The organism is Pectobacterium atrosepticum (assembly GCA_019056595.1).
Lineage (GTDB): Bacteria > Pseudomonadota > Gammaproteobacteria > Enterobacterales > Enterobacteriaceae > Pectobacterium > Pectobacterium atrosepticum.
Window position 1 is genome coordinate 2076174 of record CP036163.1, and the last position, 115343, is coordinate 2191516.

General features: G+C 51.1%; 100 protein-coding genes and 3 tRNA genes (2 of these 103 cut by a window edge). 31 read left to right on the forward strand and 72 right to left on the reverse strand.

Annotated elements, in window-relative coordinates:
- A protein-coding gene (locus DCX48_10000) for a DMT family transporter (GenBank protein ID QXE14808.1) crosses the window boundary here: on the reverse strand, positions 1-309 show its 5' portion. Its footprint begins 216 nt before the window's first position; the window shows 309 of its 525 coding nt (coding positions 1-309); it begins with the start codon at positions 307-309; the stop codon falls past the left edge of the window.
- Positions 310-420: 111 nt separating this feature from the next.
- Between DCX48_10000 and DCX48_10005 the strand changes: the two genes are divergently transcribed.
- On the forward strand, positions 421-1326 hold the full coding sequence (locus DCX48_10005) for a LysR family transcriptional regulator (GenBank protein QXE14809.1): 906 nt from the start codon (positions 421-423) through the stop codon (positions 1324-1326).
- 91 nt (positions 1327-1417) lie between these two features.
- Here DCX48_10005 and DCX48_10010 read toward each other — a convergent pair whose 3' ends face one another.
- The 3 genes from DCX48_10010 to DCX48_10020 form a co-directional block, all read right to left on the reverse strand.
- A complete protein-coding gene (locus DCX48_10010; GenBank protein ID QXE14810.1) occupies positions 1418-1900 on the reverse strand; it encodes a type 3 dihydrofolate reductase in 483 nt (160 codons plus the stop codon).
- A 97-nt stretch (positions 1901-1997) separates the two neighbouring features.
- Complete coding sequence (locus DCX48_10015; GenBank protein QXE14811.1) at positions 1998-2468, reverse strand: threonine/serine exporter; 471 nt, start codon at positions 2466-2468, stop codon at positions 1998-2000.
- Positions 2459-3232, reverse strand: a complete 774-nt coding sequence (locus tag DCX48_10020) for a threonine/serine exporter ThrE family protein (GenBank protein ID QXE17209.1) — start codon at positions 3230-3232, stop codon at positions 2459-2461. Before DCX48_10020 ends, DCX48_10015 begins: the two co-directional genes overlap by 10 nt.
- Before the next feature lie 203 nt (positions 3233-3435).
- On the opposite strand from DCX48_10020, the gene DCX48_10025 reads away from it, so the two are divergent.
- Positions 3436-4050: a LysE family translocator gene (locus DCX48_10025; protein ID QXE14812.1), complete on the forward strand. Its 615-nt coding sequence runs from the start codon at positions 3436-3438 to the stop codon at positions 4048-4050.
- Positions 4051-4137: 87 nt separating this feature from the next.
- Here the strand turns inward: DCX48_10025 and carB are convergent, their stop codons facing one another.
- The 8 genes from carB to DCX48_10065 all read right to left on the reverse strand — a co-directional run bounded on the left by carB (position 4138) and on the right by DCX48_10065 (position 15833).
- Positions 4138-7362: a carbamoyl-phosphate synthase large subunit gene (carB, locus tag DCX48_10030; GenBank protein ID QXE14813.1), complete on the reverse strand. Its 3225-nt coding sequence runs from the start codon at positions 7360-7362 to the stop codon at positions 4138-4140.
- Positions 7363-7376: 14 nt separating this feature from the next.
- The gene (carA, locus tag DCX48_10035) at positions 7377-8525 is read right to left on the reverse strand and encodes a carbamoyl-phosphate synthase small subunit (GenBank protein QXE14814.1); all 1149 of its coding nucleotides are present in this window, start codon (positions 8523-8525) and stop codon (positions 7377-7379) included.
- A 446-nt stretch (positions 8526-8971) separates the two neighbouring features.
- Positions 8972-9793 (reverse strand): 4-hydroxy-tetrahydrodipicolinate reductase, encoded by an 822-nt coding sequence (locus tag DCX48_10040; GenBank protein QXE14815.1) that lies wholly within the window; start codon positions 9791-9793, stop codon positions 8972-8974.
- 337 nt (positions 9794-10130) lie between these two features.
- Positions 10131-11081 (reverse strand): 4-hydroxy-3-methylbut-2-enyl diphosphate reductase, encoded by a 951-nt coding sequence (locus DCX48_10045; GenBank protein ID QXE14816.1) that lies wholly within the window; start codon positions 11079-11081, stop codon positions 10131-10133.
- Entirely contained in the window at positions 11062-11535 is a 474-nt protein-coding gene (locus DCX48_10050) for an FKBP-type peptidyl-prolyl cis-trans isomerase (GenBank protein ID QXE14817.1), read from the reverse strand. The genes DCX48_10045 and DCX48_10050 overlap by 20 nt, the downstream gene beginning before the upstream one ends.
- On the reverse strand, positions 11535-12050 hold the full coding sequence (locus tag DCX48_10055; GenBank protein ID QXE14818.1) for a lipoprotein signal peptidase: 516 nt from the start codon (positions 12048-12050) through the stop codon (positions 11535-11537). The genes DCX48_10050 and DCX48_10055 overlap by 1 nt, the downstream gene beginning before the upstream one ends.
- On the reverse strand, positions 12047-14860 hold the full coding sequence (locus DCX48_10060; protein QXE14819.1) for an isoleucine--tRNA ligase: 2814 nt from the start codon (positions 14858-14860) through the stop codon (positions 12047-12049). The genes DCX48_10055 and DCX48_10060 overlap by 4 nt, the downstream gene beginning before the upstream one ends.
- A 31-nt stretch (positions 14861-14891) precedes the next feature.
- The gene (locus DCX48_10065) at positions 14892-15833 is read right to left on the reverse strand and encodes a bifunctional riboflavin kinase/FAD synthetase (GenBank protein ID QXE14820.1); all 942 of its coding nucleotides are present in this window, start codon (positions 15831-15833) and stop codon (positions 14892-14894) included.
- A 425-nt stretch (positions 15834-16258) separates the two neighbouring features.
- On the opposite strand from DCX48_10065, the gene DCX48_10070 reads away from it, so the two are divergent.
- Positions 16259-16522 (forward strand): 30S ribosomal protein S20, encoded by a 264-nt coding sequence (locus DCX48_10070; protein QXE14821.1) that lies wholly within the window; start codon positions 16259-16261, stop codon positions 16520-16522.
- Between the two features lie 77 nt (positions 16523-16599).
- On the opposite strand, the gene nhaR is transcribed toward DCX48_10070, so the two are convergent.
- The 4 genes from nhaR to dnaK form a co-directional block, all read right to left on the reverse strand.
- On the reverse strand, positions 16600-17520 hold the full coding sequence (gene nhaR / locus DCX48_10075; protein QXE14822.1) for a transcriptional activator NhaR: 921 nt from the start codon (positions 17518-17520) through the stop codon (positions 16600-16602).
- 31 nt (positions 17521-17551) lie between these two features.
- Positions 17552-18748 (reverse strand): Na+/H+ antiporter NhaA, encoded by a 1197-nt coding sequence (nhaA, locus tag DCX48_10080; protein ID QXE14823.1) that lies wholly within the window; start codon positions 18746-18748, stop codon positions 17552-17554.
- Between the two features lie 287 nt (positions 18749-19035).
- Positions 19036-20175, reverse strand: coding sequence for a molecular chaperone DnaJ (dnaJ, locus tag DCX48_10085; protein ID QXE14824.1), 1140 nt, complete (start codon positions 20173-20175; stop codon positions 19036-19038).
- 108 nt (positions 20176-20283) lie between these two features.
- Complete coding sequence (gene dnaK, locus DCX48_10090) at positions 20284-22191, reverse strand: molecular chaperone DnaK (GenBank protein ID QXE14825.1); 1908 nt, start codon at positions 22189-22191, stop codon at positions 20284-20286.
- Between the two features lie 461 nt (positions 22192-22652).
- Here dnaK and DCX48_10095 point away from each other — a divergent pair, with 461 nt between their 5' ends.
- Entirely contained in the window at positions 22653-23228 is a 576-nt protein-coding gene (locus tag DCX48_10095) for an acetate uptake transporter (protein ID QXE14826.1), read from the forward strand.
- Positions 23229-23341: 113 nt separating this feature from the next.
- On the opposite strand, the gene DCX48_10100 is transcribed toward DCX48_10095, so the two are convergent.
- Positions 23342-24679 carry an MFS transporter gene (locus tag DCX48_10100; protein ID QXE14827.1) on the reverse strand — a complete coding sequence of 446 codons (1338 nt, stop codon included), beginning with the start codon at positions 24677-24679 and terminating at the stop codon, positions 23342-23344.
- Between the two features lie 127 nt (positions 24680-24806).
- On the reverse strand, positions 24807-25394 hold the full coding sequence (locus DCX48_10105) for a molybdopterin adenylyltransferase (GenBank protein QXE14828.1): 588 nt from the start codon (positions 25392-25394) through the stop codon (positions 24807-24809).
- A 391-nt stretch (positions 25395-25785) separates the two neighbouring features.
- On the opposite strand from DCX48_10105, the gene DCX48_10110 reads away from it, so the two are divergent.
- Entirely contained in the window at positions 25786-26874 is a 1089-nt protein-coding gene (locus DCX48_10110; protein ID QXE14829.1) for a GGDEF domain-containing protein, read from the forward strand.
- 75 nt (positions 26875-26949) lie between these two features.
- Here the strand turns inward: DCX48_10110 and tal are convergent, their stop codons facing one another.
- Positions 26950-27903 (reverse strand): transaldolase, encoded by a 954-nt coding sequence (gene tal, locus DCX48_10115; GenBank protein QXE14830.1) that lies wholly within the window; start codon positions 27901-27903, stop codon positions 26950-26952.
- A 303-nt stretch (positions 27904-28206) separates the two neighbouring features.
- Here tal and yaaA point away from each other — a divergent pair, with 303 nt between their 5' ends.
- Positions 28207-28980 carry a peroxide stress protein YaaA gene (gene yaaA / locus DCX48_10120; protein ID QXE14831.1) on the forward strand — a complete coding sequence of 258 codons (774 nt, stop codon included), beginning with the start codon at positions 28207-28209 and terminating at the stop codon, positions 28978-28980.
- 62 nt (positions 28981-29042) lie between these two features.
- Here yaaA and DCX48_10125 read toward each other — a convergent pair whose 3' ends face one another.
- From DCX48_10125 to DCX48_10145, 5 genes are all read right to left on the reverse strand, one after another.
- Positions 29043-30332, reverse strand: a complete 1290-nt coding sequence (locus DCX48_10125; protein QXE14832.1) for a threonine synthase — start codon at positions 30330-30332, stop codon at positions 29043-29045.
- A 3-nt stretch (positions 30333-30335) separates the two neighbouring features.
- The gene (locus DCX48_10130; GenBank protein ID QXE14833.1) at positions 30336-31265 is read right to left on the reverse strand and encodes a homoserine kinase; all 930 of its coding nucleotides are present in this window, start codon (positions 31263-31265) and stop codon (positions 30336-30338) included.
- A 2-nt stretch (positions 31266-31267) separates the two neighbouring features.
- The gene (thrA, locus tag DCX48_10135) at positions 31268-33727 is read right to left on the reverse strand and encodes a bifunctional aspartate kinase/homoserine dehydrogenase I (protein QXE14834.1); all 2460 of its coding nucleotides are present in this window, start codon (positions 33725-33727) and stop codon (positions 31268-31270) included.
- A gap of 146 nt (positions 33728-33873) precedes the next feature.
- Positions 33874-33960 (reverse strand): thr operon leader peptide, encoded by an 87-nt coding sequence (gene thrL, locus DCX48_10140; protein QXE17210.1) that lies wholly within the window; start codon positions 33958-33960, stop codon positions 33874-33876.
- A gap of 193 nt (positions 33961-34153) precedes the next feature.
- On the reverse strand, positions 34154-34840 hold the full coding sequence (locus DCX48_10145; protein QXE14835.1) for a tRNA/rRNA methyltransferase: 687 nt from the start codon (positions 34838-34840) through the stop codon (positions 34154-34156).
- Positions 34841-35587: 747 nt separating this feature from the next.
- On the opposite strand from DCX48_10145, the gene arcA reads away from it, so the two are divergent.
- Entirely contained in the window at positions 35588-36304 is a 717-nt protein-coding gene (gene arcA / locus DCX48_10150) for a two-component system response regulator ArcA (GenBank protein ID QXE14836.1), read from the forward strand.
- Between the two features lie 56 nt (positions 36305-36360).
- Here the strand turns inward: arcA and creA are convergent, their stop codons facing one another.
- Entirely contained in the window at positions 36361-36843 is a 483-nt protein-coding gene (gene creA, locus DCX48_10155) for a protein CreA (GenBank protein ID QXE14837.1), read from the reverse strand.
- A gap of 206 nt (positions 36844-37049) precedes the next feature.
- On the opposite strand from creA, the gene robA reads away from it, so the two are divergent.
- A complete protein-coding gene (robA, locus tag DCX48_10160; protein QXE14838.1) occupies positions 37050-37937 on the forward strand; it encodes an MDR efflux pump AcrAB transcriptional activator RobA in 888 nt (295 codons plus the stop codon).
- Here robA and gpmB read toward each other — a convergent pair.
- Positions 37926-38576 (reverse strand): phosphoglycerate mutase GpmB, encoded by a 651-nt coding sequence (gene gpmB, locus DCX48_10165; GenBank protein ID QXE14839.1) that lies wholly within the window; start codon positions 38574-38576, stop codon positions 37926-37928. The two genes, robA and gpmB, sit on opposite strands and share 12 nt — an antisense overlap.
- A gap of 50 nt (positions 38577-38626) precedes the next feature.
- On the opposite strand from gpmB, the gene yjjX reads away from it, so the two are divergent.
- Complete coding sequence (yjjX, locus tag DCX48_10170) at positions 38627-39166, forward strand: non-canonical purine NTP phosphatase (GenBank protein ID QXE14840.1); 540 nt, start codon at positions 38627-38629, stop codon at positions 39164-39166.
- An 18-nt stretch (positions 39167-39184) separates the two neighbouring features.
- On the opposite strand, the gene trpR is transcribed toward yjjX, so the two are convergent.
- Both trpR and DCX48_10180 read right to left on the reverse strand, forming a co-directional pair.
- On the reverse strand, positions 39185-39517 hold the full coding sequence (gene trpR, locus DCX48_10175) for a trp operon repressor (protein ID QXE14841.1): 333 nt from the start codon (positions 39515-39517) through the stop codon (positions 39185-39187).
- 72 nt (positions 39518-39589) lie between these two features.
- Positions 39590-41524, reverse strand: coding sequence for a murein transglycosylase (locus DCX48_10180; GenBank protein ID QXE14842.1), 1935 nt, complete (start codon positions 41522-41524; stop codon positions 39590-39592).
- Positions 41525-41992: 468 nt separating this feature from the next.
- Between DCX48_10180 and ettA the strand changes: the two genes are divergently transcribed.
- The gene (gene ettA / locus DCX48_10185; protein QXE14843.1) at positions 41993-43660 is read left to right on the forward strand and encodes an energy-dependent translational throttle protein EttA; all 1668 of its coding nucleotides are present in this window, start codon (positions 41993-41995) and stop codon (positions 43658-43660) included.
- 83 nt (positions 43661-43743) lie between these two features.
- On the opposite strand, the gene DCX48_10190 is transcribed toward ettA, so the two are convergent.
- Together DCX48_10190 and DCX48_10195 are read right to left on the reverse strand one after the other, a co-directional pair.
- The gene (locus tag DCX48_10190; protein ID QXE14844.1) at positions 43744-45444 is read right to left on the reverse strand and encodes a HAMP domain-containing protein; all 1701 of its coding nucleotides are present in this window, start codon (positions 45442-45444) and stop codon (positions 43744-43746) included.
- A gap of 255 nt (positions 45445-45699) precedes the next feature.
- Positions 45700-46605 carry a LysR family transcriptional regulator gene (locus DCX48_10195; GenBank protein QXE17211.1) on the reverse strand — a complete coding sequence of 302 codons (906 nt, stop codon included), beginning with the start codon at positions 46603-46605 and terminating at the stop codon, positions 45700-45702.
- Positions 46606-46724: 119 nt separating this feature from the next.
- On the opposite strand from DCX48_10195, the gene DCX48_10200 reads away from it, so the two are divergent.
- Positions 46725-47726 (forward strand): zinc-binding alcohol dehydrogenase family protein, encoded by a 1002-nt coding sequence (locus tag DCX48_10200; GenBank protein ID QXE14845.1) that lies wholly within the window; start codon positions 46725-46727, stop codon positions 47724-47726.
- A gap of 254 nt (positions 47727-47980) precedes the next feature.
- Here DCX48_10200 and DCX48_10205 read toward each other — a convergent pair whose 3' ends face one another.
- Both DCX48_10205 and rpiA read right to left on the reverse strand, forming a co-directional pair.
- Positions 47981-49213 (reverse strand): phosphoglycerate dehydrogenase, encoded by a 1233-nt coding sequence (locus DCX48_10205; GenBank protein ID QXE14846.1) that lies wholly within the window; start codon positions 49211-49213, stop codon positions 47981-47983.
- A 294-nt stretch (positions 49214-49507) separates the two neighbouring features.
- Positions 49508-50167: a ribose-5-phosphate isomerase RpiA gene (gene rpiA / locus DCX48_10210; protein QXE14847.1), complete on the reverse strand. Its 660-nt coding sequence runs from the start codon at positions 50165-50167 to the stop codon at positions 49508-49510.
- Positions 50168-50406: 239 nt separating this feature from the next.
- On the opposite strand from rpiA, the gene DCX48_10215 reads away from it, so the two are divergent.
- Positions 50407-51300, forward strand: a complete 894-nt coding sequence (locus DCX48_10215) for a LysR family transcriptional regulator ArgP (protein QXE14848.1) — start codon at positions 50407-50409, stop codon at positions 51298-51300.
- A 91-nt stretch (positions 51301-51391) separates the two neighbouring features.
- On the opposite strand, the gene DCX48_10220 is transcribed toward DCX48_10215, so the two are convergent.
- From DCX48_10220 to tkt, 7 genes are all read right to left on the reverse strand, one after another.
- Complete coding sequence (locus DCX48_10220) at positions 51392-52117, reverse strand: oxidative stress defense protein (GenBank protein ID QXE17212.1); 726 nt, start codon at positions 52115-52117, stop codon at positions 51392-51394.
- A gap of 205 nt (positions 52118-52322) precedes the next feature.
- The gene (argO, locus tag DCX48_10225; protein QXE14849.1) at positions 52323-52937 is read right to left on the reverse strand and encodes an arginine exporter ArgO; all 615 of its coding nucleotides are present in this window, start codon (positions 52935-52937) and stop codon (positions 52323-52325) included.
- A gap of 206 nt (positions 52938-53143) precedes the next feature.
- Complete coding sequence (gene mscS / locus DCX48_10230; GenBank protein ID QXE14850.1) at positions 53144-54004, reverse strand: small-conductance mechanosensitive channel MscS; 861 nt, start codon at positions 54002-54004, stop codon at positions 53144-53146.
- A gap of 122 nt (positions 54005-54126) precedes the next feature.
- Positions 54127-55203, reverse strand: coding sequence for a class II fructose-bisphosphate aldolase (gene fbaA, locus DCX48_10235; GenBank protein ID QXE14851.1), 1077 nt, complete (start codon positions 55201-55203; stop codon positions 54127-54129).
- A 137-nt stretch (positions 55204-55340) separates the two neighbouring features.
- Positions 55341-56504, reverse strand: a complete 1164-nt coding sequence (locus tag DCX48_10240; GenBank protein QXE14852.1) for a phosphoglycerate kinase — start codon at positions 56502-56504, stop codon at positions 55341-55343.
- 72 nt (positions 56505-56576) lie between these two features.
- Positions 56577-57593 (reverse strand): erythrose-4-phosphate dehydrogenase, encoded by a 1017-nt coding sequence (locus DCX48_10245; GenBank protein QXE14853.1) that lies wholly within the window; start codon positions 57591-57593, stop codon positions 56577-56579.
- A 313-nt stretch (positions 57594-57906) separates the two neighbouring features.
- Positions 57907-59901 carry a transketolase gene (gene tkt, locus DCX48_10250; GenBank protein ID QXE14854.1) on the reverse strand — a complete coding sequence of 665 codons (1995 nt, stop codon included), beginning with the start codon at positions 59899-59901 and terminating at the stop codon, positions 57907-57909.
- A 410-nt stretch (positions 59902-60311) separates the two neighbouring features.
- On the opposite strand from tkt, the gene DCX48_10255 reads away from it, so the two are divergent.
- Positions 60312-61064, forward strand: a complete 753-nt coding sequence (locus tag DCX48_10255; protein QXE14855.1) for a metalloprotease — start codon at positions 60312-60314, stop codon at positions 61062-61064.
- Positions 61065-61741: 677 nt separating this feature from the next.
- On the forward strand, positions 61742-62287 hold the full coding sequence (locus DCX48_10260) for a LuxR family transcriptional regulator (GenBank protein ID QXE17213.1): 546 nt from the start codon (positions 61742-61744) through the stop codon (positions 62285-62287).
- Positions 62288-62345: 58 nt separating this feature from the next.
- Here DCX48_10260 and speA read toward each other — a convergent pair whose 3' ends face one another.
- Together speA and DCX48_10270 are read right to left on the reverse strand one after the other, a co-directional pair.
- Entirely contained in the window at positions 62346-64325 is a 1980-nt protein-coding gene (gene speA, locus DCX48_10265; GenBank protein ID QXE14856.1) for a biosynthetic arginine decarboxylase, read from the reverse strand.
- Between the two features lie 433 nt (positions 64326-64758).
- Positions 64759-65133, reverse strand: coding sequence for a DUF2684 family protein (locus tag DCX48_10270; GenBank protein QXE14857.1), 375 nt, complete (start codon positions 65131-65133; stop codon positions 64759-64761).
- Here DCX48_10270 and metK point away from each other — a divergent pair.
- The 7 genes from metK (at position 65042) to ruvX (ending at position 70720) form a co-directional block, all read left to right on the forward strand.
- Positions 65042-66193, forward strand: coding sequence for a methionine adenosyltransferase (gene metK / locus DCX48_10275; protein ID QXE14858.1), 1152 nt, complete (start codon positions 65042-65044; stop codon positions 66191-66193). The genes DCX48_10270 and metK overlap by 92 nt on opposite strands.
- 152 nt (positions 66194-66345) lie before the next feature.
- A complete protein-coding gene (locus DCX48_10280) occupies positions 66346-66858 on the forward strand; it encodes a SprT family zinc-dependent metalloprotease (protein QXE14859.1) in 513 nt (170 codons plus the stop codon).
- A 96-nt stretch (positions 66859-66954) separates the two neighbouring features.
- Entirely contained in the window at positions 66955-67653 is a 699-nt protein-coding gene (gene endA, locus DCX48_10285) for a deoxyribonuclease I (protein ID QXE14860.1), read from the forward strand.
- A gap of 295 nt (positions 67654-67948) precedes the next feature.
- On the forward strand, positions 67949-68683 hold the full coding sequence (locus DCX48_10290) for a 16S rRNA (uracil(1498)-N(3))-methyltransferase (GenBank protein ID QXE14861.1): 735 nt from the start codon (positions 67949-67951) through the stop codon (positions 68681-68683).
- A gap of 11 nt (positions 68684-68694) precedes the next feature.
- Positions 68695-69654 (forward strand): glutathione synthase, encoded by a 960-nt coding sequence (locus DCX48_10295; protein ID QXE14862.1) that lies wholly within the window; start codon positions 68695-68697, stop codon positions 69652-69654.
- An 83-nt stretch (positions 69655-69737) separates the two neighbouring features.
- A complete protein-coding gene (locus DCX48_10300) occupies positions 69738-70301 on the forward strand; it encodes a YqgE/AlgH family protein (GenBank protein QXE14863.1) in 564 nt (187 codons plus the stop codon).
- Positions 70301-70720 (forward strand): Holliday junction resolvase RuvX, encoded by a 420-nt coding sequence (gene ruvX / locus DCX48_10305; protein QXE14864.1) that lies wholly within the window; start codon positions 70301-70303, stop codon positions 70718-70720. The genes DCX48_10300 and ruvX overlap by 1 nt, the downstream gene beginning before the upstream one ends.
- A 103-nt stretch (positions 70721-70823) precedes the next feature.
- Here ruvX and DCX48_10310 read toward each other — a convergent pair whose 3' ends face one another.
- A complete protein-coding gene (locus DCX48_10310; protein QXE14865.1) occupies positions 70824-71828 on the reverse strand; it encodes a class 1 fructose-bisphosphatase in 1005 nt (334 codons plus the stop codon).
- 169 nt (positions 71829-71997) lie between these two features.
- Between DCX48_10310 and mpl the strand changes: the two genes are divergently transcribed.
- Complete coding sequence (mpl, locus tag DCX48_10315; GenBank protein ID QXE14866.1) at positions 71998-73389, forward strand: UDP-N-acetylmuramate:L-alanyl-gamma-D-glutamyl-meso-diaminopimelate ligase; 1392 nt, start codon at positions 71998-72000, stop codon at positions 73387-73389.
- A gap of 99 nt (positions 73390-73488) precedes the next feature.
- Here the strand turns inward: mpl and DCX48_10320 are convergent, their stop codons facing one another.
- The 11 genes from DCX48_10320 to DCX48_10370 all read right to left on the reverse strand — a co-directional run bounded on the left by DCX48_10320 (position 73489) and on the right by DCX48_10370 (position 86027).
- A complete protein-coding gene (locus DCX48_10320; GenBank protein QXE14867.1) occupies positions 73489-74787 on the reverse strand; it encodes an adenylosuccinate synthase in 1299 nt (432 codons plus the stop codon).
- A 99-nt stretch (positions 74788-74886) separates the two neighbouring features.
- Entirely contained in the window at positions 74887-75087 is a 201-nt protein-coding gene (locus DCX48_10325; protein ID QXE14868.1) for a DUF2065 domain-containing protein, read from the reverse strand.
- Between the two features lie 126 nt (positions 75088-75213).
- Positions 75214-76209, reverse strand: coding sequence for a protease modulator HflC (gene hflC, locus DCX48_10330; protein QXE14869.1), 996 nt, complete (start codon positions 76207-76209; stop codon positions 75214-75216).
- A gap of 3 nt (positions 76210-76212) precedes the next feature.
- The gene (gene hflK, locus DCX48_10335; protein ID QXE14870.1) at positions 76213-77466 is read right to left on the reverse strand and encodes an FtsH protease activity modulator HflK; all 1254 of its coding nucleotides are present in this window, start codon (positions 77464-77466) and stop codon (positions 76213-76215) included.
- A gap of 92 nt (positions 77467-77558) precedes the next feature.
- Positions 77559-78839 (reverse strand): GTPase HflX, encoded by a 1281-nt coding sequence (gene hflX / locus DCX48_10340; GenBank protein QXE14871.1) that lies wholly within the window; start codon positions 78837-78839, stop codon positions 77559-77561.
- Between the two features lie 94 nt (positions 78840-78933).
- Positions 78934-79233, reverse strand: coding sequence for an RNA chaperone Hfq (locus tag DCX48_10345; GenBank protein ID QXE14872.1), 300 nt, complete (start codon positions 79231-79233; stop codon positions 78934-78936).
- A 112-nt stretch (positions 79234-79345) separates the two neighbouring features.
- On the reverse strand, positions 79346-80287 hold the full coding sequence (gene miaA / locus DCX48_10350) for a tRNA (adenosine(37)-N6)-dimethylallyltransferase MiaA (GenBank protein QXE14873.1): 942 nt from the start codon (positions 80285-80287) through the stop codon (positions 79346-79348).
- A complete protein-coding gene (mutL, locus tag DCX48_10355) occupies positions 80280-82235 on the reverse strand; it encodes a DNA mismatch repair endonuclease MutL (protein ID QXE14874.1) in 1956 nt (651 codons plus the stop codon). The genes miaA and mutL overlap by 8 nt, the downstream gene beginning before the upstream one ends.
- A 51-nt stretch (positions 82236-82286) precedes the next feature.
- Positions 82287-83972, reverse strand: coding sequence for an N-acetylmuramoyl-L-alanine amidase AmiB (amiB, locus tag DCX48_10360; protein ID QXE14875.1), 1686 nt, complete (start codon positions 83970-83972; stop codon positions 82287-82289).
- A complete protein-coding gene (gene tsaE / locus DCX48_10365; GenBank protein ID QXE14876.1) occupies positions 83969-84451 on the reverse strand; it encodes a tRNA (adenosine(37)-N6)-threonylcarbamoyltransferase complex ATPase subunit type 1 TsaE in 483 nt (160 codons plus the stop codon). The genes amiB and tsaE overlap by 4 nt, the downstream gene beginning before the upstream one ends.
- A gap of 19 nt (positions 84452-84470) precedes the next feature.
- The gene (locus DCX48_10370; protein ID QXE14877.1) at positions 84471-86027 is read right to left on the reverse strand and encodes a bifunctional ADP-dependent NAD(P)H-hydrate dehydratase/NAD(P)H-hydrate epimerase; all 1557 of its coding nucleotides are present in this window, start codon (positions 86025-86027) and stop codon (positions 84471-84473) included.
- A gap of 142 nt (positions 86028-86169) precedes the next feature.
- On the opposite strand from DCX48_10370, the gene queG reads away from it, so the two are divergent.
- The gene (queG, locus tag DCX48_10375) at positions 86170-87309 is read left to right on the forward strand and encodes a tRNA epoxyqueuosine(34) reductase QueG (protein ID QXE14878.1); all 1140 of its coding nucleotides are present in this window, start codon (positions 86170-86172) and stop codon (positions 87307-87309) included.
- 523 nt (positions 87310-87832) lie between these two features.
- On the opposite strand, the gene ahpF is transcribed toward queG, so the two are convergent.
- From ahpF to DCX48_10390, 3 genes are all read right to left on the reverse strand, one after another.
- The gene (gene ahpF, locus DCX48_10380; protein QXE14879.1) at positions 87833-89413 is read right to left on the reverse strand and encodes an alkyl hydroperoxide reductase subunit F; all 1581 of its coding nucleotides are present in this window, start codon (positions 89411-89413) and stop codon (positions 87833-87835) included.
- A gap of 130 nt (positions 89414-89543) precedes the next feature.
- Complete coding sequence (ahpC, locus tag DCX48_10385) at positions 89544-90107, reverse strand: alkyl hydroperoxide reductase subunit C (protein ID QXE14880.1); 564 nt, start codon at positions 90105-90107, stop codon at positions 89544-89546.
- Positions 90108-90217: 110 nt separating this feature from the next.
- Entirely contained in the window at positions 90218-91867 is a 1650-nt protein-coding gene (locus DCX48_10390; GenBank protein ID QXE14881.1) for a DUF4173 domain-containing protein, read from the reverse strand.
- Between the two features lie 355 nt (positions 91868-92222).
- On the opposite strand from DCX48_10390, the gene DCX48_10395 reads away from it, so the two are divergent.
- A complete protein-coding gene (locus tag DCX48_10395) occupies positions 92223-92732 on the forward strand; it encodes a hypothetical protein (GenBank protein QXE14882.1) in 510 nt (169 codons plus the stop codon).
- 301 nt (positions 92733-93033) lie between these two features.
- On the opposite strand, the gene DCX48_10400 is transcribed toward DCX48_10395, so the two are convergent.
- The 6 genes from DCX48_10400 to DCX48_10425 all read right to left on the reverse strand — a co-directional run bounded on the left by DCX48_10400 (position 93034) and on the right by DCX48_10425 (position 100068).
- A tRNA-Gly gene (locus DCX48_10400) sits at positions 93034-93109 on the reverse strand.
- A 302-nt stretch (positions 93110-93411) separates the two neighbouring features.
- A complete protein-coding gene (locus DCX48_10405; protein ID QXE14883.1) occupies positions 93412-94890 on the reverse strand; it encodes a hypothetical protein in 1479 nt (492 codons plus the stop codon).
- A gap of 222 nt (positions 94891-95112) precedes the next feature.
- On the reverse strand, positions 95113-96039 hold the full coding sequence (locus DCX48_10410; GenBank protein ID QXE14884.1) for a D-2-hydroxyacid dehydrogenase: 927 nt from the start codon (positions 96037-96039) through the stop codon (positions 95113-95115).
- Positions 96040-96100: 61 nt separating this feature from the next.
- On the reverse strand, positions 96101-97813 hold the full coding sequence (locus tag DCX48_10415) for a hypothetical protein (protein QXE14885.1): 1713 nt from the start codon (positions 97811-97813) through the stop codon (positions 96101-96103).
- A gap of 385 nt (positions 97814-98198) precedes the next feature.
- A complete protein-coding gene (locus DCX48_10420) occupies positions 98199-99248 on the reverse strand; it encodes an NAD(P)-dependent alcohol dehydrogenase (protein ID QXE14886.1) in 1050 nt (349 codons plus the stop codon).
- 202 nt (positions 99249-99450) lie between these two features.
- Positions 99451-100068, reverse strand: a complete 618-nt coding sequence (locus tag DCX48_10425) for a LysE family translocator (GenBank protein ID QXE14887.1) — start codon at positions 100066-100068, stop codon at positions 99451-99453.
- 252 nt (positions 100069-100320) lie between these two features.
- Between DCX48_10425 and DCX48_10430 the strand changes: the two genes are divergently transcribed.
- Together DCX48_10430 and DCX48_10435 are read left to right on the forward strand one after the other, a co-directional pair.
- Positions 100321-101205, forward strand: a complete 885-nt coding sequence (locus tag DCX48_10430) for a LysR family transcriptional regulator (protein QXE14888.1) — start codon at positions 100321-100323, stop codon at positions 101203-101205.
- Between the two features lie 19 nt (positions 101206-101224).
- Complete coding sequence (locus tag DCX48_10435; GenBank protein ID QXE14889.1) at positions 101225-102391, forward strand: MFS transporter; 1167 nt, start codon at positions 101225-101227, stop codon at positions 102389-102391.
- A gap of 71 nt (positions 102392-102462) precedes the next feature.
- Here the strand turns inward: DCX48_10435 and DCX48_10440 are convergent, their stop codons facing one another.
- The 6 genes from DCX48_10440 to DCX48_10465 all read right to left on the reverse strand — a co-directional run bounded on the left by DCX48_10440 (position 102463) and on the right by DCX48_10465 (position 107883).
- A complete protein-coding gene (locus tag DCX48_10440; protein QXE14890.1) occupies positions 102463-103281 on the reverse strand; it encodes an ABC transporter ATP-binding protein in 819 nt (272 codons plus the stop codon).
- On the reverse strand, positions 103278-104042 hold the full coding sequence (locus tag DCX48_10445) for an ABC transporter permease (GenBank protein QXE14891.1): 765 nt from the start codon (positions 104040-104042) through the stop codon (positions 103278-103280). Before DCX48_10445 ends, DCX48_10440 begins: the two co-directional genes overlap by 4 nt.
- Before the next feature lie 15 nt (positions 104043-104057).
- A complete protein-coding gene (locus DCX48_10450; GenBank protein QXE14892.1) occupies positions 104058-105077 on the reverse strand; it encodes an ABC transporter substrate-binding protein in 1020 nt (339 codons plus the stop codon).
- Positions 105078-105447: 370 nt separating this feature from the next.
- The gene (locus DCX48_10455; GenBank protein QXE14893.1) at positions 105448-106143 is read right to left on the reverse strand and encodes a noncanonical pyrimidine nucleotidase, YjjG family; all 696 of its coding nucleotides are present in this window, start codon (positions 106141-106143) and stop codon (positions 105448-105450) included.
- On the reverse strand, positions 106140-107372 hold the full coding sequence (locus DCX48_10460) for an MFS transporter (GenBank protein QXE14894.1): 1233 nt from the start codon (positions 107370-107372) through the stop codon (positions 106140-106142). The genes DCX48_10455 and DCX48_10460 overlap by 4 nt, the downstream gene beginning before the upstream one ends.
- A gap of 187 nt (positions 107373-107559) precedes the next feature.
- Positions 107560-107883: an ArsR family transcriptional regulator gene (locus tag DCX48_10465; protein QXE14895.1), complete on the reverse strand. Its 324-nt coding sequence runs from the start codon at positions 107881-107883 to the stop codon at positions 107560-107562.
- A 47-nt stretch (positions 107884-107930) separates the two neighbouring features.
- On the opposite strand from DCX48_10465, the gene DCX48_10470 reads away from it, so the two are divergent.
- The gene (locus tag DCX48_10470) at positions 107931-108770 is read left to right on the forward strand and encodes an alpha/beta hydrolase (protein ID QXE14896.1); all 840 of its coding nucleotides are present in this window, start codon (positions 107931-107933) and stop codon (positions 108768-108770) included.
- A 10-nt stretch (positions 108771-108780) separates the two neighbouring features.
- A complete protein-coding gene (locus tag DCX48_10475) occupies positions 108781-109416 on the forward strand; it encodes a cupin domain-containing protein (GenBank protein QXE14897.1) in 636 nt (211 codons plus the stop codon).
- A gap of 51 nt (positions 109417-109467) precedes the next feature.
- Here DCX48_10475 and DCX48_10480 read toward each other — a convergent pair whose 3' ends face one another.
- From DCX48_10480 to DCX48_10495, 4 genes are all read right to left on the reverse strand, one after another.
- On the reverse strand, positions 109468-110013 hold the full coding sequence (locus DCX48_10480) for a hypothetical protein (protein QXE14898.1): 546 nt from the start codon (positions 110011-110013) through the stop codon (positions 109468-109470).
- Positions 110014-110557: 544 nt separating this feature from the next.
- Positions 110558-110633, reverse strand: a tRNA-Gly gene (locus DCX48_10485).
- Positions 110634-110709: 76 nt separating this feature from the next.
- Positions 110710-110785, reverse strand: a tRNA-Gly gene (locus DCX48_10490).
- 194 nt (positions 110786-110979) lie between these two features.
- On the reverse strand, positions 110980-111522 hold the full coding sequence (locus DCX48_10495; protein ID QXE14899.1) for an oligoribonuclease: 543 nt from the start codon (positions 111520-111522) through the stop codon (positions 110980-110982).
- A 307-nt stretch (positions 111523-111829) separates the two neighbouring features.
- Here DCX48_10495 and rsgA point away from each other — a divergent pair, with 307 nt between their 5' ends.
- From rsgA to mscM, 3 genes are all read left to right on the forward strand, one after another.
- Entirely contained in the window at positions 111830-112879 is a 1050-nt protein-coding gene (gene rsgA, locus DCX48_10500; protein QXE14900.1) for a small ribosomal subunit biogenesis GTPase RsgA, read from the forward strand.
- A gap of 143 nt (positions 112880-113022) precedes the next feature.
- The gene (gene psd / locus DCX48_10505) at positions 113023-114048 is read left to right on the forward strand and encodes a phosphatidylserine decarboxylase (protein QXE14901.1); all 1026 of its coding nucleotides are present in this window, start codon (positions 113023-113025) and stop codon (positions 114046-114048) included.
- A 54-nt stretch (positions 114049-114102) separates the two neighbouring features.
- On the forward strand, positions 114103-115343 hold the 5' end (the start) of the coding sequence (mscM, locus tag DCX48_10510) for a miniconductance mechanosensitive channel MscM (GenBank protein ID QXE14902.1). It continues 2083 nt past the right edge of the window; the window shows 1241 of its 3324 coding nt (coding positions 1-1241); it begins with the start codon at positions 114103-114105; the stop codon falls past the right edge of the window.

Here is a 115343-nt window from a genome sequence, read left to right on the forward strand (position 1 = left end):
ACCGAGCTGTGGCGTCAGCAATAGCGCAGCGGTGATATAAACAACGCCCGCCACCCCACCCAACCAGATCCACCACGATCCCTGTAAGGCATTACCAACCGCTGGAACGGGTACCCGAGCCGCAAACAAGATCGGCAACAGCACGCAAATGCTAACCAACAGAGATACCAGCGTTGCCCAAAGCGGATGGCCTAATGAACGCCCCAGCGCCGCATTGCTGGCAGCCTGAAAAGGCACAATGCTCCCGGCAAGCACAGCAATACCCAGTGGCAACAGCAGTGAGAGAGAAAAGGAAGAAAATAACGACATGGAACCCCCTGGCTCACAATATGAAATGCACAACGTCATTGGGATGTTCCAATACTCAAGCATCCATTAAACTGATGGAAATTCGTAATTCATACAGAAGGAATTCATAGAATGGATGATTTGCGTCGTATCGACATGAATCTGCTGCTAACGCTTCATGCTTTGCTGACGGAAAAACACGTCACGCGAGCTGCGCTGCGCCTGCACCGCAGCCAGCCTGCCGTCAGCCATTCATTATCACAGCTGCGTCAGATTTTTAACGATCCGCTATTAGTCCGGCGTGAGGTTGGTTTGACGCTAACGACCCGGGCTCAGGCGCTACTCGGCCCGCTGGAACACGCGCTTGAACAGCTGAATGTGTTGATACAAACCCCATCATTCGATCCGCGCCATAGCACGCGACATTTCCGTTTGGCCCTCTCTGATTACGGTACGAATGCGGTGTTGCCAACGCTCATGCGGCATTTGCGCATGCAGGCTCCCGGCATTTCACTGGCTATCAGCCATGCTGGCCGTGAAATGATGCTGGCACAGTTGAACGATGGAGAAATCGACTTGAGCCTCGGTGTATTCCCTGAACGCCCACCCGAGGTACACGCCGAAGTTCTTTTTGAAGAGCATTTTGCCTGTCTGGCGGACCGTAACACGCTGCCGGAAAACGGTATGCTGTCGTTTGACGCGTGGCTGGAGCGGCCACATATTCTGGTCACGATGCATCCTGATTCGGCTAATGAAATTGACAGCACGCTGGCAGCAAGCGGCCGAGCGCGCAATGTTGTGCTGACATTGCCCCACTGGCATGCCGCCATCAATCTTATTGCCGGTACCGATCTGGTTTTGACCGCAGCACGGCGTAGCATGACCCGAATCAATACACCAGATTTGCACATTTTTCCGCCTCCATTCACAATCCCCAATTTTGCATTCCAGCAGGTATGGCATACGCGTCGCGAGAGCGATCCTGCACATCGCTGGCTGAGAAAAGCCATTTGGGAGAGCTGTCAGGTTGTGGATTAACCATCTGGCCCAGAAAACGAAAAAACCCGCAGCGAGGCGGGTTTGGCTATTCATCGTATTACCGACGGAACGTTATTGCAGGAAAGTGCTCCTAGCGGCGTTCCAGAATTTCGAAGCAGTAACTGTGTGAGTTGCGCTCATCAGCATCATGGAATTCGCTGAAAACAGACTGCCATTCATCCGGCTCATAGTCAGGGAAATGCGTGTCGCCTTCCACTTCGGCATCAATATGCGTCAGGTAGAGGCGGTTAGCCTGCGACAACATCTGCTGATAGACGCTGCCACCGCCAATCACCATCACTTCCTCAACCTCACCTGCCGCCGCCAGCGCAGCGTCCAGCGAAGAGACCCAGGCCACGCGCTCGTCATCACCCGGATGATTGCTGACGACAATGTTCAGTCTGCCGGGCAACGGCTGACCGATAGAGCGGAAGGTATTACGCCCCATAATAATCGGCTTATTAAGCGTATTACGCTTAAACCATGCCAGATCGGCGGGCAAATGCCACGGCATCGCGTTTTCCATGCCAATCACGCGATCCACTGCCAGTGCAGCAATCAAACTAATAACCATGGTGAAAAACCCTGTAGGTCAGAAAATTGCTGACACTATACGGAAAGCCCTTTCGCTCGTCGATATTAAGACTCGGCGGAAATGTAATATAAGAGTTTTATACCCCTGGCCGCTTACGATAGAGCCAGATTCCCGGTAAAGACAGGCCGATAGAGAGCGCACCGACGATAAAGCTGGCCTTCAGAAAATTGGTCATCATGACGCTCATCAGCGCTTCGCTGTAGCCAAGATGTGATATCTCCACCACCGAAATCATCGCCGTATAGGCAGAGATACCGGGAAACATCGGGATGACGGCTGCCACGGTAAAGACTTTCGGATGCGCCAGCAACCAGCGTGACCAGCGGATGCCAATGATGCCAATCAGGATTGCCGCCAGAAAAGATGCCCATTCGATATTCATGCCGAAATGTATCGCCAGAAATCGTACGCCGTGCCCGACGCCGCCCAACAGCGCACAGTAAGGCAGCACTTTCAGCGGCACATTGAAGACCATCGCAAATCCCAACGCAGGGACCGCAGCCAGCACCATATCCTGCAAAAGTGCCCACAGTAAACTTAAGCCCATCCGCGTAACCCCCACAGCGACATCGCCATCACAACACCAATACAGGTTGCCAGCGTCAATAAACTCGCGACCGTCCAGCGTGCCAAACCGGTATTCACGTGCCCTTTAAACATATCTGCCACGGCGTTAATCAGCGGAAAACCGGGGACCAACAGCAGCACACTTGCCGCCATCGCCACCGTCGACGTCTGAGAAAAAGCAGGCAAACGCATCAACAGCCCTGACGCTGACGTGGCGACAAATGCCGTAATACAGAAGTTGATCAACGGATTCAGATGTCGTCCGGTAAAGACCTGACGGACATACATCGCCAGACCACTGGCAATCAGTGTGACAATAAAGGCATCCCACCCACCGCCGTTCAAACGGCTGAAACAGCCGCAGGAGAGCGCCACAACGGAAACCATCAGCCAACGCGGATAGCGCAGTGGCTTAATATGTCCCAAACGCTTCTCCACCCCTGCCACATCCAGCAGTTTATGCTCGGCCATGATGACCGCATGCTGAACCTCAATGACAACGTGCATATTAATGCCGCGATCCGCATTCTTCCGCGTTGACGTCAGGCAATGCCCCTGCATGATGGTGGTCAGCACAATCGAGTTTGCCGAGATTGAGCTCTCAACGCTATCGGCGCCAAGCGCCATGCCTAGTCGTGAGGACAGCTGTTCTACCACCATACTCTCTGCGCCATGCTGTAACAGCAGCAGCGCACACTGGATGCACAATCGGGTTATTTCCCGCTGCTGTGGCGCTTCATCCATCCGTTTTGCGCCACTTAATCGTTCACGGTTCTCACGTTCACTGACCATGTTATTATCTCAACCTGCCCCTGAAATTAACCACAAAAAATGAAAGGACAATTGTTAACATATCGCCGCCGAATAACCAATAAGTGTGATGCGAATTCATTATTCTGGCGCTATGATTTCCCTCGTCCCTCTCTTTTTCACTGTCTGGAATGATCATGCTAGAAACATCGCTGTTTGTCGCGACTATCGCCACGCTGGGGATGCTTTCTCCCGGCCCCGACTTTTTCCTCGTCATCAGGAATGCGGCACGCTACCCACGTGCTGCCGCAATGATGACCGCCTTTGGCGTAATCTGCGGCGTAGCAACCCACATGGCGTACTGCGTCGCCGGGCTAGCCGTCGTCATCACCACCACGCCGTGGCTGTTTAATGTACTGAAATATGCGGGCGCCGCCTACCTAATCTGGATCGGTATTCAGGCACTATTCGCTCGCGGCGGAAGCAAAATGGACGTATCAAACCTGACACAGCAAAGTGTCAGCCTGAAAAAAGCATTCCTGCAAGGCTATCTCTGCAACCTGCTTAACCCGAAAGCCACACTATTCTTTCTGGCGATGTTCACCCAGGTTCTGAACATTCACTCCGGCATCGGTGAAAAACTGTGGTACGCCATGATTATCTGGCTGCTTTCTCTCGTCTGGTGGCCGCTGTTGGTGGTGCTTTTCCAAAGTGAGCCGGTACGCCGAGGATTGGCTAAAGTGCAGAAACTGGTAGATAAGCTGCTGGGAACGGTGTTGATCGCGCTGGGTATCAAAGTGGCGTTGGGATAAAACTCAAAACGTTCCCCATGAAAAAGCCAGCGCTGTTACCAACGCTGGCTTTTATTATCAGCTTACAACCTACCGAAGTCGGTCCTATCAGCCTTTAATCATCGCATGCATTTCCTGCACGGAAGTGACCTTCTCCGTCGGATCTGCCGTCAACGACATTGCCGTAGCAAAACCACCATTCAGCGTGGTGTCGTAGTGCACCTTGTATTGCAGCGCGCTGCGGCGAATCAGCTTGGAATCTTCAATCGCCTGACGCCCTGCGGTGGTGTTGACGATGTAGGTGTACTCGCCGTTCTTGATGCGGTCCTGAATGTGCGGACGACCTTCATGCACCTTATTCACCAGACGCGGATTAATGCCAGCCTCACCCAGTTCAATCGCCGTGCCGTGCGTCGCATCCAGCTCAAAACCGTGCTTCAACAGCTTAGCCGCCAGATCCACCACGCGGGCTTTATCGCCTTCACGTACCGACAGCAGCGCACGTCCAGTTTTCTTCATGTGCGAACTGCTGCCCAGCATCGCTTTGGCAAACGCTTCAGCAAACGTGCGGCCAACGCCCATGACTTCACCGGTCGAACGCATCTCTGGCCCCAGAATCGGGTCAACGCCAGGGAATTTGTTGAACGGCAGCACCACTTCTTTCACCGAGTAATACGGCGGGATGATTTCTTTGGTGACACCCTGCTCAGCCAGCGTTTTGCCTGCCATCACTCGCGCAGCGACTTTCGCCAATGGAACACCGGTCGCTTTCGAGACAAATGGGACAGTACGCGCGGCACGCGGGTTCACCTCAATCAGATAAACTTCGTTATCCTTCACCGCAAACTGCACGTTCATCAGGCCGCGAACGCAAAGTTCAAACGCCAGTTTTTCAACCTGCTGACGCATCACATCCTGAATCTCTTTGCTCAGTGTGTAAGCAGGCAGTGAACAAGCCGAGTCACCGGAGTGAACCCCCGCCTGCTCGATGTGTTCCATAATGCCGCCAATCAGTACACGTTCACCGTCGCAAATCGCATCGACGTCAACTTCAATAGCATCGTCAAGGAAACGGTCCAGCAGAACGGGCGCATCGTTGGATACGCTAACCGCGTTTTGGAAATAACGCTTAAGGTCGATTTCGTCATACACGATTTCCATCGCGCGACCGCCCAGAACATAAGAAGGACGGACGACCAGCGGATAGCCGATGCCACGCGCTTTCTCTACCGCCTGCTCAATCGTCGCTACCGTGGCGTTAGACGGTTGCTTCAGCCCAAGACGATTGACGGCATGCTGGAAGCGCTCACGGTCTTCTGCACGGTCAATCGCGTCTGGGCTAGTTCCGATAACCGGTACTCCAGCGGCTTCTAGCTCGCGAGCCAGTTTCAGCGGCGTCTGGCCACCGTACTGCACGATAACGCCCTTTGGCTTCTCAATACGGACGATTTCCAGTACATCTTCAAACGTTACCGGTTCGAAGTACAAGCGGTCGGACGTATCGTAGTCTGTTGAAACGGTTTCAGGGTTACAGTTAACCATGATGGTTTCATAGCCATCTTCACGCAGCGCCAGCGAAGCATGGACGCAACAGTAGTCAAACTCGATCCCCTGACCAATACGATTTGGCCCACCACCCAATATCATGATTTTGTCACGATCCTGAGTCGGGTTAGCCTCACATTCTTCTTCGTACGTGGAATACATATAAGCGGTATCGGTCGAGAATTCTGCCGCACAGGTATCGACACGCTTATACACCGGATGCAGGTCGAATTTATCGCGCAGCTTGCGAATTTCGCTTTCCGCCACGCCAGCCAGTTTCGCCAGACGCGCATCAGCAAAGCCTTTACGCTTCAGTGCACGTAAGAAATCCGCATCCAGCGCGGTGATACCTTTTTCTGCAACCTGCTCTTCCAGACGCACCAGCTCTTCAATTTGCACCAGGAACCAGCGATCAACGTTGGTCAGGTTAAATACGCCATCGACTGACATACCCGCGCGGAAAGCATCAGCGATGTACCAGATACGCTCGGCACCGGCATCTTTCAGCTCGCGGCGAATTTTAGTCAGCGCTTCAGGGTCGTCCAGATCTACCTTTGGATCGAAGCCAGTCGCACCGACTTCCAGACCACGTAGTGCTTTCTGCAAGGATTCTTGCTGTGTGCGACCAATCGCCATCACTTCACCCACAGATTTCATCTGCGTGGTCAGGCGGTCATTGGCACCGGCGAATTTTTCGAAGTTGAAACGTGGGATCTTGGTGACAACATAGTCGATAGCCGGTTCGAAAGACGCTGGCGTACGACCACCAGTGATGTCGTTCATCAACTCATCGAGCGTATAACCCACCGCCAGTTTGGCCGCGATTTTCGCAATCGGGAAGCCCGTTGCTTTAGACGCCAGCGCGGAAGAACGTGATACACGCGGGTTCATTTCGATAACAATCAGGCGACCTGTTTTCGGGTTCACCGAGAACTGAACGTTAGAACCACCGGTTTCTACACCGATTTCACGCAGTACCGCCATCGAGGCGTTACGCATGATTTGATATTCTTTATCCGTCAGCGTTTGCGCTGGCGCAACGGTGATGGAGTCTCCGGTGTGGATCCCCATGGCATCGAAGTTTTCGATTGAGCAGACGATGATGCAGTTATCGTTCTTATCACGCACCACCTCCATCTCGTACTCTTTCCAACCGATCAGCGATTCATCGATCAGCAGCTCTTTGGTTGGAGAAAGATCCAGTCCGCGCTCACAGATCTCTTCAAACTCTTCACGATTGTAAGCGATACCGCCACCGGTGCCGCCCATTGTAAAGGAAGGACGGATAATGCACGGGAAGCCGAGGTCAGCCGCTACAGCCAGCGCTTCTTCCATATTGTGTGCAATACCGGAACGTGCGGTATCCAGACCGATTTTCTTCATCGCCACATCGAAACGACGACGATCTTCTGCTTTATCAATCGCATCCGCCGTTGCACCAATCATGGTGACGCCGAATTCCGCCAGCACGCCCTTACGTTCCAACTCCAGCGCACAGTTCAGCGCCGTCTGGCCGCCCATCGTCGGCAGCACAGCATCTGGACGCTCTTTTTCAATAATTTTACGCACCACTTCCCAGTGAATCGGCTCGATGTAGGTCGCATCGGCCATTTCAGGGTCGGTCATGATGGTTGCCGGGTTGGAGTTCACCAGAATAACGCGGTAACCCTCTTCACGCAGCGCTTTACACGCCTGTGCCCCCGAGTAGTCAAACTCACACGCCTGACCGATGACAATCGGGCCGGCGCCTAGAATCAGGATGCTTTTAATATCTGTACGTTTTGGCATTTTCTCGCTCCTGATTATTTAGCTGAAGAACGGTAAGTCTGAATCAAGTCAATAAAGTGGTCGAACAGCGGCGCAGCATCATGCGGGCCGGGGCTTGCCTCTGGGTGTCCCTGGAAACTAAACGCCGGTTTGTCAGTGCGGTGAATCCCCTGAACCGTATGGTCAAACAAGGATTTATGCGTGACGCGCAGCGTGTCAGGCAGGTTATCTTCATCAACCGCAAAGCCGTGGTTCTGCGCGGTGATCATCACACAGTTGTTATCCAGATCTTTTACCGGATGGTTGCCGCCGTGGTGACCCAGCTTCATTTTGATGGTCTTCGCACCGCTCGCCAGTGCCAGCAGTTGGTGACCCAGACAGATACCGAATACCGGAATATCCGTTTCCAGGAAGGTTTTGATCGCGCGAATCGCGTAGTCGCACGGTTCCGGGTCGCCCGGCCCGTTAGAGAGGAAAATACCGTCTGGATTAAGCTTCAGTACGTCCTCAGCAGATGTCTGCGCCGGAACGACCGTCAGGCGGCAGCCGCGATCCACCAGCATACGTAGAATGTTGCGTTTCACACCGTAGTCATAAGCCACTACGTGGTAAGGCAGTTCGCTTTCGTTTTTCGCCGCAGGCAATTCGCCTTCCAGCATCCAGCTTCCCTGTAACCAGCTGTAGCTTTCCGCCGTTGTCACTTCTTTTGCCAGATCCATCCCCTTCAACCCTGGGAAGGCTTTCGCTTTCTCCAGTGCGACAACAGCATCCGGCGCATCACCCGCGATGATACAGCCATTCTGTGCGCCTTTTTCACGCAGCAGACGGGTCAGTTTACGGGTGTCGATGTCTGCGATGGCGACGATGTTGTTGCGTTTGAGGTACTCAGACAGGCTTTCTTCACTACGGTAGTTACTGGCAATCAGAGGTAAATCACGAATAACCAGACCTTGAGCCTGTACTGAGGGGGATTCTTCATCGTTGGCATTAGCGCCGACATTACCGATATGGGGATAAGTGAGAGTGACAATCTGGCGGGAATAGGAAGGATCAGTAAGGATTTCTTGATAACCGGTCATCGACGTATTGAAGACCACTTCCCCCACTGCCAATCCTTCTGCCCCAATGGCCCGACCGTGGAATTGGGTTCCGTCTTCCAGAACCAATAGCGCTGACTTAATCAAAACACCCTCCAAGGAATAAAAAATCACGTTATTTGCATATTAATTCAGATTCGAGCCACTAAATCAATGCAAAAACTACCTGTAAGGCCAATTTTTGGCAAATTGGGCGCATTTTAATGATGGTCTTCCCGATTGTCTACCCAAACCGCTTTTTTTCTCTTATTTTTATGCTTTACGAAATAAATAATCGTCCACTGACGTAAAAATCCCTATCAACTCAGATAAGTAAACGGTTGCTAAGCAACATTGTTAAAATAAGGGTAATAAATCACCAGCAAAGGGCATTTAGGGAGTACAGAGGGTTTCTCATCACTAAAAAATGGAATAAAACACAAACAAAAGAAGATAATGATAAAAAAAAAGAAGCCAATGAGGTAAAAACAAAGGTGAACGTTAAAATATCCACCTTTTTCAGCTAGATGTTATTTTTATAACAAAATAAAATACTACAAATCATCCAGAGAAAGCACATCTCTCATATCAAAAACACCACTTTCCTTCGAACTAATCCAGATAGCGGCTCTTACTGCACCATTGGCAAACGTCATGCGGCTGGATGCCTTGTGGGTAATCTCAACGCGCTCACCAATATCAGCAAACATCGCCGTATGTTCACCGACAATGTCACCCGCTCGCACAGTAGCGAAACCAATGCTTTTCGGATCGCGTTCGCCTGTATGACCTTCACGCGTGTACACGGCACAGGACTTCAGATCGCGTCCCAGAGCATCAGCAATCGCTTCACCCATCGCCAGCGCGGTGCCAGACGGTGCATCCACTTTGTGGCGGTGGTGTGCTTCAATGATTTCGATATCGGTATAGTCGCCCATGACCTTGGCGGCTTTTTCCAGCAGCTTCAGCATGACATTAACGCCGACGCTGAAGTTCGCCGCAAACACAATCCCGATATCTTGCGCAGCCTGCTTAATTGCCGCCTTGCCTGCATCATCAAAACCGGTTGTCCCGATAATCATACCTTTACGATGCAGACGACAAAATGCCAAATGCGCTAATGTGCCTTCCGGGCGGGTGAAGTCGATCAAAATATCGAAATCATTCTGTACGGCATCCAGGCTTTCATTCACGGTAATGCCGTTTTTACCCAGCCCAGCAAGTTCACCAGCATCGCTCCCTAACAGAGACGAACCAGAACGTTCCAGCGCTGCGCCCAATACTACGCCGTCCATTTGCTCGATAGCCTGAATCAGCTGACGTCCCATACGGCCGCCCGCGCCTACAACAGCAATACGGATGGATGAATCCTTCATAATGTCTCTCTCTTTTTGATCCTGACGACATAAAAATAACATCAGGTTAACGGGCACCGCGCACTATCGCCAGCGGATTTACGGCCAGATTAGAAAATACTGTTTGAAGCCGCAGAAAATCAGCAAAACTGTCTAACCGCAAGCATCAGAGTCGCACGTTATAATGCTGAAAAACCACAAGGTGTTTAGAGATACGTAGGAAAGGTCAAAAATAAATCACATGGCATAACGCATAAAAATTCATTTTTATGCATTAACATTTTCATGAGTGAATACAGTGGGGGAAAAACTGAAAGGAATAACAGCGATAGGGCCGAAGCCCTATCGCAGAAACAGACTAATCGATCTGTTTGACTTCAACACGCAGCTCTTTGGGCACTTCAAAGACGATGTTTTCTTCACGCCCTTGCATTTCAACCGCAACCTTGCCGCCTAATTCTTTCAGCCGCTGAATCACCTGTTGTACCAAAATATCGGGTGCCGATGCGCCTGCGGTTACTCCAACATGTGAAGCGCCCGTTAACCACGACTCCTGGATATCGTCGGCGGAATCAATTAGATAAGCCGCTTTCCCCGCTCTCTGTGCCAACTCAGCTAAACGGTTGGAGTTTGAGGAGTTTTTAGAGCCCACGACAAAAACGACATCTGCCTTATCCGACAAATGGCGCACAGCTTCCTGACGGTTGGTCGTGGCATAGCAGATGTCATCTTTACGCGGGCCAATGATTCGAGGAAAACGCTCACGCAACGCATCAATCACCGCATAGGTATCATCAACAGAAAGCGTGGTTTGCGTCATAAAGCACAGGTTTTTTTCATCTTTTACCTGTAGCTGCCAGACATCATCGGGGGACTCGACCAGATACATGCCACCATCCGCATTGCTGTACTGCCCCATCGTTCCCTCAACTTCAGGGTGTCCAGCATGCCCGATAAGAATCGCTTCTACACCTTTCTTACTGGCTCTGGCAACTTCCATGTGCACCTTAGTTACCAGCGGACAGGTCGCATCAAATACCGTCAGATCACGATTCTTTGCTTCATTACGCACCGCTTGCGAAACGCCATGTGCAGAGAAAATCAGAATCGCACCATCCGGCACATCTTCAATCTGTTCAATAAAAATTGCGCCACGTTCACGTAATCCGTTGACCACATAACGATTATGTACCACTTCATGACGGACGTAGATCGGCGTACCAAAAAGCTCCAGAGCACGCTCCACTATGCTGATAGCCCGATCGACACCGGCACAGAAGCCACGTGGATTAGCCAGCAGGATCTGCATGAGACACCTCCTGTTGTACGGGATCGATATCCAGCACGTCGAGATCGAAGGTAATCGCCTGACCGGATAAAGGATGATTGAAATCCACCGTAACTGACTCTTCAGTCACATCACGGATAATTCCCGGCATATCATTTCCGGCAACGCCGCTGAACAGCATGATGGTGCCAACATCCGGCACGCCAGTCTGGGCAAAATCACGACGCAAGAAGAACTGGATCAGGTTCGGGTTGGTCGGCCCAAAGGCCGACTCCGGCGACAGCGTAAACTTGCGTTTATCGCCACGCATCAACCCCAACAGATTTTGTTCCAGCGCGTCAGACAGACTGCCGTCGCCAAGACGAAACAGCGCTGGCTTGCCGCGCTCACGTGTGGATTCGGCCGTAGAACCATCCTCCAGCGTCAGAATAAAATGCACCAGCAGCGCGCTGTTGTGCTGCACAGTCTCGGACATCAGTGACCCTTTTTCTTAGCGATATCAGTATCATCATGCGTACTGAAAAATCCTTCCAGTACGATGAGCGCCGCACCAATACAGATGGCAGTATCGGCTAGGTTAAAGGTGGCGAAATGCCAGTTACCGACATAAAAATCGATGAAATCGACGACAAATCCGTGCCATGTGCGGTCAAACAGGTTGCCCAATGCGCCGCCGATAATCAGCGAGTACGCAATGTTATTTAGCCTCTGCTTGACGCTACCACGGTACATCATCACCAGCAGTGCAACCACGATAGCAATCGCGATGCCGGCAAAGAACCAGCGTTGCCAGCCGCCTTTATCCGCCAGGAAGCTGAATGCTGCGCCGTAGTTACGGGCATAATGCAGATTCAGAGAAGGCATCACGGGTACCGTGTCCCCCAGCGCAAAGTGGGCAAGAATCCACTGCTTGCTGCCAAGATCGATAACTAAAACCAGTATCGCCAGCCAGAGCCAGCGCAGTCCACTCGAACAGATCTTATTCATCAGACAAATTTACGCTCTTCGCCGTTGCCGCCCACGTTGGTCGCACAGCGACCACAGACTTCAGGATGATCGGCATTGCTACCGATATCCGTCTCGTAATGCCAGCAGCGTGGACACTTGTGCCCTTCTGCCTCACTTAAGGCAATTTTCAGTCCGGTGAGTTCCGTTGCCTGCGCGCTATCCGGCGCATTTTCATAACGTTCCACCCGCGCTTTTGACGTCAACAGCGCAAAGTGCAGTTCCTGACGTAGCTGGTTCAACTTGTCCGCCAGATTGGCATCGGCGTACAGCGTGACGGAAGCTTCCAGCGATCCACCAATGCGCTTGTCATTACGCGCCTGTTCGATCACTTTATTCACTTCGCTACGCACTTTCAGGACATCCGCCCAGAACGCATCGTTCATCGTTTCAGAGGCATCCAGCGCAAACAGACCGTCATACCACTCTTCGGTAAACACATACTGCGCACGCTCGCCCGGCAGATAGTTCCAGAGTTCATCTGCCGTGAAGGACATAATCGGTGCCATCCAGCGCACCAGCGCTTCTGAAATATGATACAGCGCGGTCTGGCAGCTACGGCGTGCAACACTGTCGCCTTTTGCCGTGTACTGACGATCTTTAATGATATCCAGATAGAACGATCCCATCTCGATCGAGCAGAACTGCATCAGGCGCTGTACGACACGGTGGAAATCATAGCTTTCATACGCTTCGAGGATCTCGTCCTGCGCGGCTTTAGCACAGCCAACCGCCCAGCGATCCAGCACAACCATGTCTTCTGGTTTCACGCTATCTTTCTGTGGATCGAATCCATTCAGGTTCGCCAACAGGAAACGCGCGGTGTTACGAATACGACGATAGGCATCGGCTGAGCGCTTCAGGATCTCATCGGATACGGCAATTTCACCGGAGTAATCTGTTGAACCGATCCACAGACGCAGAATGTCGGCACCTAGCTTGTTCATCACATCCTGCGGGCTAACGGTATTCCCGATCGACTTGGACATCTTACGGCCCTGACCATCAACGGTGAAACCGTGGGTCAGTACCTGACGGTAAGGCGCTTTGCCTTTGATCGCGGTGGAGATCATCAGAGAAGACATGAACCAGCCACGATGCTGGTCGGAACCTTCCAGATACATATCTGCTTCGTGGCCGCCGAATTCAGGACGAACATCTACCACTGACGCATGCGTCGATCCAGAATCGAACCAAACGTCCAGCGTGTCTGGTACTTTGACGTAGTTATCCGCCTCTGCGCCCAGCACATCAGCCGGATCGAGATCCCACCATGCCTGAATGCCATCGGCTTCAACACGTTTCGCCACCGCTTCAATCAGCTCAGCGGTACGCGGATGCAGCTCTTCCGTCTCTTTGTGGACGAACAGCGACATCGGCACGCCCCAGGTACGCTGACGGGAAATACACCAGTCAGGGCGGTTGGCAACCATCGCTTCGATACGCGCCTGACCCCAATCGGGGATCCACTGCACGTCTTTAATTTCAGACAGCGACTGCTTACGCAGACCTTTCTGGTCCATGCTGACAAACCACTGCGGCGTCGCACGGAAAATGATCGGCGATTTATGGCGCCAGCAGCACGGGTAGCTGTGCTGTAATTTTTCTACGTGCAGCAACATGCTTTTTTCACGCAGGATTTCAACAATCAGATCGTTAGCTTTGAAAACGAATTTACCATCCAGTTCAGGGTAAGTACCGCTCAGGTAGCAGCCATTCGGCCCAACGGGATTAGCGATTTCCAGATTGTATTTTTGGCTGATCACGTAGTCGTCAGGACCGTGGCCACCTGCGGTATGTACCGCTCCCGTACCCGCATCCAGCGTTACGTGATCGCCCAGAATTGCCGGTACGTCGAAGTCCAGGAACGGGTGCTTGAAACGCAGCAACTCAAGATCGGCGCCTTTACAGTCACCCAGAACTATCCACTGAGTCACACCCACGCGTTTCATCACGCTTTCAACCAGATCGGCCGCCAGAATCAGTGCCTGACCGTCAATTTGCACCAGTTGATAATCGAACTCTGCATTCAACGAGATCGCACGGTTTGCCGGCAGCGTCCACGGCGTCGTCGTCCAGATCACCAGCGAGACAGGGCCGTCTACGCGACTCACACCAAACTTGGCTAATACCGCCGCAACATCGCTGGCGTTAAACGTCACATCAATGGATGGGGACGTTTTGTCATAATATTCAACTTCCGCTTCCGCCAGCGCGGAGCCACAGTCGGCGCACCAGTGAACCGGTTTGGCACCTTTGTGCAGATGGCCGTTTTCAATGATGCGACCCAACGCACGAATGATGTTCGCTTCGGTTTTGAAATCCATCGTCAGGTAAGGACGATCCCAGTCGCCCAACACGCCGAGGCGAATAAAGTCGGCTTTCTGACCGGCAACCTGCTCTGCCGCATATTTACGGCACTCAGCGCGGAATTCTGCCGCACTGACTTTCTCGCCCGGCTTACCGATCAACTGTTCTACTTTCAGTTCAATCGGCAGACCATGGCAGTCCCAGCCCGGCACATAAGGGGAATCGTAGCCAGACAGGCCTTTCGATTTAACGATAATATCTTTCAGAATCTTGTTAACTGAGTGACCAATGTGAATGCTGCCGTTCGCGTATGGAGGGCCATCGTGCAGAATGAAGGTCTTTTTTCCCTTCTTCGCATTGCGAATAATCCCGTACAGATCCTGCTCATACCAACGTTTCAGCATGTCAGGTTCGCGCTTGGCCAGATCGCCACGCATCGGGAACCCTGTTTCCGGCAAGTTCAGGGTAGTCTTATAGTCACTCATTAGATTCTCGATTTCGTTTCGGCTAGAAAAATTAAACCGGTGTCTTTAACCCGAAGAACGTCCGGGCTGTCACCACATCATCGGCGATTTGCTGTTTTAACGCATCGAGCGAAGCAAAACGCTGTTCATTACGGATTTTTTTACGCAGTACGACTTCAATATGACGACCATAGAGATCTATCGTCACGTCCAGCAAATTCACTTCAAGCTGCTGGCGTTTGTCACCGTTTACGGTTGGGCGCGTACCAATATTGGCGACACCCGGCAGCGGTTCTTGCCCCAGCCCATAAACGCTGACGGCATACACGCCGCTGACAGGGGAAACCTGACGTTTCAGCGGTAAATTGGCGGTAGGGAACCCAATGGTTCGCCCCAATTCTTTGCCATGTTCCACGCGTCCGGAAATGCAGTAAGGATGGCCCAGCAGGCTTTCTGCCAGTTCAAGCTCATCACGACTGAGCGCTTCACGTACCGCAGTGCTGCTGACCCGCTTACCGCCATTACAGAACGAATCGGTACTAATGACATCAAACCCCGACTCACGCCCAGCCTTCTGTAATAACAGGAAATCTCCCTGACGACCAGCGCCGAAGCGGAAGTCATCTCCGACAACCAAAAACTTCACGCCCAATTTCTTCGCCAGCAGAGAAGAAACGAACGTCTCTGCATCATTGGCGGCAAAACGCGCGTCGAATCTGACGCACAGTAGATAGTCCACACCAGCCTGCGCCAGGTATTTCACCTTGTCACGCAAACGCGTCAAACGTGCGGGCGCTTTTTCCGCAGCAAAGAGTTCCAGCGGCTGTGGTTCAAAAATCATGACCATCACCGGCAACCCACGAGCACGACCTTCCTGCTTCAGTCGTTCAAGCAGCATTTGGTGTCCAAGGTGCACGCCGTCAAAATTACCAATAGTGAGCACACAGCCATAATGGTGTGCTCGAAGATTGTGTATACCGCGAATTAGCTGCATGGCTGGCCCAGAACAAAGGGTTAATATTATGGAAACCGGCGGATTATACCTTGTACAGCGAGTAAGGTTAACCCGCGATTCGCGCCTTTTGCAGCCACCCTGTAAATCGTGCCAATATTTGCATGTTTTTTAGCTGAATCATCGATAGATGACGCCCACAAGCAGAATATCCAGGTAGCGGATGCCCTATACAATCCGACTTTACCGATGCCAGACAGGGCTTTATCAAATTCAGGATGAATTTATGATGTGAAACGCTGTATTCCACCGCGTGAAGCTGCTAAAATCCTGCGCCATCACAACGTAACAAGTGTCGACGTACAAACGACGCTTATTTGCACAAATCCATTGACAAACGAAGGCTAAACGAGCATATTCCACGGCCTTTGAATTGTCCTCGATTGAATATATTTGGGAGTTGGACCTTGGCTAATATCAAATCAGCTAAGAAACGCGCCGTACAATCTGAGAAGCGCCGTAAGCATAATGCAAGCAGTCGCTCGATGATGCGTACTTTCATCAAGAAAGTATACGCGGCGATCGCTACTGGCGATAAAGAAGTGGCACAGAAAGCATTTAATGACATGCAACCGATCGTGGATCGCCAGGCTAGTAAAGGTCTGATTCACAAGAACAAAGCTGCACGTCATAAATCCAATCTGGTTGCGCGCATCAACGCCATGCAATAATCACGCATCTGCGTGTCGTTGCTAAAAAAAACCGGCTTAGGCCGGTTTTTTTGCGTCTGTTATTTCACGACAAGTACTTATCCATCACCCCGCGACAGACCTTCTGCTCTATCACAGAAGAGCGCGGAGAAATCCGCGTTACAGACACGCTGCACCGCAGGGTGCTGGATCATTCTGGCCGCAAAAATCGCATAATACTCGTCCTGAATGTTCTCGATCCTGCCGATCTCGACGATATCACCCTGCTGATAAATTTCATTGGCATACAGCGACGGCGCAACGAAAATCGCATCGTTATTAATGCCAAATGCCGTCATCAGCGCCGCATCATCAAATTCACCCAAAATGTTCGTCTGAATATTCTGCGCCGTAAACCAATTCAATAGCTTTCGTCCCAGCATGGTTCGCCGCCCGGGAATCAGTAGCTTACGTTGTTCAAGGCAGGCTGGAAAAGGCAGCTCAGGCTGCGGACGCTTACAGTAAAAGCTCACAGCACACTCGCCCAACTTGAGTGAAAACAACCCTTCCTGCTGAGTTGAATCAACTGGGCAATCTGATAGGATCATATCCAGCTTATGCTGGCTCAACTGCTCCAGCAGCATTTCGTGCGTCGACTCAAAACAGCGCAAATGGATATGTTCCTGTTCCGTCACAACCGTTTCTAGCACTCGGCTCACCAACCGTTTGGACAACGCATCTGCCACGCCAACATCGAATAACAGGTTCGATTCTTTGCGGTAGTTCACAATATCTAACATTTCCTGGCTGAGCTGGAACATGCTATCCGCATAGCGAAAAACAAGTTGCCCCAGTTCCGTCGGCTCCAACCCTCGCCCTTTGCGCTTGAAAAGTTTGCCCTGTAAACGCTCTTCCAGACATTTGATTTGCCCAGTAATGGTCTGCGGCGTTAAAAACAGCATTTCTGCCGCACCGGCAACGGAGCCCGACTTATAAACCTGCCAGAAATAATAGAGATGATTAAAATTCAAATGAGACACACCCGCCCCCTCTTCGCGCCTCTGGCATAGTTCAACCCTTACACGGCTGAACCGCCTTGTCCAGCGCTGGCAATACTCCGCGCAATGCCAGATAGCCAAGTAATGCTGCCAGCCCTGACGCCAGCAAGATTCCCAGCTTGGCATAGGTAATCAACTCCGCATCACCACCAGAGAATGCCAGCAGCGTAATGAATATCGACATGGTAAAACCGATACCACACAGCACGGAGACTGCCACGATCTGGTTAAAGTGCACACCAACCGGCAGGCGCGCATAGCCCAATCGTATAGTTAGCCAACTGAACAAGGTAATGCCCAGTGGTTTACCAAGCAACAACCCAGCGGCGATACCAAGGCTCAAAGGGGAAAACAGTTTTTCCAGCACAATTCCCTGCAATACAATGCCTGCGTTGGCGAAGGCAAACAGCGGAACAATAAGAAACGCGACCCACGTTTGTAAGCCATGTTCCAGCGAGGTTGCCGGAGAAGGTTCCCCGTCGGACGTACGCAGGGGAATAAAAAATCCGACAATGACCCCGGCCAACGTTGCATGAACGCCACATTTCAGAATGCAGACCCACAAGACGCCCCCCACTAATAAATAGGCGGACGTTTTGCCAACCTGCAGCTTGTTCATATAGGCCAGGACAGCAATAGCCAGCACCGCACCGGCCAGCGCAAGCCAGAAGACCTGCTGTGTATAAAACAGGGCGATAATCAGGATCGCGCCCAGATCGTCAATGATCGCCAACGCTAACAGGAAGACTTTTAACCCTGCGGGAACACGCTTGCCTAATAACGTCAACACACCAATGGCGAACGCGATATCTGTCGCGGCGGGAATAGCCCACCCTGCACGTGTCACGTCATCATTCACGTTAAAAAGCAGAAAGAGCAAGGCGGGAAAAATCATTCCGCCTACTGCGGCTGCCAGTGGCAACATCGCCTGCTGGCGGCTGGCTAACGTGCCTTCGACTAGCTCACGCTTCACTTCCAGACCAATCAGCAGGAAGAAAATCGCCATCAGGCCATCATTAATCCACAGCAGTAGGTTCTTATTGATCTCCAGTGCGCCAAACCGCATTTCCACTGGAATCATCAGAAATTGTTGATAGCCCGCAGCAGTAACAGACCAATTGGCAAGTGCGATCGCCAAAACCGTTGCCATCATTAGCATCATGCCCGCTGCCGCATCTAATCGAATAAAGCGACGAATCATTGTTATCATTGACTTAATCTCCCCATCAGCACGAACGTTAATACCAAACGTCCGCTTTCTTGCTAGCAAGATTACGCAATCCAATCACTCGTTAAAAGCAGATTAAAACTGACTTAATATTCGGAAAAACCGATTTATTGAATTGAAGCTGCTTAGAGGGAAGCATAAAAAAACGTCGGGAGCGTTTTTCAACGTTGCGCAGCAACGCCCGCAGGATGACGAACAAGGATGTCCGTCATAAAAAAAACCGGCGGGTTTACCCACCGGTCTTTCTATCACGCGTTAACGATAAGCGATTAACGGGTCAAGTCGTCGAAAAACTTCTTCACGCCATCAAAAAAGTTTTTCGAGCGCGGGCTGTTTCTTTCGCCAGACGGGCCACCGAAGCTCTCGTCGAGTTCTTGCAGCAGTTGTCTCTGGCGCTCGTTCAGATTAACTGGGGTTTCCACAACCACACGGCACAGCAGATCGCCCTGCGCACCGCCGCGAACTGATTTCACACCTTTTCCACGCATACGGAACAATTTCCCGGTTTGCGTTTCTGCAGGCACTTTCAGCTTCACGCGACCATCCAGCGTCGGGACTTCAATCTCGCCGCCTAATGCTGCCATCGCAAAGTTGATCGGCACTTCGCAGTACAGATTGTTTTCTTCACGCTGGAAGATCGGGTGCGCTTTAACCTGCACCTGAACGTATAAATCACCTGACGGTGCACCGTGATCGCCTGCTTCGCCCTCGCCAGACAAGCGGATACGGTCGCCCGTGTCCACACCCGCCGGAATTTTCACCGACAGCGTTTTGCTTTTCTCTACGCGACCATGACCGTGGCATTTGATGCACGGATCTTTAATGATCTTACCGCGCCCATGACAGTGCGGACACGCCTGCTGCACGGTAAAGAAGCCCTGACGCATCTGCACCTGGCCGTTGCCATGACAGGTTGGACAGGTGATCGGCGAGCTACCCGGCTTCGCACCGTTGCCGTGGCACACATCACACTCTTCCAGTGCGGGAATACGGATCTCTTTGGTGACGCCACGTACCGCTTCTTCCAGCGACAACTCCATGTTGTAGCGTAAATCGGATCCACGGCTCGCACGCTGACGGCGACCACCGCCAAAAATATCCCCGAATACGTCGCCAAAAATATCACCAAAATCGGCACCGCCGCCGCCAAAGCCACCACCGCCGCCTCCACCCATACCACCTTGCTCAAACGCCGCGTGACCGTACTGATCGTAGGCTGCGCGTTTTTGCGAGTCGATAAGGATTTCGTAAGCTTCTTTGATCTCTTTGAACTTGGCTTCTGCTTCGCTATCACCAGGATTACGATCCGGGTGGTACTTCATCGCCAGACGCTTGTACGCTTTCTTTATTTCGCGATCGTCCGCGCTTTTAGCAACGCCCAGGCTTTCGTAATAATCTTGCTTCGCCATTTCTTTTCCTGCCCCTCAACATGCGTGCACGGGCGCAGAGTTTCCTCGACGCCCGTGCTGATTGCCAGCAATAGCCCTGTAGCTGCTATTGCGCCCGCTTAAGGGCGATTACTTTTTATCTTTTACTTCTTCAAACTCAGCATCAACGACATCGTCGTCGCGACGAGCAGAGGCATCATCAGCGGCACCTTCAGCACCAGGCTGTGGCTGAGACGCTTCCAGCAGCTTGCCGGAAACCTGAACCAGTGCCTGAATTTTCGCTTCGATTTCTGCTTTATCTTCGCCTTTCAGCGCGCTTTCCAGCGCTTTCAGTGCGTCGTCAATGGCAGTTTTGTCATCAGCAGCCAGTTTATCGCCCACTTCTTCCAGTTGCTTACGCGTGCTGTGCAGCAGGTGATCGCCCTGGTTACGTGCCTGAACCAGCTCTTCAAACTTACGGTCAGCTTCAGCATTCGCTTCTGCATCGCGTACCATTTTCTGAATTTCTTCTTCGTTCAGACCAGAAGATGCCTTGATGGTGATTTTTTGCTCGCGGCCGCTGTTTTTGTCTTTCGCGGAAACGTGCAGGATACCATCCGCATCGATGTCAAAAGTGACTTCGATCTGCGGCATACCGCGCGGTGCAGCCTGAATACCATCCAGGTTAAACTGACCCAAAGATTTGTTGTCATGCGCGCGCTTACGCTCACCCTGCAGAACATGAATCGTTACCGCAGACTGATTGTCTTCCGCCGTTGAGAACACCTGACTGTGTTTCGTCGGGATCGTGGTGTTCTTGGCGATCAGCGCGGTCATCACGCCGCCCATGGTTTCGATACCCAGAGACAGCGGACTCACATCCAGCAGCAGAACGTCTTTCACGTCACCAGACAAGACACCGCCCTGAACCGCAGCACCAATGGCAACGGCTTCGTCCGGGTTCACGTCTTTACGTGGCTCTTTACCGAAGAAGTCAGCGACTTTCTTCTGCACCAGAGGCATACGCGTCTGACCACCAACCAGAATCACGTCCTGAATCTCAGAAACGGACAGGCCAGCATCCTGCAACGCCACTTTTAACGGCTCAAGAGAACGGTTCACCAGCTCTTCTACCAGTGATTCCAGTTTCGCACGCGTCACTTTGATGTTCAGGTGCTTAGGACCGGTAGCATCCGCCGTGATGTACGGCAGGTTAACGTCGGTCTGCTGCGCAGAAGACAGCTCGATCTTGGCTTTTTCTGCGGCTTCTTTCAGACGCTGCATTGCCAGCGGATCGTTGCGCAGGTCGAAACCTTGCTCTTTCTTAAATTCGTCAACCAGATAGTTGATCATGCGGCTATCGAAGTCTTCACCACCCAGGTGCGTGTCACCGTTGGTTGCCAGAACTTCGAAAGTTTTTTCGCCATCAACTTCATCGATTTCGATGATGGAGATATCGAACGTACCGCCGCCCAGATCGTAAACCGCGATAGTACGGTTGCCGACTTCTTTATCCAGACCGTAGGCCAGTGCTGCCGCTGTCGGTTCGTTGATAATACGTTTGACTTCCAGACCAGCAATACGACCAGCATCTTTGGTTGCTTGGCGCTGTGCATCATTGAAGTAAGCCGGTACGGTAATAACCGCTTCGGTGATTGTCTCACCCAGATAGTCTTCCGCCGTTTTCTTCATTTTTTTCAGCACTTCAGCTGAAATCTGTGGCGGAGCCATTTTCTGATCTTTCACTTCCAGCCATGCATCGCCATTATCAGCTGCGACGATTTTGTACGGCATGATGTTGGAATCACGCTGAACTTCCTCATCCTTGAAACGACGGCCAATCAAACGCTTGATAGCAAACAGTGTATTTTGAGGGTTAGTCACTGCCTGACGTTTAGCCGGTTGGCCAACCAGAATTTCACCATCTTGCGTATAAGCAATGATTGAAGGCGTGGTGCGATCGCCTTCGCTATTTTCCAGTACTTTTACTTTAGTACCGTCAATAATCGCGACACAAGAGTTGGTTGTACCCAAGTCGATACCAATAATCTTACCCATCTAAACATCTCCACTAAAAAGTCATATTCGGTATGGTGGTTAAACCTACTGTGCGGGCGAAATGTCGTTTTTCAACAAGATTTCTCGTTTTTCATCAGCAGCACACGTTTCATTTTCATGCTAACCACCGATGTAACGGCCCAACACTTGCCTTTGCGGCAGGTCAAACTGTTTCGGTTGGAAATAAGATGGGGCCAACATTTCTATCATCAAGGGGGAAGATGAAAAAAAATGACCTTTATCCCTCGTACGATCAAACTATTCTGCCTTCCCCATGTTGTGTCCACTCCAAACGCCCGATATGATGCCGCGCTCGCCGCAGAAATGGGAACATTTTCCTACACAATGGCGGGCAATAACACCTAAACGACACCTATCCCAACGTGATTGGCGCATCCGCTAACCTTAATGCCGCGCCCGACGCGAAGGGACTATTAATAATCTGTTATTGCAGAGGATTTATGAGCACGAACACGTTGGCAAATCCTGGTCCATTAGGACTGATGGGCTTCGGGATGACCACTATTCTGTTGAACCTGCACAACGCAGGCTTTTTCCCACTTTCTTCCATCATTCTCAGCATGGGTATCTTCTACGGCGGTATTGCCCAGATCCTGGCTGGCCTGCTGGAATATAAAAAAGGGAATACGTTTGGCGTGACCGCGTTTACGTCTTATGGCGCATTCTGGCTGACGCTGGTTGCCATTCTCGTACTGCCAAAAATGGGTCTGGCGGAAGCCAGCGACGCTCAGTTCCTCGGCGTATTCCTTGGCCTGTGGGGCATATTCACGCTGTTTATGTTCTTCGGTACATTCGGAACCAACCGCGCACTGCAGTTTGTCTTCGGCAGCCTGACTGTGCTGTTTGCTCTGCTGGCCGTGGGTAACTTTACTGGCAACCACGCAATGCTGACCTTCGCGGGTTACGAAGGCATCATCTGTGGTGCTAGCGCCATTTATCTGGCAATGGCTGAAGTGCTGAACGAGAAGTTTGGCCGCACCGTACTGCCAATTGGTGCACGTGGCGCGTCCCACTGAGTTTTGATGCAATATAAGTTCTGACGCGTCTGTAAGCACTCATTCGCGCTAAATGCTAACGAGCCCTGTCAACCTGACAGGGCTCGTTTGTTTTCGATGACGATAAAGTACGATTAAACTTCGACGGGTGAACGATCGTGCGCGTTGCTATCGGCAGAAGTACGCGAATCAGCATCCAGATCGCGTTGCAAATAAACACCCAACAGTAATCCCACAGCGGCCAGTGTCAAAACATAGAATGCCGGTGCCATCGGCGTCACCTTCATAATCAGCGTGACGAAGACGGGCGTCAGGCCACCGAAAATGGCATAGGAAACGTTGTAGGAAAAAGAAATCCCCGAGAACCGCACGGCAGCCGGAAACGCCCGCACCATGACATAAGGCACGCCGCCAACCACGCCAACGCTGAGCCCTACAATCGCATAGCTGACAAAGAGCAACGTCGTACTGCTTGCCGCCGAGCTGTAAAAAAACCAGCTACATGCAGCCAGCAACAGGCTACCTACAATAAACAGTTTACTGGCACCAAAACGATCAACCAACAGCCCAGAACCGACGCAGCCCACCATCAGCGCAATTGTTGCCAGACAGTTTGCCTGCAATGCCAGCGCAGCAGGAATACCGTGAACTTTTTGCAAGTAGGTCGGGGCCATCAGAATAACGACGACGATGCACGCAGACAGCAGCCAGGTCAGCAGCATTGAAACCACAACCGCACGTTTATGATTTAAGACGACCGATTTCAACGGCAACTCTTCTGCCAGTTTTTTCTGCGTCTGCATTTCCATAAAAATGGGCGTTTCCTGTAACCAGCGGCGCAGATACATCGCCACAAGGCCAAATACCCCGCCAATGAAGAACGGCAGACGCCAACCGCCGCCCAACATCTGCTCTGGTGTGAGCGCCGTATTCAGCAGCGTCGCAATTAGCGAACCCAGCAGGATCCCCATGGTCAAACCGGCAGTCAGCGTACCGCAGGCAAATCCAATACGGGCGCGAGGCACATGCTCCGCAACGAAGACCCACGCACCGGGGACTTCCCCGCCGATTGCTGCCCCTTGCAAAACACGCATTAACAGCAGCAAAAGCGGGGCCGCAATACCTATGGCTTCATAGGTCGGCAACAGGCCCATTGCCAGCGTCGGTAACGCCATCAGCAATATGCTCAGGCTGAACATTTTCTTACGTCCGCTCTTATCGCCAAAGTGGGCCATGATGATGCCCCCAAGCGGGCGAGCCAGATAGCCTGCGGCAAAAATACCGAACGTCTGTACCTGCCGCAGCCATTCAGGAATGTCCGGCGGGAAGAAGAGATCGCCAATCACAGCAGCAAAGAAGACGAAAATAATAAAATCGTAAAACTCTAACGCGCCACCCAGCGCAGCCAGAGACAGCGTTTTATAGTCCTGCCGATTCAACCGGCGAGGATGGGCGTGTTGATCCTGAGTCATAAGTTACCGTGCATTGCCAGAGTGAGAAAAGAGGAACGTCACCGCAGTATGTAAAGTATAAATTACTATATCGGCAAAATTTTTATACACCAGCAAAGCTGAATCTTATGTTTCAAATCGCCTAACTTCAGTCTTTTATTTCGCGCACGGCATTTTTAGGGCGAAAAGCTGCTACCACATCCACATTGGTTTCAATGTAAGGCCCCTCCAGCAGTTGGATGCAATACGGTACGCTGGCAAAAATACCGGCCACAATCACCTTGCCATCAGCATCTTTTAAACCTTCCAGCGTTTCCTTAATCGACTTGGGCTGCCCCGGCAAATTGATAATCAGCGCCTGCTTGCGCAGCACGCCAACCTGACGGGAGAGGATTGCGGTAGGAACAAAACGCAGGCTAATTTGCCGCATTTGCTCACCAAACCCCGGCATTTCACGATCGGCAACGGCCAGTGTGGCATCCGGCGTCACATCACGACGCGCAGGCCCTGTGCCTCCGGTCGTCAACACCAAGTGACAGCCGCGTTCATCCACCAGCTCACACAGCGTTTGTTCAATCATCGGCTGTTCATCCGGCACCAGTCGAGTTTCCACTTCAAAAGGCGTGGTCAGGGCGCTACTGAGCCAGGATTCCAGTTCTGGGATGCCTTTGTCCTGATAAACCCCGCTGGAAGCGCGATCGGATACGGAGACCAAACCAATACGCAATACGTTCATAAGCACCTCAGTTTAAACAAAAAACCAATTTTATCAGGATATTGAAGGCTTTTAACAAACAATTATCTCTCATGAGGAAATTCACACAACATCCGTGATTTCACGCCATGTGTGATACGAAACTTGATAATAGTTATTAATTGTCGTCTCAAAAAAAAGCAATAAAATTACTTAAATTAATAATACCGCGACGCAATTAAAATTTAAAAATAGCAGGCAAATAAAAAAGATCGCTTACCCATTAAGAGCGGATGAAATAAGCCGATATATTAAAGAGAAAAAGGATGAGATCCGCCACGACAGAACATCACGTAAAATCAAATAATATGATAAAATTAAAGCACTTCTTTAGTATCACAATAAGTAAAAAAGCCTTATCAAGGAAGTCGCCATGAATGATCTTAAATATAAGATATTAAAGCTATTTTCACACCCTACCTCAGCTTTCTTCCTGTTTGGATTTATTTCCTTTTTTATCGCTATCTTTCTTACTCATGAAGCAAGCAGAAACGCATGGAAAGTAGAACGGCAAAATCTGGACATCACCATCAAGACTTATGAATCCTATAATGCAGGCGGGGAGGTAACGGAGAGCGATATCACGCGAAAAACAGGCTCCTATGTCTCTGCACGGATGAGGGCATGGGTATTTAATACGCGTGATGTTCGTAGCGAATGTATTAATCGACTATCATCATCCGATCTCACATTTAATGATATGGCAATTATTCGCATCTGCCAGAATAAACTGCCATCAATTGGTGAATATGCAGGGAAAGGCACCCTTACTATCATATTTCCAGTGCTATCGCCCACGGACGAACTATTGGGTATTCGGATTAGAACTACGTCAGAGACACCGTCCCCTTCATTTTTTTATACGCTCACATCCCCTGGTTCCGCGATAATCATTCTGAGCATCGTCTTACTTTCCGCTATCTTGGGCAGTTTACTGTCGCTGCTGGCGAAAAAATACCTGATAGAATTACCCATCATTGCCAGATATGACGATCTCACTGGCTATTTACGGCGAGACGCATTCTTTCTGGCAGCCAATAAGGCGTTTAGTATCGCTAATCTGACCAAGCGTCCCGTTTGCGTTATTCTTATCGACATCGACTATTTTAAGCAAGTGGACGACAGCTTCGGCCATAGCGTCGGTGATGATGCCCTGAAGTTTGTTGCTGACACCTTCAAAAAATCCTTTCGCCGCGAAGATATTTTTGGTCGTATTGGCGGTGATGAATTCGCAATCGTATTACCGAATACCGGATTAGACGATGCATATACCATCGTTGATAAAGCAAGAGAACGCGTTAGCGAGACACCTTGTGAAACAACCACAGGGAAAATCAGGCTAACAGTCAGTATCGGGCTGGTTGAATACCATGCCACTGGAGAAGATTTAATCGAAGTGATGAAACGTGCCGATGATAATCTTTATGTCGCGAAGAAAACCCGTAACGCGACGGCAAAATAGGTTTCCCCCCTCAGCGACACTAAATCGCAGACAAAAAAATAGCCGGAATCCCGGCTATTTTTATCAGCAGAATGCTTACAGTAAATCTGCAATCATCTTTTCCAGTTTTTCCTGGTCGATAGCAAATTTACGGATCCCGTCAGCCAGTTTATCAATCGCCATTGGATCCTGGTTGTGCTGCCAGTAGAACTCAGCTTCCGTCATTCTCGCTGGGCGAACTTTCACGTCACCAACATAAGACAGTTTACGCACCACTTCGCCTTCGCTTTCTGACAGTTCTTTCAGCAGGGCTGGAGCGATAGTCAGGCGGTCACACCCTGCCAGTTCCAGAATCTCGCCAACGTTACGGAAGCTCGCGCCCATCACGACAGTTTCATAGCCGTGCTCTTTGTAGTAGTCATAGATTTCGCTGACGGAAACCACGCCTGGATCTTCATGCGGCGCGAATTCTTTCTTATCGCCATTGGCTTTGTACCAGTCAAGAATACGACCAACAAACGGTGAAATCAGGAACACCCCAGCTTCAGCACAGGCACGCGCTTGAGCAAAGGAGAACAGCAGCGTCAGGTTACAATTGATGCCTTCTTTTTCCAGTTGCTCTGCCGCGCAGATGCCCTGCCAGGTTGAGGCCAGTTTAATCAGGATACGCTCGTTGCTGATACCCGCATCGTTGTACAGTTTGATCAGGTGCTTCGCCTTCGCCACACTGGCTTCGGTGTCATAAGACAAACGCGCATCCACTTCTGTAGAGATACGGCCGGGGATCAATTTTAAAATTTCGAGACCAATATTGACCGCCAGTTTATCCGTGGCATCCACCACCTGCTGTTTACGATCGCTGCTCTGCTCACGCGCCCAGGCAATAGCCTCGTCGATCAGCTTGCGGTATTCAGGAATTTGCGCAGCGTTCAGAATCAGTGAAGGGTTGGTGGTCGCATCTTGCGGTTGGTACAGTTTCATTGCCGCAATATCGCCGGTATCAGCTACAACCGTGGTCACTTGGCGTAGGGAAGTCAGTTTATCCGTCATGTTGGCATGTCTCGTTGTTTATACGTGGTGCTCGTGAATGAAAATAGCTCGTATATGAATCCACTTGTTATCTAATCTGGTGGCCGTCTATTTCGCGCCGAAATCTGATAATAACACGCGCACTTTCCCGTGCAAGCCAGCTGTTAACCCTGTCCGCACAGCCCTATCTATTACCCAGTTGAAATCATAGCGTCTGAAAAACGAAGCGTCTTGGAAGATGAGGCTATTGTAGCCATCGCCACTTTCTTATCGGGTTCTTGCTATAGTGGGCACATCAAAAATCAGACCGACAGGACATGGCGCATGCTTATTACTATTTCACCCGCAAAAACGCTCGACTACACCAGTCCTTTGGCAACGACGCGCTATACCCAGCCAGAGCTCTTGGACTATTCCAGCCAGCTCATTAGCGTGTGTAAAAAACTGACGCCAGCACACATCGCCTCTCTGATGAGCATCAGCGATAAGTTGGCTGACCTGAACGCAGGCCGCTTTAGCGAGTGGCACCCCGATTTCACGCCAGAGAATGCGCGTCAGGCGCTGCTGGCATTTAAGGGCGATGTTTATACCGGATTAGCCGCAGAAAGTTTCAGCGAGGATGACTTCGATTTCGCCCAGCAGCATCTGCGTATGCTGTCAGGTCTGTATGGCGTGTTGCGGCCGCTGGATTTGATGCAGCCGTATCGGCTGGAAATGGGCACCAAACTGGAAAATAAAGCCGGTAAAGATCTCTACAGTTTCTGGGGCGACACCATCACCGAAAAACTGAATCAAGCGTTACATGCTCAAGGCGACGACGTGCTGATTAATCTGGCATCGGATGAATATTTCAAAGCCGTCAAACCGAAAAATCTTAATGCCCGGCTGATCAAACCCGTCTTTTTGGATGAGAAAAACGGTAAATTTAAGGTCATCAGTTTCTACGCGAAGAAAGCGCGCGGCCTGATGAGCCGTTTCATTATTCAAAACCGCCTGACCCAACCAGAGCAGCTGAAAGCGTTTAATCTGGAAGGTTACGCTTTTGAAGCAGCAGATTCTTCGGCTGATGAGCTGGTGTTTAAGCGCCACGAGCAGTAAGTCGGAAACGTAAAAAGGGCGGAATTCTCCGCCCTTCTCATTCGCTCTTTATCGCTACAATCTTATTCTGGCAGGGACATCAGGAACTCACGCAACGGTGCGAAATCATCCGGGAAGTTGTGCGACAGCAGATCCAGATCGGCACGTTCAGCCAGCGCTTCCGGCAGATCCAGTTCTTTGCCCAGAATCTCTTCTACGCTTTCCTTGAATTTCGCCGGGTGCGCCGTACCCAAGAACAGGCCAAACTCACCAGCTTGCAGCTGATCGCGCAGCAGACGGTAAGCAATTGCAGCATGCGGTTCGGAGACATAGCCTAACGCATCCAACTGAAGCAGGGTTTCTTTCGTGGTGTCATCGCTCACCGCACCAAAGCCCAGCGTTTTCAACTGCCAGTTCTTACGGCGGAACAATTCTTCCACGCGCGGCCAGTTGTTTGGCTGGCTCACATCCATCGCGTTGGATAACGTTGCCACCGTTTTATGCGGTTCCCAGTTACCCTGGCTCAGGAAGCGCGGCACGGTGTCATTGGCGTTAGTCGCCGCAATGAAACGCTTAATCGGCAGACCCAGCGATTTCGCCAGCAGACCGGCGGTCAGATCGCCGAAGTTACCGCTTGGCACAGAAACGACCAGTTGGTTACGGGCTTCCTGTGGCAGTTGTGCAACGGCTTCAAAATAGTAGCAAATTTGCGCCAGCAGACGGCTGATGTTAATGGAGTTCGCTGAGTTCAGGCCAATCGCCTTTTTCAGTTCTTCATCATCAAACGCCTTTTTCACCAACGCCTGACAAGCATCGAAATCACTGTCGATAGCGATGGTGTGAATGTTGCCGCCCAGTGTACAGAACAGCTTTTCCTGCAGCGGGCTGATCTTGCCCTGCGGATACAGGATCACGACGCGGACATTTTCCAGACCGTAAAAGGCATGCGCCACGGCAGCGCCGGTGTCGCCAGAGGTTGCCGTCAGAATGGTAATTTTTTCGTTGCCAGAGACTTCCGTCAGCATTTGCGCCATAAAGCGGCCGCCGAAATCTTTAAAGGCCAGCGTCGGGCCGTGGAACAACTCCAGTGCTGCGACATCGTCCTCAACTGGCGCGATAGGTGCTGGGAATGCAAAGGCCGCTTTTACACGCTCAAACACGGTTTCTGTCGCAATTTCATCGCCGATATAAGCGGACAGAATACGGCTGCTGCGGGTCACAAAATCCAGATCCAGCAAAGCATCAATTTCAGTACGCTCAAATTCTGGCAGCTCCAGCGGGAAGAACAGACCCTGCTGGCTCCCGAGCCCTTGCTTGATAGCCTGAGCAAAACTGACCTGCTCGTTATGATCTTTAAGGTTGTACAGTTTCATGCGTTATCCCAGTTGTCGTGCGCCAGTCTTATCAAGACGGCAAATATGAACAAAACCTTCATCGTTCTGCAAATAGTTATCCCGTAGCCAGTCGGCCAGACGCTGTGCGCTCGCCATGTCGTTGCAGACGGAGAATAACGTTGGGCCAGAGCCGGAAATACCACAGGCCAGCGCGCCGATATCTTCAGCAGCCTGACGAGCGGCAGCAAAGCCGGGTAGCAGTTTAGTGCGATAAGGTTCTGCGATAACATCCTTCATCAGTTTCGCCGCCAGCTCGGCCTGTCCGGTGTGGCAGGCGTGGATAAAGCCCGCCAGATAGCGACCGTGGCTAATACAATCCTGACGACGATATTGTGCAGGCAGAATCGCACGCGCTTCGGCAGTTGAGACTTTAATCCCCGGATACGCCATAACCCACAGCCAGTCATCGAACGATGGCACTGGCTGGCTGATAATGCCGTTTTCTTCCAACATCAATTGGACGCCGCCGAGGAAACACGGCGCAACGTTATCGTAGTGAACGCTGCCGGAAATGCGCCCTTCCAGCTCGCCCATCAGCCTCAGCAGACGAGTGTCATCCAGCGGTTTGCCACAAAACTCGTTCATCGCCATCAGTCCAGCAACGACAGAACAGGCGCTGGAACCTAACCCCGAGCCAATCGGCATGTTCTTTTCGAGCGTCATCGCCACGGGCACGGTTTTGCCAATTTCCTGACAGAACAGCTCCCAACATTGGTACACAATGTTTTCTTTCGGGTTGTCCGGCAGTTTGCTAACAAAACGCCCTTCATTACGCAGGCTGAACAGATCGGCGGCCTCAACAGAGACGCAATCCCCCAGCAGTGAGCCGTCTACAGGTGAAACGGCCGCACCCAGCACATCAAATCCGACGCTGACGTTACCGATTGATGCAGGTGCATATATCTTAACCATAATTATGCTCCCAACTTCCATGACAAGGTGCGCAGCAGATCGGCGAACACACCAGCAGCGGTAACATCGTTACCCGCGCCATACCCGCGCAATACAAGCGGCAGTGGCTGATAATAACGGCTGTAGAACGCCAGCGCATTCTCACCATCTTTGACTTTAAACAGTGGATCGTTACCGCCAACCGCACTGATTTTGACCTTACAGCGACCTTCTTCAATGACGCCGACATAGCGCAATACTTTACCTTCATCACGCGCTTGTGCAACACGGCTGGCAAACTCATCGTCTGCCGCCGGCAGGCGCTGCATAAAGCTGGCGACATCGCCGGAGGCATCGAAACTGATAGGCAGAACGGACTCCACCTCAATATCACCCAGCTCCAATTGATAACCCGCTTCACGCGCCAGAATCAGCAGCTTACGCGCCACGTCCATACCAGACAGATCGTCACGTGGATCGGGTTCGGTATAGCCTTTTTCTTTCGCCTGCGTCGTCGCTTCCGACAGTGACATGCCTTCATCGAGTTTACCGAAAATAAAGGACAGCGAGCCAGAGAGAATACCGGTAAAGCGAATCAGCTCATCACCCGCATTCAGCAGATTTTGCAGGTTCTCGATCACCGGCAGACCTGCACCGACGTTGGTGTCATACAGGAAACGACGACGGGATTTCGATGCGGCGCTACGCAGTTGATGATAATAATTCATCGACCCGGTGTTGGCTTTCTTGTTTGGCGTCACCACGTGGAAGCCGTCGGCCAGGAAATCCACATACTGATCGGCAACAGCCTGATTCGAGGTGCAATCGACAATCACTGGGTTCAGTAGGTGATACTCTTTAACCAGACGAATCAGACGGCCCAGATTGAACGGCTCACGAGCTTTTGCCAGATCTTCACGCCAGGTGTCCATCGAAACGCCGTTAATGTTGGTCAGCATGGCTTTAGAATTGGCGATCCCACACACACGCAGGTCGATATGCTTGTCTTTCAACCACGGCTGCTGGCGGTGAATTTGCTCCAGCAGTGCACCACCCACGCCGCCGACGCCGATAACAAACACGTCGATCACCTGATCGGTGTTAAACAGCATCTGGTGTGCAACGCGCACGCCAGTCGTGGCGACATCATTGTTGACTACGACAGAGATAGAGCGCTCGGACGAGCCCTGTGCGATAGCCACGATATTGATGTTTGCCGTCGCCAGCGCAGAGAACAGACGAGCAGACAGACCGCGCAACGTGCGCATGCCATCGCCCACCACAGAGATGATCGCCAGACGTTCCATCACATCCAGCGGCTCCAGCACGCCTTCTTTCAGTTCCAGATAGAACTCGTCTTCCAGCGTTTTTCTGGCACGCGCCAGCTCGTTCTGCGATACGCAGAAGCTGATGCTGTATTCAGAAGATGACTGCGTGATCAGCACCACAGAGATACCCGCACGCGACATCGCGGCAAACACGCGCGCTGCCATGCCGACCATACCTTTCATGCCGGGGCCGGATACGTTAACCATCGCCATGTTGTTCAGGTTGGTAATGCCCTTCACCGGATACTGTGTATCGGTACTGTCCATGCCGATGAGCGTACCGGGAGCCTGAGGATTTTCAGTGTTTTTGATGAGACAGGGAATCTGGAACTGGGCGATAGGAGCAATGGTGCGAGGGTGGAGAACTTTGGCGCCGAAATAGGACAGCTCCATCGCCTCCTGATAGGACATTGATTTCAATAATCGGGCATCCGGCACCTGACGAGGATCGCAAGTATAAACGCCGTCAACATCGGTCCAGATCTCACAACAGTCCGCACGCAGGCACGCAGCCAGCACCGCAGCGGAATAGTCTGAACCGTTGCGGCCCAGCACCACCAGCTCGCCTTTGTCGTTGCCAGCAGTAAAGCCTGCCATCAGGATCACATGATCTTTCGGGATCGCGCTTTCAGCGATACGGCGAGTCGACTCAGTGATATCGACGGTAGATTCGAGATAATGTCCCTGCGCTAGCAGTTTTTCGACCGGATTGATGACGGATACCCCATAGCCGCGCGCCTGAAAGACCGCTTCCATGATGGCAATAGACAGTTTTTCCCCTCGGCAGATGATCGCGGCATTCACGCTGTCAGGACACTGCCCCAGCAGAGCGATACCATGCAAGACGTGTTTCAGCTGTGCGAATTCCTGTTCCACGAATGCCTTCAGGCGGGCGTGTTCAAAACCCGGCTGGGATGCAGCAAGACCTTGCAGCAGCGAAGAGAAGATAGTTTCGGCGTCGTTTAAATGAGGCAGGATATCTTGTCCGGCGACGGTTTTCTCAATCATGGCAACCAGATGGTTGGTAATTTTCGCCGGCGCGGACAATACGGTAGCGACCTGTCCCTGGCGCGCGTTATTTTCGATAATGTCGGCAACGCGGGCAAAGCGCTCCGCATTCGCTACTGAAGTCCCGCCAAATTTCAACACTCGCATTTTTATCTTTTCTCCTGAATTTCTGCCAACCAAAACGCTAAAAACGTTTTTTGTATGCCGCTTACAGACGACGTTGAGGGATAACCTGCCATAAAAAAAAAGCCCGCACTGTTCGGTGCGGGCTTTTTCTGGAATCTTTGTATGCGTCAGCCCGCACCGTTACTGGTTGTATCGGTGATGGTAATAATCGTGGTGATTAGGCTGATAGTGCGCATGCTAAAATCGAGTCTCATTAGAAGTAGAGTTATCTGCCCTATTAGTTAGGTTAATCGCCCTTTGAAGTCAACGGATTTCTTTTTTTTCTTCTCGCTGAACAAAAAACACCCACCGCAGAACACACTACCAAAACAGGGATAATCCGGATAAATCATTGTCAAAAAAAGAAACTCAATATGTTCGACCACCCCAAAAACCATCTCTGCTATCTTATTTCGGCAATCTTTTTTCAATATCGTGTAGCAACCGATGGAGCATCGCCGTATCGCGTTGCTCTAAGCGTCCCAGCCGCTGATGCAGCCAGTCCCGCAGCTTTTCGTCGTCCTCAACCGCCAAGTTGACCAATAGCCGATCCAGACGATCGCGCAGCGCCGACAATTGGCCCGCCACCGCTGGCTGCACCGCTTCCGGTTTGACCTGCATGAATTCTGCCAACTGGTAACAATACACCATCACCGCCTGACCCAGGTTTAACGAAGGGTAATCCGCTTTCATCGGCACGCCAGTTAGCACATCTGCCAGTTCGAGTTCATCATTCGTCAGGCCGACATCTTCTCGGCCAAACACCAACGCCGCAGACGCCATCCATTGCACCTTCTCCTGCAATACGCCTGTCAGCTCCGCTGGCGTGCAGTAATAACGATATTTAGCCCGACTGCGCGCGGTGGTCGCGACAGTAAAATCAACATCTACCAATGCTTCAGCCAACGTGGAAAATACCTGTACGTTATCCAGAATATCCCCAGATGCGTGCGCCACCCAACGGGCTGCGGGTTCCTGATGTACTGTACTACCGACAATACGCAAACTGCTGAATCCCATCGTTTTCATCGCGCGGGCTGCTGCCCCTACGTTCTCTGCCCGGGCGGGCTCAACCAAAATAATATGAAACTGCATAGACTCCCCAGTATGGGTTACGTACGCTCTGGCAATATTTTCGCCAGCAGCTAAATAACACGGACGTGTAATCGATCACGATTTGTTGATAACGGTTCATCAATAGCTATCCTGCCATCACTACCGATGGAAAATTAACAATAAACCAACAGAATTTCTGACATCAACTCAACCTTCGGTAGGAAACATCAGTGATGTCCAAAAATGAACGGGAAGAGAAAACCACAAGAAAGACAAGGTAAATTATTTTATTTCAATAAGTTATAAAAACACCAACATATGTGCAGCGTCAATTATGATTATTGGCATTTGCTATGCTAAATCGTTCATAAAAAGTGCTAAATTGTGACGTAAACTAGCAATCCTATAAGTGTTTATCACAAAATAGTTAACGTGCTAAAATGAAATTTGATATATGTCAACAGAACCGTAGATTTATCAGCAGGCAAAATCAGTGCTTACTGTTATGTTGCTGTTAATAAGGTTAAACTGTGCGCCACTTTGAGCGCAGTTAAATTAGCGCCACACTCACCCGCTAGCAGTACCTCTAAGCGGGTAGAGAATGAACACCAGTAACGCATTTACGTACTTGAGTCTGATGTTGAGCGAGAGCGTATATTTACCTCGATAAGCTCCAGGGAAATACCCGGAATAACTGGCGTTGTAGCCAGCGGGCCAGCAGGGTATGACAGCGACTTCTGTACTTCCGATTTCTATAATTTAAGTTGGCAATTTTAGGTAGCAAACATGCAGACGCCGCACATTCTTATTGTTGAAGACGAGTTGGTAACCCGTAACACCCTCAAAAGTATTTTTGAGGCAGAAGGGTACGTTGTTCACGAAGCCACCGATGGCGCAGAAATGCACCATATTTTGTCCGAGAATGACATCAATCTGGTGATCATGGACATCAATCTGCCAGGGAAAAATGGTCTCTTGCTGGCACGTGAACTGCGCGAGCAAGCCACCGTTGCCTTGATGTTCCTCACCGGTCGCGACAATGAAGTCGATAAGATCCTCGGTCTGGAAATCGGTGCGGATGATTACATCACCAAACCGTTCAACCCACGTGAACTGACGATCCGCGCACGTAACCTGCTGTCACGAACCATGAATTTGGGCAGTGGCACTGAAGAACGTCGTCTGGTGGAAAGCTATCGTTTCAACGGCTGGGAACTGGATATCAATAGCCGTTCTCTGATCAGCCCGGCTGGCGAGCAATACAAGCTACCGCGTAGTGAATTCCGCGCGATGCTGCACTTCTGCGAAAACCCAGGCAAGATTCAATCTCGCGCAGAATTGCTGAAGAAAATGACAGGTCGTGAACTTAAGCCGCATGACCGTACCGTTGACGTCACCATCCGCCGTATCCGCAAGCATTTTGAATCGACAGCTGATACGCCGGAAATCATCGCGACGATCCACGGTGAAGGCTACCGCTTCTGTGGCGATCTGGAAAATTAATCCCACTCAGCCGGAGCAGGCTCCTGTTCCGGCTGTTTTTCCCTTCTTACCGCACGTTATTCACTCTTTCCCCACGGCATAACTGGCACCGCGCTTAACGCATTCTTCGGCGAACCATCGACCAATCGATCGGAGTAAGCAAGGTAGATCAGAGAATTGCGCTTTTGATCGTAAAACCGAACAACCTGCAACTTCTTGAAAACCAGCGACGTTCTTTTCTGGAATACCACAGATCCGCGGTCACCGCCGTTTTTGATCTTATCGGATAGCGTAACCGGCCCAACCTGCTGGCAAGAGATCGCCGCATCTGACGTGTCTTCCGCCAACCCTAATCCGCCTTTGATGCCGCCTGTTTTGGCTCGGCTTATGTAACAGGTCACGTTTGATACATCAGGATCGTCAAACGCCTCGACTACGATCTTATGATCCGGCCCCAGCAGTTTAAAGACCGTATCGACAGATCCAACCTCTTCCGCACTGGCGGTGCCAACCGCAGATAGCACTAGCAGACCCACACTCATGATTCGTTTTATGTTCATAATTTCAGGCTCTGTGATAATTCATGACAAACAATTAATAACCACAATTAAAAAGAGGATGTACAAAATAAACCGCCATGATCATCCTACTCATCCAAATTACCTGCTGAATATTTTCAAAAATCTTCAGCAGTACCAAAGTGAAAATATTGCTATGATGCGTGATCTCAATACGCTCGCGCTCAATGTGTTTGATGAGGAAGATTATGGATCAAGCCGGTATCATACGTGACTTGCTTAACTGGCTAGAAAGCCATCTCGACCAACCACTATCACTGGATAATGTGGCGGCGAAAGCAGGTTATTCCAAGTGGCATCTGCAAAGAATGTTCAAAGACGTAACGGGCAATGCTATTGGTTCATATATCCGAGCGCGGAGATTGACCAAAGCGGCGGTTGCACTTTGTCTGACCAGCCGTCCCATCCTTGATATTGCTCTGCAATACCGTTTTGACTCACAACAAACGTTTACCCGCGCGTTTAAAAAGCAGTTTTCCCAAACGCCGGCGTCTTATCGTCGTTCCGATAATTGGAATACTTTCGGCATTCGTCCGCCGATTCGGCTCGGTGAATTTACCCTACCACAGCCGCAGTTTGTGCAACTGCCAGAAACGCAATTGCTTGGGCTAACGCAAACCTATAACTGTCGACTTGAGCAGATCTGTAACTTCCGTACGGAAATCCGCGTCCACTACTGGCGCCAATTTTTGGGTGAGACCTGCTCCGTTCCGCCAGTACTTTACGGGCTGCATCATTCGCGCCCAAGCAAAGAGAAAGACGACGAACACGAGGTGCTCTACACCACCGCGCTGGAGCCGCAGTACCTGCCCGATGACGTCCACACTGGCGAGCCCATTACGCTACCGGGTGGCGACTACGCGATGTTTGTTTTTGAAGGGCCAACAGACGAGTTACAGGACTTTATTATCACGCTGTATGACACCTGTCTGCCGACCTTCAAGCTCACACGCCGCAAAGGATTCGATGCCGAGCGCTTCCATCCAGACGGCACAGCGCGTGATGATATTCCTGACATCATACGCTGCGAGTATCTCATCCCCATCCAGCATGCAGAGCCGACCTCAGCGCTGTAACTCATCCAGTGCCGGGATATCCAAATGAGAAATATCTCCGGCCGTTTCCACCACCCAACCCGATGCCAGCCACGGGCTTTGCTGATGATCGATGCGCGATAAGGAACAGTTGCGTAGTCGCAGACGCCGCTCAGCCGATGCTGGTAGCCCCAAAACCGTACTGAGTAAACACCCCAGCGCCATGCCGTGACTAACCAGCAACGGGCGGCTCCCAGCAGGCAATGCCAGACAATGTTCTAAGACACCGTGCATACGTGATGCGACATCCACCATCGATTCCCCTTCCGGGATTCGCCCATTAGGTGTGCCATCCACCAGCCGTTTACGCCACCCTTCTTCCTCGGCGGTCAACGAATCCAGATCGCGAGCTTCCAATACGCCCATGTTCAATTCGCGTAAGCCGGGCTCCAGGATTATCTGGCAATCACCACAATATTTAGCGATGATTTCTGTCGTCTGGCGCGTTCTGCCGAGATCGCTGGTAAAAATATGCGTAATCCCTAACGTCCCGATTCGTTCAGCAACCTGTTGTGCCTGTTGCTCACCTCTTGGCGTCAGCGCACTATCAGATTGGCCTTGAATACGTCGAGCCACATTCCATTCTGTTTCGCCGTGGCGAACAAGATATACCTGTAACATGGTTATTTTCCGTTATACTGCGTCAAATTAACTAAAGGTACGAAACTGTTATGTATCACGTTGTCGCTGCAACTACCAACCCAGCAAAAATTAAGGCTATTAGCCTGGCATTCATCGATGTCTTTGGTGCAGAAAATTGTCGCATCGAAGGTGTTGACGTCGATAGCGGCGTCCCACGTCAGCCTCTCGGTTCTATCGAAACCCGTACCGGTGCCAGAAATCGCGTCATGATGGCACGCCAGGTGCGACCAGAAGCCAATTTTTGGGTCGGTGTAGAAGCGGGCATTGAAGAAAGCATGACTTTCGCCTGGATGGTGATCGAAAATGCCAATCTGCGTGGCGAATCACGTTCTGCAAGCCTGGTTCTTCCTGAAAGTATATTACATGGTATTCGTGAAGGGCGGGAATTAGGCGATGAAATGGAGCGTTTGACGGGCGTTCAGAATATAAAACATAAAGGTGGTGCCATCGGCGTCTTCACCGACGGCAAATTGTCACGTACCAGCGTGTACCATCAGGCGCTGCTGCTGGCGCTTGTACCGTTTCATAACCCGATCTATCAGATTTCCGTTCAAACAACGACACAGTAACGATTACGCGTCGTCACCTTACGGTTTATCTGCCGATAGCAACTGCGCTTCCAGCCAGATTTTCAACGCGGGGGGCGCGGCTTTCAGGCTATTTGAACCGCGCGTAATCGTGGCAATTCCTGCACCTAGCTCGCTTTTTAGCTCACGCTGGCTCATTTCACCCCGCATTAACTCTTGCACAATTCGCACCCGCGTTCCCAACGCGGTACGCTCATCCGGCGTAAGAAGCAGTTGAAGCAGCGGCAATTGGAGATCCTCTGCAATAGACTGCTGTAATAGCGCGACAAAGCGTAACCAATGCTCATTGTCTTGTTCAGAGAGTGCCGGGTCGATAAGCGATAACGGAGTCATAACGGGCTGCCATACTATTTAACTAGTACGGCAGCATAACACAATTTCGGGAAGCAATCGCAACGCCTCGTCTCAATAACGCCGCTGCCATTCTGCATCCGTCAGCACATTGGCTGGCTGATGAAGGAAGTTGCGATAGAAGACGTCATAGGCCAGCACATTTTTCACGTAACCCCGTGTTTCCGAAAACGGAATACTTTCGATAAACGCAACGGGATCGATACGCCCAGCGCTGTTTCTCAACCAAGTATTCACGCGCGACGGCCCGGCGTTGTAAGCCGCGGAAGACAGAATGCGGTTACTGCCAAATGTCTGGTACACGTACTCCAAATAGCTTGTTCCCAACAGAATGTTGGTCTCAGGATCAAATAGCTGACTGCTGTTCGTGTAGAACGTGATATTGCTCATTTTAGCGGTATGCTGCGCCGTCGCGGGCATCAGCTGCATTAGGCCCGATGCACCAACAGGGGAACGCGCTTTTGGATTCCATGCGCTCTCCTGACGGGCAATCGCCATCGCATAGCTCTGGCTAATCCCTTTCCCCTGCGTTTCACGGCGGAATTCGTCATTCCAGGCGAGCGGGAAACGCTCTTCCAGATGATCCCACAGCTTCGCAACAATCGTCGCCTGCACGCTCAAATCCGCCCAGCGCTGTTCAAACGCATAGCGAGCCAGCGCTTCCTGCTGCGGTTTGCTACGATTCGCCACCAGCCCAACCCACTCGCTCCGTGCCAAATTATCCATCTGCCAGAACATTAATTCCCGCACGCGGGTGATTTCCGGTAGCTGAGACAGAGAAGGGTCTGGCTTCACCGCCGTCATGATAGTAATGGGATAGCGCTCGTTCAGTTTCTGCGCCGCCGCCATAGGGTAGAACCCGCGCTCCTGCATCAGGCCACGTAATATCGTCTCGCCTTCCTGACGTTTACCTTGATCCAACAGCGCTGTTGCGCGCCAATAGCGCCATTCGTCTTTCTGCAACGCCTCCGCCGGTAAGCGTGCCATCCAGCTCGTCAGCCCCTGACGATCGCCAGCACCCAACGCCATCCGCACCCGACGCTCCAGCAACGTAGTCGACGTACTTCGCCGCACCACATCATCCCGCCACTCTGCCTGCTCTGGCGTAGCGTCGTTACCCATCAAACGCCAGGCGATGGTTTCTTCCATATCCTGACGTTCTGCGGCGCTCATCTTCTGCAAACGGGCAATGATCGGCAACATCGAACGGGCATTATCCGTATCCTGACGCGCTGTGCGCGTAAAAGCCGACAGCGTGACTTTACGGGTGAAATCTGTGGGCCCCACGGTACGGGCGAAGCTCTCCAGCGAATTAGGATCGTTCTGAAGTTTCAGCAGTGCATCGCCCATCGTTTTATAATCGTCAGGTAACTGCTTGATGAGGTAGCTCACCAGACTACCGCTGCCTTCATCCATGGCCAGACGCGCGCGCTCCAGCGTCGTCAACGGCGTCTGTTCGCCTGCTTGCTGCCATACAGAGAAGAGTTTATCGCACACGGTAGGGAGCGAACGCCCGGTCAGCCAGATATCACGCGTGGCTTCCCACACGCCCTGACGCTGGCCGGTTGCCCACTGGGCATAATAAAAGTTACAGCGGGCACTGACCGGCTTCGGCGGCTGTGGGCTAAATGCCAGCAGCCCGTTCCAGTCCTGACGGCGCGCCAGTTCATTCACAAAGCTGGTGGTGAGGTTGCGGGCGGGCGGCAACGTGGGATGGGTGGCTATAAACTGTTTCACCTGCGTCGCACTGACCTGACTCAGATCCTGCGTGAGCGAGCGGTATTCAAGATAAGGATAAAGTGGGTAACTGCGCAGCGTCGGCATCAGTTGCACTACCGTGTCCATCTGGTTACTGTCCCATGCCTGCTTAACTTGCTGATAGCGCTGACGCTGCTCGTCTAAAGAATCCGCCAGCACATGACCGGAAGCCCCAGCCAGACAAACCGCCGCAACGGCGTACCACCAATGACCTGCTTTCATCACCTGCATTAACCTCATCCGTTATCGAACTTGCTATCGGCATCCTTCATCGTATCGATACCCCTATCCTATACCCAAAATAATTCGAGTTGCATGAAGGCGGCAACCGCATGAATCCCCAGGAGCTTACTCAGGTAAGTGACTGGGGTGAGTAAGGGCAGCCAACGCACAAGCAACTTGAAGTATGACGGATATATCGGGCAGATCTAGTGTGGCACATCATGCCAGACAACGGTATGCCGATCCGCAAACCGATCCTGAAATTCATCAGACGGGCATACGTCTCAGATCGGCCATGGCAAATCGCCGGATAGCTGGGATCGCGGGCTGAAACCCGCTACACTTCGTACTTAGAATAATGTGCTTAGAATAATCGAGCCGCTGCTAAAGCATATCCTTCAGCAGCGCTATTAATTACCCATGGTCACCCGCTTATGGTGACAAATCATAGAGATAAGAGAGAGGCGAAGTCGCAACGTGGCTCAATATGTTTATACCATGCATCGCGTCGGTAAGGTCGTTCCGCCGAAGCGTCACATTCTGAAAAACATCTCCCTCAGTTTTTTCCCCGGTGCCAAGATCGGCGTACTGGGTCTGAACGGGTCCGGTAAATCAACGCTGTTACGTATTATGGCTGGCATTGATACGGACATCGAGGGTGAAGCTCGCCCACAACCTGGAATCAAAATCGGCTATTTGCCGCAGGAACCGCAGTTAAACACGGAGCACACCGTGCGTGAGTCCGTGGAAGAAGCAGTTTCAGAAGTCGTGACTGCGCTGAAACGTCTTGATGAAGTCTATGCGCTGTACGCCGACCCGGATGCAAATTTCGATAAACTGGCTGCCGAGCAGGGTCGACTGGAAGAGATCATTCAGTCGCATGACGGCCATAACCTGAATAACCAGTTAGAGCGCGCGGCGGATGCCCTGCGTCTACCAGAGTGGGATGCGAAAATCGCGACCCTGTCTGGGGGTGAACGTCGCCGCGTTGCGCTGTGCCGTCTGCTGCTGGAAAAGCCAGACATGCTGCTGCTCGACGAACCAACCAACCACTTGGATGCCGAGTCGGTAGCCTGGCTGGAACGCTTCCTGCACGACTTCGAGGGCACAGTGGTGGCGATTACCCACGACCGTTACTTCCTCGATAACGTAGCAGGTTGGATTCTGGAGCTGGACCGTGGCGAAGGCATTCCGTGGGAAGGTAACTACTCTTCCTGGCTGGAGCAAAAAGATCAGCGTCTGGCACAGGAAGCTTCTCAGGAAGCGGCACGCCGTAAATCCATTGAGAAAGAGCTGGAGTGGGTTCGTCAAGGTGCTAAAGGCCGTCAGTCCAAAGGTAAGGCTCGTCTGGCGCGCTTTGAAGAGCTGAACAGCACGGAATACCAGAAACGTAACGAAACCAACGAACTGTTTATTCCACCTGGTGCTCGCCTCGGCGATAAAGTGGTGGAAGTCACCAACCTCAGTAAATCTTACGGTGAGCGCCAGTTAATCGACGGGCTTTCTTTCTCCGTACCGAAGGGCGCGATTGTCGGGATTATCGGCCCGAACGGTGCAGGTAAATCGACGCTGTTCCGCATGATGTCTGGTCAAGAACAGCCAGATGACGGCACAATTGAGCTGGGTGAAACGGTGAAACTGGCGTCAGTAGACCAGTTCCGCGACGCGATGGATAACAGCAAAACCGTCTGGGAAGAAGTCTCCGGCGGGCAAGACATCATGCGTGTCGGCAACACCGAAATGCCTAGCCGTGCCTACGTTGGCCGTTTCAACTTCAAAGGGGTTGATCAGGGCAAACGCGTTGGTGAGCTATCTGGTGGTGAGCGTGGTCGTCTGCATCTAGCTAAGCTGTTGCAGGTAGGCGGCAACGTACTGCTGCTCGATGAACCTACCAACGACCTGGATATCGAAACCCTGCGCGCGCTGGAAAACGCCCTGCTGGAATTCCCTGGCTGCGCCATGGTGATCTCGCATGACCGTTGGTTCCTCGACCGTATCGCCACGCACATTCTGGATTATCAGGATGAAGGTAAAGTGGAATTCTTCGAAGGCAACTTTACCGAGTACGAAGAATACAAGAAGCGTACATTGGGCGCAGAGGCGCTGGAGCCTCACCGCATCAAATACAAGAAGATTACTAAATAAGCCGTCACCAGACGTCATAAACAAATGGCCCGCAATGTATTGCGGGCCATTTTTCTTTCCAGTCATGCTTCATCTACTGGGAATCAGAACGTTTCCCAATTTTGATTACTGTTGCCTTTGCTGCTTCCGGCAATAGCCATCGCTGGCGCTAAACGCGGTTGCGGCGCAGATTTCGGCAATGATGACCTCACTTGCTGGACTATACCGGACAGCTTGAATACCGCGACAGCCTGCGTCAAACGCGCAGCCTGCTCTTCAAGTGAAACAGCAGCCGCCGATGCTTCCTGCACTAACGCTGCATTCTGCTGCGTTGCGCTATCCATTTCAGACACGGCCTGACTGACCTGCCCAATACCACGACTCTGTTCGTCAGAAGCGGAAGCAATTTCCCCCATGATATCAGTCACGCTGACGACCGCACGGACAATCTCGCCCATGGTTGTCCCAGCCTGAGCCACCAGCCCAGAGCCGGTATTCACCAACCTACCAGATTCGCCAATCAGCGTTTCGATTTCCTTCGCCGCCTGCGCACTACGCTGCGCCAGATTGCGAACTTCACCCGCAACGACGGCAAAACCACGCCCTTGTTCGCCTGCCCGCGCCGCCTCTACTGCGGCGTTCAGCGCCAGAATATTGGTCTGGAAGGCGATACTGTTAATAACGGAAGTGATCTCGGAAATGCGTTTTGAACTAGTGGAAATATCCTGCATCGTGTCCACCACGCCTTGCACAATTTGCCCGCCTCTCTCTGCTTTTTCAGAAGCATTTTTCGCCAACTGGCTGGCATGATGAGCATTGTCAGAGTTCTGTTTCACCGTTGCGGTCAGCTGTTCCATGCTCGCTGCGGTTTCTTCCAGAGCGGCTGCCTGCTGCTCGGTACGTGAAGAGAGATCGACGTTACCCGCCGTAATTTCTGACGATCCTTGATAGATCGAATCCGCACCTTCGCGCACGATCGTAACCGTATTCGTCAGTTCCGCCTGCATGTTCTGAATATTCGTACCCAGGGTGCCTATCTCATTACGCCCCATCGCCATCGGTGGCAATGTCAGGTCACCTGCTGCAATTTTCTGGATACGTTCAACCAGTCTATTGATTGGTGCAAGGATCACATTGCGCACCATGATGTACGCCATGATTGCCATAATGACGGATAAGGCAAACGAGCCCGCCATCATCCAGTATCCCAGTTGGGCGTTCTGTTCCGCCCGCTGATTGATATCCTGCGCGGCTTTTGTCAGTTCAGTCACTTTTTTACGTACAGGAACGCTAAACTCTTCATCTAACGTGCGCGCCAGCGTACTTTCTAACGACACCAGATCTTCAAATTCACCATCACTTGTGGCTTTCTGCATCAAGACAATCGCATTATCGCGATAGTTGGTATAAGCCTTGAGGATATCCTCGTCCAAGGCTTTTTCACTCTCCAGTCTGTCGGGACGCGCGAGATATTCATCAAGGCGTTTCTGTGAGGCTCTGACCCGACCAGAGGCCTGGTCTGAAGCAGCTTTAAATACTTCGTGATCGCTAATACGGTTTGCCGCACCAGCCTGAATGAGCAGCAGCCTGGCAACACGCAGCTGATCGAGACTACTGCTGATACCCGCGCGAATATCAGACAGCTCATTTGCCTTATCCAGTGAATCATTACTCTGCTTTAAGAAATAGCTCGCTGTGCCAATAGAAAGCGCAAAGAGAATCAGGATAATTGAAAAAAGAGTAATAAATAACGATACGAGACGTATATTGTTGATGTAACTCAACTTCTCTTTTTGAACAGACATCGATTGCATTCTCATTTTCACCATCACTGGTCTACATTATCTCTATCACTAATCAATGTGACAGAGCCCGAATATCACCGTGACAAAACGCCACGCAGGACATGCCTTTCATAAAAAAGTCAAAAGGAACCAAGATTGTTATCGGCATTCCCAATCTAAAACGCACCTAAAATAAGTTGATAGAAATCACGTTTCAATAAAAATTTACGATTGAACGTAAAAATGAAACAAAAATCTCTGCGCAATATATCACTGTTACTTTTTCAAAAGTATTGAGTAATCATCTAACGCGCGATGCTGTAAAACGAAGTCGATGAAACACGCTAATGCGGGCGAATTTAACTTGCGGCTGGGGTACACCAGATAAAGCTCATTGGCTTCCGCCTGCCAATCCGGCAGAACCCTAACCAACTTTCCAGACACAGCTTCATCTCGGCAGAGAAAGTCCGGCAATAGCGTAATCCCAGCCCCCGCAATAGCGCACTCGCGGGCGTAAAGCAGATTATCTGTAATGTGTGCGTCAGGTAATAGCCAACGGTAGAGTTCTGAACCGCGATGAAGGAGCCATTCTGTCCAGGCATGATGCGCAATACAGCGGTGTTGCTGGAGCTGCTGCGGATGAAGTAATGCCGAATGCCGTGCAAGATAGTCAGGCGATGCCAGCAAATATCGCGGAGTCTGCCCGAGTGAACGTCCAATGAGTGACGAATCGTGAGGTTTACCGGTGCGAAAAGCGACATCAAAGCCCTCCTGCACCAGATCGATCACCGCATCTGAAATCAGAACATCCAGCGATACCGCCGGAAAGCGCTGCTGAAACTCAGCGGTGAGTCGCGCCAGCAGTGTGGAACCTAACCCCGCAGGGCTGGTAATACGTAGTCGTCCGCTGGGGTTATCACGCAAGCGCTGTATGGCGAGATCGGCACGCTCACTGGCTTGTAGCATCTCCTGACAGTGAATCAGGTAACGTTCACCAGCAAACGTCAGATTTAGCTGGCGCGTCGTTCTGTTAAGCAGTCGCAGGCCGATCTGCTGTTCGAGCTGGCTAATACGCAGGCTCAGGCTGGATTTTGCTAATCCCGCTTTTCGCGCCGCCTGTGTAAAGCTGCCACACTCGGCCACCAGCGCAAAGAGCGCCATATCCTGCAATTGTTTAAACATCATTGTTCATCTCAGCCGAACACTTCATTATTTATTGTCCATCTTATCAGCCCTATCTCAGTGTTCTACACTTTGTCCTATTCACAAGACCCTATTCTGAAAATAATGAGGAACACACCATGACCGCTCATGCGATAGCCGTTGATCCACAACAGCCAGAAAATTTCATCACCATCACGCAGGACATTCCCGAGCCCGGTGAATACGATCTGTTGATCGGCGTAAAAGCTATTTCCGTCAACCCGGTTGATACCAAAGTTCATGCTGGGTTACGTCAAAATGGGTTACAGCAACCCAGAATTCTCGGCTGGGATGCCAGCGGTATCGTGCTGAAAACCGGCAGCGCCGTTAGCCACCTTCAGGTAGGTGATGAAGTCTGGTACGCTGGCGATATCACCCGACCCGGCAGCAATACTACCCATCAATTGATTGATTCACGTATCGTGGCGCGTAAGCCTGTTTCTCTGGACTGGTCGGCTGCGGCCGCACTGCCGCTTACGGCACTGACCGCGTGGGAAGGGCTTTTCGAGCATCTGAAAATACAGCAGGCCGATAGCGAGAAAACGTTGCTGATTATCGGCGGCGCGGGTGGCGTAGGTTCGCTCGCGATTTCTCTGGCGGCATTACGCAGTTCGGTGAACATCATCGCCACTGCGTCACAGCCTGACTCGGCAGAGTGGTGCCGCCAGCGCGGCGCACATAAAGTCGTGGATTATCGTAATCTGGTCGAGGAACTGGCAAAGGAAGGGATCAAACAGGTCGATTATATTTTCTGCCTGAACGACACCGACGGACACTGGGACGCCATCAGCAAACTGATCGCGCCAATGGGCCACATTTGCACTATCGTGGAAAACAAAACCCCGCTCGACCAAACGGCGCTAAAACTCAAAAGTGCGGCGCTGCATTGGGAACTCATGTTTACCCGCAGCATGTTCACCACACCGGATATCGCGGAACAGGGGAACATTCTGCACGAAGTCGCACAGCTGGTTGATGCAGGAAAACTTCAGGGTACCGCCAGCGAAACGCTGCAAGGGTTAACGGTAGAAACGCTGAAGCAGGCTCATGATAAAGTGCTGGAAGGGCATATGCGCGGTAAGATCGTTATCGCGCTTTAATAACGCAATCAGCCCCTTTCGGGGCTGATGCAGACCATTGACAAACCTATTTACTGAATGAAAACGGGAGTAACGGAATAGAAGAGTAAAGCGCTTGCGCCAGGGATGGCGCAAGCCGAGCGTACAAGGATGTATTCACAGCGTCTTTACGATCTATCCGTTACTCTCGCTCTACGGACTTTGTCAGCAGCCTCAACCAGCCCCTTTCAGGGCTGATTATTTATCGATCAATTGACTCACTGATCAATCAGACATCAGAACAGCAGACGGGCACGAATAGTGCCGGGAATCGCCTTCATCAGTTGCAGTGCCGTTTGCGCACCGTCGGTTTCTACATCAATCACCACATAACCAATTTCAGGTGTCGTTTGCAGATACTGCGCAGCAATGTTAATGCCCTGCTCAGCAAAGATCTGGTTAATTTTGGTAATCATGCCAGGACGGTTTTCATGGATGTGCAGCAGGCGGCTAGCGCGTGCGCCATGAACGGGCAGCGACACTTCTGGGAAATTCACCGCAGACAGCGTAGAGCCGTTGTCTGAATATTTCGCCAGTTTCCCTGCAACTTCATCACCGATATTTTCCTGTGCTTCCTGCGTGGATCCACCGATATGCGGCGTCAACAGCACGTTATCAAACTCGCACAGCGGCGACAGGAATGGCTCGCTGTTAGTTGCCGGCTCCTGTGGGAATACGTCAATCGCTGCACCGGACAAATGCTTGCTGCTTAGCACTTCACACAGCGCGGGAATATCAACCACCGTACCGCGAGCGGCGTTAATCAGGATTGCACCTGGTTTCATCAGTGCCAGTTCTTCCGCGCCCATCATATTATGCGTACTTTCATTTTCCGGCACATGCAGGCTCACCACGTCGCTCATATTCAGCAAATCGGACAGGTGGCGCACCTGCTGAGCATTGCCCAGCGGCAATTTGCTTTCAATATCATAGAAATAAACGTGCATACCCAGGCTTTCAGCCAAAATACCCAACTGCATACCGATATGGCCGTAGCCGATGATTCCGAGCTTTTTGCCGCGAGCTTCAAACGATCCCACAGCCAGTTTGTGCCAGATACCGCGGTGCGCTTTCGCGTTCGCTGCCGGGATACCACGCAGCATCAGCAGCATTTCGCCGATCACCATTTCTGCCACGGAGCGGGTATTGGAAAAAGGGGCATTAAACACTGGGATACCGCGTTTGGTCGCGGCCGACAGTTCAACCTGATTAGTCCCGATACAGAAACACCCTACCGCGATCAGTTTTTCCGCAGCAGCAAAAATCTCTTCTGTCAGATGGGTACGCGAGCGGATCCCCACAAAATGCGCGTCGCGGATAGAAGCTTTCAATGCTTCAGGATCCAGCGCCCCTTTGTGGAACTCGATGTTGGTGTAACCCGCTGCACGCAGGTTATCCAGCGCGCTCTGGTGCACGCCTTCCACTAACAGAAACTTAATCTTGTCTTTTTCCAGTGATACCTTTGCCATTTCCCGACCTTATTTTCAGACTTCAAATGTGACAGAGTGCTAAATAGCCTCTGCCAACATAACAAAAATTACGCAGTCAGCAATACAAACGATTGCTTCGCCCAAATCGCGCCACAGAGAAGCGCACCTGATTTATGGCAAAAAATATTGCCAAAGATGTGCATCGCCATATCGGCGATAAACAAAATAAGAAAATGTGATATTAAGTACCAAAAATGAGCCGTTAACTAAATAGATTTTTTTAGCTAAAAAATTTCTGACATGACCGTCCACCACGTCAGAACGATCATACACTCATTTAGTGACGGTTTTTACACCATCAGCCGTACCGACTAACGCCACATCCGCACCGCGGTTGGCAAACAGCCCAACGGTCACGACGCCAGCGATACCATTAATGTGGTTTTCTACCGCGACCGCATCCATGATATTCAGGTTGTGTACATCCAGAATGACGTTGCCATTATCCGTCACTACACCTTGACGATATTCCGGCTGACCACCCAGCTTCACCAGTTCACGCGCCACGTAAGACCGCGCCATTGGAATGACTTCAACTGGCAACGGGAATTTACCCAGTACATCAACCTGCTTTGACGCATCAACAATGCAGATGAACTGGCGCGACAGTGCCGAAATGATTTTCTCACGGGTCAGAGCAGCACCACCGCCTTTGATCATCTGCATATGACCGTTGATTTCATCCGCGCCATCCACATAAACATCCAGCGAATCAACATCATTGGCATCAAAAACGGGAATGCCCAGACTTTTCAATTTTTCCGTTGAAGCATCCGAACTGGAAACCGCGCCTTTGATTTGATGTTTTATCGAACCCAGCGCATCAATAAAGTGTGCTGCCGTCGATCCGGTTCCTACTCCCACGATGGTGTCAGGGCGAACATAGTCAAGCGCTGCCCATCCCACTGCTTTTTTCAGTTCATCTTGCGTCATAATCTGCTTTTGGCCTGTAGAATCGATATACGAAAACGTGTGCGTATTATAGAACATGCGCGTTGGGGAAAGCGTGCAATTCACCTCACCACCGATGCATTATTTCACGCGTGCAATGTCACACGTACCGTGCTGAATCGTGATTTCACACGATAGCCAAAATAAGATTTCTGCATGGCAAACCAGCAAAATGTGGCATAGTGAAAAAAAACAGACTCATTCAGGGGATTTTGACTTTCATGAAACGCCCGGACTATCGAACGCTTCAGGCTCTGGATGCCGTCATCCGCGAACGTGGTTTTGAACGCGCTGCCCAAAAATTGTGTATTACCCAATCTGCCGTTTCGCAGCGTATTAAACAGTTGGAAAATCTGTTCGGCCAACCGCTGTTGGTCAGAACCATCCCGCCCCGCCCAACGGAACAAGGGCAGAAGCTCTTGGCTCTGCTTCATCAGGTAGAATTACTGGAAGAAGAGTGGCTGGGTAATGAAACCAACAGCGATATTCCACTGCTGCTGTCGTTGGCGGTGAACGCCGACAGTCTGGCGACCTGGCTGTTGCCAGCGTTACAGTCGGTGTTGGTGGATTCTCCCATTCGTCTTAATTTGCAGGTCGAGGATGAAACGCGCACCCAGGAAAGATTGCGTCGGGGTGAAGTGGTCGGTGCGGTGAGTATTCAGTCTCAGCCGCTACCAAGTTGTCTGGTGGATAAACTGGGTGCGCTGGATTATCTGTTCGTTGCGTCGCCAGCGTTCGCCGCCCGCTATTTCCCGAATGGTGTGACGCGCTCTGCGCTGCTGCGTGCCCCTGCGGTTGCCTTCGACCATCTGGACGATATGCATCAGGCTTTTTTACAGCAGAACTTTGATTTGTCGCCGGGCAGTGTTCCCTGCCATATTGTGAATTCATCGGAAGCCTTCGTACAGCTGGCACGACAGGGCACGACCTGCTGCATGATCCCGCATCTGCAAATCGAGAGAGAGCTTGCCAACAACGAATTAGTCGATCTGACGCCGGGGCTGTTTCAGCGCCGGATGCTCTACTGGCATCGCTTCGCGCCGGAAAGTCGGATGATGAGAAAAGTGACGGATGCCCTGCTATCACACGGCCATCAGGTACTGAGACAGTCATAACGTACTGAGAAAGTGATATTGATGTCGTTATAAAAACCAACAGGCCTGTCTAAACAGGCCTGTTGGTACGATCAACTCGCTAGCACATTTCTTATTGCGTGCGCTGCAACTCAAATACGACATCCACCTGATCGTCAAAGTGAATGGTTTGTTGTTCATACGTTTGCGCTGCTTCGCTTTGTGCTGCCGCATCTGCTGTTTTAAACATCCGTGCCATTGGCATCGGCTGATAGTTGGCAACATGGTAGCGAACGCTGTAGATCGGTCCCAGCTTGGCGTTGAAGCCCTGTGCTAGCGATGCAGCCTGACTCGTCGCCTGTTCGATGGCTTTCTTACGCGCTTCATCACGATACGTTTCCGGGTTAGCAACGCCCAGTTCTACCGTGCGAATTTCATTCAGCCCTGATTTCAGCGCACCATCCAGCAGTTCGTTCAGTTTATCTAACTGACGCAGCGTCACTTCCACCTGACGCACCGCACGATAGCCTTTCAGCACTGAACCACCCGTTTTCAGATAATCATATTCTGGCTGCGTGCGTAAATTTGCAGCATTAATATCTTTTTTCTCAATGCCGTTTTTACCTAGAAAATCAAAATATTGTGCAACGCGAGCATCGACCTGCTTTTTCGCGTCCGCCGCATCCTTTGATGACACACTCACTTCAATTGCCAGACGCGCAATATCGGGTGTCGCGTCTACGCTGGATGTCCCCGACGTCACGATATGCGGGCCATCCGGCAGTTCCGCAGCCTGTGCGGCAATCGACACGCCACCAAACCCTACTGCGGCGGCCAGCGCCAGTGCATTGAGCTTCATCATACCTCGCTTCACACTCTCTCCTTACTTATGTTTCGTCACGCATGTGGCTCAGCGGATTTATCCTGCTTCGGCACAGCATGTTCCAGAATGAAAGATACAAGAAGGGTATCTTTTACCAGACAACATAACGTATTACTGACTCCACACAATATAGGTGAATTTCTGAAACGCAGCGTAAAGCGGTGTTATTTATTTCTAACCACTATTGCCAGCCGTGACGCGCCAGCTGCAAAGCGATTCCCCACATCACCACACCGACAAAAAAGTTGATAACTCGCTGTACCCGAGGTGTATTCAGCCACGGTGCCAGCCAAGCTGCCAATAACGCCAGCGCAAAGAACCAAGTGAAGGAAGCGGTCATCGTCCCCAGCGCAAACCAGCGTCGGGCGTCATCCGCAAACTGGCTCCCCAAACTCCCCAAGACCACGAAAGTATCCAGATAAACATGGGGGTTAAGCCAGGTCACTGCCAACATAGTGGCAATAATCCGCCAGCGGCTCTGCTTCATCACGTCAGCACTGGTTAGCGTAATATTCTTGCTGAAGGCCGTTTTCATTGCTCCCCAGCCGAACCAGAGCAAAAACGCAACGCCGCCCCAAGTCACCGCTCCTAACAATAACGAAGACTGGTTGAGCAACGCGCTACCGCCAAAAATACCCGCGCTAATCAACACCATGTCACTCACGGCACATAGCAGCGCCACCATCAGGTGATACTGTCGGCGAATTCCCTGATTCATTACGAATGCATTCTGTGGACCCAGTGGCAGAATCATCGCTGCCCCTAACAGAACGCCCTGTAAATAGACCGCCCACATACTTCTCTCCTACGCTATTTATTGTTGTCGCGAGGAGTTTATGAAAGCCGATTAAATAAGTGAAATTGAATATTCTAACGCTACATTAGGTACGCTAATGTGCTGAGGATGGAGGGGAGGAAATGTTAGTTGAGAGGACGATTTCTGACGATGCACCATGCCAATATCGGGACATGGTGCATACCTAGAGGCTTTTGTCAGCGAGTTTATTCTGGCTGTTTCGCTGCGGATTGTATGCTGTGCAGGTGCACATCCATCTGCGGATAAGGAATGCCAATACGGTGCTCATCCAGCACGCGTTTAAAGCTTTCTAACAGATCCCAGTACACCGCCTGCGCATTGCCGTTGGTCGTCCATACCCACACCACAAAATTCAGCGATGACGCCGCCATTTCATTCAGGCGAATAGTGACGCCTTTGTCATGCTGGATACGCTCATCCGCCGCAACAATATCGCCCAATAGCTTTTTCACTACGTCAATATCGGCATCATACGCCACGCCAACAATAATTTCGGTACGGCGATCCGGCTCACGCGAGCTGTTGATGATGTTGCCAGCGATGATCTTGCCATTTGGAACCACGATAATTTTGCCATCAGACGTGCGCAGCGTTGTCGAGAAGATCTGCACCTGCGTGACCGTACCGGACACGCCGCCCAAATCCACCCATTCCCCAGTACGGAAAGGCCGGAAAATCACCAATAAAACGCCTGCGGCAAAGTTGGCTAACGACCCCTGTAATGCCAGACCAATAGCCAAGCCCGCAGCACCCAGCACGGCAATCACCGATGCCGTCTGTACACCAACCCGACTCAATACTGCAATCAGTGTGAACGCGATAATGCCATAGCGAACCAGCGCAGACAGGAAATCTGCCACGGTTGAATCGATAGAACGGTTAATCATCAGTTTATTAATGGTGCCGGAGACTATCCGTGCGATCACCAGACCAACGATGAGGATCACTAATGCTGCAACAATATTCACGGCATACTGCAAAAACAAGTCCTGATGAGTCACCAACCAGTTCCCTGCCTGATCCAAACCCGTATTAAGTTCTTCCATTTAAAAGCTCCTGTTTTTTAATCACTGGGAAAGCATAACGTCCACCACTGAAACCGCAACATCGCCCCAAAAATTAAGGCTCCCGCAGGAGCCTTAGCATCAAACTATGTCTGTCGTCTTACTCAGAGCACATCAACAGCATTGAGCTCTTTGAAGGCTTGTTCCAGACGAGCAACCATGCTTGTCTGGGCGGAACGCAGCCACACACGTGGATCATAGTATTTCTTGTTCGGCTGATCGTCGCCTTTCGGGTTGCCCAATTGAGCTTGCAGATAGGCTTCGTTTTCTTTGTAGTATTTCAGGATACCTTCCCACGTTGCCCACTGGGTGTCGGTATCAATGTTCATTTTCACTACGCCGTAGCTGACCGAATCTTTGATTTCCTGAGCGCTGGAACCAGAACCACCGTGGAACACGAAATCCAGGCTGTTGTGTGGCAGGTTATGTTTCTTGGAAACATATTCCTGAGAATCACGCAGGATGGTCGGGGTCAGCTTCACGTTACCTGGCTTGTATACGCCATGCACGTTACCGAAAGAGGCGGCGATAGTGAAACGTGGGCTAATCGCGTTCAGTTTGGTGTACGCGTAATCAACATCTTCTGGCTGGGTGTACAGAGCAGAAGCGTCCATGTGGCTGTTATCCACGCCGTCTTCTTCACCACCAGTGCAACCCAGTTCGATTTCCAGGGTCATATCGATTTTGGCCATACGCGCCAAATATTTAGAACAAATTTCGATGTTCTCTTCCAGAGACTCTTCAGACAGGTCAATCATGTGAGAAGAGAACAGCGGTTTGCCGGTAGCAGCAAAGTGTTTTTCACCCGCGTCCAGCAGGCCATCGATCCACGGCAGCAGTTTTTTCGCACAATGGTCAGTGTGAAGAATTACCGGAATGCCGTAATGCTCAGCCATTTGGTGCACATGATGAGCGCCAGAAATCGCACCCAAAATTGCCGCCTGCTGGCCTTCTGCTTTCAGACCTTTACCCGCGGTGAATGCTGCGCCGCCGTTAGAGAACTGAACGATTACCGGCGCGCGCACTTTGGCTGCAGCTTCCAGCACAGCATTGATTGAGTCGGTACCGACACAGTTCACTGCTGGCAAAGCGAATTTGTTTTCTTTTGCTACTGCGAAAACTTTCTGAACGTCATCACCAGTGATGACACCGGGTTTTACGAAATCAAAAATTTTAGACATGTTACGTGTCCCGTTTCGTTGGCCGTGGAGGGGTTAAAGAAATCGATGTTAAATCGACAGGTTGTCCCAACACGATATTGTGATAACTACCTGTCGAGACAACCACAGGAAAGGGAAAAAGCACCCCTTACCTTAAATTACTGCTTGGCGCGTTCTTCCAGCATAACGACTGCTGGCAGTTTTTTCCCTTCAACGAACTCCAGGAATGCGCCACCACCAGTAGAAATGTAGGAGATCTTGTCTGCAATACCAAACAGATCGATCGCAGCTAGCGTATCGCCGCCACCTGCGATAGAGAATGCGTCGCTATCCGCGATAGCACGAGCGATAATCTCGGTTCCTTTACGGAAATTCGGGAATTCGAAGACGCCAACTGGGCCATTCCACAGGATGGTTTTGGCATTCTTCAGAATTTCAGCCAAACGCTCAGCGGAAACATCTCCCAGATCAAGAATCTGCTCTTCGTCTTTAATTTCCGTAACAGACTTCAGCGTTGCAGCAGCAGTTTCAGAGAACTCTGACGCTACACGCACATCGCTCGGAACAGGAATATCACACGTTTCCAGCAGCTTTTTCGCTTCAGAAATCAGGTCTGCTTCATACAGGGACTTACCTACATTGTGGCCTTGTGCGGCAACAAAGGTATTGGCGATACCGCCACCCACGATCAGCTGATCGGCGATTTTAGACAGTGAATCCAGTACGGTCAGTTTGGTAGAAACTTTAGAACCGCCCACAATGGCGACCATCGGACGGGCTGGTTTGCTCAGTGCTTTACCCAGCGCTTCCAGCTCACCAAACAGCAGCGGGCCCGCACAAGCGATAGTGGCAAATTTACCTACGCCGTGGGTTGAAGCCTGTGCACGGTGCGCCGTACCGAAGGCGTCCATCACGAACACATCGCACAGTGCCGCGTATTTCTTGGAGAGCACTTCGTCGTCTTTCTTCTCGCCTTTGTTAAAGCGGACGTTTTCCAGTACAACCAGCTCGCCTTCGGCGACATCAACACCATCTAGGTAGTCTTTCGCCAGACGTACGGGAGAAGAGAGTTTCTCTTTCAGGTAGTCAACAACAGGCAGCAGAGAAAAATCTTCGTTGTACTCGCCTTCGGTCGGACGTCCCAAGTGGGAAGTGACCATAACGCGAGCGCCTTGTTTCAGAGCGATTTCGATGGTCGGCAGAGAGGCACGGATGCGCGCATCAGACGTCACTTTCCCTTCTTTTACTGGTACGTTCAGATCCGCACGAATAAGAACACGTTTACCAGCCAGATCCAGATCGGTCATCTTAATTACAGACATGGTGAATCCTCTTGTTGATTCTCTTTTAAAGTTGCTTGAGCGAGATAGCGACCCCTGATCGCCACCGTCGTACTAGAAACCGCAGGCCGCCATCGCACGTGTTGTATCCAACATCCGGTTGGCAAAGCCCCATTCGTTATCGCACCAGACCAATGTTTTAATCAGATGCTGACCACTGACCCGTGTCTGCGTGCCATCGACAATGGCACTGTGCGGATCGTGGTTAAAATCAGCTGACACTAATGGCAACTCAGTATAATCAACTATACCACGAAACGACTCATGCGCTGATTTTTGCAATAGTGCATTAATTTCATTCACATTTACGGCTTTCCTGACGCTGACGCTCAGGTCAATTGCCGTGACGTTAATCGTCGGCACCCGCACCGAGATCGCCTCAAAGCGATCAACAAACTGTGGAAAAATACGGGTGATCCCCGCCGACAGTTTAGTATCTACCGGAATGATCGACTGGCTGGCAGCGCGAGTACGCCGCAGATCGTGATGATAAGCATCGATCACCGGTTGATCGTTCATCGATGAGTGAATCGTCGTCACCGTACCATTCTCAATACCGAAGGCATCATCCAGCAGCTTGATCACCGGGATAATACAGTTGGTTGTGCAGGACGCATTGGAAACAATGCGATGTCCGCTTTCCAACCGATCGTGATTGACGCCAAACACCACCGTGGCATCCAAATCCGTCGTTCCCGGATGAGAAAACAGCACTTTCTTCGCACCTGCCGCCAGATGGGCTTCCCCATCTTCTCGGCTACCGTAGACACCACTGCAATCCAGTACGATATCTACACCGAGTTCTCGCCAGGGCAACTGCTGGATCTCTACCTGATGCAACAGGCGAATATCGTCATCACCGACATAAAGCTGATCGCACTCCTGACGAACATCCCACGAAAAACGGCCGTGACTGGAGTCATACTTGAGCAAATGCGCCATGCCTTCCGCGCTCGCTAGCTCGTTAATCGCCACCACGGTAATCTCGGCTCGGCGGCCCGATTCATACAATGCACGTAAAACACTGCGGCCTATGCGGCCAAAACCGTTTATCGCAATACGGATCGTCATGGCGTTCCTTGTGGTTCCTTATGTCATGGCAGGTATACCCAACGCATAGAATATACCCTTCTTAGACACCAGAGAACCCCTGGAAAAACGCCGTCAGCACAACAACTGAAACGCTTCAGCTAGAATAAACGAATTAACGCATAAAAGAAATATTCTCGTCTGGCACACGCGAGAAGAGTGACCTGCGTCATAAAAATAAAAAATCTGGACTTGGGGATCTAACAAAATGTGTCGAGCGGTAGGGACAAATTAAAGATGAAAAAAAGCCGCCAATGTTAGCTGACGGCTTCTCATATCAGGATTAGAGGCGTGATTACTTAAGCAGCGCCTGCGCTTTTTCGACCACGTTATCGACAGTGAAGCCAAACGCTTCGAACAGCAGCTCAGCCGGCGCAGATTCACCGAAGCTTGTCATACCGACAATCGCGCCGTTCAGGCCGACGTACTTGAACCAGTAGTCTGCGATACCCGCTTCAATGGCCACGCGCGCCGATACCGCTTTCGGCAGCACAGCTTCACGATAGGCCGCGTCCTGCTTGTCGAACGCATCCGTTGACGGCATGGACACCACGCGCACCTTGCGGCCAGCGGCTGTCAGCTTGTCATACGCACCGACAGCCAGTTCGACTTCAGAACCGGTGGCAATCAGGATGAGTTCCGGCTGGCCGTCGCTGTCTTTCAGCACGTACCCGCCTTTCACCACGTTCGCCAGCTGTTCAGCGGTACGCGTCTGCTGCGCCAGATTCTGACGCGACAGGATAAGTGACGTCGGGCCGTCCTGACGCTCAATCGCGTATTTCCACGCCACCGCGGTTTCCACCTGGTCTGCCGGACGCCAGTTGCTCATGTTCGGCGTTACGCGCAGGCTGGCCAGCTGTTCAACCGGCTGGTGCGTCGGGCCGTCTTCGCCCAGACCGATGGAGTCGTGGGTGTAGACGTAGATGCTGCGGATTTTCATCAGCGCCGCCATACGCACGGCGTTACGCGCGTATTCCACAAACATCAGGAAAGTCGCGGTGTACGGCACAAAGCCACCGTGCAGCGCAATCCCGTTGGCAATGGCGGTCATACCGAACTCGCGCACACCGTAGTGGATATAGTTACCCGCGTGGTCTTTATCCAGCGATACCGAGCCGGACCAGATGGTCAGGTTGCTCGGGGCCAGGTCGGCAGAGCCGCCCAGGAATTCCGGCAGCAGTTTGCCGTAGGCTTCCAGCGCGTTCTGTGACGCTTTACGGCTGGCGATTTTCGCCGGATTGGCCTGCAAATCCTCGATAAATTTCTGTGCATCTGCCTGCCAGTGGGTCGGCAGTTCACCGCCGGTACGGCGTGTGAATTCGGCAGCCAGTTCAGGGTACGCGCTGGCGTAGGCAGCAAATGCCTCATCCCAGGCCGCTTCCTTACGCTGACCGGCCGGTTTGGCGTCCCAGGCGGCATAAATATCCGCCGGAATATCAAACGGCGCGTGCGTCCAGCCCAGCTGTTCGCGGGAAGCCGCGACTTCCGCCTCGCCCAGCGGTGCACCGTGCGAGTCGTGCGTGCCGGCCTTGTTCGGTGAACCGAAGCCAATCACGGTTTTGCACATCAGCAGCGACGGTTTATCGGTCACCAACTGAGCTTCGCCGATAGCGCGTTTGATGGCGTCCGCATCGTGACCGTCCACGCCGCGCACCACGTGCCAGCCGTAGGCTTCAAAGCGGGCGGCGGTATCGTCGGTAAACCAGCCTTCTACGTGACCGTCGATGGAGATGCCGTTGTCATCATAAAACGCGGTCAGTTTGCCGAGCTTCATGGTGCCTGCCAGCGAGCAGACTTCGTGAGAAATCCCTTCCATCATGCAGCCGTCACCGAGGAAGGTGTAGGTGTGATGGTTAACAATGTCGTGGCCCGGGCGGTTGAACTGCGCCGCCAGCGTGCGCTCGGCAATCGCCATACCGACCGCATTGGCAACACCCTGACCCAGCGGGCCGGTGGTGGTTTCAACGCCGGCGGTGTAGCCGTATTCAGGGTGACCCGGAGTTTTGGAATGCATCTGACGGAAGTTTTTCAGTTCTTCAATCGGCAGGTCGTAGCCGGAGAGATGCAGCAGGCTGTAAATCAGCATGGACGCATGACCGTTGGACAGCACGAAGCGGTCGCGGTTGGCCCAGTTGGGGTTGGCCGGATTATGGTTAAGATAATCACGCCACAGCACTTCGGCGATATCGGCCATGCCCATCGGTGCGCCCGGGTGACCGGATTTGGCTTTCTGCACCCCATCCATGCTCAGCGCGCGGATAGCATTGGCAAGTTCTTTACGAGAGGACATGCTTGACTCCAGATCGGATTGAACGAATGCCATTCCTGTATAATCCATATTATTCAACAAGTTAAACAGGAATGACAAAATAAATATGATTACAAATGTACATGAAAAATGTAGCGAATGCACATGGAACCGTGAGCAAAAAACAGGGATTTATCGGCTAACAAGTCAATGGCGGTTCTTTTATCAATTGTGCAGTTGATTGCAGCGCCATACGCCATGTTTTCCAGTGGGTTCACCTTTATCTACCGTACTTTTTTGGAACGCACGAAAACAAAACTCATTGCCTGTTGGCTATTGAAAAGAGTACAAATCAGATCTTCAGATCTATTTCTCAATGCTGTTTTCGGGTAGTTTATAGCCGCTTTTCTTTCGTATTAAAAAACAAACACAATCGTAGGGAGATGATTTTTATGGCAATTCGTTCTTCTGTACTGGCCCTGTGTGTAGCAACCTTGCTGACCGGCTGCCAGAATTTAAACACCAATACCTTAATGCAATCCGGCGCACAGGCTTTCCAAGCTGCAACACTCAGCGATGCTCAGGTTAAAGCGCTCAGCGACCAGTCCTGTGAACAAATGGATAAAGAAGCAAAGATTGCCCCTGCCGATAGCAAATACACGCAGCGCCTGAATAAAATTGCGGATGCGCTGGGCCACGATATCAACGGCACGCCAGCAAACTACAAAGTCTATCTAGAGAAGGATGTTAACGCCTGGGCAATGGCTAACGGTTGCATCCGAGTATATAGCGGTCTGATGGACATGATGAACGACAATGAAGTGGAAGGCGTACTCGGCCACGAAATGGGCCACGTTGCGCTGGGACACACGCGTAAAGCGATGCAGGTTGCCTATGCTGCGACTGCCGCACGGACCGCAATCGCCTCCGCTGGCGGCGTAGCAGCGTCATTATCGCAATCACAGTTAGCCGATCTGGGGGAAAAACTGGTTAATTCTCAATTCTCTCAATCCCAGGAAAGTCAGGCTGATGACTATTCCTTTGATTTGCTGAAGAAACGCGGCATCAACCGGGAAGGTCTGGCGAGCAGCTTTGAGAAACTCGCCAAATTGGATGCTAGCCATGAGAGTAGCATGTTTGATTCCCACCCTTCCTCTGAAGGGCGCGCCAAACACATCCGTGAACGCATTACTGCCGAGAAATAATCTCACACGCTGATTATTCGCAAAAAATGCGCACTGGGGCAATTGAAAAAATCTCAATTGCCCGCTAGTCATCCGACCACTATCATCCCCGTCATATTCGCTGTAAGCTGTTAAAAAACAGCGACCTTCAATCACCGCCATCATCACTATGATAGGATTTAAGAATTAATAGATATAAATAGATAGCTATTTTCAATCATATTTACCCTCCGTTCTCTTTTTAAGAAACGATACTCAGCAGATTTCCAGATGTAGGAACGCAACTGAGAGAATGAATGCGGCGGTATACGGAAAAACAGGCAACCACGATTAACGCAGACATACACGTCGTAATAACAGTAAGGATGGATAACCCCATGTATTTAAAGATAGAAACAAACCAGTAAATCAAGCATACTATGTTAAACCAATAAAATTTCTTCCAGTTTAATCATATAGATATATGATAAAACCTGTTGCCGCTCCCGCAGGTTTCTCTAGAGGCTCCATCTTTTAGCGATTTAAATGCATTTCAGGATCGCAATTTCTTAATAACTGGATAACATCAGCAACGATTATTGGTTTGTGGCCACTTTCAGACAATAAACTCATATGTGTTAAAAATCATGGATGTGAGAATTTTCAGTAAATGCAATTTTACCACGGTAGGATTACGGGAAATCCTATCGAGTATTCCTATACTCTCGATAAAGCCCGTCAACAGGTTTACGCTGCAACAAGGAAAGAAAAAATGTATTTTCATCATTGACGGCAGTAGCGAGGGCTTTGAGGAATACTATGAGTCGATAAGAACTCACTTTTATAATATGGCGTCATCGTTCGTTATCATCAATAATTCCCCCAATCACCCCCCCGTGTGCATTGACGAAAAAACGATTCTTATTTCAAAGTCAGCAGCCATCGATTCGTTTTATAAATTACTCGATTTCGTCCACCTCCACGACCGCCGTTTATTCAGTCCCGTCAGGCTATCAAAATCTGAATATGCCGTATTCCAGTATTGGTGTGCGGGCTACACAGCGGAAGCGATTGCCGATCTCATCGGGTTAAATAAGAAATCAGTACTGAACAGTAAATCAAGATTACTGAATAAATATGGCGTTCAGGATAAAAACTCTTTACTGCTTATTGCTAAAATTATCTTCAAAGACAACGTCATTGAAGAATTTGATTCCCTTCCAAAACCAGCAGCCGATATCAATATGATTAATTCGCTTATCTGATCGATAGACGAAAAAAAGGGATGCACACTCGCATCCCTTTTCACTTAGTCAATCACACTTACTCATCTTCCAAATAAGTATAACCGTACAGCCCGGTTTCAAACTCTTCCATGAACTGCGCCTGAAGTTCAGCATCCAGGTCGGTTTCTTTAACCTGATCGCGGAAACGAGTCATCAGTACTTTAGGGTCAAGTTGCACATATTCCAGCATGTCAGCAACCGTATTCCCTTCGTCAGACTCTTCAATCTCAACGGTACCGTCCTGGAAGACAAACACGTCAACGGTCGACGTATCGCCAAACAGGTTATGCATGTTACCCAGAATTTCCTGATAGGCACCGACCATAAAGAAGCCCAGCAGCGGCGGGTTTTCTGGATCGTAAGGCGGCATCGGCATCGTCGTCGCGATTCCGTCACCATCGACATAATGATCGATCGTGCCATCAGAATCACAGGTGATGTCCAGCAGTACAGCACGACGCTCAGGCGGTTTATCCAGCCCTTCCAGCGGCATTACTGGGAACAGCTGATCGATACCCCATGCATCCGGCATAGATTGGAACAGAGAGAAGTTGACATACAGCTTGTCAGCCATCCGCTCTTGTAATTCATCAATCACTGGCCGATGCGCACGATTGCTCGGGTCCAACTGTTCCTGAATCAACTGACAGATGCTCAGATAAAGCTGCTCTGCCTTCGCACGCTGTGTCAGATCCAACATGCCGTGCGTGTACTGGGTATGCACATCGTGCAAGTCCATCTGGCTGTCATGCAACCACTCACGCAGCGAACGGCGTTTCCCTGGTTGCTTGATTTCCTTCCAGGTTGACCACAGGCTTTCCAACGCACGCGGGGCATCCTCTTCCGGCTCAGTAGGTTCGCTGAACTCGTTACGCTCAACCCCGATAATATTGGAAACTAACACGGTATGGTGCGCGGTGACCGCTCGGCCGGATTCAGTAATCACCGTTGGATGCGGTAACCCGTGTTCATTACAGGCATCGCCGATACCCCAAATCACGTTATTGGCGTATTCGTTCAGGCCATAGTTGACTGAACAGTCGGACTGAGAACGAGTTCCTTCATAATCCACGCCCAAACCGCCACCAACGTCAAAGCACTGGATATTCACACCCAGTTTATGCAGCTCGACATAGAAGCGCGCGGATTCACGCACGCCCGTCGCGATATCACGGATATTTGCCAACTGTGATCCCAGATGGAAATGCAGCAGTTGCAGGCTATCCAGCTTTCCAGCTTCACGTAGCATCTCAACCAGTTGCAGAACCTGAATCGCCGCCAAGCCAAACTTGGATTTTTCGCCGCCGCTGGATTGCCACTTGCCCGATCCCTGAGAGGCCAGACGCGCACGGACGCCGAGGCGCGGCACCACATTCAAGCGCTCAGCTTCTTCCAGCACCAGCCGGATTTCGGACATCTTCTCGATGACCAAATAAACCTTGTGGCCCAGCTTTTCGCCAATCAGCGCCAGACGGATGTATTCACGGTCTTTGTAGCCGTTACACACAATCACAGTGCGGGTCATGCCGGCATGACCCAGTACCGCCATCAGCTCAGCTTTTGAACCGGCTTCCAGACCCAGCGGCTCACCGGAATTGGCCAGTGACTCAATGACGCGACGATGCTGGTTAACCTTGATCGGATACACCAGAAAGTAGCCGCCTTCATAGCCAAACGATTCGCGAGCCTGTTTAAACGCAGCGTTAATAGAACGCAGGCGATGCTGAAGAATTTGCGGAAAGCAGAACAGCGCAGGCAGGCGCTGATGGTTCTCTTTCTGCATATCTTTGACCAGTCTGGCCAGATCGACGCGCGCTTCTGGGACGTCGGGATCCGGGCACACGCTAATGTGGCCAAGTTCATTGACGTCATAGTAATTATTGCCCCACCAGGCAATATTGTAGGTACGAAGCATTTCGCTGGCATTACGGTCATTCATGGCAACCTCCTGCATAGAGCGCAAATTTTCATGTTTACCCGTCGCTGACGAGCCGTGATGAATCATGTCGTCAGACATAACGAACCTCTTCTTTTTCTAGACTGCTGATCACATCAGTACCTGAATAAACAGCCCACATGAGCATACCTGCAACATGCGGCATCGACAGTGAAAAAACCGGCGTAGTGAAGTATGCCGTCACTTTATTACTCTTATTAGTGTAAAACACGTTGTCGGGCTCCGTGTTACGGGTCGATAAAACTCGTTGTGAAAATCACCGGGCGAACGTGACCAGAAAGATGTAAACGCTTCTGGCAGAAAGAATAACAGGCAGATTAACCAGCCCTGGAGTCCTGTGTCGAATTTAACGACAGACTACGTCTGGAAACGGAAAAGAAGGGTTGAGTCGCTGACGCGATGGCGTCAAAAGGGACGTATTGCGAAGGCAATACACTCAGTAAACAACGGATCATTAATCCAATCACCTCCACGTGCGCCGCAGGCTGTGCGGTTAGCTATCAATAAGACATTCACATGTCGCAGCATATACCCTATACGCTACAGTTCGCCGTTTATACCTACATGCTACTGGAAAAGCAAAATGAAAATTACTGCCAGTCATCTCTTGTAAAAGAAAAAACGGCCGATGATAAAAGGACGATGGCGAGCTAATGCGAAAAACTACTGGCACTGAGACCAAAAGGTGACCTAGAATAGCCATCCAGATGTTAATCCGTCTATACTGATTAACTGATACACTGCTTAACGGCTTTGATTTGAAGGTAAAGAAACTCATGGCTAAACACCTTTTTACGTCCGAGTCAGTCTCTGAAGGACACCCTGATAAAATTGCTGACCAGATTTCTGATGCGGTTCTCGACGCCATTCTGGAGCAAGACCCAAAAGCGCGTGTCGCTTGTGAGACTTATGTAAAGACCGGGATGGTGTTAGTCGGTGGTGAAATTACTACCAGCGCCTGGGTCGACATTGAAGAAATTACCCGTCGTACCGTACGTGATATCGGTTATGTCAATTCTGAAATGGGCTTTGATGCCAACTCCTGTGCCGTACTGAGCGCAATTGGCAAGCAGTCTCCTGACATCAATCAGGGCGTTGACCGCCGCGATCCGTTAGAACAAGGCGCAGGCGACCAGGGTCTGATGTTCGGTTACGCGACCAACGAAACCGACGTACTGATGCCAGCCCCTGTGACTTATGCACACCGTCTGGTTCATCGCCAGTCAGAAGTCCGCAAGAGCGGTTCTCTGCCGTGGCTGCGTCCTGATGCGAAAAGCCAGGTTACGTTCCTGTACGACGATGGCAAGATTGCCGGTATTGATGCTGTGGTGCTGTCTACCCAGCATTCAGAAGACGTTAGCCAGAAAGATCTGCATGAAGCGGTGATGGAAGAGATCATCAAACCGGTTCTGCCTGCAGAGTGGCTGTCTGCCAGCACCAAATATTTCATCAACCCAACTGGACGCTTTGTTATCGGCGGCCCAATGGGTGACTGCGGTCTGACGGGTCGTAAAATCATCGTTGATACTTACGGCGGCGCGGCGCGGCACGGCGGCGGTGCATTCTCCGGTAAAGATCCGTCTAAAGTAGACCGTTCTGCTGCCTATGCCGCACGCTATGTTGCCAAAAATATCGTTGCTGCTGGCCTGGCCGATCGCTGCGAGATTCAGGTGTCCTACGCTATCGGCGTGGCGGAACCAACATCCATCATGATCGAAACCTTCGGCACAGAGAAAGTGTCCACCGAGCAACTGACGCTGCTGGTGCGCGAATTCTTCGATTTGCGTCCTTATGGCTTAATCCAGATGCTGGATCTGCTGCATCCGATTTATCAGGAAACGGCAGCTTATGGTCACTTTGGCCGTGAGCATTTCCCGTGGGAAAAAACAGACAAAGCCGCGCAGCTGCGTGAAGCTGCTGGTCTGTAATATTATTCCGAGATAAATACCAGCGCGGTAAATATCAGCATGACAAACACCAAACGGCGAATGAAAATTCGCCGTTCTTCATTCTGGCCTCTCCACATATCCCTCCGCTTCGCCTATTGCGTCTCCCTGCCACTCAATTTATGCTCACAGAAATGAACACTCCCCGAATTCCCATTGCCAGCCATCAGGCTGTGATGCGCTGTCTGCGTGATAAGTTGCAGCAGGCCAACCTCACCTTGCAGACGGACTACACCGAACCCGCGGTAAGTTACCAGCAGCGCGGCGCTACGGCAGGCACGGCGTGGCTACAACACTGGGAAATTCGGCTGAATCCTGTTTTGTTACAGGAAAACCAGCAAACCTTTATCGATGAAGTCGTTCCTCATGAGCTGGCCCATCTGCTGGTCTACGCGCGTTTTGGTCGTGTAGCTCCCCACGGCAAAGAGTGGCGTTGGATGATGGAAAACGTCCTGCACGTTCCGGCGAAGCGCACGCATCGGTTTGCAGTGCAATCCGTGCAGGGGAAGACCTTCACCTACCTCTGCGATTGCCAACGGCATGAGCTCACGATCCGTCGACACAATCGGGTGCTGCGCGGCGAAACAGAATATCGCTGCCGTCGTTGCGGGAAAACCTTACGTCATGATGTAAAAAGTTCTATTTAAAAGGAAATTTCCAGTTTTAAAAACTGCTTTTGCATTTGCCTGCCGACGAGACATCCGGTAGTCTGCCAACTTTACTGCCTGTGGATTATTTGGAATATGGTACGCAAAATTCTCGCTATCGCCGCCGTTGGCGCGGGTCTATTTTCAGCTGCCGCGCTGAGCCAAAACATCAATAATTTTTCGCAGGCAAAAGCCGCCGCTGTCGAAATTAATCGGGACGCACCGGGTTCGTTCTACTGCGGCTGTAAGATTACGTGGCAGGGCAAGAAAGGCACACCCGATCTTAAGTCCTGCGGCTATCAGGTCAGAAAGAATGAACAACGTGCCAGCCGTATTGAGTGGGAGCATGTTGTGCCCGCTTGGCAGTTCGGCCACCAACGCCAATGCTGGCAGGATGGCGGCAGAAAGAACTGTAACAGCGACCCCGTCTACCGAGAGATAGAAACGGATTTGCATAACCTGCAACCCGCTATCGGCGAGGTCAACGGCGATCGCGGCAATGCCATGTATGGGCAGTGGAACGGCGGTGCATCCCAATATGGTCAATGCGAGATGAAGGTCGACTTCAAAAACAATCTGGCAGAACCGCCAGCTCGCGCCCGCGGCCAGATCGCTCGTACCTATTTCTACATGCGCGACCGCTATCAGTTACGCCTTTCCAGCCAGCAGACTCAGCTGTTCGAAGCCTGGGATAAGCAATACCCCGTCACGCAGTGGGAATGTACCCGCAATCAACGCATCGCCGCAAAGCAGGGAAACCCAAATCCCTACGTTCAACAGGCTTGCCAGCGCTAGTTCGTCTACCTACTATAGCGAATCAGTTTCCAGCGTAACCACCGTCAAATGACGGTGGTTCAGACTGTTGACAAATCTATTTATGGAACGAGAACGGGGGTAATGGGGTTGAAGAGTAAAGCGTTTGCGCCATGGATGGCGCAATCCGAGCTTACAGGGACGTACTTGCAGCGTCTTTACGATCTACCCATTATCACCGCTCAGCGTACTCGGCCACTATTAAATGACGGTGGTTTTACCTATTTCTGGCGTTACTACTGTGCCGATTAATTTCATTCAAAGGTCTTAATTCAGTATGCGAGTACCACGCATTTTTCATCCCGAGACGCTCCCCCTTAACGGCGGTGAAGCCGAACTAAGCGACGATGCCGCCAACCATATTGGTCGCGTGTTACGCATGAATACCGGTCAGTCATTGCAGCTGTTTGATGGCAGCAACCATGTCTTTGATGCAGAAATCATCGCGGCTGGAAAAAAGAGTGTGCGCGTTAGCTTCACAGCAGGTAAGTTGGAAGATAAAGAATCGCCTCTACATTTGCATCTGGGACAGGTGATGTCGCGCGGCGAAAAGATGGAGTTTACCATTCAGAAATCCATCGAACTGGGCGTCAATGTTATTACTCCACTGCTTTCTGAACGCTGTGGCGTCAAACTGGATGCAGACCGTATGGAGAAAAAAATTAGCCAGTGGCAAAAAATCGCGGTTGCCGCCTGTGAACAATCTGGCCGTAACTGTGTGCCGCTGGTTCGGCCAGCGATGACGCTGGAAGCCTGGTGTGCAGAGCAAGACAACGCGCTGAAATTAAATTTGCATCCGCGCGCCACACAAAGCATCAATACGCTGCCGCTGCCGATAGATCGGGTCAGACTACTGATCGGCCCGGAAGGCGGGCTCACCGCCACTGAAATTACCATGACCTCAGAACATGGATTCACTGATATCCTGTTGGGGCCACGCGTTTTGCGCACAGAAACCACTGCACTCACCGCCATGACCGCCTTACAGGTACGTTTCGGCGATTTGGGGTAAAGGAGAAAAGAATGATCAAACTCGGTATCGTGATGGACCCGATTGACACCATCAATATCAAGAAAGACACCAGCTTTGCCATGCTGCTGGAAGCACAGCGCCGTGGTTGGGAACTGCATTATATGGAGATGAACGATCTTTATATGCACGCTGGCGTCGCGCGTGCAACAACACGTCGCCTGAGCGTCCAGTACGATTACGACGGCTGGTACGATTTCTCCGGCGAGCAGGATATTGCACTGGAAGAGTTGGATGTAGTGTTGATGCGTAAAGATCCACCGTTCGATACGGAGTTCATCTACGCCACCTATATTCTGGAACGCGCGGAAGAGAAAGGCACGCTGATCGTCAACAAGCCGCAAAGCCTGCGCGATTGCAATGAGAAGATCTTCACCGCCTGGTTCCCACATCTAACACCCGATACGCTCGTTACGCGTCGCGCAGACAAACTGCGTCAGTTCCATGAAAAACACGGCGACGTTATTCTCAAACCGCTCGACGGCATGGGCGGCGCATCTATTTTTCGTTTGAAGCAGGATGACGCCAACGTCTCAGTCATCATCGAAACCCTGACTGAACACGCCAGCCGCTACTGCATGGCGCAAAACTACCTGCCTGCGATTAAAGATGGCGACAAGCGCGTGCTGGTAGTCGATGGCGAACCCGTTCCTTATTGTCTGGCACGTATCCCTAAAAGCGGTGAGACACGCGGTAATCTGGCCGCCGGTGGTCGCGGTGAAGCGCGTCCGCTGACCGAAAGCGACTGGAAAATTGCCCGCGACGTCGCCCCGACGTTAAAGGCGAAAGGCCTGATTTTCGTCGGTCTGGACATCATCGGTGACCGTCTAACAGAAATTAACGTCACTAGCCCGACCTGCGTGCGTGAAATCGAAGCTGCCTACCCGGATGTTTCTATCACCGGCATGCTGATGGACGCCATTGAAAAACGTCTGGCTGCACGTACTCACTAATACAAAAGACACCAGATACGCCATCCGGCCCGTGCAACACGGGCCGTTTCTCCAACGCTGACGAATATCGATAAAAATACACAATGAATTTACAGCATCACTTCCTCATTGCTATGCCAGCACTACAGGACTCTGTATTTAAACGTTCGGTGGTCTATATCTGCGAACATAATGAAGACGGAGCCATGGGGCTGATCATCAACAAACCGATGGATCAGTTTTCTGTGGAGAATGTGCTGGAAAAGCTAAAAATAGATCCAACACCGCGCGATCCTGCCATACGGTTAGATAAGCCCGTTTTTATCGGTGGCCCACTGGCGGATGACCGTGGCTTTATCCTGCATACGCCCTGCTCCGACTTTGGTTCCAGCATCAGTATTTCTGAGGACACCATGATCACCACCTCAAAAGACGTGCTGGAAACGTTAGGCACCCTCAAACAGCCGAAAAATACGCTGGTCGCCTTAGGCTATTCCGCCTGGGAGAACGGGCAGTTGGAAGAAGAGCTGCTAGAGAATGCCTGGCTGACGACGCCGGCCGATAAAGATATTCTGTTCCACACGCCCATTGCAGAACGCTGGCGAGCGGCTGCCAGAAAGTTGGGCATCGATATTCATAATATCTCCACCGAAGCAGGACATGCCTGATGAGCAACAGAACCCTTCTTGCCTTTGATTTTGGGACAAAAAGTATCGGCGTGGCAATCGGTCAGGAAATTACCGGGACGGCACGTGCACTGACATCGTTCAAAGCGCAGGAAGGGATACCCGACTGGCAAAAAGTGGAGAAGCTGTTGTCAGAATGGCAGCCAGATCTGGTCGTCGTCGGCCTGCCGCTTAACATGGATGGCACCGAGCAACCGCTGACGGCACGGGCGCGGAAATTTGCTAATCGACTGCATGGTCGTTTCGGCGTCGCTATTGAGCTACACGATGAACGGCTGAGTACAGTGGAAGCACGTGCCGATCTCTTCGAACGCGGCGGCTTTAAAGCGCTGGATAAAGGTAGCGTAGATGCGGCTTCTGCGGTGATTATTCTGGAAAGCTGGTTCGAAGCACAACATTAAAAAACGCGGTTTGCGATGGACCACAAAGATGGCGTACTGGGCAGCACGCCATAAGAAGTCATCCCGCGTTGGCAGATAACCCGACAACACGGAATAGTGCTAATTAAGCATCTGGAAATTCACGGATGAAACGTTCGACGTCATCAACCATGGATTCTGTTCCCACGAAGAACGGTGAGCGCTGATGCAGTTTCTCTGGCGTGATATCCAGAATGCGGTGTTTACCGTCGCTAGCCTTACCACCCGCCTGCTCCGCCAGAAATGCCATCGGGTTGCATTCGTACAGCAAACGCAGTTTGCCTTTCGGATAGCTCGCCGTGCTCGGATACAGGTAAATCCCGCCTTTCAGCAGGTTACGATGGAAATCCGCTACCAGTGAACCGATATAACGCGACGTATAAGGACGCTGCGTCTCTTCATCCTGCTCCTGACAGTATTTGATGTATTTCTTCACGCCGGAAGGAAACTTGATGTAGTTTCCTTCGTTGATGGAATACATATTCCCTTTTTCTGGGAAGCAAACTTTTTCATGCGAGAGGCAGAATACACCGAGCGACGGATCGTAGGTAAAAGCGTGAACGCCGTGACCCGTGGTGTACACCAGCATGGTGGAAGAACCGTAAACGATGTAGCCCGCAGCAACCTGCTGGCTACCCGGCTGCAAGAAGTCAGCTTCCGTGACGGAGGTTCCCAGCGGCGTAATACGGCGATAAATAGAGAAAATCGTACCGACAGAGACGTTCACATCAATATTCGACGAGCCGTCCAGCGGGTCCATCAGAACCACATATTTAGCGTTTTCTGCCTTATCACCTTCAAAGATGACGATTTCGTCTTCTTCTTCAGAAGCGATACCTGCTACTTCACCACGCGCTTTTAATGCAGCTTTCAGTTTCTCATTGGCATACAGATCGAGCTTCATCTGCACTTCGCCCTGAACATTAGAAATACCGCTGGCACCCAAGATATCAACCAAACCTGCTTTATTGATATCACGGTGAATAATCTTGGCGCCCAGTTTAATAGCAGACAGCAGCGCGGTAAGCTCACCTGTGGCGTGAGAGAAATCGTGCTGTTTTTCGACGATAAATTCGCCTAACGTTTTCATAACACTATTCCAAAATCTACGGATGAAAAGCGGTTTCATTTCTGCACCGCCAACGTTTGCGCATGCAGTGTAGCCCAAAGAGAAAGTGAGTACCTAGTCAAATCCATTTCTTATGGCGGATTCATAGCGTTAGAATGTGACGCAGACTCACAGTGAAGATGGAAAATGTATGCGTATTCATATTTTAGGTATCTGCGGCACCTTTATGGGTGGCCTTGCCCTACTCGCACGCTCGCTGGGGCATGACGTCACGGGCTCAGATGCGAATGTTTATCCTCCCATGAGTACCTTACTTGAAGAGCAGGGAATCATACTGATTCAGGGATACGACCCCGCACAACTTTCTCCCGCCCCCGACCTAGTCATCATCGGTAATGCGATGACGCGCGGAAACCCGTGCGTCGAAGCCGTACTGGAACAGGGGCTACCCTATGTTTCCGGTCCACAGTGGCTGCATGATTATGTACTGCGCGATCGCTGGGTGATTGCCGTTGCGGGAACGCATGGCAAAACAACCACGGCAGGGATGGTCACCTGGATTCTGGAAGATTGCGGTTACCAGCCCGGCTTTGTGATCGGCGGCGTTCCCGGCAACTTCACCGTTTCCGCACGATTGGGTGACAGCCCGTTCATGGTGCTTGAAGCCGATGAATACGACTGTGCCTTCTTCGACAAACGCTCCAAATTCGTCCATTACTGTCCAAGAACGCTGGTACTCAACAACCTTGAGTTCGATCACGCCGACATCTTTGACGATCTGAAAGCCATTCAGAAACAATTCCACCATCTTGTTCGACTGGTGCCCGGCAGCGGGAAGATCATCCTGCCAACCAACGACATTACTCTCAAACAGGTGATGGCGATGGGATGCTGGAGTGAACAGGAACTGGTCGGCGAAGAAGGCGTTTGGCGGGCACAGAAAGTGGCCATCGATGCCAGCCAATATCAGGTTTACCTGAACAATGAACTCGTCGGTGAAGTCCACTGGAAATTGGTGGGTGAACACAACATGCACAACGGGCTGATGGCCATCGCTGCCGCACATCACGTCGGCGTACTACCCGCAGATGCCTGCCGCGCGCTGGGTGGATTTATCAACGCGCGCCGTCGCCTTGAGTTACGCGGTACGGAGCATGGCGTCACAGTTTATGACGATTTTGCACACCACCCTACCGCAATTCTGGCTACGCTGTCGGCACTACGCAGCAAAGTGGGTGGTACAGCCCGTATTTTGGCCGTACTGGAACCTCGTTCGAACACCATGAAATTGGGGATGTGCAAAAACGAACTGGCTCCATCATTAGGCCGTGCCGATGAAGTATTCCTCTTTCAGCCGACGCATATTCCGTGGCAGGTCGTAGAAGTCGCGGAAGCCTGCGTACAGCCCGCTCACTGGAGCGCGGATATTGATACGCTGGTAGAAAACATCGTCAAGACTGCACAGCCAGGCGACCATATTCTGGTCATGAGCAACGGCGGGTTCAGTAACATTCACAATAAACTGCTGGAAGGCCTGAAGAAAAAAGAGCAGAAGGTGAAAGACGCTCAAGAATCACTGTAAGAAACCGTCACTGCTCTACGACGGCTAAACGGTAGATAGCAAAAAGGACGGGATTCCCGTCCTTTTTCATATGCGCATCACCCGTTAAGGGTGATGAAATCAAGCGTCGAACGGATCGCGTAACACCATCGTTTCGCTGCGATCTGGGCCAGTTGAAATAATATCAATCGGCACACCAGTGATTTCTTCGATACGTTTGATGTAATTCAGCGCAGCCTGCGGCAGCTTGCTGTGATCTTTCACGCCAAATGTGCTTTCAGACCAACCCGGCACAGTTTCGTAAATGGGTTCAAGACCTTCCCAGCCTTCAGCAGCCAGCGGAGTGGTGTCCACTTCCGTACCATTCGGCAAACGATAGCCGACGCAGATCTTAATCTCTTTCAGACCGTCAAGAACATCCAGCTTGGTCAGGCAGAAACCTGACAGCGAGTTGATCTGTACCGCACGACGCACGGCAACCGCATCCAGCCAGCCAGTACGACGACGACGACCCGTAGTCGCACCAAACTCGTTACCTTTCTGAGACAGATGCTCACCCACTTCTTCAAACAGCTCAGTCGGGAATGGACCTGCACCCACACGGGTAGAGTAGGCTTTAACGATACCCAGCACATAATCGACATAACGTGGACCCAAGCCAGAGCCAGTGGCAACGCCGCCCGCAGTGGTATTTGAAGAGGTCACGTACGGATAGGTACCGTGGTCGATGTCCAGCAGCGTACCCTGCGCGCCTTCAAACATGACGAAATCGCCACGCAGGTGCGCTTTGTACAGCAGATCGGAAACATCAACGACCATAGCCGTCAGGATGTCAGCAATCGCCAGCACGTCGTCCAGTACTTTCTGGTAGTCGACAGCATCAACTTTGTAGTAGTTAACCAGTTGGAAGTTATGGTATTCGACGATTTCTTTCAGTTTGACGGCAAAGGTTTCTTTATCAAACAGATCGCCAACACGTAGGCCACGGCGAGCAACTTTATCTTCATACGCAGGGCCGATACCGCGACCCGTCGTACCAATTGCTTTCGCGCCACGCGCCTTTTCACGCGCGTTATCCAATGCGACGTGATAAGGCAGGATTAACGGACAGGCTTCAGAAAGCAGCAGGCGTTCGCGTACCGGGACGCCACGCGCTTCAAGCTCCGTCATTTCTTTCATCAATGCGTCAGGCGCCAGCACAACACCGTTACCGATGATGCTGACAACATTTTCACGCAGAATGCCAGAAGGAATTAAATGAAGGACGGTTTTTTCACCGTTGATAACCAGCGTGTGGCCAGCGTTGTGACCACCCTGATAGCGCACAACATATTTAGCCCGTTCAGTCAGCAGGTCAACGACCTTGCCTTTACCTTCGTCACCCCATTGGGTGCCCAGTACGACGACGTTCTTACCCATTTCAAGAATCACCAGGTTGCTTAAAAAAGGATTCTACCATCTCATTTGGATGCTTTCAGTACTTTTAGCACACGGTTGCGCACATTTTTCAGCTTAATTTTAGCCACCCATCCGGCTACGCAACATGTAGTAGATCACGCACCCTGCAACGACTATTCCGCCGCCAAAACGGCGCAAAATAGTATCCGGTAACTGTGCTATTCCCAAAATCATACGCCGCCAGAGACGAGGAAACAGTAACGGCCCCAGCCCTTCAAGTACCAAAACCAGCCCGAGCGCCAGCCAAATCGTTGAATTCATAACAGCCCCTTTTCCTGCTTCGAGTACGAGCAGAACCAAACCCTTTGAGTGATCTCTGCCAGAAAATGACAAAAAAAAGCCCGGAGAAATAACCCGGGCTTGATGAAAGACGTCAGTTAATGACTATCAGCGGCGTGGTGCCATGCTGCTATCCGGTGACTTCATGTAGCGGAAGAAGTCGCTATCCGGGCTGAGAACCATCACGTCCTGATTATTACTGAAGCTGCTTTCGTACGCGCGCAGGCTACGAACGAAAGAATAGAAATCAGGATCTTCACTGAATGCGTTCGCAAACAGTTTAGCCGTTTCAGCATCCCCTTCACCACGGGTGATTCGCCCTTGGCGTTCAGCCTCAGCCAGCGTACGGGTAACTTCATAGTCTGCCGTCGCTTTCAGCTTTTCTGCTTCTTCCTGACCTTGTGAACGGTGGCGACGCGCTACCGCTTCACGTTCTGCACGCATACGTTGGTAAATTGCGTCAGATACTTCGGTTGGCAGGTTGATTTGCTTAATCCGCACATCGATAACCTCAATACCCAGCGCAGCCATGCTGTTAGGGTTGATGTGAGGTTCGTTGGTCGTCGTCTCTTTCTCAACACGCGCAGCGGCAGAAGCAATCGCATTATCGGCTTCGGTGGTTTCACCGGTACCGGTATTCAGCGCTTCACGCACGTCAGACATCAGTTGACCACGTGAGTCGGTCACAATGCCTTTCACATCCAGACGACCAATCTCAGAACGCAGACGGTCACTGAATTTACGTTTCAGCAGCACTTCAGCTTGAGAGATGTCACCACCGCCCGTTGCCAGATAGTAGCGGCTGAAATCGCTGATACGCCATTTGAGGTAAGAATCGACAATCAGGTCTTTCTGCTCTTTAGTGATAAAGCGGTCAGCCTGATTTTCCATAGTCTGGATACGTGCATCCAGCATTTTCACTGAGTCGATAAACGGAACCTTGAACTGCAATCCCGGTACATAAATCAGCGGCTTGTTTTCGTCATCACGCAATACTTTGCCAAAACGCATCACAATGCCGCGCTGGCCTTCCTGCACCACAAACAGTGACGCATAGACCACCATCAGTACCAGGATCAGGATAAATAGTAAGGGCTTACGCATCGATTATTCTCTCCCTACTCGAGTGAAGTCATCACGCTGCGCATTTGCTTTGCGCTGATCCATGATATTTCCATTGTTACTGCTGCGCGTTTGGGTGCTATTCGCTGCACCGGTGCTGTTACTAGGCAAACGCAGTGGGTTAGCGCTGCTGTTGCTTTGCGTATTTTCACCGCCTTGCCCGCGTAGCATCTGATCCAACGGCAGCACCATCAGGTTACTCCCCTTGTCATTGACCAGAACCTTACGAGTATGGCTCAGCACGCGTTCCATCGTTTCGATATACAAACGCTCGCGGGTAATTTCCGGTGCCGCTTTATATTCCGGTAATACTCTGGCAAAACGGGCGACTTCACCCTGAGCTTCCAGAACGGTACGGGTTTTATAAGCGCGAGACTCTTCCAGAATACGTTGGGCCTGACCGTTGGCACGCGGTTGTACTTCGTTCGCGTACGCTTCCGCTTCACGAATATATTGCTGTTCATTTTCACGCGCAGCAATCGCATCATCAAACGCGGCCTTCACTTCTTCCGGCGGACGTGCGGTCTGGAAGTTGACGTCCAGCAGCGTGATCCCCATGTTGTACGGACGAACGGTCTCTTCCAGTACACGTTGGGTATCCGTACGCACAATGGTACGGCCTTCCGTCAAAATTTTGTCCATCGTGTACTTACCAATAACGCCGCGCAGCGCACTGTCAGTTGCCTGACGCAGGCTGTCATCAGCATTGGTTACGCTGAACAGATATTGTTCAGGCTGTGTGACACGATACTGTACGTTCATTTCAACGCGTACGACGTTTTCATCCGATGTCAACATCACACCCGACGTCGCCAGTTCGCGTACCGACTCAACGTTCACCGCGCGAACAGAGTCGATAAAGGTTGGTTTCCAGTTAAGACCTGGCCCAACCAAATGGCTGAACTTACCAAAGCGTGTTACGACACCGCGTTCGGCTTCTTTAATGGTATAGAAACCAGTAGCGGCCCAGATGACAACCGCAGCGACGGCAGCGATACCGACGATCCGGCCACCCAGTGCTGGGCCGCCAGAATTTCCGCTATTGCTTGAGCCAGAACCTTTTCCACCACCCAGTTCGCTGAGTTTTTTGCTCAACTTACGGAAGATGTCGTCCAGATCCGGTGGCCCCTGATCTCGGCCACCTTTATTGTTATTTCCGCCAGAGTTGCCGCCATTATTGCTGCTGCTCCCCCACGGGTCGCGGTCTTGTCCGTTATTACCGGGCTGATTCCACGCCATGTTTTAGCTCCATTCTTTATGATAGGTGTTCTTCAGGTTCAATATCCCAGAGTCCGTCAAACTATTTCGCCGTTCAGACTGTTTTTTGCCAGTCAGGCAATATAGTCCATCAGTTCCTGCTCTTTTTTGCAGAGGCGGCGCCAGTCAGCAATCGGCATACGAATAACCAGACCAATTTGCCCATCCTCTTCAATCCATTCTTTTTCTATTGCCTGAAGCTGGTAAAAACGACTACGCAAGCGTCCTGCCTGCGGGGGAAGGTGCAAGGTATATTGTGCGATTTCCCCGGAAAGCCGCTCAGTCAATGCCTGAAATAGCAACGGAATACCGTCACCTGTCTGTGCTGAAAGCCAGACACGTATCGGTAGATTCTCTTCGTTGCGATCGATACGCGGAACGAAATCATCCAGCATATCAATCTTGTTCATTACCAACAGCGCAGGTATTTCATCCGCCTCGATTTCCGCCAGCACGTCATTAACCGCGTCGATATTCTCGTCAAGACGAGGATCGGCGGCATCAACAACGTGCAGTAGCAGTGAGGCCTGACGTGTTTCCTGTAATGTAGCCTTAAACGCAGCCACCAAATCGTGGGGTAACTGTCGGATAAAACCTACGGTATCCGCCAGCACTGTATCACCGACATCATCCACTTGAATGCGGCGCAATGTTGGATCCAGTGTGGCAAATAACTGATCGGCGACATAGACGCCCGCCGATGTAATCTTGTTAAACAGCGTGGATTTACCCGCGTTGGTATAGCCCACCAGCGAAACAGTGGGAACATCGGCGCGAACTCGTGACCGGCGCCCCTGTTCACGCTGTTTTTCTACCCGTTCGAGACGCAACAGTATCTGACTGATTCGATTACGCAATAAACGACGGTCGGTTTCAAGCTGGGTTTCACCTGGGCCACGCAAACCGATACCGCCTTTCTGGCGTTCAAGGTGCGTCCAACCGCGAACCAGTCGGGTTGCAAGGTGGCGCAACTGTGCAAGCTCTACCTGTAATTTCCCCTCGTGAGTACGCGCACGCTGGGCAAAAATATCTAAAATCAATCCGGTACGATCGATCACTCGGCACTCGCACAAACGCTCTAGATTACGTTCTTGAGCAGGCGTCAGCGCATGATTAAACAGCACGACAAACGCGCCAGTTTCTTTTACTGCCTGAGCAATTTCTTCGGCTTTGCCTTCCCCGACAAAATACTTGGGGTGAGGAGCCTTACGGCTACCAGTAACAACCTGCAAGGACTCAATACCGGCAGAAGAAACCAGAGATTCAAACTCCAGCAGATCGTCAGTATCTCTATCTTGCGAGAAAAAAACATGAACTAATATGGCCCGTTCACCTGATTCATAACGGTCAAACAAGCGAGTAACCTCTCAAACGAGCAAAAAACACCACAGCGAAGGAGCCGAGCGATGCGTCCAGCTCTCCCGCGCCGTGGTGAATTGACAATACGCCTTATTCGGCGTCATCAGCATCCTGCGACTGCTGCTGAGCAGTCGTGTTACTACCGTGATAGTTGTTGCTGCCGCCTGGATTATTGCTATGGTGAGAGACTGGGCGAGAGGGAACAACTGTAGAGATGGCGTGCTTATAAACCATCTGACTTACCGTGTTTTTCAACAAAATCACGAACTGATCAAAAGACTCGATCTGACCTTGCAACTTAATACCGTTCACCAAATAAATCGAAACCGGAACACGTTCACGACGCAAAGCGTTCAAGAACGGATCTTGCAAAGATTGCCCCTTAGCCATTCTATATTTTCCTTATTTGTATGTTGTTTGTAACAAAGAGCCCAACGGCTCTAAAATAACGGTGTAAAAAACTTGCACGCTGAGACTCACCGATTGTACACAATCACTCAACCTATGCACTAACAACCTGTATTACCTTGTCCAGTGCCTCAGTCGGGTTTTCGCTATCCAGCCAGCAGACATCATCCCAACCGCGCAGCCAGGTCATTTGCCGCTTCGCCAACTGACGCGTCGCACAAACTCCCCGATAAACCATCTCATCGTAATCAATTTCACCGGATAAATATGACCACATCTGGCGATAACCCACGCAACGAATAGAGGGCATATCCGTATGAAGGTCGTGCCGGGCAAACAATGCCCGGGCTTCTGTCTCAAAACCCGCCGCCAACATCTGGTGAAAACGCTGTTCAATTCGCTGATGCAACAATTCACGCATCGCCGGAGCGATAGCAAACTGATGAACCTGATAGGGCAGCGCGTCGCCAGACGTTTTTGTCAGTTCAGTTAAAGTGTTACCTGAAATGAAAAAAACTTCCAGTGCTCGCGAGAGTCTCTGCGGATCATTTGGATGAATCCGAATTGCCGCTGTCGGATCGATCTCACTAAGCTGCCGATGCATCGCTTCCCAACCGATTTCTTTTGCCTGCTCTTCAATGCGCTGGCGCACTGCGGCATCGGCTGGTGGCAGAGGAGAAAGCCCCTCTAGCAGCGCCTTGAAATACAGCATCGTCCCCCCCACCAAGAGGGGAATGCGCCCGGCAGCGGTAATGTCCGCCATTTCACGTAGCGCATCGCGGCGAAAATCGGCCGCAGAATAGGACTCCGTCGGATCGAGAATGTCGATTAGCCGATGCGGTGCCCGTGCCAGCTCATCCGCACTCGGTTTCGCCGTCCCAATATCCATATCTTTATAGATGAGGGCGGAATCTACGCTAATCAACTCTACCGGCAAATATTCTCGTAGCGTCATCGCCAATGCCGTTTTTCCTGACGCCGTCGGCCCCATGATAAAAATGGCGGGCGGCAACGACGCGTTTTCTACATCACTCATGCTTTAAAGCCTTGATGGCATCATGGATGTCCATCATATATAAAAGTTCAGACGGCGGCGTTTTCGCCAACTGCGGACAAAGCCGCTCGACATCCGCCAGTAATTGTATGGCCTGAGAATGGCTCCAGTTTTCCTGCTCGCTCTGCAATCGCGTTGCCATCCACGACGCCAACGCGTCAGGTTCCACTTGTTGTGTCTCAACCGTCTGATAGTCGGCCAGATAGCCTATCAGTTCAGAGATCAAGTTTTGTAAATTTTGTTGGCGTAATGGTAAAGGTACGGCACGCAATGTGGCTCGCTGTGACTCAACGAATACATCAATACCAAAACGCGTCAGCAAAGTGTGATGAGTAGACAAGACGTTCAGTTCAGATTTACTCAGCGTCAGGCGCTGCGGAATCAGTAACGGCTGTGCCCGCAGGCCCTCTTCGGATGGCGTCAACTGCACGACTTTTAGATAGCGTTCAGCAACGGGAAGCGACAGTATCGCTAACCCCTTATGGTACTCCAACAGCGCGTAGCACGGTGGATAAACCGTGAGTACTCGCCCAAACCCAGTCGATTGACTTTCCAGCGGTGACTCAACCAGCGCGCGTTGCTTATTATTGCTGGCTGCTGTGTTCGTCGCGGTTCGATTCGGGCACGAATCATGTAATACCGTGGATGGCGCAGCAATGCCAGACGGCGGTGTACTTGCTCCATTATCCGTCGGTTGCAGCAGTGCTTTATACAACTCATCCTGCTTTTTCTGATACGGATTCTCCGGCTGGTAGCCCGAATTCGCGGATTCTCGCGCCTGACCTGTGCGCGGTGCTTTCCCGCTATACGACGGCGAATTAGTGGTACGCGGCGGCTGGGCAAAATGGTTTTCGCCTGCGGCAGGACGATTTTCCTGCTGCCATTGCACGGGCTTTCCGGTCTCTGGTTCTGTCATATCAAGCCGTGGCGCAGAGGCCTGCTGTAGAACGGACATCACGGCCTGATAGATGAAATCATGCACCAATCGCGCCTGATGGAACCGCACCTCCTGCTTGGCAGGATGAACATTGACATCAACCTGATGCGGGTCAATTTCCAGATACAAAACATAGGCGGGCTGCTGCTCGTCGCTAAGCTGATCCTGATAAGCCTGCCGGATAGCATGATTAATGAGCCGATCGCGCATCATGCGCTGGTTCACGTAGCAATACTGCATATCAGGCAGCTGTTTCGCTCCAACCGGATCGGCAACCCAGCCATGAATGGTGAGATCGCCGTGTTGCCATGACACCGCGAGCGCATGCTGTAAGAAGGTCGCACCGCAGATACTGCCTAAACGGCGTTCATACTGATTTTTATCCGGTGCTGCACGATACTGCCGCATCAGCTTACCGTTATGATGCAGCGTGATGGCGACATCGAAACGTGCCAGTGCAATGCGGCGCACGACCTCATCAATATGGGTGAATTCGGTTTTTTCCGTGCGCATAAATTTACGGCGGGCGGGCGTGTTGTAAAACAGATCCAGCACTTCCAGCGTGGTGCCCACAGGATGAGCTGCTGGCTTGACCGTCACCGCCATATCGCGCCCTTCGGCGTAGGCCTGCCAGGCCTCGGATTGTTCGGCTGTACGTGATGTGAGGGTTAAACGGGAGACGGAACTGATACTCGCCAGCGCTTCGCCACGAAACCCCATGCTAACGATCGCTTCCAGATCGTCGAGCGTGGCAATTTTACTGGTCGCATGACGCGCCAGCGCTAGCGTTAATTCATCCTTTCCGATGCCCGAACCATTGTCACGAATGCGGATCAGTTTCGCACCGCCGCGTTCTATGTCGATATCAATTCGGGTCGCCCCTGCATCCAGACTGTTTTCCACCAGCTCCTTCACGACCGAAGCCGGACGCTCAACCACTTCTCCGGCGGCAATCTGGTTAGCCAACTGCGGTGGCAGCACCTGAATCGGCATGGCGTATCCCTCTTACTATCCTCAATCTATCGACATCGCCAGCATGAAGAATCAGGCGGACGGTATAATCAGCGTTTGCCCCAGTTGTACCGAACCGGAGCGCATATTATTCGCCTGCTGGATCTCTTTCATGCTGACACCGTAACGCGCAGCAATCGCACTCAGGCTATCACCCTTTATGACCTTATGCTTCACCGGTGCTGCCTTTTTGGGAACAGGCGTTGATGCCGTCTGCTTCGACCCTGTCGCCGGAATATTCAAACGCTGTCCAACCCAGACGATGTCTTTATTCAGCTTATTCACATCACGCATAGCCGCGAGACTGACGCTATAACGCCGGGCAATGGAAGAAAGTGTTTCGCCACGTGCGACGGTATGACGCGTGCTGCCCGCACTCGTTTTCGCCACCGTTACGCTGCTGTCCGATGCCGCTGTATCATTTGCCGCCGGCTGTAGAGGCCGGCTTTCCTGCTTTGGGAGAGCGTTTTTGGGAACAGATTGCATCGGATGCGTCTGGAAGTACCCCCTCAGCCCCTGATAAATCGCATTGGCGATTTTTTCCTGATAGTCGTTACTCCCCAACAGTCGCTCTTCCGAGACATTGGTGATAAACCCGGTTTCCACCAGCAGAGAAGGAATATCTGGCGAGCGCAATACGCCCAGACTGGCGTGCTCAGGGCGTCGTTTATGCAGCCCCCCGACGCGCTGGAGCTCACGCAGCACCTTGGTCGCGACGTCATATCCGACCCGCTGGGAGTGGCCAAATTGCAGATCCAGCACCGCCTGACTGAGATAAGGATCCGCGCTGCTGTTCGCTAGCAGATCGCCCGCCCCACCCAACAGTTCAGACTGTTTCTCATGTTGTTCCAGCCAGTTTGCCATTTCGCTGTTCGCCCGGCGGTTGGACAACACCCAAACAGACGCGCCTTTGGCATTACGGTTCGGCGCGGCATCCGCATGAATCGACACTAACAGGTTCGCACCCTGCTTACGCGCCACATCTGAACGCCCCATGACGGAGATAAAGTAGTCACCGTCGCGCGTTAATACGCCTTTAAAGGCAGGATCGTTATTCAGTAAAGTTTGTAACTTACGAGCGATAGAAATGGTGACATTTTTCTCCCGCAGCCCGTTCGTGCCAATCGCACCAGGATCTTGTCCCCCGTGACCGGCATCAATCGCCACAACGATCCGTTCATTACTCTGTCGGGCTGGTACTCGGGTAGACGACGAACTGCTATTTACGACAACAGTCGGTTTGTTGATAAACGGGTTTTTTGCAGGTTCTGCTGGCGCGCTATTTTGCTGCCGTGTAGCAGGAGGCGCTGAAGCTTGTACCGTTTTCGCTTTATCACCGGTGATGGTGAAAACAACAACGTATCCAGCCCCTTCTTTTTGCGTAACCGCTCGTGTCTTGGCTGCCTGAGTCAAATCCAGTACCAGACGCAGGCTTTCTGCGTCCTGAGCATTACTGGTACGCACACGCTTAATCAGATTTTGCCCGCTGAAATCCAACGGCAACCCCTGAATAACGCCGGTCTGGCGAATATCGATGACCACTCTGGCCGGGTTGCTGAGCGGGAAAAAAGCATAAATAGGCTGACCGCTAAAGCTCAGACGCACCGTGGCCTGACCTGACGCATTGTCCACCTTGATATCCGACAAATTGGCCGCCCACGCCGATCCTGCTAGCAACAGCCATACGCCGATGAACAGCTTAACCATACGACTCATCATGATTCTGTTGTTCCTGGCTGAAGAGAAAAACGTTGTAACATCGCGTCTCCCGTCGCGGAGACCGCAGACAGCTCAGCCTGTCGGCCCTCATCCTGATAGCGCAAATGCAGCTCGATATCCGCATCGGGCAGCACGCCTGCCCCCTGCTGCGGCCATTCAATCAGACAAATAGCATCTCGCGTCAGATAATCGCGGATCCCCATAAACTCCAACTCTTCCGGGTCAGCCAGTCGATAGAGATCGAAGTGATAGACGGTCAGTGGCGATAACGCATAAGGCTCTACCAGCGTATAAGTGGGGCTTTTGACATTGCCCTGATGACCGCGCGCCTGTAGGAATCCACGACTAAACGTCGTTTTCCCGGCACCGAGATCGCCATAAAGATGGATAACACAAGCACCATCGCAGGCTTTCGCCAGCGCCGTGCCTAATGAAATGGTTGCTGCCTCATCAGGCAGAAGTAAGACTATTTTTTTCATTCTATTGTTCTAAGAATATCTACTGTTCTAAAAATATCGGCTCTGGAAACATCCGCTCGGGATTCACATAACGGAACAACACAGGCAGTAAATCGGTTGCCAGCATACCTCGGGTGCCACGTCGCGTCGCCAGCCAGTCGGCCGCCGCACCGTGTACGACACACCCAGCACAAGCAGCATCATACAGCGAGAGCTTTTGCGCCAGCAAACCACCAACGATACCTGACAGCACATCACCCATGCCACCTGTCGCCATGCCGGGGTTTCCCACATCAGCAATAGCGACCTCTTCGTTCTCGCTGGCAATCACCGTTCCCGCACCTTTTAATACGACAACACCACCATAGCGTTTTACCAGCTTTGTGGCCGCAAGTAAGCGATCACTTTCAATATCAGACACGCGGCAATTCAGTAAACGAGCCGCCTCGCCGGGGTGAGGTGTCAGCACGCGATTCTGCCGCTTATGCGGATTGATTGCCAGCAGGTTGAGTGCATCCGCATCCCATAACATGGGTTTGTTACAATTTTCTGCCAAACGTAGCGCGTTTTTAGCCCATTCATCCTGCCCTAAACCCGGCCCAATCACCACGACATCAGCCCATTCGAGCCCTTTCCGCAGCGTATCTGTCGTCAATTCTTGCACCATCAACTCGGGTCGAACCGTCAGAAACGCCGATTGGTACTGTTTGTGAGTAAGTACTCGCACTAAGCCTGCGCCGCTGTGTAGCGCCGCATCGGCAGCCATCAATACCGCACCACCTAAACCCGCATTTCCCCCCACCACCAGCAACCTGCCGTTATCCCCTTTATGTTGTCCGGCTGAACGCGGCGTCAGCCATTCGGGAAGCTGCGCCGCAGTTAGTCGCCGTATCGGCGCGGTTTGATCGTTCAGCCACGCTTGCAATCCCAGAGAGTGATAATGAAGTTTCCCAACCTGTTCACGGGCACGACCAGTCAGTAGCCCCGGTTTCAGCGCGATAAACGTCACCGTCTGCGACGCACAGATCGCGATGCCAGCGCAGGCGCCGGTTTCAGCATGTAAGCCTGAGGGAATATCCAGTGAAACAATGGGCGCAAGATAGATATTTGCCTGAGAAATTAACGCCGCATAGGGTGCACGCGGTGCAGCAGAAAGGCCTGTTCCCAGTAAACCATCAATAATGAGATCGATCCCTTCCGGCCACAGCGTATCAACATCATCCTGCGCACGAACTTCTTCAACACGGCCACCTTGATCCAACCAGCGCTGCCGAGCAAGATTGGCATCATCAGGCAGCGGTTTATCGCTGGCGCAGGCAACAACATCCACGGCCATGCCCGCCGCCAGCGCCAAACTGGCAACCACATATCCATCGCCGCCGTTATTGCCGTGTCCAGCCAGCACCCGCCAACGTCGGGCCGAGGGGTAGCACTGGCGAGCCACCAAAAATGCAGCTTCTCCCGCACGTTGCATGAGTTCCCACAGCGAAATCCCTGATTCGCGGGCTGCCCTAGCCTCTTCACGGCGCACCCATTCGGCGTAAAACACCGAGTCAGGCAAATCACCCTCTCGCTTCCGATCGTGACCCTTCATCATTTGCTCTTAGTTTTCATGACAATGACTTAAAATTAGCAAGCAACCTAAACGACCGCCAGCATTCCGCGCATCTCAGCAAGCATCGGCTCTGCGACGCGAATATGGTAACATCAGCGCGTCTTGTTTATTTCTGTGGCCCATCATGTCATACCCCTACGATCTCAATGAATTAGCGCAACACATCAAACAATGGGGACAGGCATTGGGATTCCAGCAGGTCGGCATCTGCGACACCGATCTGTCCGTAGAAGAGCCTCGGCTTCAGGCTTGGCTAGATAAGCAGTACCACGGAGAAATGGACTGGATGGCACGCCATGGCATGCTGCGGGCGCGTCCGCACGAACTGCTGCCCGGTACGCTACGCGTCATCAGCGTTCGTATGAATTATTTGCCCGCCAAAGCGGCATTTGCGAGTACCTTAAAGAACCCAGAGCTCGGCTACGTTAGCCGTTATGCGCTGGGTCGCGATTACCACAAGCTATTACGTCAGCGCCTGAAAAAGCTCGGCGACCAGATTCAGGAATACTGCGGTGAATTGAATTTTCGCCCATTTGTCGATTCTGCTCCCATTATGGAGCGTCCTTTAGCCGCAAAAGCCGGGCTTGGCTGGGTTGGTAAACACTCACTAATTCTAAATAGAGAAGCAGGCTCCTGGTTCTTTCTCGGTGAACTGCTGATCGATTTACCTCTGCCCGTTGATCGGCCACAGGAAGAACAGTGTGGCCGATGTGTCGCTTGCATGACGACCTGCCCAACCGGCGCGATTGTCGCACCTTATACTGTTGATGCCCGCCGCTGCATTTCCTATCTGACCATCGAATTGGAAGGTTCGATTCCCGAAGAGTTCCGTCCGCTGATGGGCAACCGCATCTATGGTTGCGACGACTGTCAGCTTATTTGTCCGTGGAACCGATTTTCACAGCTCACCGATGAGGCCGACTTCAGCCCACGTGCCGTGCTGCATACGCCGGAGCTGCTGGCATTATTTGGCTGGAATGAAGAGAAATTTCTGCGAATTACGGAAGGATCGCCGATCCGGCGCATCGGACATCTCCGCTGGCTACGCAATATTGCCGTCGCACTGGGAAATGCACCCTATCAGGATAGAATCGTGCTGGCACTACAAACCCGTCTGGGTGAAAGCGAACTGTTGGATGAACATATCCATTGGGCGATTCACCAGCAGTTGGAACGCCGCGCGTCACTGGAAATTGACGTCCAATCCACGCAGAAAAAGCGACTTATTCGTGCAGTAGAGAAAGGATTACCGCGCGATGCGTGAGTGGCTCAAAGGATTGTCATCAGTTTGTCGTACGCGCTGTGCATAAATAAAAAAAACCGTTGCCAATCAACTGTCACAAAAAGTACAAGTGATCGTTATAACGTTTTATAGGTAAAATTTATGGATAAATATCAATAAGATATTCTATAGCATTTTATCAATAATATAGCGTGATTAATAAATAACCAACAAACAATCTGTGGATAAGTCTGTTAAGAAGAATATTATTTTTTGTATTAATTGATAAAAAATGATGTGAATTGAGGTAACGCTAGCGCTCGAAATACGGTGTTATGTAGAGAGTAAAAACAGACAACAACACAGAGCGGCCAGCATTATGAATTTCTTATTGTCCCTTGGCAAGGGTTGAGCTCTACTTTTTACGATCAAAAGAAAAATTCTACGATGAAAAGCAAAAAAACGCGGCGATGTCTCTTTTATGAGACATCGCCGCGCGGAAAGTAAAGATCGTCGTCAGAGCAGCAGGAGAGAGGCGAATGTGCCCCTCTCTCATAGTCCGATATTACGCACGAGTTCTGATGAGGTAATCAAATGCGCTCAAGGACGCTTTTGCTCCTTCACCCGTCGCGATGATGATCTGTTTATACGGCACAGTCGTACAGTCGCCAGCAGCAAAGACACCTTTCACACTGGTTTCACACTTGGCATCGATCTCAATTTCACCGATGCGGTTTCTGGCTACGGTACCTTCCAGCCAGTGGGTGTTAGGCAACAGGCCTATTTGCACGAAGATCCCTTCCAGCGGTAAATCGTGTACCGTATCGGTAATACGATCTTTGTAGCTCAGACCCGTCACTTTCTGTCCATCGCCTTTCACTTCTGTGGTTTGCGCATTCAGGATGATGTCAACGTTCGGCAGGCTACGTACTTTCTCCTGCAATACCGAATCCGCTTTCAGTTCCGGTGCAAACTCAAGCAGCGTGACATGTTTCACCACACCAGCCAGATCGATAGCCGCTTCTACACCGGAGTTTCCGCCACCAATCACCGCGACGTGCTTGCCTTTAAACAACGGTCCATCACAGTGTGGGCAGTACGTTACGCCACGCGTACGATACTGATCTTCGCCAGGGACATTCATGTTTCTCCAGCGCGCGCCAGTCGCAATGATCACGCTACGCGCTTTCAGCGTCGCGCCGGATACGGTGATCACCTGATGCGGTTTACCCGGTTCGCCGCCGGGAATTAAGGCTTCTGCACTCTGCGCGTCGATAACATCGACATCATAGTCGTCAACATGGCTCTTCAACGCGGTCGCCAGTTTGGCACCTTCCGTTTTCGGGACGGAAATATAGTTTTCGATATCAACGGTATCCAGCACCTGACCGCCAAAGCGTTCGCCGACTAACCCAGTGCGGATGCCTTTACGCGCCGAATAGACCGCCGCAGCCGCGCCTGCTGGGCCGCTACCGATGATTAACACATCATAGACATCACGCTGGTTCAGCTTATCAACCTGCTTAGCGCCCGCGCCGGTATCGATTTTAGTCACAATCTCTGCGAGGCTTGTCCGCCCCTGACTGAAGTGTTCGCCGTTCAGGAAAATGGTGGGGACGCCCATGACATTACGGCTTTGAATCTCATCCTGGAACACGCCACCGTCTATTGCGGTATGGGTGATATTTGGGTTCAAAACCGCCATTAAATTCAGCGCCTGCACCACGTCCGGGCAGTTGTGGCAGGACAGCGAGTAATACGTTTCAAAATGGAACGAACCGTCAAGATTACGGATTTGATCGAGTAATTCTTTCGCTTCTTTCGACGGATGTCCACCCACCTGCAATAACGCCAGAATCAGGGAGGTAAATTCGTGTCCCATCGGTGCACCGGCAAAACGCGGGCCGCTTTGGGAGCCTGGATTAGTAATCAAAAAAGAAGGCTTACGTGCTGGCTGGCCATTCTTTTCAACCACTGTATTATTTTCAATAAAGCTTACCTGATTAGACAACTCGGCGATCTCGGTCAGCAAGGTTCTGACTTCAGCAGATTGAGCGGAATCATCCAGAGTCGCAATTAACTCAACAGGTTTGGTTAATTTTTCCAGATAGGCTTTCAACTGGACTTTCATCGTATTGTCGAGCATCGGTCGTCCTTAATTAGGCAAATTGGTACAAAGGCAAAATCATGCAGGGTGCTGGCCCGAAAAGGAGCCGGGCCATAAAAGTCGGGTGCAATGCACCCGACAAAACAGCTATGTTTTCCGTGGTGTTAGCTTAGATTTTGCCAACCAGATCCAGAGAAGGAGCCAGCGTAGCCTCGCCCTCTTTCCACTTGGCTGGGCACACTTCGCCTGGGTGAGAAGCAACGTACTGAGCCGCTTTCACTTTGCGCAGCAGGTCAGAGGCATCGCGACCAATACCTTCAGCCGTGATTTCTACTGCCTGGATGATGCCCTGTGGGTCAACGATGAACGTACCGCGATCGGCCAGACCTTCTGCTTCGCGCATGTTTTCAAAGTTACGCGTCAGTTGACCCGTTGGGTCACCGATCATGGTGTATTTAATTTTACCAATGGTTTCAGAGGTGCTGTGCCACGCTTTGTGCGTGAAGTGGGTGTCGGTGGAAACAGAGTAAATTTCCACGCCACGCTGTTGGAATTCGTCGTAGTAGTCAGCGACATCACCCAGTTCGGTCGGACAGACAAACGTAAAGTCAGCCGGATAGAAGAAGAACACGCTCCATTTGCCTTCGATGTTCTTCTCAGTCACTTCGATGAATTGACCGTCTTTGAAAGACATATTTTTGAATGGTTTAACTTGGGTATTAATTACTGACATCACTTTATCCTCATGTGTTTTCGCATGTGACTAAAGTACAGAAATGTGATCGCTATCACCAATCCGTTGTCTTTATCGAATCAATAAGTAATACCTAACTTGACGCCGAATCAGGGATACGTGATCTCCATATTCTGGTCGCCGATTCTGACGGTTTTGAAGCGTGGCGTAACAACCTCAACCTCACCGTCCTTAATCAGCTCAATCAGCTGCTGCGTACCTATGGTGCCAAACAGGTTGGCTGCAATCTGCCACTGTCCTTTTTCATCGCGAGCAAGGATCTTGCCACCGCCTCCCCAGCCAGCCCGAGGAAAAATGAGCACTTCGTTATGGCCATCACCCGTCAAATCAATCGCAAAGAGCAGGCAAGCTTCCTCTCTGCATCGGTTACCCAGATTATTGCTCTGCAACATGCTTTCAACCCCGTCTTCCAACGGACCCACCCATTCAACCTGAACAGGACGAACTTTTGCTGCTCGCCCCTGCAACCGATCGCGCAGTGCCTGACGCCCTGTAGCATCCAGTATTCGGTCTTGCTCCAATTCTTTATTCAGCCAGATAAACTGCTTCCTGCCCGCAGTTCCCAGCTCATCGCGCAGCGCCCATAGATCGAACTCATCGACCGGCGTTTTTCCACTAAGCAGGCGCTGAACCTGATTTCTCGCGCTAAACGCCTCTGGGTTTAACAACGGCGTATGCAGCAATATCACCAGAACGCAGATGACGGCAGCGAGCAGCGGATTGCTCATGCGCAAATGTCCCAACCAGACATCTGAGCGACGAATGACAGCCCACACCATCGCCAGACTGTAAAGCATCACAACTGCCACCACGAAGATCGACTGAAAGCGGAAAGGCGTTAGGCCATACTGCTCGATGCGCAGCCAGCTGGAATAGCCCGCTAACGCGACCAAAACAGGCAGACACAGCACACTGACACTAACCAGCCCGCGTAGCAGCGTCGGATAAGTTCGCCCTTCGTTATCATCCTGAGACGTGCAGTTGATCAAAAAGAGGTTCACGCCCACCAAGCACAGCAGAATGACGGTGGAACGACCGGTATTCCATATCGGTTCAAGGCCGCTAAAAGGCAGCGTTAAGGTAAAAACCACCGTGATCAACGCACTAAACGGCAACAAGAAACGGCACGCCGATAACAGGATCCCACGCAACAACCCAATCACCGCTTCCTTGCTCATTCCGATATACATGCCGATAGAAAACACCACCGGCAAGAGCAGCATATAGAATCGATAATGACCGAATACTTTATTAACCTGCGGGAAACCCAACATGTTAAACAGCATGCCGCACAGTACGAGCAGCAGCACGACTACCAGCACTAATAGCCAGGCCAATAGCACAGTAAAAATAGCGATCCAAGCGTGTTTACAGAGTGCTTCATAGGACGGCCATCGCCCTTCCTGGGTTGGCCAACAGCAAATAAACGTACAGGCGATATAACCGAGGAGAGTGCCACACAATATCCAAGAATCCAGCAGCCGGAATAATCCACTTTCAGAAAGGACCCAGCCGCTGATTGCAGTCATCAGCACGGTTAGCACGCTGGCCAATAGCCACGTCTTTTTCAAGAAGAGCGTACGCTCCAGCCATTGCAGACTGATTCCGCCAACCGTCGCCATCGTTATCAACATTGCCTGAAGAACGCCTTCTTTCATTTCGAGCGCGGCAACAAGCAAAAGTCCCTGAAGCAGGCCAATAACCAGATAAAACCTTAACGATGGGGAACGAACAGGCATGGAAAATCCTTTTATCGATGAACTCGTCATGTACCGAGCTATTGGTGTACTGCTTTTTTCACCGCTCGAATGATGCGAGGTAGAGAGATAAATACAATTCAAATAATAACAAAATTTTCTACACTTACCACATTAAACGGCACTGATAATTGAGAAAATGTTGAAGCTGGCATGTCGTTAATATATTCTTTCCCACAATAAAGGATATTTACAGTGCTCGTCAGAGATATGTAGATACACATAAAAAAGCGATGATAATTAAAAAATAACACTACGAATAGTAGTGAGCATTTATCTTTTATCAGCATCTCCCATTAATATGGAAAACCATGTAATCACATAAAAAAGTGAACTTATGTCAAAAACAGAAATTGCTACATTTGTATCAGAACTTTTAGCGGCAGCAGCGATAGTTGTATCTGCTGGAGCTTATTGCTGGGATTATTTCTATGCCAGCAATAAGGTTTCGGTGTCATTATCTACCGTTTCTAGCACATCATCTGATATGTCATTGCTTATTTCTAATACAGGGCAGATCGATATTGCAATAAAAAGAATTTTTATAACCGTACCTGATTATAAAGACATCAATAATGAAGTAGTTATAGAAAAAGGGGGGATATTTCTTCCTAAACAATCATCCATTCTTCTCAAATCACAAAAATCTAACTTAAGTAGTTCAGTTCGTTATGAGAAAAAAAGCTCAGAACCATCGGTTTATAATATTCAAACGGCGACAACTGATTGTTTAGTTAACGTTGAAATTGTAGCATCAAGTGAAAAATCAACCACTACTCCATCGACCAAGATGGAATGCATTGCAGCATCAGTCGTTGATTGGGAACAAATGGTGTTGAGTAAATAACTACACTTTATATCGTGTATGCATAATCCACATGATTTTTCATGGTAATAGTTGTCGATTATCTTTATTGACACCATGCCCGAATCGGGGCTCTAGAGGTCACGGACAGTGTAACGCGCACAGGGAAGGGGCTCAGCAAACGCCCCAACCCATAACCGTCTGACTTTATTGTAGTAATTTTTTAGTACTTCGGCGTGCTTGACGGTGGTTTTAAGCGGACTTTGCTGGATGCTAAAGGAGCGATTATCTTGTTGAATCGGAGAGCTACAGACTTTCATGGACGTCTATAGTACAAAAACTTTGGAGCGGGAAACGAGACTCGAACTCGCGACCCCGACCTTGGCAAGGTCGTGCTCTACCAACTGAGCTATTCCCGCATAGAATCGGATTTATTATCTTTTACTTTCAGCAAAAAGCAAACCCTGCTGAAACCAAAACTAATTAACCCTGCCAAATCGCATGTAACTAAATGAATTACATCACTATTTACTGACATAGCGATTCAACGGTCAGCATTATGTACCAATCAACCTAACGTGGCAACCCCCTTTTCACTGAAAAACATTGCCGTACACGTACAGCCTCAACCAACTCAGTGCTATGGAGGCAAAACCATAAGCCCGCCTCCACAACCAGACCGCCTAAAGTAAGGCGGCCCGATCTTTCATTTGCTTGCGTATCAAGATTTTACGCTTTTCAACAAAGTTTGCTTGCAGATATGCCCAAATGTGACGTGAGTTGAGTTATTGCCACCCACACCAACGCCACTCTGATCTGGGATTTCAATGCGCCATCCACCCACATCGTAGGTTGTTCTCCACGTATTGATGTAGCCCTGACTGTAGTCCTGGAACTGTGTAGTGTAATCGGCATAACAGTTATCCAATTTCACAGATCCCGAAGCACTCCCGTTTGCACCCGTTATTATCCCGTGGTCAGTGTTCGGGCCAAAGTCCAGAATTCCATTATTTTCTCGTTGATTGAGTCTAAGAATTACAACAATATTTGGAATACCAGCCCCGGTTGAATCAGCCAGTGTAACTTGCCAGGTAACATCCCGATAGGCTTGCGTGGTCATAAAACCATAAGCCGTTGGTGCTGCATTTGGAATACGCAGAACGGTGCTTTCCCCCGAAACAGAATGGCTAAACCTGGCAATTTTGGAGCCTAAAGTCAGCTTATATTTCTGAGAAACGGTCGGTAATCGTGATGGATTAGGCAATACTCTAACCAAAATCTTTTCATTCAGTTGAGATGGAGTGATGGTAATTTCCTGTCCGGTATTACGGGTTGTCCAGGTGTTCCCTCCATCAGCGGAAGACGCCAGTAACCAGTTGTTATTGGTTCCGCTCGTCAATCCATTCAAGCTAAGTAAAACTTGCTGGCCACGTATTGCAGTAAATACATAGTAATCCGCATCAGAATCGCTATCAGAATTAGCTTCAATTTTATTCAGGTTATCAGGCAGCGGGAAGGCCAGAGAGGGAATATCATTTAACTCATACGCATCGACATCTGTATTAACGATGGCACCAAAATTAAAACCAGAACCATCTGCTGTCTTGGCCTCCATGAACCAATAATAGTGTCCCGGTTGTGTTAAATCCAGCGTAGCCTCATCAGCATTCCCTTCTTGATCAGAATAATTAATTGCCGTCACATTATTCTGGCCATCGTCCCGCATCAAACTGAGCGCAATATCTGTTTCAGGACTCATTCCTACGACGAAAGCGGTTGTTTTAGAACGCTGGGTAATTTCAAAATGATAACAAGCGCTACCCCCACTTTGCAGCCCATCCAGCGTATAAATTGAGTTTACTGAAAGTGTCGGACACAGAGGAGTGAATGAACTGTCATTGGCCAGAGCCTGATTGCTTGATAATGACTTTTTTTGTGCGCTTTTGGCATCAGTCTGTGCACTTGATGCATTAGGGGTAATAACGACAACCCCCTCATTTTCGGCTTTGTGAAACTTATAATAACTTCCGGCATCCGCTTGCATACTATTTGGTGCATCAAAGAGAGAAACTGTGCCTTTTTTTTGCAGTTTCCCGATATCCTTCACTTCCACGGAAACGCTGGTTTCTGCAAACGCAGAACCCATGCAGAATACCAATCCGGCTGCCGCGAGGTATAAATTTAAACGATGATATTTCATCCCAATATTTCCTTATTTTTGAGTATTTTCAAATAAAAAGCAGACTTATTATTTATAAATTAACAAACATTGGATTTTAAGCGAGCATAGTATTGCATCGACATGAAAAATAATCTCAATGAATTTTTACAAAAATATTTAAAATGAAATTATTTTAAATGAGTGAATTACAATTATTATTAAGGTAATTAATTCACTCGTTTTAATTTTCCAGATAATCATTTAATACTCACGACTAAAATCTACCTCTCCACGCAGCGTATTATCAGCATGGAAGCGAGAGAAATTATCGAGAAATAACCTTCCCATCAGCCCCGGCACCATCGGTCCGGCAATGTGTGCCGTTAACGTCAGGTTCGGTGTTTTCCAGAACGGGTGGCTGTAAGGCAACGGCTCTTGCCTGAATACATCCAGTACCGCGCCTGCAATCTGCGCATCACGTAGCGCCGATCGCAAATCATCATCAACGACAGCACTACCGCGCCCGACATTGATAAACAGTGCCGAAGGCTTCATGGCCGCAAAAAAATTAGCATCATAGATATCGGTAGTCGCCGAGGTATCTGGCAGAAGGTTGATGACATAATCAGCCTCCGGCACCGCGGCGGGCAGTTCCGCAAGGCTCATGATCCGTTTAAAATCAGGCCGCAGTCTTGGCGTACTAACAATGCCGTATAGCTCGACGCCAAAAGGCCGTAGAAAACCTGCGACTTCACAGCCGATCTCCCCTGCACCAACAATCAGCACGTTTTTATCTGCCAGCGAGCCCGGCAAGCGATGATCCCAGCGCCGTTCTTCCTGACTGACTTGCCGTTCCCCCAGACGCAACTCATGTCTGAGCATATAGGCAATCACATATTCGGCTATCGGTTGCCCAAACACGCCAACAGCGCGGCTTAAACGATAATCTCGCGGTAGCCCATCAGCCAACAACGGCTTGAACCCTGCCCAGGTAGACTGTAGCCACTTCGGCTTGGCTCCCTGAGCCAGTAATGCTGCTGCGGTGTCAGGTTCCCCCAACCAAATCGGACAACTCGCGGCCTGCTCTGCCGTACCGTTTGACAGCACCAGCTCAAGCTCCGGTGCCCCATGATTTAAGATGGAGCCGATTTCATCAGCACGCGAGTCCAGCAGCAGAATAGCGGTCATAAGCACGTTCCTTTACGGGGTGAGGCACCTGCGCCGCCCCCCAATATTGTCATCATTACATTTAAGATTCGGCCGAAGCCTGAATGAGCGACGTCAATAACGCGCCGCGCTTCGATTCTGATTTCTTCACCAGTGCGGCGAGCTTTTTGGCATTGCCCCAGATGAGATATAAGATATGTTCTATCACAGCAGGTTCTCGCCTCCGCACCTCTTCGACCAGTTGTTCGAACAAAGCATCACCTTCTAGTGCGGGCAACATGTTCAACTTTAGGCTTTCCGTCGCGTGGCTCAGACAGGCAACCAGCGCCACCACGTTCTGTGCCATCACGCCATGCTTATCGAAAAACGCATGGATGAAGCCAACGTGTACCGATTGGTGCTCGTCATCCACGCTTTCCATATAATCTTTTACGAGCGGGAAATACCCTGCATCGGTCAGACCCAGTCCGAATACCGCATAGCTTCCCGGCATGCTGCACTTCTCGCCTTCCGAATCGGCATACCATTCAAATTTCTCAATCGCAGCACGCGCATAATCCTCAAGAGGCGGATGGATCGATGCATACTGCAACGCGTTAGCAAAAAAGCGATGGGTATCCGATTTTGCTAACCCTTTGATGGGAAGGTACTGTCGCGCCGACGATTTCAGGATAATCTTGTAACTCTTTGGAAAACCAAACATCAGTAAACGCGTGATGAAAAGCAGCGACTGCTCATACGCTTCAGTACTTTCCTTACGAACACGTATCGTGATGGTAGAAAACACATCATTCGCCACGCATTCCACCCATTCATTTTTCAGGTTGATCAGCGCTTGTTCAAATGTGCCGCTTCCCTCTTCCATCATGCTTACCGCACGCGGATGGCCCAACTGCTTCGCGATATCCAGATATTCCAGAGCCTGGGATTTACTGTAGGAAGGTTCATAACGCAGAATCATGACTGCCGCATAAAGCACTAATTCAACAGGGTGAAGCGTTTGTGGATCCTGCAAATCCAATGCGATACCGGGTTTGAGGGTATAGATTTCCGGTTCGGAAAAATATTCGGACTGAGACACGTCGCAATAGCGCAACAAAAACTGCTGATCGACCCATCCTTTTAACGCACCGACGATTCTGCGCCGATGTTCCAACAATTCTGCATGTCCTGCATTTCGCTGCTGAATTTTTTCAAACTGAGTCATGATCCAATGGATATCCTGCGAGGGGAAAAGCTGTACATCAAGCAGGTGGCGAGCCAGAAAGAAAGTTTGCAGCGTCTCAGTCGGCGCATTGCCATGAGTAAGATGCTGCTCGATATAGACGTAAATAGACTCAAGTAGCTGCTGTTTTTTCACCTCGTTGGTGAACGTAAATAGCGTAACCAGCAGACGACCTTCGATTGCCGGGAGTACGGCACGGAAGCAAAACCGATAGTCAATCACCGCAGTATCTGCCAGTTTCTGTACCCGCAGGGCAATAGCCTGAGTCAGCGCAGGAACCACATATTCCTCTATCTGCGCAACACTCAATTCCCCTTTTCGGCTACCGGGCGACAGCCCGTCTGCGTCACTTTTTGATTCAGAGGATATTGACGTCCGGCCCGGCGCATAATCCAGTACCACATCGTTATGGATACCCGCTTGCAGCGTTGTTCGCGATACGATCTTATCCACACCGACTCTTTTCTCCAACGCGTCAAACCATTCGCTGATAGCCTTAAGCGATTCATCCCGCAAAGGTAGTTCGTGCTGTGGTGATACCCCGGTTTCGTTTGAGTAACTATCCGCCATTTCTCTCTTTTTCCTTTTTATCGCAGATGAAACTTTACCCCAAAAAACAGTATTGATGGTGTTTACCAATCGCCGAAGGTAGCACGAAGCACGCTATTTTTTGCCTTTCCCGTTATCCCATAACAGTGAGGTGTAGCGAAGATAGCAGGAGAGCTAAACCAAGATAAACGTCCGTTTTAACTGATCCTTTTCGTTGCTATAGATAAGGAAAATCAACGTGTTGGTGTAAGGATGGATAGTACCGACGGATAGTAGCGCATCCACATTTCTTTAGTGACAGGAAATTACGATGGGTTGGTTTTTCTCAGATGTAGAGAAGGCGTGATCAATCATCCTGTGATAACCCCACAGCACCGAGAAGTGGGTGCTGTGGGACACAGGCTAATCAGGCACTCAGCGTGGCGTTATCAATGACAAAGCGATATTTCACATCACCTTTGAGCATCCGCTCGTAGGCCTCATTGATTTCGTCAGCCCGGATCAGCTCAATATCTGAAACAATCCCGTGCTCGGCACAAAAATCCAGCATCTCCTGCGTCTCAGGAATGCCACCAATCATCGATCCCGCCACCGTACGACGCTTCATGATCAGATTGAACACGTTGGGAGAAGGATGTGGCGACGCAGGCGCACCGACTAGCGTCAACGCACCATCTCGTTTCAGCAGGACCAGAAATGCATCCAGATCGTGCGGAGCGGCCACGGTATTCAGGATTAAATCGAAGCTGCCTGCATGCGCCGCCATTTCCTCGGCATTACGAGACACCACAACCTCGTTTGCCCCCAGCGCTTTTGCATCTTCACGTTTGGATTCAGACGTGGTGAACGCCACGACATAGGCCCCCATCGCATGCGCCAGTTTGATCCCCATGTGGCCAAGCCCGCCGATCCCCACAACACCAACCTTCTTACCCGGCCCTGCATTCCAGTGCCGCAGCGGTGAATAGGTGGTAATTCCGGCGCACAGCAGAGGCGCGACGGCAGCCAGCTCTGCCTCAGTATGGCGGACACGCAGCACATAGCGCTCATGCACGACGATTTGTTGGGAGTAGCCGCCAAGCGTCCATCCAGGTTCGTCTGCTGTCGGGCCGTTATACGTGCCGACCATCCCGTCACAGTAGTTCTCTAAACCCTCATCGCATTCTTCACAGTGCCGACAACTGTCCACGATGCAGCCGATCCCGGCCAGATCGCCAGCCTTAAAAGCGGAAACATGTGGCCCTACCGCAGACACCCTTCCGACAATTTCATGTCCAGGTACGCAGGGAAACTGCGTTCCAGCCCATTCAGCACGCACCTGATGCAGGTCCGAATGGCAAATACCGCAGTACGCAATCTCAATCTGAACATCATGAGCTCCCGGCGCACGTCGGACGATCTTCAACGGCTCAAGAGGTTTGTCGCCCGCATGGGCTCCATACGCGTGTACAAGCATGGCTATTTCCTTTTCTGTTGAGAAACCGATCAAGTTGAAAAACAGGTTATGTCGAGAAACACGCTATTTTCCTAAATCCTCTCTGCAAACAGGTATAGCATTCCGACTGTTTTCTTGCCCGATCCTCCATTTCTTTATGCGCAGGCTATCGCACTTAGAAGTCGCGTTTATTGCAGGCCGTTTTATTTCCCGCTGTTATCCCTCAGAGAGTCATTTTGGTAAACGCCAGAGAAGCACCTAAAGCAATCAGGGCAATACCAATACCTTTGTCGACCAGACGCTGGCGGTCGATCAGCCGACGACGCATAGCCGGTGCAGCAAAAAACAGCGCAACAATACTGAACCAGACCCAGTGCGCCACCGACATGAATAACCCGTAGCCAAAATTATGGCTCATTGGGCTGCCGGGCTGCACGACCTGGGTATAGGTGGCGACGACAAACAGCATCGTTTTCGGGTTAAGCGCATTGGTGAGAAAGCCCATACGAAACGCAGCCAGCGATGATGGTGCATGACCGGATGCCTCTTCTAATTTTATTTTTGTCGTATTGGTTAATGATTTATACCCCAGATAAATCAGATATGACGCCCCCAGAATTTTCATCGCCATAAATATCATCGGGGAGTTAACAATGAATACCGCGATGCCAAAAACGGTATACATCACATGAACTTGGACGCCGCAGGCAATGCCAAACGCGCTGAGTAACCCGGCACGCGAGCCAAACGCATAGCTATTTCGGGTGACCATAGCAAAATCTGGCCCAGGGCTGATAACCGCCAAAATAGTGATCGTCGCGACGGCAATTAACTCATTCATTCACGTTTTCCTTGTTCGGTAAACCATCATCTTTCACGATGATTTTGCACAGATGGGTAGCGGGTGGATTAGAAGAGACATACAGCGACTGTAGTTGCCATACGGCTATCAACCGCACTACTCCCACAATATCGCCTCACTATTTAAGCTATTACGCTTCTTCCTGCTTGAAGACAGTGTGATTATTCAGCGTTTGCATGTGTCAAAAAAGCGATTTATCTTGGTGTAAATCTGTCAAATTTCATCGTGTATATGAAACTTCCCTCATTAGCCTCTTTTCGCTTCTTTGAAGCAGCCGCACAAACAGGTAGCTTTGTTAAAGCCGCCGAGTCCCTGCATGTCACGCACGGTGCAGTCAGCAGACAAATTAGGTTGCTGGAAGACGCGCTAGGGGTTGAGCTGTTTGAACGACGCAATCGAGCGATCTTTTTGAACGCGGCAGGCCGTTCTTTGCACACGGTCACACAGTCCGTCTTTGAGCAGCTTGAAGGGGCGGTATATCGGCTACAGCAAGGTGCGCAGGATGATGTACTGACGCTGTCATGCGAACCCACCATTGCCATGAAATGGCTGATTCCGCGACTGCCTGCTTTTAATCAGGCGAATCCCGATATCAAACTTCATCTGGTCGCAGCGGGCGGGCCGATTGATTTCGTGCGTAGCCGCGTTGATCTCGCCCTGCGGCGTGACGATTTTCACTGGGAGCCGCACACGCATGGAATAAAAGTGTGTGACGAATGGATGGGGCCAGTAAGTCGCAATAAAGCCGAGCGTAAGGACAGTCTGGAGGGAGTGCGTTTGCTTTATACCGGAACGCGCCCAAGAGCGTGGGCAACGTGGCAGCGACAGACTCACATCTCCCTCAAAGGCAGCGTCAGAGCTGACTATGAGCATTTTTATCTGTGCATTCAGGCTGCGGTTTCAGGGTTAGGCATGGCAATGGCGTCTTTCCTGATGGTGCAAGACGAGATTGGGAGCGGACAATTGCATGCACCGTATGGATTTGCGCGGGATGGCTCTGCTTATTACTTGTTATCGCCCGTTCCCATTGAGCAAAATGAAAAATATGCACGATTTCACATGTGGCTGATGCAGGAGGTTTCCACCTGCCTTTCTGGAGTTGAAGACCCTTGTTAACACGCGTACTGGAAGCACAATGACTGCCCATTCCCGTGAATCTAATTTCACGACACTGAACATGATTATTGCCGCCTCCCTCGTGGGGTTAGTCACTGGATACACACTGCCGCTAATCAGTTTGAAGCTGGCCGAGCACGGGCACAGCACGACGACGCTGGGTATTCTGGCTGCACTCCCAGCGGCGGGAATGATGCTCTCATCCTTTGTTACGCCGTGGCTCAGCCGTCACCTGCACGCCAGATATCTGTTATCCGGCAGCCTGATGGTTCTGGCAGCAGCAACCGTAGCTTCATTCCTGCTATCGCATCCTGTCTCGCTCATTTTGCCCCGCCTGTTAACCGGTCTTGCCGCGGGGATCCTTGTGGTACTGGGAGAAACTTGGGTCACCAGCCGAGCGTCAGACAAACATAAAGCGACACTGACGGGGCTGTATGCCTCCGTTTTCACGGGGTGTCAGCTGATAGGGCCGCTGCTTATTGCCGCTGGTGAGACTATTCAAACCTATGCGCTATGGCTGATTTGCGGCATATGTGGCGCCTGTGCGCTTATGCTGAGGAATTGCGCCAGCATGGTTCGAGCCGATGATCCGTCCTCGGCGTCTTATCGGGACTTTATCCCTTTTCTACCCGCGATGGCTTCTGGCGTACTCTGCTTCTCCTTCTTTGACGCCAGCATATTGTCGCTCTTTCCGCTCTACGGCATGGCGCAGGGGCTGGACGAAAAATCCGCGATCTTATTAGTCACACTCATCTTTCTCGGTGATGCCTTGTTTCAAATGCCGATTGGCTGGCTGGCGGACAAATGCGGCATCATAAAAACCCACATCTGCTGCGGCGTCCTTTTCTGTGTGATGCTGATAAGTACCGCCTTCTCGTTTTCCTCGCCCTCACTGTTGGCGTCAGCCTGCATCGCGCTGGGTGCGGCAGCGGGCGGGCTTTACACGTTATCTCTGGTTCGGGCCGGTCAACGATTTGCCGGTCAGCGGCTGATTATGATGAATGCTCTTCTGGGGCTGGTGTGGTCTGCGGGCAGTATCTCCGGGCCGCTGTTCTCCGGCGCAGCGATGACGTTTTACGGTTACGACGGCCTCATCGTCCTATTGCTACTCATCGGCGTGTTGTTTGTCGGCATACAGAGCGTATTAAGAAAAGAACACATACCGCGTTCGCTGAGTGAAGAGTGAGGAGTGAATGTTCGCGGTCTGTCTCCCAAACCCATTGCAGTTTGGGAGGCAGAAGGCCAGATCGGTGTTCCCTATGCGGCCATTTCGCGTTTGAATACTTCCAGCGTGTGCGCCTTGACGCGAATAAACTCTGGATCGCTCATCACCTCCGCGCCGCGCGGACGCACTAAATCGAAAGGAACAATCTCCGACACTGTCGTTGGCCGACGCGTCAGCAGCAGAATTTCGTCCGCCAGAAACACTGCATCCTCCAAATCATGTGACACGATGACCATCGTCACGCCGGTTGCCAACTGAACCTCTTGCAGCTTGTCGCGGATGAACAGCGTCATTTCAAAATCCAGCGCCGAGAACGGCTCATCCAGAAACATGACCTCCGGCCCCGTCGCTAGCGCCCGCATAATACACACCGTCTGCTGCTGTCCGCCCGACAGTTCATACGGGTAGCGCTGAAGGTCGAAACGAATATCAAACATCGCAATCAGTTCATCCATGCGCGTCTGAACATCCTGTTTGCGCATTCCACTGCGCACCAGAGGGTAAGCAATGTTTTTCCAGGCACTCATCCAGGGAAAAAGCGCATCACGATAGTTTTGAAACACATACCCAATTCTGGTTTCCGCCAGCGTTTTGCCGTCAAACAAGATATCGCCACTATCGACGGGAATCAGCCCGGCAATCATGTTCATCAGCGTCGATTTACCACAGCCGTTCGGCCCGAAAATAGACACGATCTTGCCGCGCGGCAAATCCAGATTAAGGTCGGTATAAAGCGGCTGACCCGCAAACGACTTGTTCAAGCCGCGGATGGTAACGTGAGTGTTCGGTGCCGGGTAAGGCGGCAACGGCGTATCCAATTTTTCCACTTGCGCAGTACGAGGTGTCATCATGCTTTGCCACTCCAGTGAACAATTCGTTTTTCTGCTATTAAAAACAGCACGTTAAGCAGATATCCCAGTGCGCCGGTAATCAGAATAGAAGCGTACATATCCCGAATATTGAATACCTGCTGAGCATCAATGATGCGGTGCCCCAACCCCGTTTCGGAACCGATAAACATCTCCGCGACAATCACGATCACCAACGCCATCGACACGCCGGTACGCAGGCCGACAAAGGTTTGTGCCAGGCTTTCGAGCAGCATGATGTCTTTAAAAATATGCCAGCGGGAGATCCCCATCACCTGTGCCGCCATCAGACGGGTTTTCTTTGCATTCATCACGCCATAAGCGCTGTTGAACAGAATCACCAGCACGGCGGCAAAAGCTGAAATGGCAATTTTATTCGCGTCGGTTATCCCAAAAATCAGCAAAAATAGCGGAATCAGCGCTGACGATGGCGTTGAGCGGAAGAAATCGATCAGAAACTCCAGACTGCGGTAAATCTTTTCATTACTGCCCAGAATAACGCCTAGCGGCACGCCAATCAGTGCAGCAAAACCAAATGCGGCGAGCGTACGGTATAGCGTCGCGCCGATATCCGTACGCATGCTGACATCCGCGAAGGACTGGAACATATAGCTCAACGTGTCGACCGGCGAAGGTAATAAAATGGGGTTCAACCATTTCGCACTGACCGCCAATTGCCAAAAGAGAAACAGCAGAATCGGGCCGACAGCGGGTAGTAATTTAGACGTCCAATGCTCACGCATAATCGCGCACCTCCCTTAAGGCTGATAAATCAGGCTGCTAACATCCACCGGCTGCCGGAAGATTTTTCTTTCAGTGAACACGTCATAAAACTTCTGGAACCACGCTAGATTGTCGCCTTTTAGTTCGTCGTACATAACGAACCCCGGCAAAGGCACCTCTTTACTCAGTTCGGCTTCAATACTGGTGTAACCGGTAATGTTTTCGCGAGCCGCATCAGGGTTCTGCTGAATAAACTGCACCGATTTGGCATAGGCTTGTGTGAAGGTCTTCGCCTCAGCAGCACGACTTTCGATAAAACCACTATTTAACGCCGCCGCACCACCAAACCACGGCGCATCTGGGTTACCGAGCACATAGCGTGAGATCACTCCCGTTTCCAGCGTACGCGACAGCCCCTTCAGCCGCCCGACCGTCCCAGTAGGTTCCAGAGTATAAACACCGTCAATTTGTCCAGCGGCCAGCGCCGCTACATGTTGTCCGACGGGCAATTCCGTCACCCGCAGTTCATCCGCCGTAAAACCATTCTTCTCCAGAATGATTTTGGTCATGACCACATTCTGAATACCCGGCCCACAGGCGATACGCTTGCCCCTCAGCTCTGCGATACTTTTTACGTCGCTGTTTAGCGGCACCAGAAATTCATCCAACACCATCCGATGGTTAGAAGGGTTTGAGCAAATGATCTTGAACAGACCGGGGGAAGTAATCTCCCCTAATCCCAACGCGCCAGTAGCCGTACCGTTGGCGCAGCCGTGTATGCGCCCCGTGATCATCCCTTCGACAATCTGTTGCGGGCTGGCGAATTTCACGGCGCGAACATTCAATCCCGCCTCTTTGAAAAAGCCGCGTTCAACGCCCACATATAAAGGCAAGCCGCCAACAATCGGCCAGTAACCAATGCGGATCTCCTCACCCTCTGCGGCTAAAGCGATGCCCGGCAGCAAGCTGCTTAGCGTCAGCGCCCCTGCGCTAACGGCTGACCACTTCATTAACTGCCTGCGTTTACGATCGATCTTGTCATTGTTATTTTTCATTGTGTTCCCCTTCAACGGTGAGCTAACAACAGCTGATAATCACCAGCCTGAAAAAACCGATCAGGTCGATTGCCTGAGTCGCGCCATCTTGTACACAAGATGGTATATAAGACTAAGCACAGGCCGTGCCATGATTCCCGACACCGTGAAAACGCAGTAAACACGCCGTTCTGACAGGATCGCGCGCACCAAAAAAAGGCAAAACGTTACAAAAATGCATTACGAGTGATGCAGTGAATGGAGGGAGCAGTGAGACGAGCAGGCCAGAGAGAAGCGAGGTAATGTTGATCAGCAAGCTGGGTTCGTGGAGGAGAGCGACGACAAACCAATGCAAATTAATTGATTGCCGTCGATGGTACTTTGTATCGGCTTAAGACTTGGCGCTGAGCTGCGTGAATACCTCCCGTAGCGTTGCAGCCTCATAGGTTGGCGCGATATCCGAATCGTTGGCGGCTCCGTTTGCATTGAACCAGCAGCTGTCTATGCCGTACAGGTTCGCTCCCAGGATATCGGCATCAAGCCTGTCTCCCACGATGATCGCCTTGGTTTTCTCAAACGCGCTGAACTTGCTGACTGAGAACTCAAAGAAGCGCGCGTCCGGCTTCGCGAATCCGCAAGCCTCAGAGGTAGCAACAAACGTGAGCCAATCTGCCAGCCCCGAGTTCGCTACCCGCTTCGCCTGCACATACTCAATGCCGTTGGTAATAATGCCAACCTCACCGATCTCGGCAAGCGCTTCGCATATCTGGACAGCGCCATCGACCAACACCACGGTTTCAGGCAAGCACTCCAAATAGAGGCTGCTCGCTTTATGGGGATCGATATCAATGCCATGAAGGCAGAACGTGCGACGGAATCGCTCTACTTTCAGTAAATCTTTGGTGATTTCCCCTTTCTCAAACTTGCTCCATAGCTGGGAATTCTCACGCTGATAGTCTGCAAACAGGGTCGTGTTTTCAATATCGATACCAAGGTTTGTCAGCGTGCGTGCGAACGAAAGACGCTCAGAGGCTTTGAAGTCTAACAGCGTGTCGTCAAGGTCAAACAGGAAGTGGCGGTATTTCATAAATGTTGGTTACTCGAAATCAAGGAATCGCTTTTGGTGGAGACGGACTGCGCGGGCTTAGCGGCTATCAGCGCGCGGTTAACGCCCAGAATCACAACGATGAATGATAGCGTCAATAGCCCGATCATCACCCACGGAAACGCGCCCGGGCCTGCGTTGCTGAGGAGCAATCCGCCGATGACGCCTCCAGAAGCGACGGCGGTGTTCCACGATGTAGTAGACATCGACTGTGCGACGTCCACGGCATCAGACGAAAGATGGGTCATCGCCGTTTGCGTGACAACAGAGAATCCCCCGAAAGACATTCCCCACATAAAGACTGCTAGAACCAGAATGATCGGTACATCGGACCAAAGGCCCAGAAGGAGGGTCGCGGCAGCGAATAACAGCACTTCGGCAGGGCCGAGACGCTTGAGGTTCCCATCGACTATGATGCCTGACAGCACAAGGCCAAAAACCGCACCAGCCCCGAAAATAAACAGTACCCCGTTGAGCCAGTCCCCCATGGCAGAAGCTACGAGGAAAGGTTCGATGTAAATATAAAGAATGTTGTGCGTGACGATATAAGTGAGGATCAATGCAAGCGTCGCCCCTACGCCGCGCTTGGAGGCAACCTGAGGCAGCGATAGCCGCTGATCAGCCGATTCACCCGGAAAATCGGGAGCAAAAAGCGCGATCCAAACGACGAGGAACACCGCGATAATCGACACTAATCCAAACGCCCCCTGCCAGCCGATCGCTGACCCGAGAAGGCCGCCAATCGGTACGCCGAGAACCAACGCAGCCGTAGAGCCCGCACCGACAATAGCGATTGCACGCCCGAGTAACCAACGGGGAACCATACGGGATGCGTACCCGGCAAGCATCGACCAGACCACGCCGCCAAACAGACCAGCAACAAAGCGGGCGGCCAGTGATAAAACGTAGTTGTCCGAAAATGCGGTCACCGCATTAACGACGGCAAATCCGCTAATTGCTACAAGCAACAGAGGCTTACGCCGCATTCCCCGCGTCAGTGCCGTAGCGGGAATCGCGGATAAAAGCGCCCCCAGAGCAAACGCGGTGATGAACTGACCAGCCAGACTTTCGGAAACGTCCAGGCCCGTAGCGATCGAACTAAGGAGCCCTGCTGGCATAATCTCGGTCAGTAAGGTCAGAAACGCGGCTGTCGCAAGAGCGAGGAGCTTTGACACGGGGAGAGACGGAGTTTGGATTCGATTTGCACTCAAAATTATTATTTACCTGTAACGCAGGCCTGTCGTGGCACACTAATTTTTTTCCACCTGAATAGCGATGATAGCATCACATCCTTATACAAACAGATAACATGATGATCGACACGGGCTGGCATTGTCGCGAGGAAACGCCCTATGACGTGTTGAACGCCATCCAGCCAAGCCTTAAGTCAGGCAGCGATCAACCTTCTGTTTTCCCGCACAGTTCTTCAGCCAGCCACTGAATGTAATCCGCCAAAGCCGCTTCATTTCTCTGGCAGTACGTCCATTTCTGATAGCGTTTTACCGTAATGAAACCTGCCTGCCGCAACAGATCGACATGTCGGCTGGCTGTCGGTTGGGCGATATGCAACGCATCGGCGATCAACGTAATACACACACCAAATTCCTGCGGATCGGCTGACGTCTGCCCACTAAAATATTGTTGCGGATGCTTAAGCAGCCGGAGGATTTCCAATCGTGGTTCACTGGCTAATGCTTTGACTTGGGTTGATCTCTCGCTCATCTTTTGTATCATATAGTCACATAGCTAACATTGAATATGATGATAACATGCTTGAACTGAAACATAACTTTATTTTCGAAGATCAGCCTGTTGCCTGGGGATGCATGGGTCAAGGACCCGCGCTGGTGCTGATTCACGGTACACCCTTTTCTTCTCAGGTATGGCGACGTATCGCTCCCCTGATCTCCTCCCATTGGACCGTTTATTACTACGACATGGTGGGCTACGGGCAATCACATAAATCTGCCGGACAGCAGGTATCGCTTGGCGTGCAGGACCGACTACTGGCCGCACTCCTGAAAGAATGGAAGCTGACGCGACCCGACATACTTTGCCATGATTTCGGCGGAGCGACGGCGCTACGTGGCTATTTCCTGCAAGGTCTCCGTTATGCCTCGCTGACGCTGTTTGATGCGGTCGCGATTTCCCCGTGGGGCTCGCCCTTTGTGACACATGTCAGAAAACATCAGGATGCCTTCACCGGCCTGCCGAAATACGCTCACGATGCGTTACTCAGCGCTTATTTGCAGGGCGCGGCTTATCAGCCGTTATCGGAAGAAGCGCTGAACATTTACATGTCACCGTGGCAGGGAGAAGTCGGGCAAGCCGCTTTTTATCGGCAAATAGCGCAGATGGATCAATGCTATACCAACGACATTGAACCCTTGCTCACCGAGCTTGATTGTCCAGTGAATATGTTATGGGGCGAGCAGGATGAGTGGATACCACTTGAGGTCGGCAAACGTCTAGCACATCGACTTGGCGATTCGCCTTTACAGATCGTCAAAAACGCAGGGCACCTTGTACAGGAAGATGCCCCCGAAGCCATTGTTCAATCTATGTATTCCTTGCTGCTAAAACGGGCGGGAACGTCATCCTCACGATAAGGCGGCATTAATGAGCAGCAGTGACAACATTCTCGAACGCTTACTCTTCACGATACATAAGCGGTTAGTCTCGATACTCATAGATCCGCATTTACGTAAGGATGTCGCCCCAACCGTCAACGGCTGGCCTTCCCGACCAGAAAAAAATATGCGACCGAGTACCGCTGTGCATCTGCCTGCGGTTGATTATCTTGAACAAACGTTGAAAATCGGGGAAACATTGGGAGACAGAGAAATATGCTCAATGATCAGGTTATTAGCCCCAGAATTAAGCTGGAACTTTGATTACACCCCGCATCCCGAGTTTCCGTATCTGGACGAAAAAGTCGCCTTTACGCAATTCGTCGGACCTGACGATCTCTGGGTATCTTCTCATTTAGCGATAGGGTTGACGCTCATTGCGCCAGAAACGCATTATCCAGCGCACTGCCACCCCGCAACGGAGATTTACCTTCCTCTGGCTGGCACGGGTTTATGGTCGATGGGGAATGAGGATTATTTTCCGCGCCAACCCGGTGAGTTAATTTTTCACCCTAGCGGTATTACACATGCGACTCAGGCACAAGAAGAGCCGATGCTCGCGTTATACATTTGGCACGGTGATATCTGTTCGCCCTCTGAATGGCTGCCTGAGGCGTGTGAATAGACGTAAATTGCAGGTTATCGCCTGCAATTTACGGTAGAAAATAAAGAGTTATTATTTCTTCATCTCAATGCTTTTCATTTCATCTTTACTTAACCCATTCATTGAGCTGCTAATAACACAATTGTAAGTTTCATTCTTATTAATAATCATGAAAGTACTCACTGGGTTTTTCATTTTTTTATCAAGAGAGAAAAGAATATAAGAGTCGGGTAAAACACTGGGGCTAAATGCGCCAAATGAATAGCTATCAGATAGACCCAAGGCTGATAAATCCGCCGTTAATTCCATTGGCTGTGTACTGTGAGGTGAAGGGAACATAGACTTCGCTGACATCATCATTGATTGGGTATTAATGTTATATTCTGTTGTCACTTTCATGCCCATATATTTTGATTCAGGCATATTCAGCTGTTTCTCACACATTACATCGTGCTGCGGGCTGGACGTTCCATTTTGCAGGACGGCATGGATATGTTTTAATTCAAGTTGTTCTTTTCCGGTATGTGCTTTTGCCATATCATCAGCCTGAGCAAACCCGCTCATCACCAAAGCCGCGGTTGCTACAACGTGTAAAATAGAGCGATTCATTGCATTCATTTTTCTATCCTCTTTTATCTACAGGGAAACCCTATGATCCATGATAACAATCTGTTAGTTATTAAATAAATCCGTTAGTTATTAAATAAACAACTGGAATGCTTCATGAAATTTAAATGATATTTCCCAGGAAAAATAGAATAGAAAAAACAAATAACAAAAAAAAGATGATAACAGCCAGTTTAATTTTGAATGATGTGTTTTTTACAAATGCATTCTGGTTATAAACATAGTCAAATTTAAATATTACGTCAAAATCAAATCGACGCAAAAATAAAATAAAAACGAATATCAGAATAAATATAATCAAGCTAAGCATTTGATGAAATTATTTATCTATAATATCAACGTTCAAGGCGCAACTCGAATGTAAAGCCAAGAATGCTCATCGAGTAGAAGATTGGGGATACCACAAGGTCGGTATGCGACGTAGCGTACGATCTGTATTTTTACACAACGAAAAATGCATGACAAAAAAGAGTTGAACAGGTTTTATACACGGCAAGGAGAGTGATGATGTAATCAAAAAGAGAGACTAAAAGATTGGAGCGGGAAACGAGACTCGAACTCGCGACCCCGACCTTGGCAAGGTCGTGCTCTACCAACTGAGCTATTCCCGCATATCGGACAGACAATAACAGGCGTTATGTCTGATTACTGCACACAGCTTGTATGGTGACAAGCAGTGAGAAAACTTGGAGCGGGAAACGAGACTCGAACTCGCGACCCCGACCTTGGCAAGGTCGTGCTCTACCAACTGAGCTATTCCCGCTCGGGAAATCTACATACGATGTTGAAGTTCTTTAATTGAAATTCTTCATCGGTATGGGGTGCGCATTATACGAGAAATCCGTTTAACCGCAAGCCCCCGAAAATGAAAAATCGTCTGACTGCTGATAAAACCGACATCATGGCGTAAATAGCAGCAAAATTGCGGCATATCACGCCCTGCCCGTCTTGCTTAACCTACAGCCGCAGAAAATTCTCACGGTAATAGGCCAGTTCCGCCAGTGATTCACGAATGTCGTCCATTGCCTGATGCGTGCCTTGCTTCTTAAAACCCGCCATGATTTCCGGCTTCCAGCGTCGTGCCAGCTCTTTGAGCGTGCTGACATCCAGATAGCGGTAATGGAAGTAGGCTTCCAGCTCTGGCATATAGCGGAATAGGAAACGGCGATCCTGACCGATGCTGTTACCGCAGATCGGTGATTTACCCGCAGGCACCCACTTTTGTAGAAACGCCAGCGTTTCCAGCTCGGCGGCGCGTTCATCTGCGGTGCTGACTTTGACGCGATCCGTCAAGCCGCTGGCACCGTGCGTGCGCACATTCCAGTCATCCATCAGCGCCAGTTGGCTATCCGACTGATGCACCGCCAGTACCGGTCCTTCGGCCAACACGTTCAGATTTGCATCCGTAACCAATGTTGCGATCTCAATGATGCGATCGTGATCCGGGTTCAGGCCGGTCATCTCAAGATCGATCCAGATCAGGTTATTTTCATCTACCATCGTGGGAGTTCCTGTTGCATTGTGCCTTGTCGTCGATACAAGGATACCAGTATCAATCTCAATGCTGATACCGACAAGGTGGTATCAGTTAATTAAAATCAAATAGGGTGTATTATACACCCTAAATAATTCGAGTTGCAGGAAGGCGGCGACACAGTAAATCCTCAGGAGCTTACACCAGTAAGTGACTGGGGGGAGCGAGGAAGCCAACGCACATGCAGCTTGAAGTATGACGGGTATAGTCTGTTAAAACGCAGCGGGCGATAACGCACTGCCGCGAACGATAAATCGTCTTAAGTGAGGCTCAGTGAGCAAAAAGAAACTGTCGAAAGGTCAGCAGCGTCGGGTTAGCGCCAACCACCAGCGTCGCCTGAAAAAAACGGAAAGCAAAGTTGAATGGGAAGATAGCCAACTGGGCGATGCGCAGGAAGGCATTATCATCAGCCGATTCGGCATGCATGCCGATGTAGAAGCCACCGATGGCGTGGTGCGCCGCTGCAACATTCGTCGGACCATTTCATCGCTGGTAACGGGCGACCGCGTCGTCTGGCGCCCCGGCCATGAATCGCTCGCTGGCATCAGCGGGATCGTGGAAGCCGTTCACCCTCGTCATTCCGTACTGACACGCCCTGACTATTACGATGGCATTAAACCGATCGCCGCCAATATCGATCAGATCGTGATCGTCTCAGCGATCTTGCCCGAACTGTCGCTGAACATCATCGATCGCTACCTGGTCGCCTGCGAAACGCTGGAGGTCGAACCGCTTATCGTGCTGAACAAAATTGACCTACTGGATGAAAAATCCCGCCAGTTAGTTGATAAATCGATGGATATTTACCGCGCGCTCAAGTATCGCGTGTTAATGGTTTCCAGCCATACCCAACAGGGTATTCCCGAACTGGAGCAGGCCTTAACCGACCGTATCAGTATTTTCGCCGGACAATCAGGCGTAGGGAAATCCAGCCTGCTTAACGCGCTGCTCGCGCTGGGTGAAAAACGCATTCTGGTCAATGAGGTTTCTGATAACTCAGGATTGGGACAACACACCACCACCGCTTCCCGACTTTATCACTTCCCGCACGGCGGCGACGTGATCGACTCACCGGGCGTGCGTGAATTTGGTTTGTGGCATCTGGAACCCGAACAGGTTACCAGTGGTTTCATTGAGTTACGTGAATACATCGGCTCATGTAAGTTCCGCGATTGTAAACATGAAAACGATCCGGGCTGCGCGATTAATGCCGCACGTGAGCGCGGAGATATTGCTAGAGAGCGCTTTGATAACTATCACCGGATTCTGGAAAGTATGACGCAAGTAAAAATGCGTAAAGGCTTTTCGGATACAGATAACTGACATTTATCATGACCATCGGTACAATGCGCCCCCTTTGAGGGTAAGTGAATCCGCTTACTCCCTTTCTGGGTTACCGCTGGCAGTGTCAAGCGTGTTCCCCAGACAGCTTTTTTATGGCGCACTATTAATCCAAGAGGCTCACTGTGCTGGATAATATCAAAATCAAATTACAGTATTGGCTTCCCAAGATCTGGCTGACCCGCTTAGCGGGCTGGGGAGCAAATAAGCGTGCAGGAAAACTCACCAAGCTGGTGATCGACCTGTTTGTCCGCCAATACCACGTCAACATGCAGGAAGCGTTGCAACCGGATACCGCCTCCTATCGCACGTTTAACGAATTTTTCGTTCGCCCACTGCGTCCTGGCATTCGCCCTGTCGATCCACATGCGCATCGTCTGGTGCAGCCCGCAGACGGCGTGCTGTCGCAGTTTGGCCCGATTACCAACGGCAAGCTGATTCAGGCGAAGAATCACGACTACACCTTAGAAGCGCTGCTGGCTGGCAACTATACGATGGCCGATCTGTTCCGCGACGGCCTATTTGCTACCATTTATCTTTCGCCTCGAGATTATCACCGCCTCCACATGCCGTGTGACGGCGTGCTGCGCGAAATGATTTACGTCCCGGGTGACCTGTTCTCTGTCAACCTGCTGACGGCAGATAATGTGCCGAATCTGTTCGCTCGTAACGAACGTGTCATTTGCCTGTTTGATACTGAATTTGGCCCACTGGCACAAATTCTGGTCGGTGCAACCATTGTCGGCAGCATCGAAACCGTATGGGCAGGCGTGGTGACGCCACCGCGCGAAGGCATCATCAAGCGTTGGACTTACCCGCAGGCGGGCGAAGAAGGCGCGGTCGTACTGGCGAAAGGCGAAGAAATGGGTCGCTTCAAACTGGGCTCAACCGTGATTAACCTGTTTACCGCAGGCGACCTTCAGTTTGCCGCACATCTTAATACCATGAGCGTGACCCGTATGGGTGAACCGTTTGCCGAAGTCCGTCAGGATGAGCAAACGCCTGTTGTCTTCCCAGAAGGAACCGAGCTGGAAGAAAACGATGCAGCACAACCGCCTGTCGCTGCAACGTCTGAGCCTGTTCAGGCCGATGGGCAAAATCCTGCGGCAGAAGTATCCGGTCAGACGGGCCACAAGCCCGATGCACCGTAAATAATGTCCGACTTTAGTCGCTTGTAAAAGTGTTGTTTGTAAAAGGTAGCTAACGTGCGTTTGATTCTGACTTTTCTTCTGGGATGTTTATTATCAACCGCCGCGTTGGCTGCCTCTGTGCCCAATGAGGCTCAGTTACGCCAGCAGCTACAGCAGGCGGAAGCCAATAAAGGCGCGGCCGATCAGGCGAAAATCGTCGAGGAATATCAGTCTGCACTGAATACCTTACAGGATCGCAAAGAGGCGCAGGAACGCGCCACACAGTATCAGCGCGTCATTGATGATTTCCCCAAGCTGGTTCAAGAGCTACGTCGCCAGCTTAATGCAGAAGATGGCAAATCGTCGTCGATTTCAGAGAATCTCTCCAGCAACGATCTCGAACAGCAGTTGCTGCAAACAAGCAGCCAGTTGTTGGAACAGGCCCGCCAGCTCCAGCAGGAACAGGATCGGCTGCGTGAAATTGGCGATTCACTGAGCCAGCTTCCGCAGCAGCAAACTGAAGCTAGCCGAATGCAAAGCGATGCGGAACGCCGTATTCAGTCTCTCGGTACGCCCGCTGCCCCGCTGGGGCAAGCGCAGCTCGTCGCACTTCAGGCCGAATCCGCACTGCGCAAAAGCCGGGTGGATGAACTGGAGCTGGCGCAGCTTTCAGCCAGTAACCGTCAGGAGCTGTCTCGTTTACGCGTCGAGCTGTATAAAAAGCGTCACGACAGGCTGGATCTGCTGCAACAGGATCTACGCAGCCGACTCAACAACCTGCGCCAGCGTGAAGCCGAGCAGGCATTAGAACGCACAGAGCTCCTCGCTGAACAAAGTGGTGATTTACCCGCCGTCATCAGCAAGCAGTTACAGATTAACCGTGAGCTCTCCGTCGCACTGAATCAACAGGCGCAGCGGATGGACCTTATCGCCTCTCAGCAACGTCAGGCAGCGACGCATACAATTCAGGTTCGTCAGGCGCTGAGTACCATTCGCGAACAGGCACAGTGGCTCGGTGTTTCACCGATATTGGGAGAAACATTACGCGCCCAGATCGCTCGCCTGCCGGAAATGCCTAAACCTCAGTTGCTGGATAGCGACATGGCGCAGCTGCGCGTACAGCGCCTGCACTTCGAAGACCTGATCAATAAACCGCAAGATATTGATAACGTCAAACAAGATAACGGCGATCCGTTGACCAGTGCACAGCAGCGTATTCTGACCGATCAGATGCGCACCCAGCGCGATCTGCTGACTTCGCTGATCTCCGGCTGTGACACACAGATACTCGAATTGACCAAACTTAAAGTCGCCAA

Coding starts and splice junctions, on each gene's coding strand:
- DCX48_10005 (QXE14809.1), top strand. CDS start 421: ATGGATGATTTGCGTCGTATCGACATGAATCTGCTGCTAACGCTTCAT.
- DCX48_10010 (QXE14810.1), bottom strand. CDS start 1,900: ATGGTTATTAGTTTGATTGCTGCACTGGCAGTGGATCGCGTGATTGGC.
- DCX48_10015 (QXE14811.1), bottom strand. CDS start 2,468: ATGGGCTTAAGTTTACTGTGGGCACTTTTGCAGGATATGGTGCTGGCT.
- DCX48_10020 (QXE17209.1), bottom strand. CDS start 3,232: ATGGATGAAGCGCCACAGCAGCGGGAAATAACCCGATTGTGCATCCAG.
- DCX48_10025 (QXE14812.1), top strand. CDS start 3,436: ATGCTAGAAACATCGCTGTTTGTCGCGACTATCGCCACGCTGGGGATG.
- carB (QXE14813.1), bottom strand. CDS start 7,362: ATGCCAAAACGTACAGATATTAAAAGCATCCTGATTCTAGGCGCCGGC.
- DCX48_10040 (QXE14815.1), bottom strand. CDS start 9,793: ATGAAGGATTCATCCATCCGTATTGCTGTTGTAGGCGCGGGCGGCCGT.
- DCX48_10045 (QXE14816.1), bottom strand. CDS start 11,081: ATGCAGATCCTGCTGGCTAATCCACGTGGCTTCTGTGCCGGTGTCGAT.
- DCX48_10050 (QXE14817.1), bottom strand. CDS start 11,535: ATGTCCGAGACTGTGCAGCACAACAGCGCGCTGCTGGTGCATTTTATT.
- DCX48_10060 (QXE14819.1), bottom strand. CDS start 14,860: ATGAGTGACTATAAGACTACCCTGAACTTGCCGGAAACAGGGTTCCCG.
- DCX48_10065 (QXE14820.1), bottom strand. CDS start 15,833: ATGCAGCTAATTCGCGGTATACACAATCTTCGAGCACACCATTATGGC.
- nhaA (QXE14823.1), bottom strand. CDS start 18,748: ATGATAACAATGATTCGTCGCTTTATTCGATTAGATGCGGCAGCGGGC.
- dnaJ (QXE14824.1), bottom strand. CDS start 20,175: ATGGCGAAGCAAGATTATTACGAAAGCCTGGGCGTTGCTAAAAGCGCG.
- dnaK (QXE14825.1), bottom strand. CDS start 22,191: ATGGGTAAGATTATTGGTATCGACTTGGGTACAACCAACTCTTGTGTC.
- DCX48_10095 (QXE14826.1), top strand. CDS start 22,653: ATGAGCACGAACACGTTGGCAAATCCTGGTCCATTAGGACTGATGGGC.
- DCX48_10100 (QXE14827.1), bottom strand. CDS start 24,679: ATGACTCAGGATCAACACGCCCATCCTCGCCGGTTGAATCGGCAGGAC.
- DCX48_10105 (QXE14828.1), bottom strand. CDS start 25,394: ATGAACGTATTGCGTATTGGTTTGGTCTCCGTATCCGATCGCGCTTCC.
- DCX48_10110 (QXE14829.1), top strand. CDS start 25,786: ATGAATGATCTTAAATATAAGATATTAAAGCTATTTTCACACCCTACC.
- tal (QXE14830.1), bottom strand. CDS start 27,903: ATGACGGATAAACTGACTTCCCTACGCCAAGTGACCACGGTTGTAGCT.
- yaaA (QXE14831.1), top strand. CDS start 28,207: ATGCTTATTACTATTTCACCCGCAAAAACGCTCGACTACACCAGTCCT.
- DCX48_10125 (QXE14832.1), bottom strand. CDS start 30,332: ATGAAACTGTACAACCTTAAAGATCATAACGAGCAGGTCAGTTTTGCT.
- DCX48_10130 (QXE14833.1), bottom strand. CDS start 31,265: ATGGTTAAGATATATGCACCTGCATCAATCGGTAACGTCAGCGTCGGA.
- thrA (QXE14834.1), bottom strand. CDS start 33,727: ATGCGAGTGTTGAAATTTGGCGGGACTTCAGTAGCGAATGCGGAGCGC.
- thrL (QXE17210.1), bottom strand. CDS start 33,960: ATGAGACTCGATTTTAGCATGCGCACTATCAGCCTAATCACCACGATT.
- DCX48_10145 (QXE14835.1), bottom strand. CDS start 34,840: ATGCAGTTTCATATTATTTTGGTTGAGCCCGCCCGGGCAGAGAACGTA.
- arcA (QXE14836.1), top strand. CDS start 35,588: ATGCAGACGCCGCACATTCTTATTGTTGAAGACGAGTTGGTAACCCGT.
- creA (QXE14837.1), bottom strand. CDS start 36,843: ATGAACATAAAACGAATCATGAGTGTGGGTCTGCTAGTGCTATCTGCG.
- robA (QXE14838.1), top strand. CDS start 37,050: ATGGATCAAGCCGGTATCATACGTGACTTGCTTAACTGGCTAGAAAGC.
- gpmB (QXE14839.1), bottom strand. CDS start 38,576: ATGTTACAGGTATATCTTGTTCGCCACGGCGAAACAGAATGGAATGTG.
- yjjX (QXE14840.1), top strand. CDS start 38,627: ATGTATCACGTTGTCGCTGCAACTACCAACCCAGCAAAAATTAAGGCT.
- trpR (QXE14841.1), bottom strand. CDS start 39,517: ATGACTCCGTTATCGCTTATCGACCCGGCACTCTCTGAACAAGACAAT.
- DCX48_10180 (QXE14842.1), bottom strand. CDS start 41,524: ATGCAGGTGATGAAAGCAGGTCATTGGTGGTACGCCGTTGCGGCGGTT.
- DCX48_10190 (QXE14844.1), bottom strand. CDS start 45,444: ATGTCTGTTCAAAAAGAGAAGTTGAGTTACATCAACAATATACGTCTC.
- DCX48_10195 (QXE17211.1), bottom strand. CDS start 46,605: ATGTTTAAACAATTGCAGGATATGGCGCTCTTTGCGCTGGTGGCCGAG.
- DCX48_10200 (QXE14845.1), top strand. CDS start 46,725: ATGACCGCTCATGCGATAGCCGTTGATCCACAACAGCCAGAAAATTTC.
- DCX48_10205 (QXE14846.1), bottom strand. CDS start 49,213: ATGGCAAAGGTATCACTGGAAAAAGACAAGATTAAGTTTCTGTTAGTG.
- rpiA (QXE14847.1), bottom strand. CDS start 50,167: ATGACGCAAGATGAACTGAAAAAAGCAGTGGGATGGGCAGCGCTTGAC.
- DCX48_10215 (QXE14848.1), top strand. CDS start 50,407: ATGAAACGCCCGGACTATCGAACGCTTCAGGCTCTGGATGCCGTCATC.
- DCX48_10220 (QXE17212.1), bottom strand. CDS start 52,117: ATGAAGCTCAATGCACTGGCGCTGGCCGCCGCAGTAGGGTTTGGTGGC.
- argO (QXE14849.1), bottom strand. CDS start 52,937: ATGTGGGCGGTCTATTTACAGGGCGTTCTGTTAGGGGCAGCGATGATT.
- mscS (QXE14850.1), bottom strand. CDS start 54,004: ATGGAAGAACTTAATACGGGTTTGGATCAGGCAGGGAACTGGTTGGTG.
- fbaA (QXE14851.1), bottom strand. CDS start 55,203: ATGTCTAAAATTTTTGATTTCGTAAAACCCGGTGTCATCACTGGTGAT.
- DCX48_10240 (QXE14852.1), bottom strand. CDS start 56,504: ATGTCTGTAATTAAGATGACCGATCTGGATCTGGCTGGTAAACGTGTT.
- DCX48_10245 (QXE14853.1), bottom strand. CDS start 57,593: ATGACGATCCGTATTGCGATAAACGGTTTTGGCCGCATAGGCCGCAGT.
- tkt (QXE14854.1), bottom strand. CDS start 59,901: ATGTCCTCTCGTAAAGAACTTGCCAATGCTATCCGCGCGCTGAGCATG.
- DCX48_10255 (QXE14855.1), top strand. CDS start 60,312: ATGGCAATTCGTTCTTCTGTACTGGCCCTGTGTGTAGCAACCTTGCTG.
- speA (QXE14856.1), bottom strand. CDS start 64,325: ATGTCTGACGACATGATTCATCACGGCTCGTCAGCGACGGGTAAACAT.
- metK (QXE14858.1), top strand. CDS start 65,042: ATGGCTAAACACCTTTTTACGTCCGAGTCAGTCTCTGAAGGACACCCT.
- DCX48_10270 (QXE14857.1), bottom strand. CDS start 65,133: ATGGCGTCGAGAACCGCATCAGAAATCTGGTCAGCAATTTTATCAGGG.
- DCX48_10280 (QXE14859.1), top strand. CDS start 66,346: ATGAACACTCCCCGAATTCCCATTGCCAGCCATCAGGCTGTGATGCGC.
- endA (QXE14860.1), top strand. CDS start 66,955: ATGGTACGCAAAATTCTCGCTATCGCCGCCGTTGGCGCGGGTCTATTT.
- DCX48_10290 (QXE14861.1), top strand. CDS start 67,949: ATGCGAGTACCACGCATTTTTCATCCCGAGACGCTCCCCCTTAACGGC.
- DCX48_10295 (QXE14862.1), top strand. CDS start 68,695: ATGATCAAACTCGGTATCGTGATGGACCCGATTGACACCATCAATATC.
- DCX48_10300 (QXE14863.1), top strand. CDS start 69,738: ATGAATTTACAGCATCACTTCCTCATTGCTATGCCAGCACTACAGGAC.
- ruvX (QXE14864.1), top strand. CDS start 70,301: ATGAGCAACAGAACCCTTCTTGCCTTTGATTTTGGGACAAAAAGTATC.
- DCX48_10310 (QXE14865.1), bottom strand. CDS start 71,828: ATGAAAACGTTAGGCGAATTTATCGTCGAAAAACAGCACGATTTCTCT.
- mpl (QXE14866.1), top strand. CDS start 71,998: ATGCGTATTCATATTTTAGGTATCTGCGGCACCTTTATGGGTGGCCTT.
- DCX48_10320 (QXE14867.1), bottom strand. CDS start 74,787: ATGGGTAAGAACGTCGTCGTACTGGGCACCCAATGGGGTGACGAAGGT.
- DCX48_10325 (QXE14868.1), bottom strand. CDS start 75,087: ATGAATTCAACGATTTGGCTGGCGCTCGGGCTGGTTTTGGTACTTGAA.
- hflC (QXE14869.1), bottom strand. CDS start 76,209: ATGCGTAAGCCCTTACTATTTATCCTGATCCTGGTACTGATGGTGGTC.
- hflK (QXE14870.1), bottom strand. CDS start 77,466: ATGGCGTGGAATCAGCCCGGTAATAACGGACAAGACCGCGACCCGTGG.
- DCX48_10345 (QXE14872.1), bottom strand. CDS start 79,233: ATGGCTAAGGGGCAATCTTTGCAAGATCCGTTCTTGAACGCTTTGCGT.
- miaA (QXE14873.1), bottom strand. CDS start 80,287: ATGAGTGATGTAGAAAACGCGTCGTTGCCGCCCGCCATTTTTATCATG.
- mutL (QXE14874.1), bottom strand. CDS start 82,235: ATGCCGATTCAGGTGCTGCCACCGCAGTTGGCTAACCAGATTGCCGCC.
- amiB (QXE14875.1), bottom strand. CDS start 83,972: ATGATGAGTCGTATGGTTAAGCTGTTCATCGGCGTATGGCTGTTGCTA.
- tsaE (QXE14876.1), bottom strand. CDS start 84,451: ATGAAAAAAATAGTCTTACTTCTGCCTGATGAGGCAGCAACCATTTCA.
- DCX48_10370 (QXE14877.1), bottom strand. CDS start 86,027: ATGATGAAGGGTCACGATCGGAAGCGAGAGGGTGATTTGCCTGACTCG.
- queG (QXE14878.1), top strand. CDS start 86,170: ATGTCATACCCCTACGATCTCAATGAATTAGCGCAACACATCAAACAA.
- ahpF (QXE14879.1), bottom strand. CDS start 89,413: ATGCTCGACAATACGATGAAAGTCCAGTTGAAAGCCTATCTGGAAAAA.
- ahpC (QXE14880.1), bottom strand. CDS start 90,107: ATGTCAGTAATTAATACCCAAGTTAAACCATTCAAAAATATGTCTTTC.
- DCX48_10390 (QXE14881.1), bottom strand. CDS start 91,867: ATGCCTGTTCGTTCCCCATCGTTAAGGTTTTATCTGGTTATTGGCCTG.
- DCX48_10395 (QXE14882.1), top strand. CDS start 92,223: ATGTCAAAAACAGAAATTGCTACATTTGTATCAGAACTTTTAGCGGCA.
- DCX48_10405 (QXE14883.1), bottom strand. CDS start 94,890: ATGAAATATCATCGTTTAAATTTATACCTCGCGGCAGCCGGATTGGTA.
- DCX48_10410 (QXE14884.1), bottom strand. CDS start 96,039: ATGACCGCTATTCTGCTGCTGGACTCGCGTGCTGATGAAATCGGCTCC.
- DCX48_10415 (QXE14885.1), bottom strand. CDS start 97,813: ATGGCGGATAGTTACTCAAACGAAACCGGGGTATCACCACAGCACGAA.
- DCX48_10420 (QXE14886.1), bottom strand. CDS start 99,248: ATGCTTGTACACGCGTATGGAGCCCATGCGGGCGACAAACCTCTTGAG.
- DCX48_10425 (QXE14887.1), bottom strand. CDS start 100,068: ATGAATGAGTTAATTGCCGTCGCGACGATCACTATTTTGGCGGTTATC.
- DCX48_10430 (QXE14888.1), top strand. CDS start 100,321: ATGAAACTTCCCTCATTAGCCTCTTTTCGCTTCTTTGAAGCAGCCGCA.
- DCX48_10435 (QXE14889.1), top strand. CDS start 101,225: ATGACTGCCCATTCCCGTGAATCTAATTTCACGACACTGAACATGATT.
- DCX48_10440 (QXE14890.1), bottom strand. CDS start 103,281: ATGATGACACCTCGTACTGCGCAAGTGGAAAAATTGGATACGCCGTTG.
- DCX48_10445 (QXE14891.1), bottom strand. CDS start 104,042: ATGCGTGAGCATTGGACGTCTAAATTACTACCCGCTGTCGGCCCGATT.
- DCX48_10450 (QXE14892.1), bottom strand. CDS start 105,077: ATGAAAAATAACAATGACAAGATCGATCGTAAACGCAGGCAGTTAATG.
- DCX48_10455 (QXE14893.1), bottom strand. CDS start 106,143: ATGAAATACCGCCACTTCCTGTTTGACCTTGACGACACGCTGTTAGAC.
- DCX48_10465 (QXE14895.1), bottom strand. CDS start 107,883: ATGAGCGAGAGATCAACCCAAGTCAAAGCATTAGCCAGTGAACCACGA.
- DCX48_10470 (QXE14896.1), top strand. CDS start 107,931: ATGCTTGAACTGAAACATAACTTTATTTTCGAAGATCAGCCTGTTGCC.
- DCX48_10475 (QXE14897.1), top strand. CDS start 108,781: ATGAGCAGCAGTGACAACATTCTCGAACGCTTACTCTTCACGATACAT.
- DCX48_10480 (QXE14898.1), bottom strand. CDS start 110,013: ATGAATGCAATGAATCGCTCTATTTTACACGTTGTAGCAACCGCGGCT.
- DCX48_10495 (QXE14899.1), bottom strand. CDS start 111,522: ATGGTAGATGAAAATAACCTGATCTGGATCGATCTTGAGATGACCGGC.